At 71.5% G+C, this 114,061-nt stretch carries 104 protein-coding genes, 1 tRNA gene and 1 pseudogene (2 of these 106 only partly in view); 61 read left to right on the top strand and 45 right to left on the bottom strand.

Annotated features, from left to right (window positions below; all coding sequences use genetic code 11):
* The 4 genes from AB0F98_RS21755 to AB0F98_RS21740 form a co-directional block, all read left to right on the top strand.
* Positions 1–605, top strand: partial view of a 4-(cytidine 5'-diphospho)-2-C-methyl-D-erythritol kinase gene (locus tag AB0F98_RS21755; RefSeq protein ID WP_357737967.1) — the 3' portion only. 349 nt of this gene lie to the left of the window's left edge; 605 of the gene's 954 nt are visible here — the last part of the coding sequence; its start codon lies off the left edge, out of view; it ends in the stop codon at positions 603–605.
* Positions 606–738: 133 nt separating this feature from the next.
* Positions 739–2,544, top strand: coding sequence for an ABC-F family ATP-binding cassette domain-containing protein (locus AB0F98_RS21750; RefSeq protein ID WP_357737965.1), 1,806 nt, complete (start codon positions 739–741; stop codon positions 2,542–2,544).
* Positions 2,545–2,670: 126 nt separating this feature from the next.
* Entirely contained in the window at positions 2,671–3,126 is a 456-nt protein-coding gene (locus AB0F98_RS21745) for a DUF4383 domain-containing protein (RefSeq protein WP_357737963.1), read from the top strand.
* A 274-nt stretch (positions 3,127–3,400) separates the two neighbouring features.
* Entirely contained in the window at positions 3,401–3,877 is a 477-nt protein-coding gene (locus AB0F98_RS21740; RefSeq protein ID WP_357737961.1) for a DUF4383 domain-containing protein, read from the top strand.
* Positions 3,878–3,945: 68 nt separating this feature from the next.
* Here the strand turns inward: AB0F98_RS21740 and AB0F98_RS21735 are convergent, their stop codons facing one another.
* The gene (locus AB0F98_RS21735; RefSeq protein ID WP_357737959.1) at positions 3,946–4,635 is read right to left on the bottom strand and encodes a TetR/AcrR family transcriptional regulator; all 690 of its coding nucleotides are present in this window, start codon (positions 4,633–4,635) and stop codon (positions 3,946–3,948) included.
* A 226-nt stretch (positions 4,636–4,861) separates the two neighbouring features.
* Positions 4,862–5,818 carry an acyl-CoA desaturase gene (locus AB0F98_RS21730; RefSeq protein ID WP_357738022.1) on the bottom strand — a complete coding sequence of 319 codons (957 nt, stop codon included), beginning with the start codon at positions 5,816–5,818 and terminating at the stop codon, positions 4,862–4,864.
* 393 nt (positions 5,819–6,211) lie between these two features.
* Here AB0F98_RS21730 and AB0F98_RS21725 point away from each other — a divergent pair, with 393 nt between their 5' ends.
* The 9 genes from AB0F98_RS21725 (at position 6,212) to AB0F98_RS21685 (ending at position 14,349) form a co-directional block, all read left to right on the top strand.
* Positions 6,212–6,652, top strand: a complete 441-nt coding sequence (locus AB0F98_RS21725; RefSeq protein WP_357737957.1) for a hypothetical protein — start codon at positions 6,212–6,214, stop codon at positions 6,650–6,652.
* Between the two features lie 43 nt (positions 6,653–6,695).
* A tRNA-Gln gene (locus AB0F98_RS21720) sits at positions 6,696–6,766 on the top strand.
* A 73-nt stretch (positions 6,767–6,839) separates the two neighbouring features.
* Positions 6,840–8,375, top strand: coding sequence for a bifunctional UDP-N-acetylglucosamine diphosphorylase/glucosamine-1-phosphate N-acetyltransferase GlmU (gene glmU / locus AB0F98_RS21715; protein ID WP_357737955.1), 1,536 nt, complete (start codon positions 6,840–6,842; stop codon positions 8,373–8,375).
* A gap of 59 nt (positions 8,376–8,434) precedes the next feature.
* Complete coding sequence (locus AB0F98_RS21710) at positions 8,435–9,415, top strand: ribose-phosphate diphosphokinase (RefSeq protein ID WP_355145612.1); 981 nt, start codon at positions 8,435–8,437, stop codon at positions 9,413–9,415.
* A gap of 301 nt (positions 9,416–9,716) precedes the next feature.
* Positions 9,717–10,415, top strand: a complete 699-nt coding sequence (locus AB0F98_RS21705; protein WP_357737953.1) for a 50S ribosomal protein L25/general stress protein Ctc — start codon at positions 9,717–9,719, stop codon at positions 10,413–10,415.
* Positions 10,416–10,511: 96 nt separating this feature from the next.
* A complete protein-coding gene (pth, locus tag AB0F98_RS21700) occupies positions 10,512–11,102 on the top strand; it encodes an aminoacyl-tRNA hydrolase (protein ID WP_076474127.1) in 591 nt (196 codons plus the stop codon).
* 123 nt (positions 11,103–11,225) lie between these two features.
* A complete protein-coding gene (locus AB0F98_RS21695; RefSeq protein ID WP_357737950.1) occupies positions 11,226–12,056 on the top strand; it encodes an inositol monophosphatase family protein in 831 nt (276 codons plus the stop codon).
* A gap of 74 nt (positions 12,057–12,130) precedes the next feature.
* Entirely contained in the window at positions 12,131–13,039 is a 909-nt protein-coding gene (cysD, locus tag AB0F98_RS21690) for a sulfate adenylyltransferase subunit CysD (RefSeq protein ID WP_076474129.1), read from the top strand.
* Entirely contained in the window at positions 13,039–14,349 is a 1,311-nt protein-coding gene (locus AB0F98_RS21685; protein WP_357737948.1) for a GTP-binding protein, read from the top strand. Before cysD ends, AB0F98_RS21685 begins: the two co-directional genes overlap by 1 nt.
* A gap of 192 nt (positions 14,350–14,541) precedes the next feature.
* On the opposite strand, the gene galK is transcribed toward AB0F98_RS21685, so the two are convergent.
* The gene (gene galK / locus AB0F98_RS21680; RefSeq protein WP_357737946.1) at positions 14,542–15,699 is read right to left on the bottom strand and encodes a galactokinase; all 1,158 of its coding nucleotides are present in this window, start codon (positions 15,697–15,699) and stop codon (positions 14,542–14,544) included.
* Positions 15,696–16,625 carry a UDP-glucose 4-epimerase GalE gene (galE, locus tag AB0F98_RS21675; RefSeq protein WP_357738020.1) on the bottom strand — a complete coding sequence of 310 codons (930 nt, stop codon included), beginning with the start codon at positions 16,623–16,625 and terminating at the stop codon, positions 15,696–15,698. Before galE ends, galK begins: the two co-directional genes overlap by 4 nt.
* Positions 16,626–16,992: 367 nt before the next feature.
* Here galE and AB0F98_RS21670 point away from each other — a divergent pair, with 367 nt between their 5' ends.
* From AB0F98_RS21670 to AB0F98_RS21645, 6 genes are all read left to right on the top strand, one after another.
* Positions 16,993–17,922 (top strand): hemolysin family protein, encoded by a 930-nt coding sequence (locus tag AB0F98_RS21670; RefSeq protein ID WP_357738018.1) that lies wholly within the window; start codon positions 16,993–16,995, stop codon positions 17,920–17,922.
* A gap of 33 nt (positions 17,923–17,955) precedes the next feature.
* Positions 17,956–18,981, top strand: a complete 1,026-nt coding sequence (gene trpS, locus AB0F98_RS21665; RefSeq protein WP_357737944.1) for a tryptophan--tRNA ligase — start codon at positions 17,956–17,958, stop codon at positions 18,979–18,981.
* A gap of 20 nt (positions 18,982–19,001) precedes the next feature.
* Complete coding sequence (locus AB0F98_RS21660) at positions 19,002–19,595, top strand: 2'-5' RNA ligase family protein (RefSeq protein WP_357738016.1); 594 nt, start codon at positions 19,002–19,004, stop codon at positions 19,593–19,595.
* A gap of 68 nt (positions 19,596–19,663) precedes the next feature.
* On the top strand, positions 19,664–20,587 hold the full coding sequence (locus AB0F98_RS21655) for a YhjD/YihY/BrkB family envelope integrity protein (RefSeq protein WP_357737942.1): 924 nt from the start codon (positions 19,664–19,666) through the stop codon (positions 20,585–20,587).
* A gap of 17 nt (positions 20,588–20,604) precedes the next feature.
* Entirely contained in the window at positions 20,605–20,973 is a 369-nt protein-coding gene (locus AB0F98_RS21650) for a GntR family transcriptional regulator (protein ID WP_357738014.1), read from the top strand.
* Between the two features lie 92 nt (positions 20,974–21,065).
* A complete protein-coding gene (locus AB0F98_RS21645) occupies positions 21,066–21,509 on the top strand; it encodes a hypothetical protein (RefSeq protein ID WP_357737939.1) in 444 nt (147 codons plus the stop codon).
* Between the two features lie 49 nt (positions 21,510–21,558).
* Here AB0F98_RS21645 and AB0F98_RS21640 read toward each other — a convergent pair whose 3' ends face one another.
* Together AB0F98_RS21640 and AB0F98_RS21635 are read right to left on the bottom strand one after the other, a co-directional pair.
* Positions 21,559–21,927 (bottom strand): VOC family protein, encoded by a 369-nt coding sequence (locus tag AB0F98_RS21640; RefSeq protein WP_357737937.1) that lies wholly within the window; start codon positions 21,925–21,927, stop codon positions 21,559–21,561.
* 308 nt (positions 21,928–22,235) lie between these two features.
* Positions 22,236–22,605: pseudogene (locus AB0F98_RS21635) on the bottom strand (DUF3459 domain-containing protein); the annotation flags it as partial.
* A gap of 124 nt (positions 22,606–22,729) precedes the next feature.
* Here AB0F98_RS21635 and AB0F98_RS21630 point away from each other — a divergent pair.
* The 8 genes from AB0F98_RS21630 (at position 22,730) to AB0F98_RS21595 (ending at position 32,103) form a co-directional block, all read left to right on the top strand.
* Positions 22,730–23,071, top strand: coding sequence for a hypothetical protein (locus AB0F98_RS21630; RefSeq protein ID WP_076471259.1), 342 nt, complete (start codon positions 22,730–22,732; stop codon positions 23,069–23,071).
* Between the two features lie 274 nt (positions 23,072–23,345).
* A complete protein-coding gene (locus AB0F98_RS21625; protein ID WP_357738012.1) occupies positions 23,346–24,413 on the top strand; it encodes a BMP family ABC transporter substrate-binding protein in 1,068 nt (355 codons plus the stop codon).
* A gap of 204 nt (positions 24,414–24,617) precedes the next feature.
* The gene (locus tag AB0F98_RS21620) at positions 24,618–26,195 is read left to right on the top strand and encodes an ABC transporter ATP-binding protein (protein WP_357738010.1); all 1,578 of its coding nucleotides are present in this window, start codon (positions 24,618–24,620) and stop codon (positions 26,193–26,195) included.
* A 76-nt stretch (positions 26,196–26,271) separates the two neighbouring features.
* Complete coding sequence (locus AB0F98_RS21615) at positions 26,272–27,651, top strand: ABC transporter permease (protein ID WP_357737935.1); 1,380 nt, start codon at positions 26,272–26,274, stop codon at positions 27,649–27,651.
* A 3-nt stretch (positions 27,652–27,654) separates the two neighbouring features.
* On the top strand, positions 27,655–28,935 hold the full coding sequence (locus AB0F98_RS21610; protein WP_357737933.1) for an ABC transporter permease: 1,281 nt from the start codon (positions 27,655–27,657) through the stop codon (positions 28,933–28,935).
* Positions 28,936–29,220: 285 nt separating this feature from the next.
* The gene (locus AB0F98_RS21605; protein WP_357737931.1) at positions 29,221–29,931 is read left to right on the top strand and encodes a cytidine deaminase; all 711 of its coding nucleotides are present in this window, start codon (positions 29,221–29,223) and stop codon (positions 29,929–29,931) included.
* Between the two features lie 106 nt (positions 29,932–30,037).
* The gene (locus AB0F98_RS21600) at positions 30,038–31,318 is read left to right on the top strand and encodes a thymidine phosphorylase (protein WP_357737929.1); all 1,281 of its coding nucleotides are present in this window, start codon (positions 30,038–30,040) and stop codon (positions 31,316–31,318) included.
* A gap of 104 nt (positions 31,319–31,422) precedes the next feature.
* Positions 31,423–32,103: a DUF4272 domain-containing protein gene (locus AB0F98_RS21595; RefSeq protein ID WP_357737927.1), complete on the top strand. Its 681-nt coding sequence runs from the start codon at positions 31,423–31,425 to the stop codon at positions 32,101–32,103.
* Between the two features lie 10 nt (positions 32,104–32,113).
* On the opposite strand, the gene AB0F98_RS21590 is transcribed toward AB0F98_RS21595, so the two are convergent.
* Complete coding sequence (locus tag AB0F98_RS21590) at positions 32,114–32,977, bottom strand: putative RNA methyltransferase (RefSeq protein ID WP_357737925.1); 864 nt, start codon at positions 32,975–32,977, stop codon at positions 32,114–32,116.
* 247 nt (positions 32,978–33,224) lie between these two features.
* On the opposite strand from AB0F98_RS21590, the gene AB0F98_RS21585 reads away from it, so the two are divergent.
* A complete protein-coding gene (locus AB0F98_RS21585) occupies positions 33,225–34,310 on the top strand; it encodes an adenosine deaminase (protein WP_357737923.1) in 1,086 nt (361 codons plus the stop codon).
* On the opposite strand, the gene AB0F98_RS21580 is transcribed toward AB0F98_RS21585, so the two are convergent.
* Positions 34,286–34,765, bottom strand: a complete 480-nt coding sequence (locus AB0F98_RS21580) for an ATP-binding protein (protein WP_357737921.1) — start codon at positions 34,763–34,765, stop codon at positions 34,286–34,288. The genes AB0F98_RS21585 and AB0F98_RS21580 overlap by 25 nt on opposite strands.
* A 343-nt stretch (positions 34,766–35,108) precedes the next feature.
* Here AB0F98_RS21580 and AB0F98_RS21575 point away from each other — a divergent pair, with 343 nt between their 5' ends.
* From AB0F98_RS21575 to AB0F98_RS21560, 4 genes are all read left to right on the top strand, one after another.
* The gene (locus tag AB0F98_RS21575) at positions 35,109–38,696 is read left to right on the top strand and encodes a nitrate- and nitrite sensing domain-containing protein (protein WP_357737919.1); all 3,588 of its coding nucleotides are present in this window, start codon (positions 35,109–35,111) and stop codon (positions 38,694–38,696) included.
* A gap of 2 nt (positions 38,697–38,698) precedes the next feature.
* Positions 38,699–39,103 carry a roadblock/LC7 domain-containing protein gene (locus AB0F98_RS21570; protein WP_076471087.1) on the top strand — a complete coding sequence of 135 codons (405 nt, stop codon included), beginning with the start codon at positions 38,699–38,701 and terminating at the stop codon, positions 39,101–39,103.
* A 95-nt stretch (positions 39,104–39,198) separates the two neighbouring features.
* Positions 39,199–39,579 (top strand): DUF742 domain-containing protein, encoded by a 381-nt coding sequence (locus AB0F98_RS21565; RefSeq protein ID WP_350790886.1) that lies wholly within the window; start codon positions 39,199–39,201, stop codon positions 39,577–39,579.
* A 1-nt stretch (position 39,580) separates the two neighbouring features.
* Complete coding sequence (locus AB0F98_RS21560) at positions 39,581–40,174, top strand: ATP/GTP-binding protein (protein WP_076471088.1); 594 nt, start codon at positions 39,581–39,583, stop codon at positions 40,172–40,174.
* A gap of 296 nt (positions 40,175–40,470) precedes the next feature.
* Here the strand turns inward: AB0F98_RS21560 and AB0F98_RS21555 are convergent, their stop codons facing one another.
* The gene (locus AB0F98_RS21555; RefSeq protein WP_357738008.1) at positions 40,471–42,822 is read right to left on the bottom strand and encodes a transposase; all 2,352 of its coding nucleotides are present in this window, start codon (positions 42,820–42,822) and stop codon (positions 40,471–40,473) included.
* A gap of 38 nt (positions 42,823–42,860) precedes the next feature.
* Positions 42,861–43,799 carry a DNA primase gene (locus tag AB0F98_RS21550; RefSeq protein WP_357737916.1) on the bottom strand — a complete coding sequence of 313 codons (939 nt, stop codon included), beginning with the start codon at positions 43,797–43,799 and terminating at the stop codon, positions 42,861–42,863.
* A 137-nt stretch (positions 43,800–43,936) separates the two neighbouring features.
* Between AB0F98_RS21550 and AB0F98_RS21545 the strand changes: the two genes are divergently transcribed.
* Complete coding sequence (locus tag AB0F98_RS21545) at positions 43,937–44,278, top strand: helix-turn-helix transcriptional regulator (protein WP_355145560.1); 342 nt, start codon at positions 43,937–43,939, stop codon at positions 44,276–44,278.
* Positions 44,279–44,406: 128 nt separating this feature from the next.
* Here the strand turns inward: AB0F98_RS21545 and AB0F98_RS21540 are convergent, their stop codons facing one another.
* The 10 genes from AB0F98_RS21540 to deoC form a co-directional block, all read right to left on the bottom strand.
* On the bottom strand, positions 44,407–45,078 hold the full coding sequence (locus AB0F98_RS21540; protein WP_357737913.1) for a permease prefix domain 1-containing protein: 672 nt from the start codon (positions 45,076–45,078) through the stop codon (positions 44,407–44,409).
* A gap of 68 nt (positions 45,079–45,146) precedes the next feature.
* A complete protein-coding gene (locus AB0F98_RS21535) occupies positions 45,147–47,225 on the bottom strand; it encodes an ATP-binding cassette domain-containing protein (RefSeq protein ID WP_357737911.1) in 2,079 nt (692 codons plus the stop codon).
* Entirely contained in the window at positions 47,225–48,898 is a 1,674-nt protein-coding gene (cydD, locus tag AB0F98_RS21530; protein ID WP_357737909.1) for a thiol reductant ABC exporter subunit CydD, read from the bottom strand. Before cydD ends, AB0F98_RS21535 begins: the two co-directional genes overlap by 1 nt.
* Entirely contained in the window at positions 48,895–49,902 is a 1,008-nt protein-coding gene (gene cydB, locus AB0F98_RS21525) for a cytochrome d ubiquinol oxidase subunit II (protein ID WP_357737904.1), read from the bottom strand. The genes cydD and cydB overlap by 4 nt, the downstream gene beginning before the upstream one ends.
* Positions 49,903–49,911: 9 nt before the next feature.
* Complete coding sequence (locus AB0F98_RS21520) at positions 49,912–51,159, bottom strand: cytochrome ubiquinol oxidase subunit I (RefSeq protein WP_357737902.1); 1,248 nt, start codon at positions 51,157–51,159, stop codon at positions 49,912–49,914.
* A gap of 125 nt (positions 51,160–51,284) precedes the next feature.
* A complete protein-coding gene (locus AB0F98_RS21515; protein WP_357738006.1) occupies positions 51,285–52,190 on the bottom strand; it encodes a M56 family metallopeptidase in 906 nt (301 codons plus the stop codon).
* Between the two features lie 10 nt (positions 52,191–52,200).
* Entirely contained in the window at positions 52,201–52,692 is a 492-nt protein-coding gene (locus AB0F98_RS21510; RefSeq protein WP_357737900.1) for a BlaI/MecI/CopY family transcriptional regulator, read from the bottom strand.
* A 229-nt stretch (positions 52,693–52,921) separates the two neighbouring features.
* A complete protein-coding gene (locus tag AB0F98_RS21505; RefSeq protein ID WP_357737898.1) occupies positions 52,922–53,746 on the bottom strand; it encodes an aldehyde dehydrogenase family protein in 825 nt (274 codons plus the stop codon).
* On the bottom strand, positions 53,739–55,169 hold the full coding sequence (locus AB0F98_RS21500) for an aldehyde dehydrogenase family protein (RefSeq protein ID WP_357737896.1): 1,431 nt from the start codon (positions 55,167–55,169) through the stop codon (positions 53,739–53,741). Before AB0F98_RS21500 ends, AB0F98_RS21505 begins: the two co-directional genes overlap by 8 nt.
* Positions 55,170–55,174: 5 nt before the next feature.
* Positions 55,175–56,134, bottom strand: a complete 960-nt coding sequence (deoC, locus tag AB0F98_RS21495) for a deoxyribose-phosphate aldolase (protein WP_357737894.1) — start codon at positions 56,132–56,134, stop codon at positions 55,175–55,177.
* A 142-nt stretch (positions 56,135–56,276) separates the two neighbouring features.
* Here deoC and upp point away from each other — a divergent pair, with 142 nt between their 5' ends.
* Together upp and AB0F98_RS21485 are read left to right on the top strand one after the other, a co-directional pair.
* Positions 56,277–56,909, top strand: a complete 633-nt coding sequence (gene upp / locus AB0F98_RS21490) for a uracil phosphoribosyltransferase (RefSeq protein WP_357737892.1) — start codon at positions 56,277–56,279, stop codon at positions 56,907–56,909.
* A 146-nt stretch (positions 56,910–57,055) separates the two neighbouring features.
* A complete protein-coding gene (locus tag AB0F98_RS21485; RefSeq protein WP_357737890.1) occupies positions 57,056–57,733 on the top strand; it encodes a GPP34 family phosphoprotein in 678 nt (225 codons plus the stop codon).
* Positions 57,734–57,851: 118 nt separating this feature from the next.
* Here AB0F98_RS21485 and AB0F98_RS21480 read toward each other — a convergent pair whose 3' ends face one another.
* Both AB0F98_RS21480 and AB0F98_RS21475 read right to left on the bottom strand, forming a co-directional pair.
* The gene (locus tag AB0F98_RS21480; protein ID WP_357737888.1) at positions 57,852–59,519 is read right to left on the bottom strand and encodes a phospho-sugar mutase; all 1,668 of its coding nucleotides are present in this window, start codon (positions 59,517–59,519) and stop codon (positions 57,852–57,854) included.
* Positions 59,520–59,601: 82 nt separating this feature from the next.
* Positions 59,602–61,653 carry a protein kinase gene (locus tag AB0F98_RS21475; RefSeq protein WP_357737886.1) on the bottom strand — a complete coding sequence of 684 codons (2,052 nt, stop codon included), beginning with the start codon at positions 61,651–61,653 and terminating at the stop codon, positions 59,602–59,604.
* A gap of 204 nt (positions 61,654–61,857) precedes the next feature.
* Here AB0F98_RS21475 and AB0F98_RS21470 point away from each other — a divergent pair, with 204 nt between their 5' ends.
* Both AB0F98_RS21470 and AB0F98_RS21465 read left to right on the top strand, forming a co-directional pair.
* Complete coding sequence (locus AB0F98_RS21470) at positions 61,858–63,441, top strand: methylmalonyl-CoA mutase family protein (protein WP_357737884.1); 1,584 nt, start codon at positions 61,858–61,860, stop codon at positions 63,439–63,441.
* A 628-nt stretch (positions 63,442–64,069) separates the two neighbouring features.
* Positions 64,070–65,332 carry an amidohydrolase gene (locus AB0F98_RS21465; RefSeq protein WP_357737882.1) on the top strand — a complete coding sequence of 421 codons (1,263 nt, stop codon included), beginning with the start codon at positions 64,070–64,072 and terminating at the stop codon, positions 65,330–65,332.
* On the opposite strand, the gene AB0F98_RS21460 is transcribed toward AB0F98_RS21465, so the two are convergent.
* Positions 65,286–66,275 carry a DUF4349 domain-containing protein gene (locus tag AB0F98_RS21460; protein WP_357737880.1) on the bottom strand — a complete coding sequence of 330 codons (990 nt, stop codon included), beginning with the start codon at positions 66,273–66,275 and terminating at the stop codon, positions 65,286–65,288. The two genes, AB0F98_RS21465 and AB0F98_RS21460, sit on opposite strands and share 47 nt — an antisense overlap.
* A gap of 112 nt (positions 66,276–66,387) precedes the next feature.
* Between AB0F98_RS21460 and AB0F98_RS21455 the strand changes: the two genes are divergently transcribed.
* The 4 genes from AB0F98_RS21455 to AB0F98_RS21440 all read left to right on the top strand — a co-directional run bounded on the left by AB0F98_RS21455 (position 66,388) and on the right by AB0F98_RS21440 (position 69,927).
* Positions 66,388–67,014, top strand: a complete 627-nt coding sequence (locus tag AB0F98_RS21455; protein WP_357737878.1) for an MBL fold metallo-hydrolase — start codon at positions 66,388–66,390, stop codon at positions 67,012–67,014.
* Between the two features lie 4 nt (positions 67,015–67,018).
* Positions 67,019–67,981: a hypothetical protein gene (locus AB0F98_RS21450; RefSeq protein WP_357737876.1), complete on the top strand. Its 963-nt coding sequence runs from the start codon at positions 67,019–67,021 to the stop codon at positions 67,979–67,981.
* 58 nt (positions 67,982–68,039) lie between these two features.
* A complete protein-coding gene (locus tag AB0F98_RS21445; RefSeq protein ID WP_357737874.1) occupies positions 68,040–68,801 on the top strand; it encodes a hypothetical protein in 762 nt (253 codons plus the stop codon).
* A 142-nt stretch (positions 68,802–68,943) separates the two neighbouring features.
* Positions 68,944–69,927: a GNAT family N-acetyltransferase gene (locus tag AB0F98_RS21440; RefSeq protein WP_357737872.1), complete on the top strand. Its 984-nt coding sequence runs from the start codon at positions 68,944–68,946 to the stop codon at positions 69,925–69,927.
* Between the two features lie 124 nt (positions 69,928–70,051).
* Here AB0F98_RS21440 and AB0F98_RS21435 read toward each other — a convergent pair whose 3' ends face one another.
* The gene (locus AB0F98_RS21435; protein WP_357737870.1) at positions 70,052–70,507 is read right to left on the bottom strand and encodes a gamma-glutamylcyclotransferase; all 456 of its coding nucleotides are present in this window, start codon (positions 70,505–70,507) and stop codon (positions 70,052–70,054) included.
* Between the two features lie 106 nt (positions 70,508–70,613).
* Here AB0F98_RS21435 and AB0F98_RS21430 point away from each other — a divergent pair, with 106 nt between their 5' ends.
* The gene (locus tag AB0F98_RS21430; RefSeq protein ID WP_357737868.1) at positions 70,614–72,017 is read left to right on the top strand and encodes an NAD(P)H-quinone dehydrogenase; all 1,404 of its coding nucleotides are present in this window, start codon (positions 70,614–70,616) and stop codon (positions 72,015–72,017) included.
* Here the strand turns inward: AB0F98_RS21430 and AB0F98_RS21425 are convergent.
* Positions 71,995–72,750: a DUF998 domain-containing protein gene (locus AB0F98_RS21425; RefSeq protein ID WP_357737866.1), complete on the bottom strand. Its 756-nt coding sequence runs from the start codon at positions 72,748–72,750 to the stop codon at positions 71,995–71,997. The two genes, AB0F98_RS21430 and AB0F98_RS21425, sit on opposite strands and share 23 nt — an antisense overlap.
* A 238-nt stretch (positions 72,751–72,988) precedes the next feature.
* Positions 72,989–73,669 carry a DedA family protein gene (locus tag AB0F98_RS21420; protein WP_357737864.1) on the bottom strand — a complete coding sequence of 227 codons (681 nt, stop codon included), beginning with the start codon at positions 73,667–73,669 and terminating at the stop codon, positions 72,989–72,991.
* Positions 73,670–74,224: 555 nt separating this feature from the next.
* Between AB0F98_RS21420 and AB0F98_RS21415 the strand changes: the two genes are divergently transcribed.
* Together AB0F98_RS21415 and thrS are read left to right on the top strand one after the other, a co-directional pair.
* A complete protein-coding gene (locus tag AB0F98_RS21415; RefSeq protein WP_357737862.1) occupies positions 74,225–75,457 on the top strand; it encodes an O-antigen ligase family protein in 1,233 nt (410 codons plus the stop codon).
* Positions 75,458–75,745: 288 nt separating this feature from the next.
* On the top strand, positions 75,746–76,975 hold the full coding sequence (thrS, locus tag AB0F98_RS21410) for a threonine--tRNA ligase (protein WP_357738004.1): 1,230 nt from the start codon (positions 75,746–75,748) through the stop codon (positions 76,973–76,975).
* 156 nt (positions 76,976–77,131) lie between these two features.
* On the opposite strand, the gene AB0F98_RS21405 is transcribed toward thrS, so the two are convergent.
* The 4 genes from AB0F98_RS21405 to AB0F98_RS21390 all read right to left on the bottom strand — a co-directional run bounded on the left by AB0F98_RS21405 (position 77,132) and on the right by AB0F98_RS21390 (position 81,935).
* Positions 77,132–79,078: an ABC transporter ATP-binding protein gene (locus AB0F98_RS21405; RefSeq protein ID WP_357738002.1), complete on the bottom strand. Its 1,947-nt coding sequence runs from the start codon at positions 79,076–79,078 to the stop codon at positions 77,132–77,134.
* Between the two features lie 172 nt (positions 79,079–79,250).
* Entirely contained in the window at positions 79,251–80,984 is a 1,734-nt protein-coding gene (locus AB0F98_RS21400; protein WP_357737860.1) for an ABC transporter ATP-binding protein, read from the bottom strand.
* Positions 80,978–81,463, bottom strand: a complete 486-nt coding sequence (locus AB0F98_RS21395; protein WP_357737858.1) for a MarR family transcriptional regulator — start codon at positions 81,461–81,463, stop codon at positions 80,978–80,980. Before AB0F98_RS21395 ends, AB0F98_RS21400 begins: the two co-directional genes overlap by 7 nt.
* A 25-nt stretch (positions 81,464–81,488) precedes the next feature.
* Positions 81,489–81,935 carry a DoxX family membrane protein gene (locus tag AB0F98_RS21390; RefSeq protein ID WP_357737856.1) on the bottom strand — a complete coding sequence of 149 codons (447 nt, stop codon included), beginning with the start codon at positions 81,933–81,935 and terminating at the stop codon, positions 81,489–81,491.
* An 83-nt stretch (positions 81,936–82,018) separates the two neighbouring features.
* On the opposite strand from AB0F98_RS21390, the gene AB0F98_RS21385 reads away from it, so the two are divergent.
* Positions 82,019–82,582: a TetR/AcrR family transcriptional regulator gene (locus AB0F98_RS21385; protein WP_357737854.1), complete on the top strand. Its 564-nt coding sequence runs from the start codon at positions 82,019–82,021 to the stop codon at positions 82,580–82,582.
* A gap of 15 nt (positions 82,583–82,597) precedes the next feature.
* Here the strand turns inward: AB0F98_RS21385 and AB0F98_RS21380 are convergent, their stop codons facing one another.
* Together AB0F98_RS21380 and AB0F98_RS21375 are read right to left on the bottom strand one after the other, a co-directional pair.
* Entirely contained in the window at positions 82,598–84,037 is a 1,440-nt protein-coding gene (locus AB0F98_RS21380; protein WP_357737852.1) for a GuaB1 family IMP dehydrogenase-related protein, read from the bottom strand.
* Between the two features lie 78 nt (positions 84,038–84,115).
* A complete protein-coding gene (locus tag AB0F98_RS21375; RefSeq protein WP_357737850.1) occupies positions 84,116–84,712 on the bottom strand; it encodes a LysE/ArgO family amino acid transporter in 597 nt (198 codons plus the stop codon).
* Between the two features lie 69 nt (positions 84,713–84,781).
* On the opposite strand from AB0F98_RS21375, the gene AB0F98_RS21370 reads away from it, so the two are divergent.
* A complete protein-coding gene (locus AB0F98_RS21370; protein ID WP_357737848.1) occupies positions 84,782–85,678 on the top strand; it encodes a LysR family transcriptional regulator ArgP in 897 nt (298 codons plus the stop codon).
* Between the two features lie 52 nt (positions 85,679–85,730).
* On the opposite strand, the gene AB0F98_RS21365 is transcribed toward AB0F98_RS21370, so the two are convergent.
* On the bottom strand, positions 85,731–87,485 hold the full coding sequence (locus AB0F98_RS21365; protein ID WP_357737846.1) for a biotin carboxylase N-terminal domain-containing protein: 1,755 nt from the start codon (positions 87,483–87,485) through the stop codon (positions 85,731–85,733).
* 147 nt (positions 87,486–87,632) lie between these two features.
* Between AB0F98_RS21365 and AB0F98_RS21360 the strand changes: the two genes are divergently transcribed.
* The 3 genes from AB0F98_RS21360 (at position 87,633) to AB0F98_RS21350 (ending at position 90,135) form a co-directional block, all read left to right on the top strand.
* Complete coding sequence (locus AB0F98_RS21360; RefSeq protein WP_357738000.1) at positions 87,633–88,244, top strand: PadR family transcriptional regulator; 612 nt, start codon at positions 87,633–87,635, stop codon at positions 88,242–88,244.
* A gap of 158 nt (positions 88,245–88,402) precedes the next feature.
* On the top strand, positions 88,403–89,362 hold the full coding sequence (locus tag AB0F98_RS21355) for an ATP-binding cassette domain-containing protein (protein WP_357737844.1): 960 nt from the start codon (positions 88,403–88,405) through the stop codon (positions 89,360–89,362).
* A 17-nt stretch (positions 89,363–89,379) separates the two neighbouring features.
* Positions 89,380–90,135 (top strand): ABC transporter permease, encoded by a 756-nt coding sequence (locus AB0F98_RS21350; protein WP_357737842.1) that lies wholly within the window; start codon positions 89,380–89,382, stop codon positions 90,133–90,135.
* Positions 90,136–90,356: 221 nt separating this feature from the next.
* Here AB0F98_RS21350 and AB0F98_RS21345 read toward each other — a convergent pair whose 3' ends face one another.
* The 3 genes from AB0F98_RS21345 to mycP all read right to left on the bottom strand — a co-directional run bounded on the left by AB0F98_RS21345 (position 90,357) and on the right by mycP (position 93,427).
* The gene (locus AB0F98_RS21345) at positions 90,357–91,010 is read right to left on the bottom strand and encodes an O-methyltransferase (protein ID WP_357737840.1); all 654 of its coding nucleotides are present in this window, start codon (positions 91,008–91,010) and stop codon (positions 90,357–90,359) included.
* A gap of 9 nt (positions 91,011–91,019) precedes the next feature.
* Positions 91,020–91,676, bottom strand: a complete 657-nt coding sequence (locus AB0F98_RS21340; protein ID WP_357737838.1) for a Maf family protein — start codon at positions 91,674–91,676, stop codon at positions 91,020–91,022.
* A gap of 641 nt (positions 91,677–92,317) precedes the next feature.
* A complete protein-coding gene (mycP, locus tag AB0F98_RS21335; protein ID WP_357737837.1) occupies positions 92,318–93,427 on the bottom strand; it encodes a type VII secretion-associated serine protease mycosin in 1,110 nt (369 codons plus the stop codon).
* A 990-nt stretch (positions 93,428–94,417) separates the two neighbouring features.
* Here mycP and AB0F98_RS21330 point away from each other — a divergent pair.
* Positions 94,418–94,555: a hypothetical protein gene (locus tag AB0F98_RS21330; protein ID WP_357737834.1), complete on the top strand. Its 138-nt coding sequence runs from the start codon at positions 94,418–94,420 to the stop codon at positions 94,553–94,555.
* Positions 94,556–94,847: 292 nt separating this feature from the next.
* Here AB0F98_RS21330 and AB0F98_RS21325 read toward each other — a convergent pair whose 3' ends face one another.
* Positions 94,848–95,306: a hypothetical protein gene (locus tag AB0F98_RS21325; RefSeq protein WP_357737832.1), complete on the bottom strand. Its 459-nt coding sequence runs from the start codon at positions 95,304–95,306 to the stop codon at positions 94,848–94,850.
* A 220-nt stretch (positions 95,307–95,526) separates the two neighbouring features.
* A complete protein-coding gene (locus tag AB0F98_RS21320) occupies positions 95,527–95,739 on the bottom strand; it encodes an acyl-CoA carboxylase subunit epsilon (RefSeq protein ID WP_357737830.1) in 213 nt (70 codons plus the stop codon).
* A gap of 93 nt (positions 95,740–95,832) precedes the next feature.
* Here AB0F98_RS21320 and AB0F98_RS21315 point away from each other — a divergent pair, with 93 nt between their 5' ends.
* The gene (locus AB0F98_RS21315) at positions 95,833–98,100 is read left to right on the top strand and encodes a protein kinase (RefSeq protein ID WP_357737828.1); all 2,268 of its coding nucleotides are present in this window, start codon (positions 95,833–95,835) and stop codon (positions 98,098–98,100) included.
* Positions 98,101–98,188: 88 nt separating this feature from the next.
* Positions 98,189–98,431 (top strand): hypothetical protein, encoded by a 243-nt coding sequence (locus AB0F98_RS21310; RefSeq protein WP_357737826.1) that lies wholly within the window; start codon positions 98,189–98,191, stop codon positions 98,429–98,431.
* 76 nt (positions 98,432–98,507) lie between these two features.
* Here AB0F98_RS21310 and AB0F98_RS21305 read toward each other — a convergent pair whose 3' ends face one another.
* A complete protein-coding gene (locus AB0F98_RS21305) occupies positions 98,508–99,263 on the bottom strand; it encodes a GH25 family lysozyme (RefSeq protein ID WP_355145474.1) in 756 nt (251 codons plus the stop codon).
* Positions 99,264–99,459: 196 nt separating this feature from the next.
* On the opposite strand from AB0F98_RS21305, the gene AB0F98_RS21300 reads away from it, so the two are divergent.
* The 4 genes from AB0F98_RS21300 (at position 99,460) to AB0F98_RS21285 (ending at position 102,707) form a co-directional block, all read left to right on the top strand.
* A complete protein-coding gene (locus AB0F98_RS21300; protein ID WP_357737824.1) occupies positions 99,460–100,206 on the top strand; it encodes a M50 family metallopeptidase in 747 nt (248 codons plus the stop codon).
* A 100-nt stretch (positions 100,207–100,306) separates the two neighbouring features.
* The gene (locus tag AB0F98_RS21295; RefSeq protein ID WP_357737822.1) at positions 100,307–101,290 is read left to right on the top strand and encodes a 2-dehydropantoate 2-reductase N-terminal domain-containing protein; all 984 of its coding nucleotides are present in this window, start codon (positions 100,307–100,309) and stop codon (positions 101,288–101,290) included.
* A 63-nt stretch (positions 101,291–101,353) separates the two neighbouring features.
* A complete protein-coding gene (locus AB0F98_RS21290; protein WP_350790798.1) occupies positions 101,354–101,854 on the top strand; it encodes a SigE family RNA polymerase sigma factor in 501 nt (166 codons plus the stop codon).
* Positions 101,847–102,707 (top strand): hypothetical protein, encoded by an 861-nt coding sequence (locus tag AB0F98_RS21285; RefSeq protein WP_357737819.1) that lies wholly within the window; start codon positions 101,847–101,849, stop codon positions 102,705–102,707. Before AB0F98_RS21290 ends, AB0F98_RS21285 begins: the two co-directional genes overlap by 8 nt.
* A 75-nt stretch (positions 102,708–102,782) precedes the next feature.
* On the opposite strand, the gene AB0F98_RS21280 is transcribed toward AB0F98_RS21285, so the two are convergent.
* Complete coding sequence (locus AB0F98_RS21280) at positions 102,783–104,366, bottom strand: acyl-CoA carboxylase subunit beta (protein WP_357737817.1); 1,584 nt, start codon at positions 104,364–104,366, stop codon at positions 102,783–102,785.
* 86 nt (positions 104,367–104,452) lie between these two features.
* Here AB0F98_RS21280 and AB0F98_RS21275 point away from each other — a divergent pair, with 86 nt between their 5' ends.
* On the top strand, positions 104,453–105,328 hold the full coding sequence (locus AB0F98_RS21275) for a biotin--[acetyl-CoA-carboxylase] ligase (RefSeq protein WP_357737815.1): 876 nt from the start codon (positions 104,453–104,455) through the stop codon (positions 105,326–105,328).
* 251 nt (positions 105,329–105,579) lie between these two features.
* Positions 105,580–106,152 carry a PH domain-containing protein gene (locus AB0F98_RS21270; protein WP_076471268.1) on the top strand — a complete coding sequence of 191 codons (573 nt, stop codon included), beginning with the start codon at positions 105,580–105,582 and terminating at the stop codon, positions 106,150–106,152.
* A 134-nt stretch (positions 106,153–106,286) separates the two neighbouring features.
* On the opposite strand, the gene AB0F98_RS21265 is transcribed toward AB0F98_RS21270, so the two are convergent.
* Together AB0F98_RS21265 and AB0F98_RS21260 are read right to left on the bottom strand one after the other, a co-directional pair.
* Positions 106,287–106,982 carry a GtrA family protein gene (locus AB0F98_RS21265; RefSeq protein WP_357737812.1) on the bottom strand — a complete coding sequence of 232 codons (696 nt, stop codon included), beginning with the start codon at positions 106,980–106,982 and terminating at the stop codon, positions 106,287–106,289.
* 63 nt (positions 106,983–107,045) lie between these two features.
* Complete coding sequence (locus AB0F98_RS21260) at positions 107,046–107,582, bottom strand: GtrA family protein (RefSeq protein WP_357737997.1); 537 nt, start codon at positions 107,580–107,582, stop codon at positions 107,046–107,048.
* Between the two features lie 453 nt (positions 107,583–108,035).
* Here AB0F98_RS21260 and AB0F98_RS21255 point away from each other — a divergent pair, with 453 nt between their 5' ends.
* From AB0F98_RS21255 to AB0F98_RS21245, 3 genes are all read left to right on the top strand, one after another.
* On the top strand, positions 108,036–109,880 hold the full coding sequence (locus AB0F98_RS21255) for a phosphoenolpyruvate carboxykinase (GTP) (protein WP_357737810.1): 1,845 nt from the start codon (positions 108,036–108,038) through the stop codon (positions 109,878–109,880).
* 360 nt (positions 109,881–110,240) lie between these two features.
* Positions 110,241–111,410 (top strand): geranylgeranyl reductase family protein, encoded by a 1,170-nt coding sequence (locus tag AB0F98_RS21250; protein ID WP_357737995.1) that lies wholly within the window; start codon positions 110,241–110,243, stop codon positions 111,408–111,410.
* 31 nt (positions 111,411–111,441) lie between these two features.
* Positions 111,442–112,212, top strand: coding sequence for an isoprenyl transferase (locus AB0F98_RS21245; RefSeq protein WP_357737808.1), 771 nt, complete (start codon positions 111,442–111,444; stop codon positions 112,210–112,212).
* Between the two features lie 24 nt (positions 112,213–112,236).
* Here AB0F98_RS21245 and otsB read toward each other — a convergent pair whose 3' ends face one another.
* The 3 genes from otsB to AB0F98_RS21230 all read right to left on the bottom strand — a co-directional run.
* Positions 112,237–113,061, bottom strand: coding sequence for a trehalose-phosphatase (gene otsB / locus AB0F98_RS21240; protein ID WP_357737806.1), 825 nt, complete (start codon positions 113,059–113,061; stop codon positions 112,237–112,239).
* Positions 113,062–113,130: 69 nt separating this feature from the next.
* Positions 113,131–113,484: a hypothetical protein gene (locus AB0F98_RS21235; protein WP_357737804.1), complete on the bottom strand. Its 354-nt coding sequence runs from the start codon at positions 113,482–113,484 to the stop codon at positions 113,131–113,133.
* Positions 113,485–113,646: 162 nt separating this feature from the next.
* Positions 113,647–114,061, bottom strand: partial view of an XRE family transcriptional regulator gene (locus AB0F98_RS21230; protein ID WP_357737802.1) — the 3' portion only. Its footprint extends 26 nt past the window's final position; 415 of the gene's 441 nt are visible here — the last part of the coding sequence; its start codon lies off the right edge, out of view; its stop codon occupies positions 113,647–113,649.

Genomic DNA, 114,061 nt, shown 5'->3' with positions numbered 1-114,061 from the left:
GCCTGGCCGGCGGCAGCGCCGACGCGGCCGCCACCCTGGTCGCCTGCGACGCGCTCTGGGGCACCGGGCTCTCCCGCGACGAACTGGCGGACATCGCCGCCGACCTCGGGTCGGACGTGCCGTTCCTCATCCACGGCGGCACCGCCCTGGGCACCGGGCGCGGCGAGACCGTCAGCCCGGTGCTGGCCCGCCCGACCTCCTGGCACTGGGTCGTCGCCATCGCGGACGGCGGCCTCTCCACGCCGGCCGCCTACCGCGAGCTGGACCGGCTGCGCGAGGCCGGCACCGCCGGCCCGCCGCTCGGCAGCACCGACGCGTTGCTCGGCGCGCTACGCCAGCGGGATCCGCGGGTGCTCGCCGCCACGCTCGGCAACGACCTCCAGGACGCCGCCCTCGCGATGCGTCCCGCGCTCGCCGAGACGCTCAAGGCGGGCGAGGCGGCCGGCGCGCTGGCCGGCATCGTCTCCGGTTCCGGACCGACCTGCGTCTTCCTCGCGGAGGACAGCAGGCGCGCCGAGCGGATCGCCGCCGAACTGACCGCGGCCGCCGTGTGCCGCGAGGCCCGGGTGGCGCACGGCCCGGTGGCCGGCGCCCGGATCATCTGACGCCACTCGCCGTCCGCCCGCCGTCCCGCCGCAGCGGGCGGCGACCGCGCGATCGAGGGTGTCCGCGTACCCTTGAAGGCCAGGCGTCCCGTGCCTCGCCGGCACCGGACGCCTTGATCATGAAAGGTAGGTCGTGGCCAACATCCTCAACCTGGACCGGGTGTCCAAGGGCTACGGGGCCGCCGGGCCGCTGCTCACCGACGTCTCGCTCGGCCTCGACGACGCCGACCGGATCGGCGTGGTCGGGCTCAACGGCGCCGGCAAGTCGACGTTGCTCCGGCTGCTCACCCGCAGCGAGGAGCCGGACGACGGCCGCGTCACCCACCGCCGCGACCTGCGGGTCGCCTGGCTGCCACAGAACCTCACCCTCGCCCCCGACGCCACCGTCCGGGACGTCGTGCTCGGCACCGAGTGGCTCGACGAGAGCATGGGCGCCGAGCACGAGTGGGCCGGTGACGCCGGGGTCCGAGGCATCCTCGACGGCCTCGGCATGCCCCACCTCGGCCTCGACCAGCCGGTCGGCCCGATGTCCGGCGGTGAGCGTCGCCGGGTGGCGCTCGCCGCGCTGCTGGTCCGCGACTCCGACCTGCTGATCCTCGACGAGCCCACCAACCACCTCGACGTCGGCGGCGTCGACTGGCTGGCCCGGCACCTGCTCGGCCGCAAGGGCGCCCTCGTCGTCGTCACCCACGACCGCTGGTTCCTCGACGCCGTCTGCACCGCCACCTGGGAGGTCGCCGACCAGACCGTCCGGTCGTACGACGGCGGCTTCGCCGCCTGGACCCTCGCCCGTGCCGAACGGGAACGGGTCGCGGCGGCCACCGAGGCCCGCCGGCAGAACCTGCTCCGCAAGGAGATCGCCTGGCTGCGTCGCGGCCCGCCCGCCCGGACCTCCAAGCCGCGGTTCCGGATCGACGCGGCCAACGCCCTGATCGCCGACGTCCCACCACCGCGCGACACCATGTCGCTGCAACGACTCGCGACCGCCCGGCTCGGCAAGCAGGTGTACGACCTGGAGCAGGTCACCCTGCACGCCGGTCCCAAGGAGATCCTGCACGACCTCACCTGGCAGGTCGGCCCCGGCGATCGGGTGGCCATTCTGGGCGCCAACGGAGCCGGCAAGACCACGCTGCTGCGGATGCTCGCCGGTGTCACCCGCCCGGACGGCGGCCGGTTCGTCACGGGCTCCACGGTCCGGCCCGCCTTCCTCTCCCAGGAACTGGCCGAGCTTCCCGGGCAGCTACGCGTGCTGGAGGCCGTCGAGGAGGTGGCCCGCCGGGTGCAGCTCGGCGACCGGGAGATCTCCGCCGCCCAGCTCGCTGAGATCTTCGGCTTCGACGACCGGCGACTCTGGACACCGGTCAGCGACCTCTCCGGTGGCGAACGTCGCCGCCTGCAGATGCTCCGCCTGCTCGCCGGCGAGCCGAACGTGCTCCTGTTCGACGAGCCCACGAACGACCTGGACACCGACACCCTCGCCGGGCTGGAGGACCTGCTCGACTCGTGGCCCGGGACGCTGATCGTGGCCAGCCACGACCGTTACCTCATCGAGCGGGTCACCGACGTCGTGTACGGCATGTTCGGCGACGGCCGGCTGGTGCACCTGCCCGGCGGCGTGGACGAATACCTGGCCCGGGCGGCCGGCCGACCCGGCTCCGCCCGCACCGAGGCCGTGCCCGCCGCCACGCCGGAGGCGCCGGCCCGCACCGGCCTCTCCGCAGCCGAGGTGCGGCAGGCGCGCAAGGATCTCACCCGGCTGGAACGGCAGATCAGCAAGCTCGAGCAGCGTGAGGCGGCGCTGCTCGGCCAGCTGGCCGAGCACGCCACCGACTACGCGAAGGTCGCTGAACTGGACGGCCAGCTCAAGGACCTGCGGGCCGAACGGGAACAGACCGAGGAGTCCTGGCTGGCGCTGGCCGAGCAACTGCCCGCCGACTGACCCGGCGACGGTGGCGGCCCGGCCAGTGGTCGCCACCGCAGGTGGGCCCCCGTGTGCCGAGTCACAATCCGGCGTGCGGGAGAATCGTCGTCGACCCTCACCCGAAACGGCGTTGGAGACTCAGACATGGCCCACACCCCCGTCAACCACCCCGCGCGGCCGATCTACCGGGCGATCGGCGGGCTGATCGGTCTGTACCTGGTGGTCTTCGGTGTGCTCGGCATCATCGCGACCGCCGGCAACGACGTCCTCGCCCAGGACGACACCCGGGTCCTCGGCCAGGGCACGAACCTCGTCTTCTCGCTGATCAGCATCGTGTTCGGGATTCTCGTGCTGGCTGGTACCGCGCTCGGCCGGAACATCGACGTGCTGATCAATCAGTGGATGGCGTACATCCTGATGGTCGTCAGCCTCGGCGGGCTCGCGTTCATCCGGACCGACGCGAACATCTTCAACTTCAACATCGGCACGGTCATCGTCCTCATGGTCGCCGGGATGGTGCTGCTGATGGTCGGCATGTACGGCAAGGTCGGCACCGACGAGGAGAAGGAGGCGTGGCAGAAGGCGCGCCTCGTGCTCTGATCTTTATGGTTTCGCTTCTGGTTCCTTGCGCTTCCGGTTTCGCCGGAGCCCGACCCGCTCCGCGCGGTCAGGCTTGATCCCTCCGCGGGTCGGGCTTCGGCGAAACCCCTCCTGGTCCCGCTCCGTCCGGCGCCCTCGGCCCGGAGGGGTGGGACATCTTTTTGTGGCCCGGTCCGAGCAGATGCTCACGCTGGGCGGGCGGTTCGCCGGACAGTGAGTGGTCCGGCGGGCGACAATCCTCCAGAACCGGTCATCTCGGGCGGAGGAGAGGCTCATGGCGCATTTCCCGGTGAACCATCCGGCGCGGCCGATCTACCGAGTTCTCTCCGGGCTCATCGGGCTCTACATCCTGGTCTTCGGGGCCTGGGGAGTCGCGCTGACCGCCGGCCAGTTCCTCTTCGCCCGCGAGAGCAACTGGGTGCTCGGCCTGCGCACCAACCTCGCGTTCTCCATCGCGTCGGTGATCTTCGGCGCCTTCCTCATCATCGGCGCTTCCCGCCGCACCAACCTCGGCCACTACATGAACCTGACCGCCGGCATCGTCTTCCTGGTCACCAGCATCCTCATGATGTCGCTGCTGCAGACCGAGGCGAACTTCCTGAACTTCTCGATGTCGACGGTGATCGTGTCGATGATCTTCGGTCTGGTGCTGCTCGGCACCGGCCTGTACGACAAGGTCGGCCCAGCGGAGCTCGCCGAGGCCGAGGGGCGCAACCGGAGGCGCCAGATCTCCGAGGCGAACACGCCCTGACCACCCGGACGGCGGCGGACCCGCGAAACCGTGGTGAGGCCGCCTGCCGTCCAGTCCCCGGATCGGACTCAGCGATTCCGAGAGGAGATCAACGTGGGCTTGGCCTCCAGGTGCGACAAGCCGTTCCAGGCCAGGTTCACCAGGTGCGCGGCGACCGTCTCCTTCCGCGGCTTGCGGACCTCCAGCCACCAGCGGCCGGTCAACGCCACCATGCCGACCAGCGCCTGCGCGTAGAGCTCGGCCAGCTTCGGGTCGTACCCCCGGCTCTTGTACTCGGCGCCCAGGATGTGCTCGACCTGATGGGCCACGTCGTTGAGCACGCTGCTGAAGTTGCCCGTCGCTGACATCAACGGCGACTCACGGACCAGCACCCGGAACCCGCTCGTCTCCTCCTCGATGTAGCTGAGCAGTGCCATCGCCGCCTGCTCCAGCAACTCCCTCGGATGACCGGCGGTCAACGCCGTGGTGATCCGGTCCAGTAGCGCGCGGACCTCCCGGTCCACCACGACCGCGTAGAGCCCCTCCTTGCCACCGAAGTGCTCGTACACCACCGGCTTCGAGACCTTCGCCCGAGCCGCCACCTCTTCCACCGACGTCGCGTCGAAGCCGCGCTCCGCGAAGAGTTGCCGCCCGATCGAGATCAACTGCTCCCGGCGCTGAGCCGCCGACATGCGTACCCGCGAAGAAGGCTTGCCGCCGGGCCCGGCCACCGGCCGTTGTCGATTGACGCCGCTGTCGCTGCTTGACACATCCGCCATCTGGTCACCTCGCCGGCGCTCGGTGACGCCCTGCCGTGGGATGGTGCCTCCGCCGTATCCGCTCACTTCGCCGCCTCACTGATGTACGGCCGGAGGGCGCTCGCGCGCCGACCGACCGTACCCGCCGCGTGCCTGGCCCCCCTGTCGCCGTGCCGCGCGGCATTCCCCCCGCTTCGTTCGGTCACCGGGCAATACTGCCAGGTAACCCGCGAGCTCAACTCCCGGATCATCCCGCCGACGGCGACACGAGCTTCGCTGCCAGGCGTTCCGGCTTCGGCCAGCGGACGTCGTACGCCGCGCCGAACTTCTCGAGGAACCAGATGACCCGGGCCGAGATGTCCACCTGACCGCGCATGACGCCGTGCCGCGCGCAGGTCGGATCCGCGTGGTGCAGGTTGTGCCAGCTCTCTCCGAAGGAGAGGATCGCCAGCGGCCAGAAGTTCGCCGCCCGGTCGCCGTGCCGCATCGCGAAGGGGCGCTCGCCGTAGACGTGGCAAACCGAGTTGATCGCCCAGGTCACGTGGTGCAGCAGCGCGATGCGGACCAGCCCCGCCCAGAAGAGCGCGGTCAGCGCGCCCTGCCACGACCAGGTCAGCAGCCCGCCCATCAGTGCCGGACCCAGCACCGAGATGGTCACGATCAGCGGGAAGAGCTTGTCGACGCGCTTGATGTCCCGGTCGGCGACCAGGTCGGGCGCGAACCGCTGCCGGTTGGAAAGCTCCCGGTGGAACATCCAGCCGACGTGCGCGTGGAAGAGGCCGCGGGTCAGGCCCCAGACGCTCTCGCCGAACCGCCACGGCGAGTGCGGGTCGCCCTCCAGGTCGGAGAAGGCGTGGTGGCGACGGTGGTCGGCCACCCACTGGATGATCTCGCCCTGCACCGCGAGAGAGCCGGAGACCGCCAGCGCCACGCGCAACCCGCGCCGCGCCTTGAACGAACCGTGGGTGAAGTAGCGGTGGTAGCCGACCGTCACACCGAGCCCGGAGAGCACATACCAGAACGCGGCGATGCCCACATCGGTCCAGCTCAACCAGCCACCCCAGGCCATCGGCACGGCGGCGACCAGGGCCGCGAAGGGAATCACCACGAACAGCCAGAGAGCCACGAGGATGCCGGGCGACTGCGTGCCCTGGGTAAGTGGCTTCGGTCCGGACGCTTTCGGTTCGAGCAGGGCGGTCGACATGGCACCTCGCAGGGGAGTAGGGGACATCACAAGCTACGCCTACGTCACCGTAACTTACGGAACCGTAGATCGCACGGGGAAGTTCGCGAACCGCTTTCGTCGTACGGCCGTCCTAGCGTCGGCCTATGACCGATCCCCGTTACGGGGACGACCTGTACGCGCAGTCCGTGCACCTGCGTTCCCAGGGCTGCTCCGTGCCCACGATCGCGCAACGGCTGGGGGTGGCGAAGTCGACCGCCCACCGTTGGATCGGACACATACCCCTGCCTGACGACGAGGAATCGCGAGCCCGGCGCCGGGCGCACTCAAAGGTGATGACCGACGCGCAGTGGGCGGGTCATCGAGCAGCGGGACGCGGCTCGGGCGGACACCGTCGCGGCGACCGCAGGCTGGGTGAAGCAACTTCGCTACCGGGAACTGGTCCTCGTCGGTGCGGCGATCTACTGGGCCGAGGGCACGAAGGCGAAGCCGTGGCGTCCCAGCGACTGCCGGGTCAGGTTCGTCAACAGCGACCCCGCGCTGGTCACGCTGTTCCTCCGCTTCGTGGCGGCGATGGGGGTGCGGCGCGCGGACCTGCGGTTTCGGCTCAGCATTCACGAGACGGCCGACGCGCCGGAGGCCGTGCGCTGGTGGGCGGCTCTGGTCGGCGTCTCGCCTGAGGATTTCCAGCCCACAGTCCTCAAGCGCCACCGGCCGGCCACGAATCGGCGGAACACCGGCGACGGCTACCGAGGGTGCCTCGCTGTCGAGGTGGTCAGGTCGAGTCGGCTGTACTGGAAGGTAGAAGGGATCATGAAAGGAATGGGCGATGGCATGCCGCCGCCGGGACGCTAAGGTGTAGGGGTCGGGCAGCTGCTTGCTTTGACTTTTTTGACCGTCCCGGGTCGTCTAATGGCAGGACGTCAGGTTTTGGTCCTGATTGTAGGGGTTCGAATCCTCTCCCGGGAGCTTCTGCTCGGCGGCCGTTGATGTCTGGTTAGCATGACCGCGGAAGTGTCGCCGTCCCGACGGGAGCAAGGTCGTGTCCCAGCCCCACCCTCGCACCGTCGTCGTGCTCGCCGCCGGTGAGGGCAAGCGGATGAAATCGGCGCTGCCGAAAGTGCTGCACCCGCTGCTCGGTCGTACGCTGCTCGGCCACGTGCTGAGCGCGGCTGCGCCACTCGGCGCGGGCCAGACCGTGGTGGTGGTCGGGCACGGCGCCGACCAGGTCCGCGGACACCTCGCCGAGATCGCGCCGGACGTCGTTCCGGTGCTCCAGGCCGAGCAGCTCGGCACCGGTCACGCGGTGCGGATCGTGCTGGAGGCCGTACCGGACGCCACCGGCACCGTCGTCGTGATCAACGGAGATGTGCCGCTGCTCCGTCCGGAGACGGTGAGCGCGCTGGTGCAGGCGCACGAGGGTGAGGGGGCCGCGGCCACGGTGCTCGCCGCCGAGGTGCCGAACCCGACCGGTCTGGGCCGGATCGTGCGGTCCGCCGACGGCCGGCTGGAACAGATCGTCGAGGAGCGGGACGCGACCACGGAGCAGCGTGCCATCCGGGAGATCAACGCTGGGACGTACGCGTTCGACGCGGCTCGCCTGCGCGACGCGCTGGGCAAGCTGTCGACGGACAACGACCAGGGCGAGGAGTACCTGACCGACGTCTTCGGTCTGCTCAACTCGGCAGGTGAGCCGGTCGCCGTGCACGTCGCGCCGGATCATACGGAGACGTTGGGCTGCAACGACCGGGTCGAGCTGGCGGCGCTGCGCCGGCTGCTGCGCGACCGGATCAACGAGGGCTGGATGCGTACCGGGGTGAGCCTGCTCGACCCGGAGACCACCTGGATCGACGTGACCGTCGCGCTGGATCGGGACGCCGTGGTCGACCAGAACACCCAGTTGCGCGGTGCCACCGTGGTGGGCTCCGCCGCCGTGGTCGGCCCGGACGTGACGCTGATCGACACTGTGGTGGGCGAGGGCGCGACGGTGCTGCGCAGCCACGCGGTGGGCGCGGAGGTCGGTCCGGGCGCGAGCGTCGGCCCGTACGCGTACCTGCGTCCGGACGCGCGCCTGGCGGAGAAGTCGAAGGTCGGGACGTTCGTCGAGGTGAAGAACTCCGAGGTGGGGCCGGGCGCGAAGGTCCCGCACCTGTCGTACGTGGGTGACGCGACGATCGGGGCGAAGGCGAACATCGGCGCAGCGACGATCTTCGTGAACTACGACGGGGTGAACAAGAACCGGACGATCGTCGGTGAGGGGGCGTTCGTCGGCTGCGACACCAGCCTGATCGCTCCGGTCGAGGTGGGTGCCGGCGCGTACATCGCGGCGGGCAGTGCGATCAGCAAGGACGTGCCGCCGGGCGCGTTGGGTGTGACTCGGGCGCCGCAGCGCGAGATCGAGGGCTGGGTGGCCCGCAAGCGCCCCGGCACGGTGTCCGCGGCGGCGGCGGAGAGGGCGCTGCGTGCCGCGGAGGGTGCGTCGGCGGGAACCGCGGCGGCAAGCGAAGGTGAGGCAATCCACGGGGATGGCCGGGCCCTGGGCGGGGAATCACCCGAGGGAGATACTGCAACCGACTAGTCCCCGGCCCACCACCACCGCGCGCCGGGCACCACCGACCAACGGGAGCAGACGGGCCCATGGGCAGCATCGTCGCCGAAAACCGCAAGAGCCTGATGCTCTTCACCGGACGTGGCTTTCCGGAGCTGGCCAAGGAGATCGGGGAGGTGCTCGGCATCGCGCCGACGCCTACCGATGCGTACGATTTCGCCAACGGCGAGATCTTCGTGCGGTACAGGGATTCGGTGCGTGGTTCGGACGCCTTCGTGGTGCAGTCCGTCACGCACGGTGTGAACACCTGGGTCATGGAGACCCTGATCATGATCGACGCGCTGAAGCGCGGTTCGGCCAAGCGGATCACCGTCGTACTGCCGTTCTATCCGTACTCGCGGCAGGACAAGAAGCACCGGGGCCGGGAGCCGATCTCGGCCCGGCTCATCGCCGACCTGCTGAAGACCGCGGGGGCGAACCGGATCCTCACCGTGGATCTGCACACCGCGCAGATCCAGGGTTTCTTCGACGGGCCGGTCGACCACCTCTTCGCGATGGACGTGCTGGCCGAGTACGTCGAGCGCCAGTACGCGGGCCGGCCGCTGACGGTGGTCGCGCCGGACTCTGGCCGGGTGCGGGTGGCCGAGCGCTGGACGGACCGGCTGGGTGGGTGCCCGCTGGCGTTCATCCACAAGACCCGCGATCCGATGAAGCCGAACCAGGTGGTGGCGAACCGGGTCGTCGGTGACGTCGAGGGCCGGGTCTGCCTGATCGTGGACGACATGATCGACACGGGTGGCACCATCTGCCGCGCGGCGGACATCCTGAAGGAGTCCGGTGCCGCCGACGTGATCGTCGCGTCGACCCACGCGTTGCTCAGCGACCCGGCGACGGAGCGCTTGAAGAACAGCCCGATCAGCGAGGTCGTGGTGACCAACACGCTGCCGTTGCCGCCGGAGAAGCAGCTCGACAAGATCGCCGTGCTGTCGATCGCTCCGCTGCTCGCCCGGGCGATCCGCGAGGTCTTCGACGACGGTTCGGTGACCACCCTCTTCGGTGGCCTGAGCTGAGGTCGTTGTCGCCTGTCCGGCGGCCGTCGTAAGCGGCCGCCGGTGAGGGTGGAAGTTGGCCTGCGAGTCAACGTCGGCGGTGATATGGGGACTGGCGGAGAGCCGGGAATTCTCTCGGGTAGACTGGTGCGGTTGCCACGGCGAGGGTGCCCGGCGGGCCGCTGAGGAAGCACCGCACGGAGGCACCGTCATCGACGCGGTGCTCCGGGCAGTCGTTCATGACGCATGAGCCCCAGCGAGCCCCTCGCCCCAGCACCGCCAGACGACAAGCCGCCGCAGCGAAAGCATCAGGAGTTTCCCCGTGTCCGAGGTAAAGATCAGCGCCGAGCCCCGTACCGAGTTCGGCAAGGGTGGTGCCCGTCGTACCCGCCGGGCCGGCAAGGTGCCCGCCGTGCTGTACGGCCACGGCGAGAAGCCGAAGCACATCGCGCTGCCGTCCCGTGAGTTCGCGGCCGCGATCCGCAAGGGTGGGGCGAACCAGCTGTTCGCCATCGAGGTGAGCGATGGCACCCAGGTGCTGGCGCTGCCGAAGGCGATCCAGCGTGACCCGATCAAGGACACCTTCGAGCACGTCGACCTGCTGCTGGTCCGGCGGGGCGAGAAGGTCACCGTCGAGGTCCCGGTCGAGCTGACCGGTGAGGCCGCGAAGGACACGCTGATCGTGCACGACCACGACACCCTGTCGGTGACCGCCGACGCCACCCGGGTGCCGGACCACCTGGAGGCGTCGATCGAGGGTGCCGAGGCCGGTGCGCAGATCACCGCGGCCGACGTGACGCTGCCGGCGGGTGTCGAGCTGGCCGCCGACCCGGAGCTGCCGGTCGCCACGGTGACCGCCGCCCCGACGGCCGAGCAGCTCGAGGCGACGCTGCCCGAGGTCGAGGAGGCCACCGAGGAGGCCGAGGCCGAGGTCGGCGAGGTCACCGAGTCCTCCGAGGGCGCCGACGCGGCTCCGGCCGCCGAGGGCGAGGAGAACGCCGAGGCGCGTACCGGGGCCTGATCCGGTCGGTTCAAACGTGCGACAGGCGTCCCCGCGTTCGGGGGCGCCTGTCGGCGTATCGGGGTCCGGTCGAGTTGCACTTGGGAAGGGTGGGTCGTGACGGACGAGGCGGGGCCGTGGCTGGTGGTCGGCCTGGGCAACCCGGGTCGTGAGTACGCCGGTAACCGGCACAACGTCGGTTTCATGGTGGCGGATCTGCTCGCGCAGCGGGTGGGTGCGAAGTTCGGCCGGCACCGGCGGGCCGTGGCGGAGGTCGCGGAGGGCCGGCTGGGTTTCGGCGGTCCCCGGCTGGTGCTGGTGAAGCCGTTGACCTACATGAACCTGTCCGGCGGGCCGGTGGCCGCGTTGTCGCAGTTCTACAAGGTGGTGCCGGGGCAGGTCGTCGCGGTGCACGACGAGCTGGACATCGGTTACGGGCAGCTGCGGGTGAAGGTGGGCGGTGGCGAGGGCGGCCACAACGGGTTGCGCTCGATGACGAAGTCGCTGGGTACGAAGGACTACGTGCGGGTCCGGTTCGGCATCGGGCGGCCGCCGGGGCGGCAGGACCCGGCCGATTTCGTACTGTCGGATTTCAGCGCGGTCGAGCGTAAGGAGCTCGAGTTTCTGGTCGATCGGGCCGCTGACGTGGTGGAGTCGGTCATGACCCGTGGCGTGGAGCCGACACAGAACCTCTACCACGGCGCCTGACGCGGGCGGGGCGTACCCGTTCGGGGGCTGCGGGCCGGTAGTCTGCGCCTTTCGATGTGTGGTGACCGGCGGCGCGGGTCGCGCGGGACGAACCGGGCCGTGGCGAGGCGACGGGAGCGGACCATGGGCACTCCTCCGACGATCGACGGCGCTTTCGCCCGGTGGCTGGTGGCCCGGGCGGGCCAGGCGCTGTTGGGGTTGCGCGCGGAGCTGGGTTTCGCCGACCCGGGCGGGTTGAAGTCGGCGGGGGACAAGGTCTCGCACGATCTGATCCGCACCGAGTTGGCGAAGTGGCGTCCGGGTGACGCGGTGCTCTCCGAGGAGGACGAGGGTTCCCGGTTGGCCTGGGCTGCGGAGGTGAACCCGGAGGGGGGGTCGCGGCGGACGGCGGACCGGGTGTGGATCGTCGACCCGCTCGACGGCACCCGTGAGTTCGCCGAGGAGGGCCGCTCCGACTGGGCGGTGCACGTGGCGCTCTGGTCGCGTGCGGCGCCGAGCCCGCACGGGCTGGTCGCCGGGGCGGTCGGGTTGCCCGGGCAGCAGCGGGTGCTGGCCACGGACTATCCGCCGGCGTACCCGCCGATGGCGTTGGAGGCGGCGGCAGCCGGTAGCCGGATGATCCGGTTGGCGGCGAGCCGGAGCCGCCCGCCGGTGTTCCTCACTGACCTGGCCGACGACGTGGGGGCGCACCTCGTGCCGATGGGTTCGGCCGGCGCGAAGATCGCTGCTGTGGTGACCGGTGAGGTGGACGCGTACATCCACGCGGGCGGCCAGTACGAGTGGGATTCGGCGGCACCGGTGGCCGTGGCGACTGCTACCGGACTGCACGCTTCCCGGATCGATGGTTCGGTGCTGAAGTACAACGAGGCGGATCCACGCCTGCCCGACCTGCTGGTTTGCCGTCGGGATCTCGCCCCTCGGTTGCTTGCGGCGCTGCGGAGGCATTCCGGGTAGCCTGTGCCCAGTTCTTGACTTCCCCGACCGGAAAGGTCTGGAATTCGGATGAGCGAGCGAATCGAGCCCGGGCCATGAGCGCGCCCGCCTACCAGGTCTCGCACCTCGACGCGTTGGAAGCGGAGAGCATCTTCGTGATGCGCGAGGTGGTCGCCGAGATGGAGCGACCGGTGCTGCTCTTCTCGGGCGGCAAGGATTCGATCGTCATGCTGCGGTTGGCGCAGAAGGCGTTCGCCCCGGCGAACGTGCCCTTCCCGGTGATGCACGTGGACACCGGGCACAACTTCCCGGAGGTCCTGGAGTACCGCGACCGGCAGGTCGCGGAGATCGGCCTGCACCTGGTGGTGGCGAGCGTGCCGGACGCGCTGGCGCGCGGCCTGGTCCGCGAGTCCCCCGACGGGATGCGTAACCGGATCCAGACCCCGGTCCTGCTGGAGGCGGTGGAGGAGCACCGCTTCGACGCCCTCTTCGGCGGTGCCCGGCGGGACGAGGAGAAGGCCCGCGCGAAGGAACGGGTGTTCAGCTTCCGCGACGAGTTCGGCCAGTGGGATCCGAAGAACCAGCGTCCGGAGCTGTGGGCGCTCTACAACGGTCGGCACCACCCGGGTGAGTCGATCCGGGTCTTCCCGCTGTCCAACTGGACCGAGCTGGACGTGTGGCACTACATCGCCCGGGAGCGGATCGCGCTCCCGTCGATCTACTACGCGCACGAGCGCGAGGTGATCGAGCGCGACGGGATGCTCTACGCCGTCAACGAGTTCATCCGGCCACGGGCCGGCGAGGAGCTGTTCAAGGAGCGGGTTCGTTACCGCACGGTGGGCGACGCCTCCTGCACGGCGGCGGTGCGCTCGGACGCGGACACGGTGGAGAAGGTCATCGAGGAGGTGGCCGCGACCCGGATCACCGAGCGTGGCGCCACCCGTGGTGACGACCGGGTCAGCGAGGCTGCCATGGAGGACCGCAAGCGGGAGGGCTACTTCTGATGACCGTCGAGACCGCCGTGTCGGCCGGCGCGGACGCCGAGTCCGCCACTCGTCGCATGGACCTGCTGCGCTTCGCCACCGCGGGCAGCGTGGACGACGGCAAGTCGACGCTGATCGGCCGGCTGCTCTACGACACGAAGTCGCTCTTCACCGACCAGCTGGCCGCGGTGGAGGCGGTCAGTGCGGCGCGCGGCGACGAGTACACGAACCTGGCGCTGCTCACCGACGGTCTGCGGGCGGAGCGGGAGCAGGGCATCACCATCGACGTGGCGTACCGGTACTTCGCCACGCCGCGGCGGAAGTTCATCATCGCCGACACCCCGGGGCACATCCAGTACACCCGCAACATGGTCACCGGGGCGTCCACTGCGGACCTGGCGCTGATCCTGGTCGACGCCCGTAAGGGCCTGGTCGAACAGTCCCGCCGGCACGCCTTCCTCTGCTCTCTGCTGCGGGTGCCGCATCTGGTGCTCTGCGTCAACAAGATGGACCTGGTCGACTTCTCCCAGGACGTCTTCGAGCGGATCGCCGACGAGTTCACCGCGTTCGCCGCGAAGCTCGACGTGCCCGACCTGACGGTGGTGCCGGTCTCCGCGCTGAAGGGCGACAACATCGTCAGCCGGTCGCCGAACATGCCCTGGTACGAGGGGCCGGCGCTGCTGCATCACCTGGAGCGGGTGCACATCGCCAGCGACCGCAACCTGGTCGACGTGCGGTTCCCGGTGCAGTACGTCATCCGCCCGCAGTCGACGACCGTCACCGACTACCGGGGTTACGCCGGTCAGGTCGCCTCGGGCGTGCTCAAGGCGGGTGACGAGGTGATGGTGCTGCCGTCGGGCTTCACCAGCCGGATCGCGTCGGTGGAGACCGCCGACGGGCCGGTCGCGACGGCGTTCCCGCCGATGTCGGTCACCGTACGGCTGACCGACGAGATCGACATCTCCCGAGGCGACATGATCTGCCGTCCGAACAACGCTCCCGCCGTGGCGCAGGACATCGAGGCGATGGTCTGCTGGATGGACGAGAGCCGCCCGTTGCAGGTCGGCGGCAAGTACGCGATCAAGCACACCACCCGGTCGGCCCGGGCGATCGTGCGGGGACTGCACTACCGGCTCGACATCAACTCGTTGCACCGGGACGAGTCGGCGGGTGAACTGCGGCTCAACGAGATCGGTCGGGTCCGGCTGCGTACGACGGTGCCGCTGCTGGCCGACGAGTACCGCCGCAACCGCACCACCGGCGGTTTCGTCATCATCGACGAGACGACCAACCGTACGGTCGGGGCCGGCATGATCGTCGAGGCGGGCTGAGGGCTCGGCCGCGTCGAGGCGCGTTGCGGGAGCTGACGTCCCGGCCCAGCACGCGGTGACAGCGAGCCAGCACACCGCACAGCCCTGGACGGATGACCCCCTCAGCTCTCACGCACTTTCCCGGAAAGAGTGGCTATCCGGCGACGGTTGGCCACTCTTTCCGGGAAAGAGGCGCGCGGGAAGGGGCGGGGGTCAGTCGAGGCGGGTGGCGCCGGGGGCGGGGAGAGCGGTGATGTGCGCGGGGGGCTGGAAGCCGTTCCTGGCGTAGGCGGCGGTGACGGCGGTGGCGACCGAGTCGGCGGCGGCTGCCTCGACGAGGGCCAGGACGCAGCCGCCGAAGCCGCCGCCGGTCATCCGTGCGCCGAGCGCGCCGGCGGCGAGCGCCGCCTCGACCGCGGTGTCGATCTCCGGCACGGTGATCTCGAAGTCGTCGCGCATCGAGACGTGTGAGGCGGTGAGCAGCGGGCCGATCTCGCGGACCGGGCCGGCGCGCAGCAGCGCCACCGTGTCGAGCACCCGCTGGTCCTCGGTGACCACGTGCCGGACCCGGCGGCGGGTCTCCGGATCGTCGAGGCGGGCGAGCGCGGCGTCGAGCTGGTCGATGGTGACGTCGCGCAGCGCGGGCACACCGAGCAGCTCGGCGCCGGCCTCGCAGGACTTGCGGCGGGCCGCGTACTCGCCGTCGGCGTGCCGGTGCGGGGCGTGGCTGTCGATGACGAGCATGGCGAGCCCGGCGGCCCGCAGGTCGAACGGGATGTGCTCGACGCCCTCGGTGCGGCAGTCGAGGAAGAGCGCGTGTCCGTCGCGGCAGCGGATGGAGGCCGACTGGTCCATGATGCCGGTCGGCGCCCCGACGTAGTGGTTCTCGGCACGCTGCGCGAGCCGGGGCTGCCGGTCGGCGGGCAGGTCGAGGCCGCCCAGGTCGACCAGTGCGGTCAGCACCGCCGCCTCCAGTGCGGCCGACGAGGAGAGCCCGGCGCCGAGTGGCACGTCGGACGCGATCGCGAAACGGGCGCCGGGCACGTCGTGACCCGCGTCGCGCAGGGCCCAGACGACTCCGGCGACGTACGCGCCCCAGCCGGTGACCCGGCCGGGCTCGTCGGCCTCGTCGGCGCCGAAGCTGATCGTCTCGCCGGACAGCTCCGACCAGACCGTCCAGCGCGCGCCCTCCTGCCGGTCGGCGGCGGCCACCGTACGCAGCGGCAGCGCGAACGGGAGCACGAAGCCGTCGTTGTAGTCGGTGTGTTCGCCGATCAGGTTGACCCGCCCGGGCGCAGCCCAGTGACCGGCGGGTGGCTCGCCGAACTCCTGGCGGAAGCCGGCGGTGGCGCGGTCGGCGACGTCGGTCATGCCTGCTCCATCAGGTGCGTGCGGTAGAAGGTCCAGGCGTCGCCGACCATGTCGTGCAGGGTCGGCTTCTGCGGCACCCAGCCCAGCTCCTCGCGGGCCAGCCGGGAGGAGGCCACGAGTTCGGCGGGGTCGCCTTCGCGGCGTGGTGCCATCTCGACCGGCAGCGGGTGCCCGGTCACCTCGCGGACCACGTCGACCACCTGCCGGTTGGTGAACCCGTTGCCGTTGCCGAGGTTGTAGACCCGGTGCTGCCCGGCGGTGGCGGCGTCCAGCGCGAGCAGGTGGGCCCGGGCCAGGTCGGCCACGTGGATGTAGTCGCGGACGCAGGTGCCGTCGACGGTGGGGTAGTCGTCGCCGAAGAGCTGGAGCTTCTCCCGCCGGCCGGCGGCGACCTCCAGTGCGATCGGGATCAGGTGGGTCTCCGGGTCGTGCCGCTCGCCGAGGGTGACGTCGTCGGTGAGGTGCGCGCCCGCCACGTTGAAGTAGCGCAGCGAGACGGCGGCCAGGCCGTGCCCGATCGCCTCGGAGGTGAGGGCCATGTCGACGGCGAGCTTGGTGGCCCCGTACGTGTTGGTCGGCGCCTTCACCGCGGTCTCCGGGATCGGCAGCTCCGTCGGATTGCCGTAGACGGCGGCGGTGGAGGAGAAGACCAGGCGGGGGATCCCGGCGGCCCGGACCGCGTCGATCAGGGCGAGCGAGCCGACGGTGTTGTTGTGCCAGTAGAGCTCGGGTTTGACCATCGACTCGCCGGCGGCGATGAGGGCGGCGAAGTGCAGCACCCCGTCGAAGCCGGCTTCCCGGGTGAGGACCCGTGCCGCCTCGTGGACGGGCAGGTCGATGTGGGTGGCGTCGGGGGCGAGTGCGACCCGGTGGCCGGTGCGCAGGTCGTCGAGGACGACCACCTCGTGACCGGCGTCGAGCAGCATCCGGGTCACGACGCTGCCGATGTAGCCAGCGCCGCCGGTGACGAGCAGTTTCACGTCGTTGCCTCCTGCCTGGCCGGCTCGGAACGCGGCCGCTGTCGGTGCACACCCTACGGGCGCGTGGGGTGGCTCGGCCCGTCACGCCGAGCATCGCGACTCCATCATAAACTCTCACGATCCAACAGAGTTGAACACGTGAGGGTGGTTCGACGCGGGACCGCAGCCGCGGCGGCCGCAGGAAACCCGGTGCCGGAACGTCCCGCTGTCTACCATCTCTGACATGCGGGAAGCAGGCGGTCCCGAGCGTCGGCGACGCGCCCGGCGACGGCCGGGTCGCGACCCCGGGCCGCTCGCCCGGGCCGTGGCCCGGATGGTGGTGCGGGCGGCCGACGCCGCCACGCGCCGGGTGACCGACCTGCTCGGCGCCGGCCCGGCAGCCGGTCGGGAGCAGATCAGCGAGTCCGACCTGCGTGACCTGGTGGCCGCGAACACCCTGCTCGACGCCGACGAGCGCCGGATCATCGACGAGGTGCTGGTCGCCGGCGCAAGGCTGATCCGCGAGGTCATGATGCCCCGCACCGAGGTGGTCTTCCTGCCCGCCGGGCTGGACATCACCGAGGCGGCCCGACTGGTGCGAGCCGAGCCGCACACCCGCTACCCGGTCACCGACGGCACCCACGACGACGTGGTCGGCTTCGTCCACCTGCACGACGTGCTGCTGCGCCCGGACACCGATCCCCGTGTCACGGTCGGCGAGCTGGTCCGGGACGTGAAGCGACTGCCCGGCAGCAAACGGGTACTCGCCGCGCTGACCGAGATGCGCCGGGAGGGGCACCACCTGGCGGTGGTGGTCGACGAGTACGGCGGCACGGCTGGCATCGTCACGCTGGAAGACCTCATCGAGGAGCTGGTCGGCGAGATCCACGACGAGTACGACGCCACGCCGGACCCGGTGCACTCCGGGCTGCCCGCGGTGGTGGACGGCCGGCTCAACCTCGCCGACTTCGCGGAGCGCACCGGGATCACGCTGCCGCCCGGGCCGTACGAGACGGTGGGTGGGTTCGTGATGGCCGTGCTCGGTCGGCTGCCGGTCGCCGGTGACGAGGTTCCGGTGGCACCCGGACCGAGCGGCGCCGGTGAACCGGGCGACCTGCCCGGCGGTTGGCTGCTGCGGGTGCTGGCTCTGGAAGGACGGCGGGCGGCTCGGATCGCGATCTCCGCCGCACGACTGCCGGAGCAGCGGCGTGAGGTGACAACGCCCACCTCGACCGGCGGAGGCCGACCCGCCGGGCCGTCATGACGGGCGGCCGGGCGGGCTGACAGAATTGGCGTCATGCCCGACGTTCCCGCCCGCCCCCGCGTCTTCTCCGGCATCCAGCCGACCGCCGACTCGTTCCACCTCGGCAACTACCTGGGCGCGTTGCGGCACTGGGTAGCGCTGCAGGAGACCCACGAGGCGTTCTACTGCGTGGTCGACCTGCACGCGATCACCGCCGGGCACGACCCGAAGGTGCTCCGGCAGCGGTCGCGGGTCGCCGCCGCCCAGCTCTTCGCGCTGGGCCTCGACCCGGAGCGCAGCACCCTCTTCGTCCAGTCCCAGGTGCCCGAGCACCCGCAGCTGGCCTGGGTGCTCGGCTGCATCACCGGATTCGGCGAGGCGAGCCGGATGACCCAGTTCAAGGACAAGTCGCAGAAGCAGGGGAGCGACCGCTCCAGCGTGGGTCTCTTCACCTACCCGATCCTGCAGGCCGCCGACATCCTGCTCTACCAGGCCGACGCGGTGCCGGTCGGCGAGGACCAGCGCCAGCACCTGGAACTCTCCCGCGACCTGGCACAGCGGTTCAACTCGCTGTTCGGTAAGACCTTCACCGTGCCCGCGCCGCACATCGTGAAGGACACCGCGAAGATCACCGACCTGCAGGAACCGACCGCGAAGATGTCCAAGTCGTCGTCCTCGCCGGCCGGCATCATCGATCTCCTGGAGGAACCGGCCCGTACGGCCAAGAAGATCCGTTCGGCAGTCACCGACACCGGCCGGGAGATCGTCTTCGACGCCGAGGGCAAGCCGGGCATCGCCAACCTGCTGACCATCTACTCGGCGCTCTCCGGCCGCGACATCGACGGCCTGGTCGCCGCGTACGCCGGCAAGGGTTACGGAGACCTCAAGAAGGATCTGGCCGAGGTGGTCACCGAGTTCGTCCGGCCGATCCAGGAGCGCACGCGCGGCTACCTGGACGACCCGGCTCAGCTGGACAAGCTGCTCGCGACCGGCGCGGAGAAGGCTCGCGCGGTGGCCGGTCCGACGCTGCGCCTCGTGTACGAGCGGATCGGGTTCTTCCCGCCGGTGCGCGGCGAATAGCGCCGCGACGCGGCACAGGACTGGGTGGACACGGGCCGGTGGCCGGAGAGGTGGCGCGCAGCGTGGATCGCAGGGACGGGGCGTCCGGGCAGGGTGACCTCATCCAGATCGGGGTAGCTGTCGACATCCCGGAGCCATGGGGTGGTCAGCTGACCCGGCGGCGCGCGGAGGCCGGCGACCCTCAGGCAGCCGACATTCCCGCGCACGTCACGCTGCTCGGGCCGACCGAGATACCGGCCGCCGCCCTGCCCGCCGTGGAGCGGCACCTGGCCACGGTCTCGTCGGCCCACCTGCCGTTCACCCTGCACCTGCGCGGCACCGGTACGTTCCGCCCGGTGACCCAGGTGGTCTTCGTGGCGGTGGCCGCCGGGATCAGCGAGTGTGAACTGCTCGCCGGCGCGATCAGCGCCGCCCCGGAGCTGCATCGGGAGGCGCGGTTTCCGTACCACCCGCACGTCACCGTGGCACAGGACGTCCCGGCCGAGGCGCTGGACAAGGTGTACGAGGACCTCGCCGACTTCTCGGCCGTGTTCGAGGTGGCGGCGTTCACCCTCTTCCTGCACAGCGGGCAGGCCCGGTGGCAGCCACGGCGTGACTTCCGGCTGGGCGGCTGACCGACCCGGCGCGGGCACACGCGCGACGGTTACCCCCACTACGGGGCGACATCGGCGAGGATGACGGCGTGAACGTGATCGGCCGGGTCGAGGCGAGCATCGACCGCTGGGTGAGCGCCGGCCGCCGCCGGTCCGCCCTCTTCGACCACGTGTGGCGCGCCGGTGCCCGCTATGCCGAGGTGCTCGGCGGCCGGCTGGCCGCGGCGATCGCCTACTACGGCTTCTTCGCGGTCTTCGCGCTCGCCCTCGTCGTGTACGCCATCTTCGGCGCGACCTTGAACGACAACAGCGATTTCAGCATGGCCGCGAGCAACTTCCTCCGGGACAATCTGCCGTTCCTCGACCCGGCGCAGATCGCCGACAGCAGCGGCACCGTCGGGGTGATCGGTCTGATCATCCTGACCTTCACGGGGATCGGTTGGATCGAGGCGATCCGCTCCTCCCAGCGACTGATCTACGGGCTCAAACAGCAACCCGGCAACCTGGTGATCCGCCGGCTGGTGGACATCGGCGTGATGGTCCTCGTCTTCGTGCTGCTCGGCGCCTCGGTGGCGGCCGTCGACGCGCTCGAGTCGGCGTTGCGCTTCCTGCTGCGCAGCACCGGGTCGCTCGGCCTGACCACGCTGAGCGCGGTACTCAGCGTGGTGGTCAACGCGGTCCTCGCCACGCTGCTGCTCGTCGCGGTGCCCCGGCTGCGGATGAGCCGATCGCGGCTCCGCCCGATCGTCCTGCTCGTCGCCGTCGGCATCACCTTGCTCAACACGGTCGGCCGCTACTACGTCGTACGCACCGAGCACAGCCCCGCGTACACCGTCGTGGCCGGCGCGGTCGGGCTGCTGCTCTATCTCTACCTGCTCAACCAGTTGCTGCTCTTCGGCGCGGCGCTCGCCGCGACCAGCACGCGGGGACGGGTGGTCGACCTGGCGGCGGGCCCGCCACCGGCCGACCTCGACGAGCAGACCGATCCCGGCACCCCGGGGGGTGCCAGTTGACCAAGCGGGAGGCGGACATGCTGATCTCGGTCGACCTGGATTCGCCGGTGCCGCCCTACGAGCAGGTGCGTGGCCAGCTCGCCGAGATGGTCGGCGACGGGCGGCTTCCGGTGGGCACCCGGCTGCCCACGGTGCGGCAGCTCGCCGCGGACCTCAACCTGGCTCCGAACACGGTGGCCCGGGCGTACCGGGAGTTGGAGGGTGCCGGTCTGATCGAGACCCGGGGCCGCAACGGCACGTTCGTGGCGCCGGGGCGGGACGACGCGATGGACCGGCTGCAGCGGTCGGCCGCGGAGTACGCCCTCCAGGCCCGCCGGCTCGGTGTGCCGCCCGGTACGGCGCTGGCGTTGGTCCGGGCCGCCCTGGACGCGTCCCGCCCGGGCTGAGACGCCGGTCGCCGCAGCGCAGCACGATGCGGGGCGAGCGGGATCGGGCGAATGTTCCACGGCGGTCGTTGCTGACGGACCATGATGGGCCGGTGGGCGCACTCGTGACGTTGGACCTGCCGAGCGACTCGCCGATGCTCGGCCTGCCGTGGATCATCACGTTCGGCCCGCTCGGCGACATCGACGAGTGGGAGCCGGTGGTCTGCGGGCCGTACGAGCGGCCGCACGCGCTCGCCCTGGCCGAGGCGGTGGTGGCTGAGGAGCAGCTGATGGCGGTGGTCGAGCCGCTACTGCCGGCGCTCTCCGCCGAGGAGATCCGCAGCGAGATCGGCGCCGCGCAGATAGCCGCGGCGGACGAGGCCGCGCAGGTCGACCAGGCCGACCTCTACGGCGACTTCGAGGACACCATCGACGAGGAGTTGGACGCGGCGGCCGACGAGGTGGGTCACGGCGAGCCGAGCGAGCCGCCGACCGAGGCTGAGCTGCGGGCCGGGTTCCGGCGGATCGCCGAGATACTGACCGCCAAGGGGTCCTGACCGCGGGCCCGGCGCCGAACGGCGACGTCGTCGCCCGACACGACCGGCGTCAGGGCTGGGCCGGCGCGTGGTCCAGCACGCAGAACTCGTTGCCCTCGGGGTCGGTGAGCACCATGAACGGTTCGTCGCCGGTCTGCCCGACGTCCGCCTGCCGGGCGCCCAGCGACACGAGCCGCCGCACCTCCGCGTCCGCGTCACCGTCGCTGACCAGGTCGAGGTGAAGGCGGTTCTTGCCCCGCTTGGCAGTGCCCGAGCCCTGCAACCACATGGTCGGCCCGGTCCCGGCCGGGTCCGGGAAGAGCTTCGCGCTACCGTCGCCGCCCTGCTCGACGCGGTAGCCGAGCGCGGCGGACCAGAACGCCGCCATGAGGTCGACGTCCTCGACGTCGACGGTGTACTGCGCCACCCGGGCCACCATCCGCCACCTCCAGTGCGTCCCGTATCCGCCGCGGTGATGGGTCTTCTCGCGATCGCCCCCGTGGCCGCCGCCGTCTGTTCGGGTTACCCCACCGGGATCGCGGTGACACACCGCCCACTGTGCCCGCCGGGAAGTACGGGCCGCGCCAGTGCGGGCTCGGCGGCCGCGGAAACGGACGCCGGCGCCCCGCGGAGCGGACTCCGCGAGGCGCCGGCACCACCTCACCCCCACCACAAGGGGTCGGTGCCCCAGCCGCCCGCCGGCGCGGAGCACGGCGGACGACCAGGTCGCTTTCGGTTACCCGCGCAGCGCCGTTCGAACCAGGCAGCCGCGTCGACCGGTAGCAGATGACCGTCACCGGTGCCGGCGAGCGGTTCGCTCGCGACGACCGGTTCGCCGTATCCGGCGACGCGGGCCGGGACGCCACTGGTGTTGACCACGCAGGTCAGTTCGGTGCGCCCGCGGTGCGGGAGAAGGCCAGCACGCCGGGCTCGGCCTCCAGCCAGCTGATCCCGGTTCCCTCGGAGGCCAGCGCCGGATGGGACGCCGGATCCGGAGCGCGTCGCGGTAGAGCTCCAGCGTCGAGCCGGGCACGCCGGCCTGGGCGGCGACCGAGAGCGCGGCCCAGGTGGCCGGGGCCGGTAGCCAGCTCCGCTCGCACCCTTGCGGCCCGAAGCCGCCTGTCGACGACGCGGCGGCCATCCTGCCCGGCGGCGGCTCGACCTGCCCGGCCTGCCGGATCCCGTGATCCGGCCGAGGAGCCCCCTACTACAAGGTGTCGTTGATGGGGGAGGATGTGCCCGTGGAAGCTTTGAGGCTGATTCTTCTCTACGTCCATCTGATCGGGTTCGCGTTGCTGCTGGGCGGTTCCCTGGCCCAGTACTTCAGCGGGCGACTGCGCATCAATGCGGCCATGCTCTGGGGGTCCGTGATCCAACTGGTGACCGGTATCGGGCTTTCCGCCCCACTTCGTGACGGTGACGAGCCGGCCCCGGCCAAGCTCGCCACCAAGGGCGTGATCGCGCTGCTGATCTTCGTAATGGTCTTCTTCTCGCGGAAGCGGGAAACGGTCAACCGTGGCCATTTCCTAGCAATTGTTGGGTTGACCCTGGTCAACGCCGCAGTGGCGGTCTTCTGGCGGTAACGTCGGCCCTGGAAGGCGCTTCTAAACCGGACTTTCGCGACGCCAGGGCGCACTGTTACCAGCACGAAGAGTGATTTGCCCCACGCGACGGTTACGTAGGGGTAACAGGCACTCAACGGTCGTGCACGATTGGCGGCCGGTGGGTGGGCGCGGGCGTACGCTCCCGTCCGTAACGTGGGACGCCGGCGGCAATAGCGCAGGCCGGCTCAAGGGCAGCCACCGCACAAGGCGCGGTGTGCGATGGGAAGGAGACGTCTTGCGCTCGGTGCGTGGGATGCGGATCGCCTCGATCGTGGCGGCGGGTGGGCTCGTGCTGAGCGCCGCCGCTTGTGGTGAGGCGCCGGACGAGAACAACGGCGCCGGTGACGCCGGCAAGAAGTTCAGCGCCTGCATGGTGACCGACGTCGGCGGCATCGATGACAAGTCGTTCAACGCCTCTGCCTGGCAGGGTCTGAAGGACGCGCAGGCTGCCAACAGCAACATCGACCCCAAGTTCGTGGCGTCGAAGGCCGAGGCCGACTACGAGCCGAACCTGACGCAGTTCGTGAACCAGAAGTGCGACTTCATCCTGGCCGTCGGTGGCCTGATGGGTGACGCCACCAAGAAGATCGCGCAGGCGAACCCGAACCAGCAGTTCGGCATCGTCGACGCCGACCCGGGCGTGGACAACATCTACCCGATGCAGTTCGACACCGCCCAGGCCGCGTTCCAGGCCGGCTACCTGGCCGCGGGGATGAGCAAGACCGGCAAGGTGGGCACCTACGGTGCGCTGCCGATTCCGCCGGTGACCATCTTCATGGACGGCTTCGTCGACGGCGTGGCGTACTACAACCAGACCAAGGGCAAGAACGTCCAGGCGCTGGGTTGGGACAAGGCGAGCCAGAAGGGCTCCTTCACCAACGACTTCGCCAAGCAGGACGAGGGCAAGAAGGTCTCCGACACGCTGGTCGCCCAGGGCGCCGACATCATCATGCCGGTCGCCGGCGGCTCCGGCCTCGGCACCACCGCGGCGGCCAAGGCCTCGAACGGCAAGTACAGCGTCATCTGGGTCGACGTCGACGGCTGCGAGAGCACCCCGGACTGCTCGGCGATCATGACCACCGTGGTCAAGAACATCCCGGAGGCCGTCAAGGAGGCCGTGCTGAAGGCCGCTGGTGGCGAGAAGCTCCAGGCCAAGCCGGGCTTCGTCGGCGACCTGGCCAACAACGGTGTCTCCATCGCCCCGTTCCACGACTTCGACAGCAAGGTCCCGGCCGAGCTGAAGGCCGAGGTCGAGAAGATCAAGGCGGACATCGCCGCCGGCACCATCACCGTCACCTCCAGGGCTCAGCCGACCAAGTGACGACCAGCCGCTCCCCCCGGTGAGAACATCGGGGGGCCGGTAGGCAACACGGTAAGAACGACCCGGCCGCTCCGGCTCCCGCGGAACCTTCCGCCGGGCCGGGGCGGCCGGTCGCGCACGATGGCGACCGGCCGCCCCGGCCGTGTCGTCCGGCAGCCGGCCGGCGGCTAGGCTGCACCATCGCTCGCACTCCGGGAGGTTGCGCTGAGACTCGAACTGCGCGGCATCACCAAGCGGTTCGGTGATCTGGTCGCCAACGACCACATCGACCTGACGGTGGAGCCTGGTGAGATCCACGCCCTGCTCGGCGAGAACGGCGCGGGCAAGTCGACCCTGATGAACGTGCTCTACGGGCTCTACCAGCCCGACGAGGGCGAGATCCTGGTCGACGGGGAGCCGTTGAAGCTGCGCGGGCCCTCGGACGCCATCTCGGCCGGCATCGGCATGGTGCACCAGCACTTCATGCTGGTCCCCGTCTTCACGGTCACCGAGAACATCATGCTGGGTGCCGAGAAGATTCGCGGCGGCATCTCCGGTTTTCTGGACCGACGGCGCGCCCGCCGGGAGGTCGTCGAGGTCTCCGAGCGGTACGGGCTGCGCGTCGACCCGGACGCGGTGATCGAGGACCTGCCGGTCGGCATCCAGCAGCGGGTCGAGATCGTCAAGGCGCTGACCCGGGACGTCGACCTGCTCATCCTGGACGAGCCGACCGCGGTGCTCACCCCACAGGAGACCGAGGAACTGCTCACGGTCATGCGGTCGCTCAAGGCGGCCGGCAAGTCGATCGTGTTCATCACCCACAAGCTCGGCGAGGTCAAGGCGATCGCCGACCGGATCACCGTGATCCGGCGCGGCAAGACCGTCGGCACCGCCTCCCCGGACGCCAGCCGGGACGAACTGGCCGCACTGATGGTCGGCCGAAACGTCCGGCTCACCGTGGAGAAGGCCACGGCCAAGCCGGGTAAGCCGGTACTCGAGGTCGCCGGTCTGGTCGTCGACGACGACCGGCAGATCCGCGCCGTCGACGGGATCGACCTGACTGTCCACGCGGGCGAGGTGCTCGGGGTGGCCGGTGTGCAGGGCAACGGTCAGACCGAGCTGATCGAGGCGATCATGGGTCTGCGCCCGACGCTCGCCGGTTCGGTGACCCTCGACGGCGAGCGGGTCGACGGCTGGTCGACCAAGCGGGTGCTGCGCGCCGGCGTCGGCTACGTTCCCGAGGACCGTAGCGTCGACGGACTGGTCAAGGAGTTCAGCGTCGCGGAGAACCTGGTGCTGGACATCTACGACCGCCCGCCGTTCGCCGGTGGGCTCGCGCTGAAGCCGGAGGCCATCGCGACCTCGGCGAAGGAGCGGATCGAGCAGTTCGACGTCCGTACCTCCTCGGCCGACATGCCGGTGGGCACCCTCTCCGGCGGTAACCAGCAGAAGGTCATCGTGGCGCGGGAACTGTCCCGTCCGCTGAAGCTCCTCATCGCCGCGCAGCCGACCCGCGGCGTCGACGTGGGGTCGATCGAGTTCATCCACAGCCAGGTCATCCACGAGCGGGACATCGGCACCGCCGTGCTGGTGGTCTCCAGCGAGCTGGACGAGGTGCTCGGGCTGGCCGACCGGGTCGCGGTGATGTATCGCGGCCGCGTCATCGGCATCGTCGGCCCGGACACCCCACGCGAGGAGATCGGCCTGCTCATGGCCGGTATCACCCCCGAGGCGGCGGCCGATCAGGCCGAGGCCCGGCCGGCGACCGACGACGACGTGCCGACCAGCGAGGAAGAGGCATGAGCAAGCGTCAGCGAGCGAATCATCGACCCAGCGCCACGGTGCCCCAGGCCGGCGCCGAGCGGAGCGAGGTGACGGTGTGAGCTCTCCCAATCCGCAGTCCGGGTCGCCGGACAAGGAACCGGCGAGCAAGGCGCAGGCGGCGCAGGACTCGCTCGGCAACACCGAGCAGGCCGAGGACGCCACCACACCGCAGGCCGGGCCGGCTACCGCGGCGCCCGATGGCGCGCCGGAGCCGAGGCCCAGCCTCGGGCGTTTGTTCGTGGCGAACCTCTGGGCGGCGAACACGGTCACGGTCACCGTGCTGTCGTTGGTGCTGGCGATCGTGGTCGGCGCGATCCTCATGATCATTTCCGACCCCGAGGTGCTGTCGACGTACTCGTACATCACCGCCCGCCCGTCGGACGCGCTGAACTCCAGCTGGACGCTGGTCAGTGAGGCGTACGCGAACCTCTTCAAGGGTTCGGTCTTCGACCCCGAGGCGTTCGCCGGATGGCTGAACGGCAGCAACGGCTGGCAGGCCGTGCTCGCGCCGATCTCCGAGACGCTCACCTACACCGCGCCGCTGGTCTTCACCGGCCTCTCGGTGGCGCTCGCCTTCCGGGGCGGCCTGTTCAACATCGGCGCCCAGGGGCAGGCCACCGTCGGTGTGATCACCGCGGCGCTGGCCGGTTTCGCGCTGCCGCTCCCGCCCGGCCTGCACCTGCTCGTGGCGCTGCTCGCAGGTGCTCTCGGCGGCGCGGTCTGGGGCTTCATTCCGGGCATCCTCAAGGCGCGTACCGGTGCCCACGAGGTGATCATCACGATCATGCTCAACTACGTCGCCACGTACTTCCTGACCTGGCTCATCGTGCAGAACGGCGTGCAGGACCCGAGGCGCACCGACGCGATCAGCAAGGCCGTGGACCCGTCGGCCCAGCTACCCCGGCTGCTCGGTGACAACCTGCGGGTGCACGCCGGCATCCTGCTCGCCGTGCTGGCGACCTGGGCGGTGGCGTGGCTGCTCAACCGCTCCACGCTCGGCTTCGAGCTGCGGGCAGTCGGCGCGAACCCGGACGCCGCCCGAACCGCCGGCATCAGCGTCACCCGGACGTTCATCCTCATCATGGTCTTCGCCGGGCTGCTGGCCGGTCTGGGCGGCTCGAACATGGTGCTCGGCTCGACCGCCAGCGCGCTCACCCCGCTGGTGGTGGCGCAGATCGGCTTCGACGGAATCCTGGTGGCGCTGCTTGGTCGCCTGAAGCCGTGGGGTGTCGCGCTCGCCGCGCTGCTCTTCGGCGCGTTGCAGGCCGGCGGCAACCGGATGCAGTCGTACTCGGGGATCTCGCTGGAGCTGGTCACCGTGCTCCAGGCGCTGATCGTCATCTTCATCGCCGCGCCGGCCCTGGTGAAGGCGATCTTCCAGCTCCGGGCCGCACGGGCCGCCCGGTTGCAGACGAGCCTGGCGAAGGGCTGGTAACTCATGTCCACCATGGCTGTCCCCGACGTGGCGGTCGCCGCGGTCGACGAGGGATTCTGGACCCGCAGCCGCAAGGTCGGCCTCGTGCTGGTGGCGCTCGGCCTGCTGGGGGCGCTGCTCTTCGGCGCGCTCGCCACCGATCAGCAGGCCCGGTTCACGCTCAGCGAGGACGCCGCCGGCACCGCGTTGGAGATCAACGGTACGTTCGGCGCGATCCTCTTCGGCGTGATCGCGCTCGCCGCCGGCGCGGCGCTGCTCGCCGGGCTGCCGAAGCGCTGGTTCCTCCTGGTGCTCGGCGTCGGGTTGGTCGCCTTCGTGCTGTCGTTCCTCTGCTGGCAGGTCTCCGCGGCTCCGGCCGGCCAGAACTTCATGCCGTTGGTCAACATCATCCGGGGCACGTTCATCCTGGCCCTGCCGCTGATCTTCGGTGCGCTCGCCGGCGTGCTCTGCGAGCGTTCCGGTGTGGTCAACGTGGCCATCGAGGGGCAGCTGCTGATGGGCGCCTTCAGCGGTGCTCTCTTCGGCAGCATCTCCGGCAACGTCTGGGTCGGCCTGGTCGCCGCCGCGATCGGCGGTGCGTTCATCTCCCTGCTGCTGGCCGTCTTCTCGATCCGCTACCTGGTCGACCAGACGGTCATGGGGATCGTCCTCAACCTGCTCGCGGTGGGCGTCACCGGCTTCCTCTACGAGCGGCTCATGCAGACCAACGCGGAGCGGTACAACAGCGCCCCCCGGTTCAGCAACTGGGAGATCCCGCTGCTCAAGGACATCCCGGTGCTCGGCCCGGCGCTGTTCCGCAGCAACATCTTCCTCTACCTCGGGCTGTTGCTCGTCCTGGTGATCCACATCGGGCTCTTCCGCACCCGGTGGGGCCTGCGTACCCGCTCGGTCGGCGAGCACCCGATCGCCGCCGACACCCTCGGCGTACGCGTGCTCCGGCTGCGCTACCGCAACGTGCTGCTGGCCGGTGTGGTCGCCGGCATCGGTGGCGCTTCCTACACGCTGGCGCTCTACTCGTTCACCAAGAACATGATCGGCGGCAAGGGCTTCATCGCCCTGGCCGCGCTGATCTTCGGGCGGTGGAACCCGACCGGCGCGCTGCTCGCCGCGCTCTTCTTCGGCTTCGCCGACCAGCTCGCCACCTACCTGGGTGCGATCAACAGTGTGATCCCGAGTCAGTTCCTCGCGATGCTGCCCTACCTGGCGACGATCCTGGCCGTGGCCGGGCTGGTCGGCCGGGTGCGGGCACCGGCCGCCGACGGAAAGCCGTACGTCAAGGGCTGAGCCCGAGCGCGGGCACGCGGAGGCCCGGGACGGTCAGCTGATCGTTCCGGGCCTCCTTTCCTGTGGCCGATCCGTTGATCCTCCGGCCTCGCCGATGTGACCTGGCGCACGCCGCGCGGTGGGCCGACCCGGTCCGCCTGCCGTCGGATTCCGCGCCGCCGCAGCGGTGCGGCCCGACCGCGGTCGAGGTGTCGCCGCAGCCTCCGGCCGCGCCGCTCGGCTGAACTGGCGGGCCGGCGTGGTCCTCGCCGCCTCCGACCAGCAGCTGTTCGGCACAATGTAGGGGTGACGGAGATCGACTGGACGGGGCTGCGCGCCGCCGCCACCGAGGTGATGCGGCATGCGTACGCCCCATACTCGAAGTTCCCGGTCGGAGCGGCCGGTCTGGTCGACGACGGCCGGGTGGTGGTCGGCTGCAACGTGGAGAACGCCGCGTACGGGGTGGTGCTCTGCGCCGAGTGCGGTGTCGTCTCCTCGCTGCACGCCACCGGCGGGGGCCGGCTCGTCGCGCTCTCCTGCGTCGACGCGACCGGGGAGCCGCTGATGCCGTGCGGCCGGTGCCGGCAGCTGCTCTGGGAGAACGGTGGCCCGGAGTGCCTGATCGAGACGAAGGGGCGCCCGCTGCGGATGGCCGAGCTGCTGCCGCACGCGTTCGGCGTCGAGGACCTGGACGCGGTGGTCGGGGAGACGCCGCTGCCGGTGGTGCCGGAGCGGTTGGCCGCCTGGCGCGGCCGGGGCACGGTCTTCGTGCATCCGGATCTCTCCGCCGGTCAGCAGGTCTGGACGGCGTACTGGGAGCGGTCGGCGGGGGACGACGCGGGGGCCGAGACCGGTGTACTGGAGGAGGGGCCGAGCTGGGACGACCCGGCCGAGGCGATCACCTGGGGGATGGCCCGTACGCCCCGGGTGGTGGTGGTCGACGCGAGCGGCACCATCTTCTGGGCGGGCGAGGGCGAGCCACCGATGGAGATCCCGGTCCGTTGGTCCGGCTCCTGAGGGTGGCCGAGTTCCAGGGCCGGGGCCGGGGCCGGGGGAGCGTGAGGGGCGGGCCGACCATCACCGGCTCCGGGTATCGCCATGACAACAAGGAAAGAACTTTCTGATGAGTGCTCTTACTGCGGTTGATGTCATCCGGACCAAACGTGACGGGGGCGTGCTGTCGGACGACCAGATCGACTGGGTGATGGACGCGTACACCCGGGGGCAGGTCGCCGACGAGCAGATGTCCGCCCTGGCCATGGCGATCCTGCTGCGTGGCATGACCGGTCCGGAGATCGCCCGGTGGACCGCCGCGATGATCGCGAGCGGTGAACGGTTGGATCTCTCCGCCGTCGACCGGCCGACCGTGGACAAGCACTCCACCGGAGGTGTCGGCGACAAGATCACTTTGCCGCTGACCCCGCTGGTGGCAGCCTGCGGCGCCGCGGTGCCGCAGCTCTCCGGGCGCGGCCTCGGGCACACCGGCGGGACGTTGGACAAGCTCGAGTCGATCCCGGGTTGGCGGGCGACGCTCACCAACGACGAGTTCATCGGCCAACTGCGCGACGTGGGAGCGGCGATCTGCGCGGCCGGCGCCGGGCTCGCCCCCGCCGACCGGAAGCTGTACGCGCTGCGTGACGTGACCGGCACCGTCGAGGCGATCCCGTTGATCGCCAGTTCGATCATGAGCAAGAAGATCGCCGAGGGGACCAGCGCTCTGGTGCTCGACGTCAAGGTCGGCTCGGGTGCCTTCATGAAGTCCGTCGAGCAGGCCCGCGAGCTGGCCCGCACCATGGTCGAGCTGGGCGGGGCGCACGGAGTGCGCACGGTTGCGCTGCTCACCGACATGTCCGCCCCACTCGGTCTGGCGATCGGCAACGGTGTCGAGGTCGCCGAGTCGGTCGAGGTGCTGGCCGGTGGCGGCCCCACCGACGTCCTGGAGCTGACCCTGGCCCTCGCCCGGGAGATGCTCGACGCCGCCGGCCTCGGCGACGCCGATCCGCAGGTGGCGCTCCGCGACGGCCGTGCCATGGACGTGTGGCGGGCGATGATCCGTGCCCAGGGCGGCGACCCGGACGCTCCGCTGCCGACCGCTCCGGAGATCGAGACGGTCCGGGCGGAGGCCGACGGTCACGTCGAGGCGATCGACGCGTACGCCATGGGGGTGGCCGCGTGGCGACTCGGCGCGGGCCGCGCGCGCAAGGAGGACCCGGTGAGCGCCCCGGCCGGCGTGGTGCTGCACAAGCGACCCGGAGATCGGGTGCGTGCCGGTGAGACCCTCTACGAGTTGCGGGCCGAGCAGGCCGACCGGATCCCCGCGGCGATGGCCGAGGCCGCCGGCGCGGTGCGGATCTCCGAGACGCGCCCGGTCGGTCAGCCCCTGGTGATCGAGCGGATCGGCTGACCCGGTATCGGGCGGGCCGGCATGGTGCCGGTCACCCAAGGTCGCTATTCTGCCTGGCCAGGGGGGACAACCGGCGTTGAGCCGTTGCGAGCAAGGGAATCGCCGTGACCGTACCTGCCCCCGACCCACGTGAGGTGCGTGAGGCGAGCCTGGACGAGCTGTCCCGGCTGGGCCTGCCGCTGCCGCCGCCGCAGTTTCCGCTGGTGTGGGAACCCGGCGACCAGATCGAACTGCGGTCCACCGCGGAGATCGAGGCCCGGATCGCGGTGCTGCACCTGATCCTGGCCCGTTGCTTCGGGATGCCGCCGCAGGCCGCGATGGGCTGGTTGCTCGCCTCCCACCTGGTGGAGAAGGTCACCCCGCCGGAGTGGCAGTTCGTCACCGGCAGCAAGGGGGATCACCGTTCCTTCGTGCTGCACCACGACGCGCTCTTCTCGCTGGCGTGGGTGCTCGGCCTGACCAAGCTGCTCGACCCGACCCTCCCGGTGGACGAACGGCTGGTCGAGCGGATGCCGGACATCGCCGCCGGTGAGACCTTCGCCGAGTGGAGGTCCCGGATCCTCGCCGCGCCGCAGCACCCCGCCGACGCGGCCGCCCTGCTCGACCTGCACTACTGCCTGGACTGGGCGTACCTGGAGGTGGAGCGGAACGGCCGCCGGCCGCCCGGGCTGGTCGACGCGAACGCGATCGGTCAGCGGCGGTGGGCGCTGGAGTGGGCGGTGGTGCTGCGCGGGCCGTACCACGACGAGCCGCCCGGCTGGGAAGAGGTCGACCTCTCCACCTGAGAGACCGCCGTCAGCGCGGCACCGGACGCCACACGCCGAGCCGGACCGCGACCGTCACCCGTACCGGCTCGGCCACCGCCGCGAGGCGGGCGGCCAGCCCGGCCGGGTCGGTGTGCCAGGCGCTCGGGCCCATACCCACCAGGGTGGCCACCTCCGGCCTGGTGAGGGCCAGCTCGCGGCGGTGCACGGTCTCGGCGGCGCAGGTGAAGTGCGTACCCAGGCTGGCGGCCACCCGGTCCTGCTTGGCCGGGTCGACCCGGAGCAGCCCGAGCGGCCCGATCAGCTCGGCGAGGTGGTCCTCCGCGGGCGTCACCACCAGCAGCGCACCGGCCGGGTGCAGCACCCGGTGGAACTCGGCGCCGTGTCGTGGCGCGAAGACGTTCAGCAGCAGGGCGGCGGCACCGTCGGCGACGGGCAGCCGCTGCCAGGTGTCGGCCAGCGCCGCGGCGATCCGCGGGTCCGCCCGGGCGGCCCGCCGCAGCGCCGGCTTCGAGACGTCGAGCGCCAGGCCGACGGCGTCCGGCAGTGCTGCCAGCACCGCGGCGAGGTGCCGGCCGGTGCCGGCTCCGGCATCCACCACCAGGGGGTACGCCCCGGCGGCCGGGCCGACCGCGGTCACCGCCGCGTCCGCGAGCGCCGCCGAGATGAGGTCGTAGTGGCCGGCGGCCAGGAAATCGGCCCGGGCGGCCACCATCTCGGCGGTGTCGCCGGGGTGCGGCGCGCGGCCGGCCAGCAGGTTGACGTAACCCTGCCGGGCCACGTCGAAGCTGTGCCGGCGCGGGCAGCGCAGCGCGCGGGCGGTGCCCGCGTGGGTCTCGCTCAGCGGCTCACCGCAGACCGGGCAGCGGAGCCGCTGGAGGATGCGGGGGTGCATGTCAGGCGTCCAGATGGGTCGGCACCGCGGGTACCCGGCGGTGGTCGTCGGCACGGCGGGGCGGGGGCGCGGCGGTGGATCCTCGGCGATCGCGATCGGGCAGCTCCACGTCGACTACCGTAGGCCCACCCATCGCCGAGGCGGTCCGTACCCGGCCGTCCAGCAGGGCCGGACGCACGGAAGGCGGGCGCGCGGGACGCGGCCGGTCCGCGGAATGGTGAAGGTCGCGCCGCACTAGGGTCTGGGAATGGTCGCGAACATCCGGTACGAGGACATCGTCAAGGTCCCGAAGGCGTTGCTGCACGATCATCTGGACGGAGGCCTGCGGCCGGCGACGGTCGTCGAGTTGGCGGCGGAGGTGGGGCACCAGCTGCCCACCACCGATCCCGGGGAGCTCGGGCGCTGGTTCGTGGCGGCGGCGGACTCGGGTTCGCTGGAGCGGTACCTGGAGACCTTCGCGCACACCGTGGCCGTGATGCAGACCGCGCCGGCGCTGCGCCGGGTGGCCCGGGAGTGCGCACTCGACCTGGCCGCCGACGGCGTCGTGTACGCCGAGGTGCGTTTCGCCCCCGAGCAGCACCTGGAGCGGGACCTCACGCTGGACGAGGTGGTCGAGGCGGTGCTGGCCGGCTTCGCGGAGGGCAGCGCCGAGGCCGCCGCGGCGGGCACCCCGATCCGGGTGGGCACCCTGCTCACCGCGATGCGGCACGCCGCCCGCTCGCAGGAGATCGCCGAGCTGGCTGTACGGCACCGGGACGCCGGGGTGGTGGGTTTCGACATCGCGGGGGCCGAGGCCGGCTTCCCACCCACCCGGCACCTGGACGCCTTCGAATACCTGCAGCGGGAGAACTTCCACTTCACCATCCATGCCGGTGAGGCGTTCGGGTTGCCGTCGATCTGGCAGGCGATCCAGTGGTGCGGAGCGGACCGGCTCGGCCACGGGGTGCGGATCGTGGACGACATCAGCACCGAGGGACCGGAACCGGTGCTCGGCCGGCTGGCCGCGTACGTGCGGGACAAGCGGATCCCGCTGGAGCTCTGCCCGTCCTCGAACGTGCAGACCGGTGCCGCCCCGTCGATCATCGAGCACCCGATCGGTCTGCTGCGTGATCTCCGCTTCCGGGTGACGGTGAACACCGACAACCGGCTCATGAGCGGCACCTCGATGTCGCGAGAGATGGCGCTGCTGGTGGACGCGTTCGACTACGGCTGGGCCGAGCTGCGATGGTTCACGATCAACGCGATGAAGAGCGCCTTCATCCCGTTCGACGAGCGCCTGAAGATCATCGACGAAGTGATCAAGCCTGCCTACGAGCCGCTGTTGCGGGACTGATCGGCGTGGTACGGGTGGCCGGCGAGCAGTCCGGCCACCCGGTGCAGCACCTCGCGGCCCCGGGCCGCCTCCGCACCGAGGTTCGTCTGGCGGTGCAGTACCGCCGGTTCTGTGCGCAGCAACGCCAGCCCTCGTCGTACCAGCACCCGCGGTGCCTTGCGCTGTTCGGAGAGGTCGCGGGCCAGCCGGCGGAAGAAGGTGGCGCTGCGGGGCCGGCGTAGCGCGTACGCCCCGGCGAGCAGCCCGCGTCGGCGGCACTCTCCGACGATTTCGGCGGCGAAGATCCCTTCGGCCACAAAAAGTGGCGATCCGGCTATGTCAAATGTCCGGGTGGACACCTGGCGGTCCGCGTCGATGGAATAGACGGGGACCTCCGCCTGACCTTCTCGCGCGAGCCGGGCGATCGCCTCGAGCGCCGCCTCGGCATTCCAGGACTGTGGTGACTCCCAGTCCACCTGGCCGTTTCGTCGCGGCAACGTAGGGTCATCGCCGTCCTTGTAAAAGTCGTCCAAGCACAGCACCGGGAGCCCGGTTCGCTGCGCTATGTATGACTTTCCGGAGCCGGAAGGCCCGGCCAGTAATACAACGCGGTGCGGATGATTCATTACCTTGAGTAACTCCGGCCAGACGGTGTGCTATCAAAACGCTTCAACATCTCATCACACGGTCGGCGGCGGCCAACCTGGGCTTTCCTCTTGTCGAGCGGCGTGATGGAATCTCGGGGGTCCGACCCGCCGGGTCGGTCGCTGGGCGTTGCCCGGGGCAACGCGCGGACGATGTAATCGCGAGGACGGTGACGTGAGCAAACGGCCGAAGACGGCGGGCTCCTTCCTGTCGCGGCTGCGCCAGCCGGCCAGTCGACTCCGGGACATGCCGATCTGGTCCAAGCTCGGTCTCATCATGATCGTGCCGACCATCGCCACGGTCGTGGTGGGCACCAACGGTCTGGTCGACCACCTGGAGACGCTCAACAATGCCAACCGGGCCGGCGACCTGGCCAACCTCTCCGGCTACTCGGGTGAGCTGATCGACACTCTGCAGGACGAGCGGACCACCGCCGTGTTGCTGCTGGTGTCGCCCCCGGGCCAGGCGAGAGCGCAGTACCAGGAGGCGTACAACCGGGTCAACACCCGAGTCGACCAGTCGAAGACTCCCTACCTGCGGCAGCGCGCGTCGATCGACGGGCTCCCGAGCAGTCTCGAGGGGTTGCTCGACAAGATCGACCGGAGCCTCACCGACATGCCCGGCATCCGTAGCCAGGTCTACAACGGCAAGCTCCGACCGGTCGAGGCCACGCAGGCGTACGAGGGTGTGATCACCGACCTGCTCGCCATCCGCGACTCGACCACCCAGCTCGCCGGTGACAACAACCTGAGTGACCGGATGCGGGCCGCCGCCGCGGTGGCGCGGGAGAAGGAGTTCCTCTCCCTGCGCCGTGTGGTGGTGCACCAGGCACTGGCGCAGAAGCAGCTGACTCCGGCCCTGCGCACCGAGTACATCGCCAGTGGCACCGGGCAGGACCAGGCCGCACAGAACTTCAAGGCGGTCGCCACCCAGGACGAGGTCCGCTTCCACGACCAGACCATCGCGGGCGGCGACCGGCGCGAGGCCGAGCGCTACATCGGCTGGATCAACGGCAACACCAGCGGCAGCATGGTCGGTGCCCCCTTCGGGCCGGACCAGTGGGACGCGGCCATGGTCGCCAACGCGGAGCTGATCAGGTCGGTGGAGAAGAAGCTCGACGGCGATGTGGTCCGCCTGGCCGAGGGCATCCGCACCGACGTGCAGCGCCAGGTGTTCCTGGAGACCGGCCTCCTGCTGAGCATGCTCCTGCTGGCCATCCTCTTCGCCTACCTGGTCGCCCGATCGATGGCCCGCTCGCTGCGTGAGCTGCGTCAGGGCGCCCTGGCCGTGGCCCAGTACGGCCTCCCGCAGGCCGTCGCCCGGCTGCGTGACCCGCAGGTCACCGGCCAGCTCTCCCCGGCCCAACTCGCCAACCAGATCGCCGAGCCGCTCCCGGTGCGCAGCAAGGACGAGTTCGGTCAGGTGACCGAGGCGTTCAACGCCGTCCACCTGGAGGCCGTCCGCACGGCGGCCGAGCAGGCGGCGCTGCGTTCGTCCGTCGCGACGATGTTCGTCAACCTGGCGCGCCGGTCGCAGATCCTGGTCGACCGCCTGATCGGGCACCTCGACCGGCTGGAGCGCGGCGAGGAGGACCCGGACCGGCTGGCCGAGCTGTTCCAGCTCGACCACCTGGCCACCCGGATGCGCCGCAACGACGAGAACCTGCTGGTGCTCGCCGGCGCCGACTCCACCCGCGTGCAGCGGGAGCCGGCCGCCCTGATCGACGTGCTGCGCGCCGCGCAGTCCGAGGTCGAGCACTACACCCGTATCGAGTTCGGTGTGATCGACCGCGACATCGAGATCGGTGCGCACGCCGTCAACGACCTGGTCCACCTGGTCGCCGAGCTGTTCGACAACGCCACCGCGTTCTCGCCGCCGGACTCGCAGGTGCAGGTCGAGGCTCGCCGGGTCGGTGACCGCTCCTCGCTCTACGTCGAGGACCGCGGCATCGGCATCAGCGCGGACCAGCTCCAGGAACTCAACGAGCGGCTCGCCACGCCGCCGCAGGTGGACGTGGCCGTATCCCGGATGATGGGTCTGGTCGTGGTGGCCCGGCTGGCCGCCCGGCACGGCGTGCGGGTGGAGCTGCGTCCGGGCATCGACCGGGGCACCGTGGCGGAGGTCATGCTCCCCACCTCGGTGCTGGTGCCTCGTGCGCTCTCCGGTCGGGTGCAGCAGCCCCCGGCGCTGCCGGCCCCGGCCGGTGGCCAGGCGCCGGCCACCCCCACCCCGAGCTTCGGTGCGCTACCCGCGTTGGGCGTCCGGCAGAGCGAGTCCGGCAACCAGGTGACCCTCGGCGGCCGCCCCTTCGATCCGGCATCCCGTAACGGGTCGGGCACGCCGACGCCCACCGCTCCGGGGCGGGGCATGCCCGCCTGGTCGGACCTCACCGGTGCCGCCTCGACCAACGGCAACGGCACGTTCACCCCGCGTCCCGCCAACGGCCAGCCGATCGACCCGCTGCCGCAGCGTCGAGGCGTCGACGGTGAATCGGGCAACGGCCAGCCGCCGGCTATTCCGCGGCAGCTGCCGAGCAGCCCGGAGGTGACTCCGTACTCGCCGCCGGTCTCCGCGCCACCGCTGCCGCCGGTCTCCGGTGGGCCGGTGTCCGGATCGCCGGTCTCCGCGCAGCCGTACTCGGGTGCTCCGGTCTCGGCCTCGCCGTACGCGGGTCCGCCGACCTCGGCCGCGCCGTACGCCGGTCCACCGGTCTCGGCGCAGCCGTACTCGGCACCGCCCGTCTCCGGCCAGCCCTACTCCTCACCGCCGGCCACGGCGCAGCCGTACTCCGCGCCGCCGGCCACGGCACAGCCCTACTCGGCCCCGCCGGCCGCGACGCAGCCCTACTCGGCGCCGCCGGCCGCCGGGCAGCCGCCGGCTAACCCACTGCCGTCCCAGCCCAGCCCGAGCGCTTCGGCGCCGCCGGCCTGGCCGCCGGTGGCCGGCGCGGAGCGGGAGCCGGCCACGCCGCCGGTGCCCGAGCGCCTCGCCGCCGCCCTGGACATGACGACCGAGCTGCCGCGGGTGCCCCGGCCGGAGGCCCAGCCGGCTCCCGCGCCGGCCGCGCCGCCGGCACCCAACCGGCCCGCGCCGGCTCCGCAGGCCCAGAACCAGCAGCGGTACGCGGACGAGACGATGGAGCTGCCGATCTTCCGGGAGCTCGAATCGGCCTGGTTCCGGACCCGCCGGCCTGGGCCGGAGGAGGCGGCGGGAGCCGCCAAGCCGGCGGCGGCGGCGAACGGTGCGACGACCCAGCAGTTCGCCGTGGTCGACACCACCGGTCAGGCCGCCCAGAAGACGACACCCGGGACGACAGGTAACGCACCGATGGCAGACACACCGACGGCGCGGGAAACCGGGTTGGGCGCGAACGGGGGCAGCCGTCCGACCGCCGCCGAGAGCATGCCCCGCCGGCCCGTGCAACAGAGCAACAGCTGGGAGAGCGCTGCCGACGACGGCTGGCGGGCCGCCACGGCAGCCACCGAGGTGCCGGTGCGGTCGACCACGCCGACGGGGTTGCCGAAGCGCACCCCGATGGCGCAGCTCGTGCCGGGTGCGGTGGAGAAGCCGGCCACGTCCGTCCAACGGCGTTCGCCGGAGGCCGTCCGCGGTCTGCTCTCGGCCTATCACCGGGGTGTGCAGCGGGGGCGTAGCAATCCCTCGGAGAGCAACCCAACCAACCCGGAGGCGGCTCCGGGAGGGCAGCAATCCTCGCAGCCTGACTCAGGCCCAGTGGCCGGGAGCGGGCAGAAGGAGCAATAACGATGACTACTACGCAGGATCTCGGTTGGCTTCTCGCCAACTTCGCCGACCGGGTGCCGGGGGTCGCGCACGCGGTCGCCGTCTCCGCGGACGGCCTGCTCCTCGCTGGGTCACGGGATCTCCCGCGTGACCGCGCCGACCAGTTGGCCGCGATCGCGTCCGGCCTGGTCAGCCTGACCCAGGGCGCGGCCCGCTGCTTCGAGGGAGGCGCGGTGCTGCAAACGGTCGTGGAGATGGACAATGGCTTCCTGTTCCTGATGTCCATCTCCGACGGCTCGTCCTTCGCCGTCCTGGCTGCCCGCAGCTCGGATGTGGGGCAGGTCGGCTACGAGATGGCGTTGCTCGTCGACCGGGTGGGCGACGCGCTCACCCCGGCGCCGCGCGCTGCCGCGGGAATGCTGGGCTGACGTCCTGCTGACCAGAGTCGGCGGGGCAGCAAGGACGACAAGAGGGGCTCCACCGAGTGGAGCCGGTGCCGGGTACGAAGGAGGTGAGCGGCGACATGTCCGACCGTGACGAACCGACCGGAGCGTTGGTCCGTCCTTACGCCGTGACCCGTGGTCGTACCCGCCCCCGACTCGACATCGCGCTGGAGGCGCTCGTCGAGACGACGGTGCGCGGCCGGGCCGCTGCTGCCAACGGCAGTGGTGGCCAGGGTCGCGAGCACCAGTACATCGCCGCGCTGTGTGACGGACGCGTCCAGTCGCTCGCCGAGATCGCGGCGCGGATGCAGCTCCCGCTCGGTGTGGCCCGGGTGCTCATCGCCGACATGGCGACGGACGGCCTGGTCGCAGTCCACGAGCCGACCATCCTGGACGACTCGGACGACGCGGTGGGCACTGAACTGCTGGAGAGGGTGCTGAGTGGACTTCGCAGGCTCTGACATGTCGCACCGCCCGCCGACCCCGAGCGGGCGCGTGACGTCGGCGAAGATCGTTATCGCCGGTGGATTCGGCGTCGGCAAGACGACGCTGGTCGGTTCGGTCTCGGAGATCACGCCGCTGACCACGGAGGCGATCATGACCTCCGCCGGTGTGGGTGTCGACGACACCCGGCAGGTGCCGGGCAAGGCGACGACCACGGTGGCCATGGACTTCGGCCGCATCACCATCGACCGTGACCTGATCCTGTACCTGTTCGGTACGCCGGGTCAGACGCGGTTCTGGTTCATGTGGGACGAGCTGGTGCGTGGCGCCATCGGCGCAGTAGTGCTGGTGGACACCCGGCGGCTGGCCGACTGCTTCGCGGCGATCGACTTCTTCGAGCACCGGCGGCTGCCGTACCTGGTGGCCATCAACTGCTTCGACGGGATGCAGTACCACGACCCGCAGGACGTCCGCGACGCGCTGGCGATCTCGAGCGACGTCCCGGTGGTGGCCTGCGACGCCCGGAACCGGGAGTCGACCAAGCATGTGCTGATCTCGCTGGTCGAGTACGTGCTCACGATGCGGCGCTCCCGCGCGGTCGCGCCGGCCTGACCGGTAACCGTCGACGCGCCCGGTGCGGCTGAGGCCGCGCCGGGCGTTCGTCGCTCATGCTGCGGTTGGTGGTGGCTGACCTGGCCCCGCGTCGCCGTGCCGGGGCCAGGTGCCGGGGTTTCACGCGCTGTCGAGCCCGCATCTCGTCGGTGCCGGCGAGGACGATGCTCCTCGGCCAGGCCGGCTGCAATGAGGCTTGGGCGCCGCAACGAGCACGCCGGCGGCATACGAAGAGCCCCTGCTCCGATCCGGCCGACCGGCCGGGCCCGAGCAGGGGCTCTGATGCTGTGGAAACGTCAGGAACGGTAGCCGGCGGAGCGGTACTCGTACTCCCGATCGTCGTCGCGGTCACCGTGGTCACGGCTGAAGTCCCAGCCGCCGGCGGACTCCCGGCCCGGACGGCCACCCACCGCGAAACCGCCGATCTCCTGACCGCGGCGCCAGCCGCGGAAGTATCCGGTGGTGTTCTCCGCGAGGCTCGCGGCGTCCCGGACGATCCGGAGCGGACGCTCCTCCCGTAGCGGCGAGCCGGGCACCAGGTTGGCCTGCGGCACCCGCTTGGGCAGCCCGGCCCTGGTCTCCGAGCCGACTGCGGGGCGGGCGGCCTGTTCGGCCGCCTGCCAGCCGGTGTCGGCGAGGCTCGACCAGTCCAGGTCGGACTCGTCGTTGTGGCCGACGAACCAGGCGGACTTCGCCTGCGCGAAGATCAGCAGGTCACCGTCGCCGCTCTCGTCGGCCACCGGCGGTGGCCGGTGCTCGACCGGCGGTGGCGGCCGGTGCTCGACGGGCGGGCGCTCGGTACGGGCGGCCGGGCGGCCACCCCGGCCGGAGTCGACGGTGTCCACCAGGCGCAGCGGCGGCGTCTCCAGCTGCGGGTCGGTGTTCTCGCGCAGCGCACGGTCGGCCAGCGGTGGTGGCTCGACGAGCCGCAGCATCGGCGGCTCCTGAGGCAGGTCGTCGGCGAGCCACGGCGGGGTGACCCGCCCCTCGCCCGCTCCGGGGTCGGTCGGCGCGTCGACGCCACGCCCGCCCCCGTACGGGTAGGCGACCGGCTTGTCCGCCGAGCTGTCGGCCGGGTCCTCCGGGTTGTTCACCAGCGGCCAGTTCGCCCGCGAGCCGGGCGCGGCGGACTCCTGGTCCGGCCGCGGGGCGGGCACTGGGACGCTCAGATCGGTGGCGCTGAACCCGCCCGTGGGCGGTCCCGCGTCCCCGTTGGTCTTCGGCCGGGGCGGGATCACGGTGCGCTGCCGTTCCGCCCGGGCGTTCTGGATCGCGGCGGTGGTCAGCGTGGGCCGGAAGGGTTCGCCGGCCTCGGCAGGTGGCACCTTGCCGCGCTGCGCGGGAGCGATCGGGGTGATCCCGGGCGGTGGGGGCGGTGGCGCGGAGACGGGCCGGTTGGTGGGCGCGTCGATCTGGCTCGCGGCGGGCTCGGCACGAACGGGCGGCGCGGACACCGGCGGCCCGGCCAGCGCGGCCGGTGTCACCGGTGCGGGGGCGACCGGTGGTGGTGCGACCGGTTCCGGCGCGACCGGTGGCGGCCCGAGCGGTCGCGGGGGCAGCGGCAGGCTGCCGGCGGAGACCGGTTCGGGACGGCTGCGCCGGCCGCCGGAGTGCGTGGGGTCGGTCGTGGTCGGGCGGATGGCGCGGAGGCCGCTGGTGTTGCCCGTGAGGCCGGGCAGTTCCCCGGCGGGCTCACCGCGCCGGGCCGCGGCCCGCCGACCGGGGGCCGGGGTGGGCGTGGTGACCCGGGCGTTGAGTGCGCCCACGAGCGCGTCGCATCCCGCGTCGCAGGCCCGAACCGAGGCCACCGCCTGCCGGACGGTTTCCGCCACCGCCGAGGTGAGGGCGCGATTTACCGTGGCGCGCCGGGGCGTCTCGGAGATGGCGACCCGCAGCGCGGTCACCGCCTCGTCGATCTCCTTCTCGTCGGCGATGCCGTCCGCCGTGAGATGCGCGGCGACGGCGTCCGCGGCGACCGACACCACCCGGCCGTGGTCGACGGTGCCGCTGAGCATGCTCGGCTCGGGCAGGGCGTCGAGCACGGCCAGCGGCACCGGCTCGGCCGGATCGGGGTACGCGCGCAGTGCGGCCGGGTAGAGCTCCCGGAGCACCTCGCGCAGCGCCACGGCGGCAGAGTGTCGCCCGGTGGCCAGCGCGGCGTGCGCGGCGAGGACCTGCTTGTAGCCGGCGAGGTCCCGGGGGGCGGGGAGAGTCACGGCGGAGAGTGCGCCGGCCTGCAGCGCTCGGGCGAGGCCGACGGCCCGCCGTTCCGCCGGCGGCGACTGCATCTCCTCCAGCGAGTCGTCGTCGGCGAACCGCTCGGCGAAGTCGTCGACCGAGTCGTCGTCGGCGATCGCGAGGGGGCGACCGGCCGCGCTGAGCAGTGAGGTGACGGTGTGGTCGTCGCTGTCGGCGGCGATCGCCGCACCGCTCGGCCCGCCCGACCGCTCGACGAGCAGCGCGACCAGCTGGGCGTAGCCGGCCGGGTCGTCGCCGATCTCGCAGACAAGCAGCAGACGGCCTGCGTCATCGACCACAGCGGACGTCAGCGTCGAGCCGGCCGAGGCCGGTCGGTCGGCCGGATCCGCCGAGGCTAGACCGCAGTACACGCGCACGAGCGCCACAGCGTCGTCCTCCTCCCGGGACAGGTGTTCCTCTGCCAGTGACTGATGCTCCCCGGTAAGGGTCAGTCGCGCCAGTCCACTACCGCAGAGATCTTGCCGACAATGGTGCGCCAACCGAGACTTGCGGTTTGTGCCCCGATTTTCTTGAGTCGCCGCCGGCCGAGGAAACCACCGACCCCGCCATTGACCGAGGCCCGCAGCGCCTCGTCCAGGTCATCGAGGCTGGAGCCGGCGGAGAGCATGTCGAGTACGGCCGGTAGGCGCAGGGCGTACGACAGATCACGGGCGACCTCGCCGGCCTCGATCAGCAGCGTCGGATCCCACGTGTCGTGCCCGCCGCGAAGGTTCTCCACCACCAGGTCGAGCTCGTAGGTGTCCTCGTCCAGCGGGGCGATGTCGGCCGGCTCGACCCGTTCGGACAGTTCTTGCCAACTGTCCAGTTGGGACAGATCGTTGGGCGCACCGGATCGGATGAAACTGACCAGGGACTCGGGCGTCTTGAACAGCAGCAGCCGCCCCTTGTGGGTGAGGAAGGCCGGGACCTCCTCGTCGTTCGCCTCCTCGGGCGCGGCCTCCTCCTCGTCGGCCTCCTCGCCGTCGGCGGCCCGCTCGCGCTCGTTCTCCTCGTCGCTCGCGGCGAACTCGTCGGCCACGTCCTCGTCGAGGATGACGACGGTGTCGTCGTCCTCCTCCTCGATCACCTGGCGGCGGGCGAGGAACGGGTCGTCCTGGTCCCGCTCGGTGACGTCGGTCGGGGTCAGTTCCCGTGCCGGCCGGTACGCGCGCAGGGTGAAGCCGGTGCCGGCGGGGAGAGCGATCTCCACCGGGTCGATGCCGACCTTCTCCCACAGCGACCGGTCCACGTTCGCCGAGGGGCGATCGGTGTCGGCCTCCTCCGGCTCGACCGGCTCAGTGGTGTCGTCGAGCTCGGGCTCGTCGGCGTCGGGCCGTTGAGGCGACTGGCGGGCCACACTGACCTCCGTGTGCTTCGGGCTGCCCACTTCCGGCACTGCGGCCGGCGAGTGACTCTGGGCACATACCCTAGTGGGCCGCCCTGGAACACCGGTGGCCGCACCCCGGTGCGCCCATCGCCGTTCCCGGTGGCGGTCCGGCCGATAGACAAGTAGCGTAACTACACATGAAGGCCCAGGCGCTGCACGGACACCTCGACGCCCTGCTGCTGGCGGTGCTGGAGGGAGGAGCGCTGCACGGCTACGCCATCATCGAGGCACTGCGCGCCCGCAGCGACGGCAATCTCGACCTGCCGACCGGCACGATCTATCCGGCCCTGCGGCGCTTGGAGCGTGCCGGGCACGTCGCCAGTGCCTGGAGCACGGTCAACGGCCGGGAGCGGCGCACCTACCAGCTCACCGACGCCGGGCGCCGGGCCCTGGCGGGGGAGCGCGCCGGCTGGCACGAGTTCAGCGCGACCGTCGGGCGGTTCCTCGACCCCGGCACGGCCCCCACCGCGCCGGCGTGACGCGACCGACCGATGCGGTCGGACGTCCAGCGCGGCACCGGCCGGGACGGACAGAAGCGCGGCAGTGACGGGTGCCCAGCGTGGCATGGCGGCCGGGGCGATCGGAGCGCCGCGGTGGCGGGCGGACCTCAGCGGACCGCGAGCACCCAGCCTCGGGCGGCCCGGCCCAGCCAGAGGTAGCCGGCACTCGCCAGCACCGATCCGATGATCATCGGTGGCCAGGTGAGCGCGGCGTCCCAGAGGCCGATCGACCACGCGAAGAGAGCGGCCCCGGTCAGTACGCCGAGCCCCAGCGAACCGGTGAGCCCGGCGCCGACCAGCCGGGCGAGCACGGCGAAGCCGGGATCGGCCGACCGGGCGGCCACCCTCACCAGCAGCAGCGCGCCCACCGCGATGACGAGCGCGGCCAGCCAGAGCCAGTGCACCGACGCGGAGAGGAGCAGGTAACCGGACGGGGGCCGGGGTCCGTCGCTCCAGCTCGACCCGCGCCAGGTCAGATCCCCGGCGACGACCAGCACCGAGGCGACCGCGAGCACCCGTAGCGACAGCCCGCGCAGCGCCGCCACCGCGAGCTCGGCCTGCCAGGCCGGCAACAGCTGCGCCGGGCTGCCGAACTCGGCCACCGCACGCCGTTCGGCCTCCGCCGGCGGTACGCCTTCCGCCCGGTACGCCTCGACCGCGTCGAGCAGCCCGTGCCGAGCCTCCGTCAGCAGGTCGGCCTTCACCCGGGCCGGCCCGTGCAGCAACCCGGCCAGGTCCCGCAGGTGGTTGTCCACCAGGACGTCGTGGCAGCGCAGCATGAAGCCACCCTGCCACGTCCGGCACTTGTCCGCTGTCCGGTAATACCCTGGTCCGTCCCGGAGAACGGTCAGGGGGCCAGGGCGAGGTAACCGCGTTCAGCGGCCTCCTGAAGCAGCCACTGGTCCCGGTACCAGCCGGGGGAGGCGACCAGTTCGGCGTGCCGGCCGCGTTGCGACACCCGGCCGGCGTCGAGCACCACGATCTCGTCCAACTCGGCCAGGCCGGTGAGTCGGTGGCTGATGAGCAGCACCGAGTGCCCGGCGGGCGTGGCGGCCAGTGCCGAGGCGAGCACGGCGTCGGCGGCCGTGGGATCCAGCCCCTCGGTGGGCTCGTCCAGCAGCAGCACCGGCGGTGCGGCCAGCAGCGCCCGGGCCAGCGCCAGCCGCTGCCGTTGCCCACCGGAGAGCTGCCCACCCTCTTCGCCGACCACCGTGTCCCAGCCGGCGGGCTGGTCGCGTACCCAGTCGAGCAGGCCGGCGGCGGCGGTCGCGGCGACCAGTTCGTCCTCGTCCGCCACCGACTGGCCGAGCAGCAGGTTCTCCCGGACGGTGGCGTGGAAGACGTACGCCTCGGCGAGCAGCCCGCCGATCAGCCCCGGCAACTCGTCCTCGGAGTACGTCGTCACGTCGCGTCCGCCGACGGTCACCTGCCCCCCGCTGGGGCGTACGGCGCCGGTCAGGACGGCGGCCAGCGTGCTCTTGCCGGCGCCGCTCGGGCCGACCACCGCGATCCGCCGGCCGGCCGGCAGTTCGAGGTTCACCCGGTCGAGCGCGGGCGCGGCGCCCGGCCGGTACCGGACCGTCACCTCGTCGAGCCGGATGTCGTGCCCGTGGTCGACCAGGCCCGGACGGGCCCCGGCGGCCGGTCCGCCCGGAGGCGGCAGTTCCGAGCCGGGCAGCGGCTCGGGCCCGGGTGACGGTGGTACGTCGGGCTCGGTCGGGCCGGTCGCCGGTGCCGGCGCGGCTCCGCTCGGCGCGGTGTCGGGCGATGGCACGGCGGGGCGGCCGATCGCGGTGTCGCCGAGCAGGACGGCCACCCGGGTCAGGCCGGCGCCGAGCTGGGTACGTTGCCGGGCCGCCCCGACCAGGGCCAACGCGATCTCGACGGCGCTCAGGGTGCCCACGGCCAGCACACCGACGAGTACGCCGGGCACGCCCGCGGACAGCGCGACGAGCACCACCGCGGCGGCGGTGAGCCCGGCGACCAGGGTGCCGACGGCGTCCACCGCGAACCCGGCGGCGGCGAGGCGACGTTCCAGCCGGGCCAGCCGGGTGGCGCGTCCGGTGGCCGCCCGCAGCGCGGAACCGGTGGCGCCGAACGCGGCGAGGTCGGCGGCGCCGTGGGTCAGGTCGATCGCGTCGGCGGCCAGCGCACCGCGCAGGGGTGCCAGCTCGGCGGCGCTGCGCCGGGTCAGCGTGGTGGCCAGGACGGGCAGGGCCAGCCCGGCGACGAGCAGCCCGACCGCGAGCACCCCCGCGGCGGGCGGCGAGATGAGCGCGGCCCCGCCCACCGCGACCAGGCTGACCAGCACCGCCGCCGCGCCCGGCACGAGTACCCGCAACAGCAGGTCCTGGACCGCCTCCACGTCGGAGACGAGTCGACTCAGCGCGTCGCCGCTGCGTGCTGGAGCGGTACGGCGGGCGGCGAGCGTGGCGAACACCCGGGCCCGTACGTCGGTGATCATCCGCAGTACGGCGTCGTGCCCGGCCAGTCGTTCGGTGTAGCGGAACACGCCCCGGCTGATCGCGAGCGCGCGTACGGCGACGATGGCGACGGTGAGCCGATCCAGCGGGGGCCGCCCGGCGGCGCTCATCAGCAACCAGGTCGCGGTCGCCATCAGGGCCAGCCCGGCGAACTCGGTGGCCGCGGCGAGCAGTCCGGCGCCGACCAGGCGGCCGAGGTACGGCCGGGCCAGGCGCAGCACCGCCCGTTCGGCAGCGCCCGTCCGGACGCCGGGACCGGGGCGCTCGGCGGTCCCGGCGGTCGGGTCGATCGCGGCGGGGCCGGCGATGTCGAACTCCGACGGAACGGCCACACCGGCGGCGGCGGGGCCGAGCGCACCGGCCCTGGCGGCGTCGATCTCGGCCGGGCCGACCGGTGCGGGACCGGCGGTACCGGGTGCGGGCTCGCGCGGTGCGGTGCTCATCAGGATGCCTCCCCGGTCGGTACGGGGCTCAGTTCGGTGACCCGACCGTCCTCGATCCGCAGGATCCGGTCGGCGTCGGCGAGCAGCGCGGGGCGGTGCGCCACCAGCAGTGCCGTCCGCCCGGCCACCAGCCGGTGGGTGGCGGCCAGCACCACCGCCTCGGAGGCGCTGTCCAGCCGCGCGGTCGGCTCGTCGAGCAGCACCACCGGCGCGTCCCGGAGGAAGGCCCGGGCCAGTGCCACCCGCTGCCGCTGCCCGCTGGACAGGCCGTGCCCGCGTTCGCCGAGCACCGTGCCGAGCCCGTCGGGAAGGCCGGCGACCACCTCGTCCAGCGCAGCGTCGTGGACCGCTTCGGCGAGCGCCGCGTCCGGGGTGTCGGGGGCGCCGAGGCGGATGTTGTCGGCCAGCGAGGCGGCGAAGAGGTGGGCGCGCTGCGGGACCCAGGCGAGTTGGCGGCGCCAAGCGTCCAGGTCGACGTCGGCCAGATCCACGCCGCCGACGGTGATCCGGCCACTGGTCGGGGTCACGAAGCCGAGCAGGAGTCCCAGCAGCGTGCTCTTACCGGCGCCGCTGGGCCCGACCACGGCGATCTTCTCGCCCGGTCGTACGGTCAGCGTCACGTCGCGCAGCGCGACGGTCCGTTCGTACGCGACGGTCACCGACTCGAACCGGATCTCGCCGCGCCCGTCGGGAACGCGGCGGCTCTCCGCTTCGGGCGGGGTGGGCGCGCCCGCCTCCACCCCGAACGCGTCGTTCAACGCCGTGAGCCCCTCCTGGCTGGCGTGGAACCGGCTGCCGGCGGCTCGCAGCGGCAGGTACGCCTCCGGGGTCAGCAGCAGCACCAGGAGCGCGGTCTGCAGGGCGATTCCGCCACCGAGCAGGCGGATGCCGACCGGTACCGCCACCAGCGCCACCGAGAGGGTGGCCACCAGCTCCAGGACCAGGGCGGAGAGAAAGGCGATGCGCAGGGTACGCATGGTGGCGACCCGGTGCCCGTCGGCCATCCGGCGTACGACACCGACCTGCGCCCGGGCGCGGCCGAAGGCACGCAGCGTGGGCAGCCCGGCGACCATGTCGAGGAAGTGCCCACCGAGCAGCGAGAGGCGGCGCCACTGGCGTTCGGTGGCGGCCTGCGCCTGCCAGCCGAGCAGTGCTCCGAAGATCGGGATCAGCGGCAGCGTCAGCGCGATGATCACCGCCGAACTCCAGTCGGCGAGCCCGATCCGGGCGAGTACGGCCAGCGGAACGGTGACGCTGAGCACCAACTGCGGCAGGTACCCGGTGAAGTACGCGTCCAGCGCATCGAGCCCGCGTCCGGCCAGCGTGGCGAGCTGCCCGGCCCGCTGCCCGGCGACCCAGCCCGGGCCGTTGCGGCCGACGGCGGCGAGCAGGTCGGCGCGGAGCGCGGCCTTGACCGTCGCGGCGACCCGGGCGGCGACGGTGCCCTGCGCCCACACCAGCAGCGCGCGGCCCGCGACGGTGGCGGCGAAGCCGGCCAGCGCGGGTCGGTCCAGCCGCCCGTCGACCGCCGTGGCGAGCAGGGCGGCCAGCGTGGTCGCCTGCGCGACGACCAGCCCCGCCGCGAGCACGCCCAGCAGGGCGAGCAGGGCGAGATCGCGCCGGGCCGCGGGGACCCGACGCAGCAGACGTGGGTCGAAGGGGCGGCGGTTCACCAGTACACCGGTGCTCTGCCGTCCGTCCGTCCCCGGAACACCCACCAACACATCAGTTGGAAGCCTAGTAGGGCCGGCAGGAGCGGCATCGCGAGCCAGCCGAGCAGGCGCAAGGTCGGTGCGCTGGCGGCGGCGTCGGCCACGGTCAGCGACGCGCCCGGGTCGGTCGTGGAGACCAGCACGTAGGGCCAGAGGGTCGCCCCGACCAGCGCCACCGGCAGCGCGAGGGCCGCCGCGGTGGCGGTGAAGGCCACCCCCGGGCGCCCGCGGGCGAGCGCCGCGCGGGCCACCAGCAGGGCCGTGACCAGCAGCGCGGCCAGCAGTACGCCGGCCAGCGGCTGCTGCGCGGCCGCCCGTACCCGTTCGGAGAGGAGACCGACGATGGTGGCCACGCCGACCGCGGCGAGCGCCACCGGGAGCAGGCGGCGGGCCAGCCGACCGGCCCGGGCGGCGTCGTCGGCCGGCAGCCGGAGCGTGAGGAAGGTCGCACCGTGCGCCGCCACCAGCGCGACCATGGCCAGCCCGGCGGCGGCCGCGAACGGGGTGACGAGGTGGGTCAGCCCGACGACGTGCCCGTCGGTGTCGCGCGGTACGCCCTGGAGCAGCCCGGCGAGCAGAGCCCCCCAGCCCAGGGCGGCGAGCGCGCTGCCGACCACCACCACCCGGTCCCACCGGGCGCGGACCCGCTCGTGGGCGGGCCGGCTGCGCAGCTGTACCCCGGCGGTCACCAGGATCACCCCGGCGAGCGCGCCGAGCACGGCCGGGTAGAACCCGGAGAGTAGTTCGCCCTCGAGCACGGGGAAGGCGCCGAAGAGGATGCCGACGGCCGCCACCAGCCAGACCTCGTTGCCGAGGAAGAACGGGCCGACGGCGTTGAGCGCGGCGCGGCGCCGGCCGGGGTCGGTGTTGCGGGCGAGCGAGAGACCGACGCCGTAGTCGTAGCCGCCGAGCACCAGGTAGGTGCCGAAGAAGAGGCCGAGCAGGACGTACCAGGTGAGTTCCACGTCAGCTCCTCACGCGAAGGCGGGCTCGGTACGGGGGTGGATCGGCGGCCCCGGCGGCCGGCCGAGGGCCGGGTCGTGCGCTCCGCGAGCGGCGTGCCGGGCGATGAGCACCCAGTTGGTGACGGCGAGCGTGCCGAGCAGCAGGCTGAAGCCGATCAGCGAGGTGAGCATGACCGGAGCGCCGACGGGCGAGACCGCCTGGTCGACGGGGAGCAGCCCGTACGCGACCCAGGGCTGGCGGCCGACCTCGCGCGCGATCCAGCCGAGGATCGCCGCGACGAACGGCAGCGGGAGGGCGAGCAGCAGCAGCCAGAGCGGAAAGCGCAGCCGGATGATCCAGTCACGCCAGAGCAGCGGCACCAGCAGCCAGAGCGCGCCGAGGGTGAACCCGATCAGGATCATGAAGCCGAGCCCGGCGCTGGCCAGCACCGGAGGCGTGTAGTCGCCGGGGCCGAACCGGGCGGTCCACTCGGCGATCATGGCCTGGGCCTCGTCGCCGCCGCCGAACTTCGTGGGCTGCACGTTTCCCACCGGGTCGAACTGGGCGAACCCGAAGCTCTGCACCATGGAGATCGACAGCGCCGCGGTGACGAGCCCGATCCGCAGACCGGTGCGGTGCAGCGCGTGGTCGGAGGTGCGGCGGATCAGGTGCCCGGCGCTGACCGCGGCCATCAGCATCCCGCCGACCAGCAGCGCTGCCGAGACCACGTGCCCGAAGGCCATGGTGAGGGTGGGGTTGCTGAGCAGCGCCGGGAAGTCGGTGAGGTGCGCGACGCCATCGCGGACCTCGTAGCCGACGGGGTTCTGCAACCAGGAGTTGGCCACCAGGATCCAGAACGCCGAGGCGTACGCGGTCAGCGCCACGCCCCAGAGCAGGGCGAGGTGTACGCCGCGCCGCAGCCGGTGCCACCCGAAGATCCACATGCCGAGGAACGTGGACTCGAGGAAGAAGGCGACGAGGGTCTCGATCGCCAGGGGAGCGCCGAAGACGTTGCCGACGTAGCGCGACAGCCCGCTCCAGTTCAGGCCGAACTGGAACTCCATGACGATGCCGGTGGCGATGCCGAGCACGTAGTTGATCACGTAGAGCTGGCCCCAGAACCGGGTGAGTCGCTCGTACTTCTGCTTACCGGTGATCACCCATGCCGTCTGGAGACCGACCAGCAGGGTGACCAGGCCGAGCGTGACGATCACGAAGAGGAAGTGGATCGAGGTCGTGGTGGCGAACTGCAGTCGGGCGAGGAGCAGGGTGTCCATCCGGCACTCCAACGAGTCGGCTCGCTTTTGGTAGGGAGCCTACACGTAGATTTACTACCTATAACTACTACGCCTTGTCGTAGTCAACTATACGACAAGGCGTAGTAGTGGTTGCCGGAGTTGGATCAGCTCAGGAAGAGCGAGATGGGAAGCATGACCAACGTCGACGCGACGGCCAGCGCGGTGACCACGATCAGTCGGCGGGGCTCGTCCACGACCAGCAGCCGCTGCACCCGGACGTCAAGGTCACGATCGCCCAGGCCGAGCGCACCGGCCGGGGTGATCCGGTGACCGGCGGTCGCGAACCGGCGCAGAGCGCCGGCCAGGGGAGCCTCGGCGTGCAGCTCACGGGCCTTGTCGTCGGCCCGCATCTCCACCAGGAGGGCGACCCGCTCGTGAGCCTGGCGCACCCACCGGAGCCAGGGCAGGGCCCGGCCGAGCGCGGTGAACGGCAGCAGCACCAGATCGTGCCGCTCCTGGGCGTGCGCCCGCTCGTGCGTGAGCACCGCGTCCAGCTCTGCGGGGTCCAGCAGGCTCAGCGTTCCCGCGCTCACCACCACCCGCGGCTTCACCCCCGGCAGGCAGTACGCCGCCGCACTCGGGTGGTCGAGCACGAGTGCGCCGGGCACGGCCGGGTCGTCCCGAGCCACCAGGGCGAGCAGGTCCCGGTGCCGGCGTTGGGCGCGCAGCGCGGCGTGGGTGCTGCGTACGGTCGTGGTCAGCAGCACCGCGCCGATCCCGAACCCGATGCCCACCAGGCTCAGGTGCAGCACGTTGACCCCGGCGGGGAGCCGGTTGTGCAGCAGGTCGGCGAAGAGAGCGACGAGCCCGCTGCCAGGGGGAAGGTCGTACGCGCTCACCCCGAGCGCGATCGGCAGACCCATCGCGGAGAGGCCGAGCGCCAGACCCACCGCCTGCCAGCAGACGATCGCCACCCGGGGGCTGTGCCACGGCCAGGTCGAGCGGGCCAGCACCTGGGCGGTCACCCAGCAGGCCAGGATCGTCAGGGAGAAGTGCAGGGCGTACGCCACGGCCACCGCCCTACCTGTCCACTGCCTCGTCGGCCGAGGTCGAGCGGTCGGCCCTCGTGCTGGTCGGCGCCTCGACCCGATCGGTCAACGCACCGGGCCGCCCGGCCCCGCCCGCCGCGTGCTCGGCCGGCGCCACACCCGTGGCCTCGGCGGAGAGGGCGGCGCGGAGCACCTCGGCCTCCGTGCCGGTCACCGAGCGGGCGAAGCGCACCAGCGCCGCGTCCCGGCTGCCGCCGAGGTCGAGTGCGTCGAGCATGAGCTGGGCGATGTGCGCCTCCCGGCTGGCCGCGGCCCGGTAGCGCCAGGCCCGCCCTTCCCGCTGGCGCTGCACCATGCCCTTGCCGGCCAGCCGGTCCAGCACCGTCATCACCGTGGTGTAGGCCAACTCCCGGCCGGCCAGCGCGTCGGCGACCTCGCGCACGGTCACGCCGTCGGACGTGCTCGGGACCGAGTCCCACAGCACGTCCATCACCGCACGTTCAAGATCACCGAGCCGAGTCACACAGCAATCCTACCCCCGGTAGTAGACCGCCCCCACCGCAGTCCGCCCAGCCGACCCTCCGACCGCAGCACCACCCGAGCCCACCCCTCCCAGGGCAGTGCACCCGAGCTGACCCCTCCCGCGGACCGCGCCCAGACGAGGTTTCCGGGGAGCCCCGCCCGCGCAGGGATCAAGCCTGACCGCCCGGAGCGGGCGGGGCTCCCCGGAAACCCAGCGGCCGAACCGCGGCTCACACCCCCTTGGGGTGCCAGACCGTCTTCGTCTCCAGCAAGGTGGTCATCCGGGTCACCCCAGGGTCCGCGAACCAGTCGTGGTCGGCCGGTGCCGGCCGGAGCACCCGCTTCAGGTTCTCCGCGGCCTTGATCTCCAGCTCTGCCGCCAGCTCCGCGTCAGCGACACCGGTCAGGTCGATGGCGTTGACGTCCATGTGCGCGGCGAGCGTCGGCACGGTCTCACTGATCTTTCCGGTGAGGAGGTTGACCACCCCGCCGGGCAGATCCGAGGTGGCCAGCACCTCGGCCAGGGTGATCGCTGCCAGCGGCTCCGCGGGCGAGGCCGTCACCACCACGGTGTTGCCGGAAACGATGGCCGGGGCGATCACGCTGACCAGCCCGAGCAGCGCCGGCCGCTCCGGGGCGACCATCGCCACCACGCCCGTCGGCTCCGGCGCGGAGATGTTGAAGTAGGGGCCGGCGACGGGGTTCGCGCCGCCGTACACCTGGGCGAGCTTGTCGGACCAGCCGGCGTACCAGACCCAGCGGTCGATCGCCGCGTCCACCTCCTCGCCCGGCACGCCCAGCGCCACGAACTGTTCCCGCCGGCCCTCCAGCATCTCGGCGACGCGGTAGAGGACCTGACCCCGGTTGTACGCGGTCGCGCCGGCCCACCCCTTCACGGCGGCGCGGGCGGCGACCACGGCGTCGCGCGCGTCCTTGCGGGAGGAGAGGGCGACGTTGGCGTCCTGCACGATGTACGACCGTCCCGACTCGCTGCGTGGGAACTTCCCGCCGATGTAGAGCTTGTACGTCTTGCGTACCGCGACCCGCTCAGACATTGAGGTACGCCTCCAGCCCGTGCCGGCCGCCCTCGCGACCGTAGCCCGACTCCTTGTATCCGCCGAAGGGCGAGGTGGGGTCGAACTTGTTGAACGTGTTGGCCCAGACCACCCCGGCGCGCAACCGGTCGGCCGTCCAGAGGATCCGGGAGCCCTTGTCGGTCCAGATCCCGGCCGACAGCCCGTACGGGGTGTTGTTCGCCTTCTCCACCGCCTCGGCCGGGGTGCGGAAGGTGAGTACCGACAGCACCGGTCCGAAGATCTCCTCGCGGGCGATCCGGTGCGCCTGGGTGACCCCGGTGAAGATGGTCGGGGCGAACCAGAAGCCCCGGTCCGGCAGCTCGCACGGGGGCGACCAGCGTTCCGCGCCCTCGGCCGCGCCCGCGTCCGAGAGCTCCTTGATCCGCGCCAGCTGCGCCGCCGAGTTGATCGCACCGATGTCGGTGTTCTTGTCCAACGGATCGCCGAGGCGCAGCTGGGCCATCCGCCGCTTCAGCGACTCCAGCACCCGGTCGGCGACCGACTCCTGGACGAGCAGGCGGGAGCCGGCGCAGCAGACGTGCCCCTGGTTGAAGAAGATGCCGTTGACGATGCCCTCGACGGCCTGGTCGATCGGCGCGTCGTCGAAGACGATGTTGGCGGCCTTGCCGCCCAGTTCCAGGGTGAGCTTCTTGCGGCTGCCGGCGACCGACCGGGCGATCGCCCGGCCGACCTCGGTCGAGCCGGTGAAGGCGACCTTGTCCACGCCCGGGTGCTCGACCAGCGCCCGGCCCGTCTCGCCGGCGCCGGTGACGATGTTGACCACGCCCGGCGGCAGGTCGGCCTGCTGGCAGATCTCGGCGAAGAGCAGCGCGGTGAGCGGCGTCGTCTCCGCCGGCTTCAACACCACCGTGTTGCCCGCGGCCAGCGCCGGGGCGATCTTCCAGGCCAGCATCAGCAGTGGGAAGTTCCACGGGATGACCTGCGCGGCCACGCCGAGCGGCTGCGGGTTCGGGCCGAAGCCCGCGAAGGGCAGCTTGTCGGCCCAGCCGGCGTAGTAGAAGAAGTGCGCGGCGACCAACGGCAGGTCGACGTCGCGGGACTCCTTGATCGGCTTGCCGTTGTCCAGCGACTCCAGCACCGCGAGCTCGCGGGAGCGCTCCTGGATGATCCGGGCGATCCGGAAGAGGTACTTGGCCCGGTCCCGGCCCGGCATCGGGCCCCACACCTTCTCGTACGCCGTCCGGGCTGCCCGGACCGCGCGGTCGACGTCGCCGGAGCCGGCCTCGGCGATCTCGGCGAGCACCTCCTCCGTGGCCGGGTTGATCGACTTGAAGCTGCCGCCGTCGGAGGGGTCGACGAACTTCCCGTCGATGAAGAGCCCGTACGCGGGCTTGATGTCCACCACCGAGCGGGACTCGGGGGCGGGGGCGTATTCGAACATCGCGCTCAGTCCAGGGTGAAGTAGTCGGGACCGGCGTAGACACCGGTCGTCAGCTTGGTGCGCTGCATCAGCAGGTCGTTCAGGAGACTGGACGCGCCGAACCGGAACCAGTCCGGGTCGAGCCAGTCCGGGCCGACGGTCTCGTTCACCATCACCAGGTACTTGATCGCGTCCTTGGTGGTGCGGATGCCGCCGGCGGGCTTCACGCCCACCTGCCGCCCGGTGGCGGCGCGGAAGTCGCGCACCGCCTCCAGCATCACCAGGGTCACCGGCGGGGTGGCGGCCACCGGGACCTTGCCGGTGGAGGTCTTGATGAAGTCGCCGCCCGCCAGCATGGCCAGCCAGGAGGCGCGCCGCACGTTGTCGTACGTCGCCAGCTCGCCGGTCTCCAGGATCACCTTGAGGTGGGCGTCCCCGCAGGCCTCCTTGGTGGCGACGATCTCGTCGTACACCTCCTTGTAGCGGCCGGCCAGGAACGCGCCTCGATTGATCACCATGTCGATCTCGTCGGCGCCGGCCTCGACGGCGGCCCGGGTGTCGGCGAGCTTGACCTCCAGCGGCGCCTGCCCGGACGGGAAGGCGGTCGCCACGCTGGCCAGGTGCACCTTGCTGCCCTTCAGCACCTCGGCGACGTACGGGACCATCGCCGGGTAGACGCAGACCGCGCCCACGTGCGGGCAGGACGGGTCGGCCGGATCGGGGCGCAGCGCCTTGGCGGCCAGCGCCCGCACCTTGCCCGGGGTGTCCGCGCCCTCCAGCGTCGTGAGGTCGACCATCCGGATCGCCAGGTCGATCGCCTGGGCCTTGGCGGTGGTCTTGATGGAGCGGGTGCCGAGTTGTGCCGCCCGCTGCTCCGCGCCGACCTGGTCCACGCCGGGCAGGCCGTGCAGGAAGGTCCGCAGAGCGGTCTCGGATCGTCCCAGCTCGGAGAGGTCCGACCGGGCCGACGTCGGTGTCGCCGTCATGCCAGGAAGTCTACGCATCCATCGACACGGTGATCTTGGTCACTTCAGCCGCGTCGGTGAGCGCCCACTCCGGGTGAGCGGCGTCGCCCCGCTCGCCCGCACCCGCACGCCGGAGGCGAACCGTTCGGTAGGTTGAGCGATCGTGGATGTACACGTCATTGACCACCCGCTGGCGCAGTCCCGGCTGACCGCCATGCGGGACGAGCGCACCGATTCCGCCTCCTTCCGGGCGGCGCTGCACGAACTCACCACCATGCTGGTGTACGAGGCGGCGCGCTCCTTTCCGGTCGAGCGGTACGACATCCGGACGCCGGTGACCGGCACCGAGGGAACCCGGCTGGCGAACCCGCCGCTGCTGGTGCCGGTGTTGCGTGCCGGCCTGGGCATGGCGGACGCCGCACTGGGCCTGCTGCCCGAGTCCTCGATGGGCTTCGTCGGGCTGGCCCGGGACGAGAAGACGTTCGAGCCGCGCGCGTACATGGAGTCGCTGCCCCGGGACCTGACCGGCCTGCCGGTGCTGGTGCTGGACCCCATGCTCGCCACCGGCGGGTCGCTGGAGCACTGCTGCCGCCTGCTGGCCGACCGCGGCTGCACCGACATCACCGTGCTCTGCGTGCTCGCCGCGCCGGCCGGCATCGAGCGGCTCGAACGCTCCGGTCTGCCGATGCGGCTGGTCACCGCCTCGATCGACGAGGGCCTCAACGACCGCAAGTTCATCATTCCGGGCCTCGGCGACGCCGGCGACCGCCAGTTCGGCGGCATGCCCCGCTTCTGACCCGCCCACTCGTTCACGGAAAGAGGGCTCATTCCACGCCGAATGGGCCCTCTTTCCGTGAACGAGCGCGCATCCGTAGGGGACGTCGGCGCGCCCGGCGAGTGAGGTGGTGCGTGGGGTGCGTGGACCGGATAGCGTCTGCGGCCATGACTGGTGTTGCGCTCGCCGAAGAGTTGCTCCTCCTCGCGTACGACGACGAGACGGGCAAGGCGACCATGCCGCGGATCAGCCTCGACCTGGGGATGGCCGCGGCGGTGCTGATCGAGTTGGCTCTCGCGGGCCGGATCGCGTTCACCGACGGGAACCTGACCGCGGTCGATCCGACGCCCACCGGCGAGCCGGTCGCCGACGATGTGCTCGTCCGGATCGCAGAGGACAGCCCGCACACCCCGTCCTCCTGGGTGCAGCGGCTCCGGCACGGCCTACGCGACCGGATCCTGGGTGACCTGTGCAGCCAGGGTGTGGTCCGGGACGTGGACGAGACCGAGCTTGGCTTCATCCACGTGCACCGCTACCCGGTGGTCGACGCCTCCGTCGAAGCCGACACCCGACGCCGGCTGGCCGACGCGCTCACCGGCGGCGTGGCTCCCGACGAGCGGACCGCCGCGCTGGCCACGCTGGTCGCCGTACTGCGCATGGAGTCGGCGCTCGGGCTGAGCGACGGAGCTGCCGACGCCGCCCGCGACCGGCTCGCCGAGATCGCCAGCGGCGCCGGCTTCTCCGGCGAGGTCAGCCTGGACGACTCCGTGGTCCGCCCCTCCGTGGGGTTGGTCGTCGCCGCCCTGGCGCAGGCCGTCAACGCCGCCCTAGGCCCCCGCCGCTAACCCCTCCGGTCGCGGCCGAACGTGAGGTCGGCGGGGTGCGGGAGCGCACCTCCGCCCGCCAACCCGCCCGCCGCTTCGAACGCCGCCGCCCCTCATGATCGACGCGTAGGCGCGCGGTTCAGAGGTTGAGGGCGGCGGCGATCTCGGCGCGGAGCCGGGTGATCGCCTGCTGCGCGCGGTCGCGGGCCGTGGCGACGTCTCCGCCCGTGACCGGCTCCACCACCTCCAGGTACGCCTTCAGCTTCGGCTCGGTGCCGGACGGACGGATCACCACCCGGGCGGTGGCCGTACGCAGGATCACGACGTCCGCCTCGGGGAGCAGATCCTCGGTCGTGTCGACCGGGTGCCCGAGCAGGGTGGTCGGCGTCGCCGCCCGGATCCGGGCCATCGCGTCGGCGATCTGCCGCAGGTCGTCCACCCGCACCGAAAGCTGGTCGGTGTGGTGGACGCCGAACTCGGCGGCCAACTCGTCGAGCCGGTCGGTGAGGGTGCGCCCCTGCGCCTTCAGCCCGGCGGCCAGTTCGGCGACGGTAAGCGCGGCGCTGATCCCGTCCTTGTCGCGGACCAGGTCCGGCGCGACGCAGTAGCCGAGCGCCTCCTCGTACCCGAAGACCAGCGGTACCGACCCGCCGCCGGCGCGGACGATCCACTTGAACCCGGTCAGCGTCTCGTCGTACGGCAGCCCCCGCGCGGCGCACATCGCCCGCAGCAGTGACGACGACACGATCGTGGTGGCGTAGAGCCCGGTCACCCCGCGACGCATGAGGTGGTCGGCGAGCAGGACGCCGACCTCGTCACCGCGGAGCATCCGCCAGCCGGATCCGCCGTCCCGGACCGCCACCGCGCACCGGTCCGCGTCCGGGTCGTTGGCGATGGCGAGGTCCGCGTCGGTCGCGTTGGCCAGCGCCACCAGCAGGTCCACCGCGCCCGGCTCCTCCGGGTTGGGGAAGGAGACGGTGGGGAACTCCGGGTCCGGTTCGGCCTGCTCGGCCACGATCCCCGGCACCGGGAAGCCGGCCCGGGCGAAGGCCGCGGTCAGGACGGCTCCGCCCACCCCGTGCAGCGGGGTGTACGCCACGGAGAGCTCCCGGGACCCGTCCGGCGCGATCACCGAGGCGACCTGTTGCACGTAGGACGCGACCAGGTCGTCGCCGAGCACCTGGCCCGCCGGGCCGAGCGGCACCTCGGTCAACGGACCGACGGCCCGGATGGCGGTCTCGATTCCGGCGTCGGCCGGGGGCACGATCTGGGCGCCGGCGCCCAGCGTCTCACCCAACTGGGCGCCCAGGTACACCTTGTAGCCGTTGTCCTGGGGCGGGTTGTGGCTGGCGGTGACCATCACCCCGGCCACCGCGTCGAGCCGGCGTACCGCGTACGCGAGCACGGGCGTCGGCAGTGGGCGGGGCAGCAGCAGCGCCGGACGTCCCGCCCCGGTGGCGACCTGGGCGGTGCGCTCGGCGAATTCGCGGGAACCGTGCCGGGCGTCGTACCCGATCACCAGCGGACCGGTGCCGCCCTGGGCGGCGAGCCAGCCGACCAGCCCGGCGGCCGCCTGGGTGACCACCGCGAGGTTCATGCCGTTCGGGCCCGCGCGCAGCGGCCCACGCAGACCGGCGGTGCCGAAGGTCAGCGGACCGGCGAACCGGTCGGCGAGGTCCGGGGCGCTCGCCGGCAGCCGGTCGAGGACCGCCCGCAGCTCGGCCCGGCTGGCCGGGTCCGGGTCGTCGTCGAGCCAGCGCCGGGCTTGCTCGCGAATGTCGTCGATGTCAGTGGTGTCCGCCGGCATGCCTCTTGATAGCACGCCGGCGGAGCACCGCTGACAGTTCCCTCCGGCTCAGCGGGTCACGCCACTCCGGCCCGACCTCGGCTCAGCTGGCGTCGGTGAGCTTGAAGGTCCGCACCATCTCGTCGAAGATCGGCTTGCTCTCGGCGAACCGGGCGTCGTTGGAGGTCAGGTAGAACGAGTAGACCTTGCCGTCGCTGACCACGCCGCGCCACACACCGTGCCGCATGGTGTCGCCCTCGCCGCAGGTGTACTCGAACTCGGCGGCCGGCTTGCCCGCGAGCTCCTTCTCCGCCATCTCGAGCTGGCTGTACGGCTTGGGGCAGCTCTTCGCCTTCTTGAGCCCGTTCGCGGCGATCTCGGCCCAGCGCATCGCGCTGTCGCCGCTGAACTTCTCGGTGAGGACGCGGACCTTGCGACCGCTGTCCTCCGGGTCGATGTAGTCGATGTAGACGCCGCCGGTCGCCTTCTTCCAGCCCTTCGGCACCATCACCTGAATGCCCCGGGCGGCGTGCTCCTGCATCTCGACCCCCGGCCCGGCGGGCGCGGTGGCGGTCGGCTGGGCCTGCGGGGCGGGCGGAGTGTCGTCGCCGCCGGTGAAGGCGACGATCACCGCGATCAGCAGCACCACGGCGAGGCCACCGGCCGCGGCCAGCTGGATGTTGCGCGGCCACCCCTTGACCGTGCGCACCAGCTCGGCGCCCATCCGGCGGACCCGGTCGACCAGGCTCCCGCCCTGGCCGGGCGCGGTATCGGGCGAGGTCCACGGCTGCCCGGTGCCCGGCACCGACCACTGGCTGCCGCCGTAGGTGCCGCCCATCCGCTGGGTGGCCTCGGGTGCGGCGGCGTACGGGACCGCCTGGGTGGCGTCCGGCCGGACACCCCAGGTCACCGGCTGGGTCGCGTCACGGTGGGCGTCCACCCGCTGGGTGGCGTCCGCGCCTCCGTAGGTGCGACCGGCGGTGGGCAGGCCGGGACCCGGCATCGCCCCGGTGGGCGTGTGCAGCGGGCCGGCCAGCGCGTCGGCGCTCGTCTCGTCGAGGGCTCCGGTGCCTGCGGCGCCGGTCGGCTGCGGCTGTTCGCCGCGGCGCAACGCGGCCAGCCGGTCGGTCAGCGACTCGTCCGGAGCGAGCATGGCCCGACCACCGATCTGGCCCGACGGCTTCGGTTCGGGCTGAACCACCGGCGGGGGAGTGACCGGCCGTTGCAGGGGCACCACCGAGTACGGGTCGGTCATCGAGTGCACGGCGGCGGCGTTGTTGCTCAGTGGGCCGGCCAGCAGTTCGCGGAGCATGGCCCGGGCGCCGTGCACGTCCATCCGGCGGGCCGGGTCCTTCTCCAGCAGACCCATCAGCACGCCGGTCATCGGGCCGCTGCGCTGGGGCGGGGCGGGCGGGTCCTCGACCACGGCGTGCATGGTCTCGATCGGGTCGCCCTTGTCGAACGGCGGGCGCCCCTCGACGGCCGTGTAGAGCGTCACGCCGAGTGAGAAGAGGTCGCTGGGCGGGCCGAACTCCTGGCCCATGGCCCGCTCGGGGGAGATGAAGTGCGGCGAGCCGAGCACCATGCCGGGCGTGGTGAGCTGCACGTCGGTGGGCATCCGGGCCACACCGAAGTCGGTGAGTACGCAGCGCCCGTCGGTGCAGATCAGCACGTTGGCCGGCTTGACGTCGCGGTGCAGCACGCCGATCGCGTGCGCCACCTCCAGCGCACCGAGCAGCGCAATTCCGATCTTGGCGACGACGCGCGGCGCGACCGGCCCGTCCTCGATCACCATGTCGGCGAGGCTGCGGGCCTCGAGTAGTTCCATCACGATCCACGGGCGGCCGCTCTCGGTGACCACGTCGTAGACCTGAACAACTGCGGGGTGTTGGATCGCGGCGGCCGCGCGGGCCTCGCGGAGTGTGCGTTCGTACATGGCGTCGCGGTCACTGGGGGCCAACCCTGGGGGGAGGACGACCTCCTTCACCGCCACGTCCCGGCGCAGCAGGGTGTCTGTCGCGCGCCAGACCGTTCCCATGCCGCCGTTGCCCACCGCGGAACGCAGTTCGTAGCGACCACCGATGGTGGTGCCGGGTGCCGCGCGTCCGCTGGGGGGACTGACAGGTCCGCCGCTCCAGGTCGGGATCTGAGTCACAGAAAAGCCACCGGGGGATATCGAGGGGGCTGGGACACAACCTCCCTATCTTGCTTGTTCCGACGCCCGATGTGAAAGCCGACGCTCGGACGTTTATCGAAGTCAACGGTGTGTAGGCGGCTGCTCACCTCTGGTCCACCTTCCGGGACTCAGTGTGCGGAACCCCTCACCCCCGGCCGTCGTCGGTCGTCCTACCATCCGGGGATGAACCAACGGCGGTCAAGCGAATCCGGTTTTCCGATCAAGGGCGTCTACGGGCCCGACGACCTTCCGGAGGACCTGGACTCCCGGCTCGGTGCCCCGGGCGAGTTCCCGTACACGCGCGGGGTCTACCCGACCATGTACACGTCCCGACCGTGGACCATGCGCCAGTACGCCGGCTTCGGCACCGCCGCCGAGTCCAACGCCCGCTACCACCAGCTGTTGCGGGCTGGCACGATGGGCCTCTCCGTCGCCTTCGACCTGCCGACCCAGATGGGATACGACTCCGACGACCCGATCGCGCACGGCGAGGTCGGCAAGGTCGGGGTGGCGATCGACTCCATCGAGGACATGCGGACGCTCTTCGACGGCATCCCGCTGGACCAGGTGTCGACCTCGATGACCATCAACGCGCCCGGCTCGGTGCTGCTCCTGCTCTACCAGTTGGTCGCCGAGGAGAACGGCGTACCCGGGTCCGCGCTGAACGGGACCATCCAGAACGACATCCTCAAGGAGTACATCGCCCGGGGGACGTACATCTTCCCGCCGAAGCCCTCGCTGCGCCTGGTGGCCGACACGTTCGGCTACTGCCGCAAGGAGGTGCCGAAGTGGAACACCATCTCCATCTCCGGCTACCACATGGCCGAGGCCGGAGCGAGCCCCGCACAGGAGATCGCGTTCACCCTCGCCAACGGCGTCGAGTACGTCCGCGCCGCGGTCGCGGCCGGGCTGGCGGTCGACGATTTCGCTCCCCGGCTGTCGTTCTTCTTCGTGGCTCGTACGACGCTGCTGGAGGAGGTGGCGAAGTTCCGCGCCGCGCGGCGGATCTGGGCCCGGCTGATGCGCGACGAGTTCGGGGCCAAGAACCCGAAGTCGATGATGCTGCGCTTCCACACTCAGACCGCCGGTGTGCAACTCACCGCCCAGCAGCCCGAGGTCAACCTGGTCCGGGTCGCCGTGCAGGGGCTGGCCGCGGTGCTCGGCGGTACCCAGTCGCTGCACACCAACAGCTTCGACGAGGCCATCGCGCTGCCCACGGAGAAGGCCGCCCGACTCGCGCTGCGTACCCAGCAGGTGCTGGCGTACGAGACGGACCTGACGGCCACGGTCGACCCGTTCGCCGGCTCGTACGTCGTCGAGGCGTTGACCGCGGACGTGGAGGCGGCGGCGACCGAGCTGATGGACCGGGTCTTCGAGTACGGCTCGGCCGTGGACGCGATCGAGGCCGGGTTCCAGAAGCGGGAGATCGAGCAGTCCGCGTACCGGATCGCGCAGGAGATCGACTCGGCCGAGCGGGTGGTGGTCGGCCTCAACCGGTTCGCCATCGACGAGGAGGAGCCGTACGAGCCGCTGCGGGTCGACCCGGCGATCGAGGCGGCGCAGGCGGGGCGCCTGGCCGAGCTGCGGCGTACGCGCGACGCAGCCGGGGTTGAGCGGACCCTCGCCGAGCTGCGCGCCGCGGCCGCCGGTTCCGACAACGTGCTCTACCCGATGAAGGAGGCGCTGCGCGCCCGGGCCACCGTGGGCGAGGTCTGCGGGACGCTGCGCGAGGTGTGGGGCCAGTACCGGCCGACCGACCGCTTCTGACCGGCCCTACCGACCGCCGCCCGGCACCTGCGCCACGCCGGGCGGCTGTCGCGTTTTAGCTGGTCAGCCACTCGATCGCGGAGTTCGTGGAGCGCTACAGTCGAGGTGGGACCACCCGTCGCCCCGCCCCCGGCGCGATACGCGCGACGCCGCCGTACCGCTGCGGGTCGCCCCCCGGGGCGGCGCTGCCCCGGCCCGGCGCGGCGTGTGCTCGTGGGGTTTGCGGGTACCTCGGCCGGGTGAACGGAACGGACACCGTGTGCGCTCCGGTCGCGCGGGCGCATGTGAGCGTCTGTCCGGCTTGTCGCGGAGAGTGGTCGGCTAGTTGGCGGAGTGTATGTTCATCAAGCTGACTAATGCGACAATTCAGAACTAAGGGCCCGGGGGCCGCGCTCGATTTCGTGACCACCGAATCGGTTACGCGTTGTAGGAGGTGATGCGGCAGATGGCAGCGTCCGAACGCGATCTACCTGCGGTGCCGCTGACTTCTGAGCGCTCTCAGCAGGGCTTTCGTGACGCTGCGCGCTCCGACCACTACCGGAACGAGGTTGCGCAGCGTCACCGGCGGAGGTCTAGGCTGTCTGCTGTTCATGATGATCCATCCATCTCTACTGAACGAGAATTCGACGTGACGAGTGCGTTGACGCTGCCCACTGGCAGCCAGCTGGCGTCGTCCTGGCCGGAGACGCCATCCGGGTCCCTACCTCTGCCGTTCGAGCTGGACGATCTCCTCGCCCTTCGGGTACCCGGCCTCATCGGCACCCGCCGTCACATTCACGCCCACCCGGAGCTCTCCGGTCAGGAGTTCGACACCGCGGCGCTGATCGCCCGCGAGCTCACCCTGGCCGGCCTCAACCCGCGGCTGCTGCCCAAGGGCAACGGCGTGCTCTGCGACATCGACGGCCGTCCCGACGGGCCGGTGGTCGCCCTGCGTGCCGACATCGACGCGCTGCCGCTGACCGACGTCAAGGAAGTGCCGTACCGCTCCACCGTGGAGGGCGTCTGCCACGCGTGCGGGCACGACGTGCACACGTCGATCATGCTCGGCGTCGGGATGCTGCTGGGCCAGCTCGCCGAGCGTGGCGAGCTGAACGGCCGGGTTCGGCTGATCTTCCAGCCGGCCGAGGAGATCCTGCCCTGCGGCTCGCTGGAGGTCATCGAGGCCGGTGGCCTGGACGACGTGGTGCAGATCTTCGCGTTGCACTGCGACCCCAACCTGCCGGTCGGCCGGATCGGCCTGCGGGTCGGCCCGATCACCGCCGCCGCGGACAACGTGACCGTCCGGCTCACCGGGCCCGGCGGGCACACCGCCCGTCCGCACCTGACCGTCGACCTGGTCGACGCGCTCGGCCGGATCATCACCGAGGTGCCCGCCCTGGTCAGCCGCCGAGTGCCGGCCAACAGCGGCCTGCTGCTGGTCTTCGGCCAAGCCTCGGCCGGCACCCGCTACAACGTCATCCCTTCCGAGGCGTGCGCGGCCGGCACGCTTCGGGTCATGGACCGCGACACCTGGGAACTCGCGCCGAAGATCGTCGGTCAGGTCGTCCGGGACGTGGTCGCGCCCACCGGCGCCACGGTCGACCTGGAGTACCTGCGCGGCCGTCCGCCGGTCAGCAACGACGCCAAGGCGATCCAGGTCCTCACCGCGGCCACCACGGCCGCCCTCGGGCCCGAGGGCGTCGCGGAGACCCCGCAGAGCATGGGCGGCGAGGACTTCTCCTGGTACCTGGAGTACGTCCCCGGTGCGCTCGCCCGGCTCGGCGTCGGCCGGACGGGGCCCAACGTCGACCTGCACCGCGCCTCGTTCGACGTGGACGAGCGGGCGATCCCCGCCGGCGTACGCGTCATGGTGCAGACCGCGTTGCGGGCACTGGAGGCTGCGGCCCACTGACCTGCGGCGGGTGCGGCCCGCCGACCGGCGGAGGCGGCGGCGCCCCGACCGGTGCCGCCGGCGGGTTCCGCCGCCGCCGTCGGCGCAGCAGCACGAGCACCGCCGCCAGCGGTACGCCGAGCACCACCAGCCACGGCAACAGCGCGCCGAGCACGGTCAGCAGGAGGGTCATCGAGGACAGGAAGACCTTCCAGCCGCCGCGCAGCCCGGTCATGAAGCCGAGGTCGGTCGCCTCGTCCGCCGTGCTCGCGTCCCGCCCGACCAGCGTGAGCGTGATCGTGGACAGTGCGGTCAGGTCGGCCAGCCGGCGCTTCTTCGCCTCCAGCGAGGCCAGGTCCGCCTCGCGCTTGGCCAGCTCACCCTCCAGCGACACCAGGTCGCTGATGGTGGTCGCCCGGGCCAGCAGCTTCCGGCCGCTGTCCACCCGGGCGCGTTGAGTGGCGATCCGCGCGTCCAGGTCCACGGTCTCCTCGGTGACGTCCTCGGTACGGATCTCCCGCCGCTCCGGCCGGCCCAGCTCGGCGAGCTCGTCGACGACCCCGGTGAAACGCGCCGCCGGCACCCGCAGACTCAACTCGGCCCGCGCGTCGGCGTCGACGCTGCTCCGCTGGTCGCCACCGACGAAGCCGCCCGCTGCGGTGACCGCCGCGACGGCATCACGGGCCGCCCCGTCCACATCGTCCACCCGTACCAGCATCGTTCCGGTGTAGATGATCGAGCGCTGGTCCACCCGCAGATCCGGTGCGCCCGCGCCGGCGGGGGCGGGTGCGCCGCCCTCCCCGGGTGCGCCCGCACCGGCCGGGGGACGCGGTGCCCCCGCGTCCGCCGCACCGGCGGCCGTACTGGCGTCGTCGGTTCCGCCGGCGCTGCAACCGCCGACTGCCAGGCTCGCCACCAGCACCGCCGTCAGGACCCCCCGACGCCGTCTGCTCCGTACGTCCATCTCCACTCCCCTCCGCTCGCCCGACGGGCGATACCTCGGACGTGGCGCGCCAGCACGCCGGTTCCGGCAGACTGCGCTGAGGACGTCACGATTCGATAATCGAGGAGTCACGATGCAGCTCACCAAGTACGCCCACTCCTGCCTCCGGGTGGAGCACGACGGGGGAGTGCTCGTCATCGACCCCGGCGTGTTCAGCGACCCCGTGGCGCTGGACGGGGCGGACGCGGTGCTGATCACCCACGAACATCCGGACCATCTGAACGTCGAGGCGGTCACCCGGCAGCTCGACCGGCGCCCTGTCCCGGTCTATGGGCCGGCCTCGCTCTCCACGGCCCTCGGCGACGCGGCCGAGGCGCTGCGGGCCGTCCAGCCGGGCGAGTCGTTCACGGCCGCCGGGGTGGCGGTCCGCGCGTACGGCGGCCGGCACGCCGTGATCCACCCGGACATCCCGGTGATCGACAACGTGGGATACCTGATCAACGACGTGGTCTACCACCCGGGGGACGCGCTGGTGGTGCCGGACCTCCCGGTCGACACCCTCTTCGCGCCGATCCACGCCGCCTGGTCGAAGTTCTCCGAGGTGGTGGACTTCATCCGGGCGGTCGCACCGCGTCGGGTGTACGCACTGCACGACGCGCTGCTCAACGACAACGGGTACGGCCTGCTCGACCGCCAGTACGCGGCGCTGTCGCAGACGGACTACCGGCGGCTGGAACCCGGTACCCGGCTGGACGCCTGAGGCGATGCCCGGCCCCTCGCCCGAGCTGGTCCAACAGCTCTACAGCACGCCCCCGGACCGGTTCGTGGCGGCCCGGGACGCGGCCGTCGCGCAGGCGCGCAAGGCGGGTGATCCGGCGACCGCCCGTCAGATCGCCCGCCTGCGCCGCCCCACCGTGGCCGCCTGGCTGGTGAACCTGCTCGCGATCCGCCGCCCCGAGCTGGTCGCCGACCTGGTGCAGCTCGCCGAGGCGATGCGCTCGGCCCAGCGGGAACTGCGCGGTCCGCGGCTGCGGGAACTCTCCGCGCAGCGGCGCGCGGTGGTCGGCGCGCTCCTCGCCGAGGTTCGCAAGCTGGCCGCGGCGGAGGCCGGCGGCCCGTCGACCGGGAAGCTGCCGCTGACCGAGGTGGAGGCGACCTTGAACGCGGCGCTCTCCGACAGCGAGGTGGCTGAGCAGGTACGCGCCGGACGGCTGCTCCGGGCAGCCAGCTACGCCGGCTTCGGTGAAGTGCCCCGCCCGCAACTGCGCCTGGTCACCGGCGGCGAGGACGAGGAGGAGGCGCAGCGGCGACGGGAGGCCGGCCGAGCCCCCGCCCAGCGCGCGCCCGGCGGGCGGGCGGCCGAGCGGGCCGCGGAACGGGCCGAACGGGAGGCGCGGGCCGAGCGGGCACGGCAGCGCCGGGCGTTGGAACGCGAGCTGGCGAAGGCGCGCGCCGACCAGGACCGGGCCGAGTCGGAGCTGGCGGACGCGACCGAGGCCGAACACGACGGCGCGGCGGCGCTCGACGAGATCGAAACCGAGCTGGCCGAACTGGAGCGGCGGCGGGCGGTAGCCGAGCAGGAGCTGAGCCGGGCCAAGCTGGCCCGCCGTGGGGCGGAGCGGGCGCTGACCGCGGCCCGGCGGCGCGCCGGCGAGGTCGAGGCAGCCGTGGAGGCACTGGAGACCGAGGAGGGGGATTCCGACACGGGCCGCGGCGAGGCAGACTGACGTCGATGGACTTTCGTGTGGTGCCGGCGGGACGCTCCGGCGTCCGCGGGTGGGCCCGATGACCCCGGAGCAGATCGCCGCGGCCAGCAAGCCCCTGGTGCTCGAACTGGGCGACGCCTTCGGCCGCTGCCCGGTCACGTTGCGTCGGGCCCGGCTGCTCGGCATCTCCGGCTGGGCCTTCTACGTGGCGGGTCGCGCCGGCGCTCTCGGTGACGTACGGGCCGAGACGGTGGCCGCCACCCTCGGCTTCCTCGCCCCCGACGCGGTGGCGGACGGTTGGGACGGGGCGGCACGCACGGTCCGGCCGTCCGAGGTCGCCGCCGCGATGCTCGCCGAGTGCTGCCGGTGGGGTTCGCAGCACCTGGACGACCTACCCCGGATCGACCGGCTCGTCGGGCTGCTCGAACGGGCGGTCCACGCCGCGGACGGCAGCGGCCTGCCGCTCTTCGCCGCCTGGCGGGCGATACCGGTGCCGCACCGCGCCGCCGGAGCCCGCGCCGCGGCGGCGTTACGTCTGCTCCGGGAGTACTTCACGGGTGTGTACCTGCTCGCCGTCCGGGCCAGCGGGATGACCCCGCTCGAGGCGGTGCTCGCCGGGCCGGAGGGGGAGGCGGGCGCGATGGCGTGCGGCTGGCCGCCGCCGTACCCGGCAGTGGGTCCACTGGTCCGGCGCCGGCTCTGGGCCGAGGCGGTGACCCACCGGTTGGCCGCGCCCGCGTTCGCCGCGCTCGGACCGGTCGACGGCACCGAGCTGGTGGAGCTGCTGGCCGCCACCCGCGCGCATCTCGGCGCGGTGGCCCGCGCGCACCCCGCGGCCTGAGCGCTACCCGGAGCGGGACGGCGATCGGGCGTCCCGGCGCGCACCCGCCCGGCCAGAGTCTCGGCGTCCGGCGAGGATCAGCGCGGCGTTCGAGGTCGTAAATGGGCGGCGTCGGCGGGCCGGTCCTGCCAGGATCGGCGGCGTGACCCTTCCCGCCGGCTGGAGCGCGCGCCGACCCACCCTCGACGACGTGCCCGCGATCCTCACGGTGGTGCACGCCGCGGACACCTTCGCCGTCGGCTACCCGGACTTCGACGCCGCCGACGTCGAGGCGGCGCTGAGCGGCCCGTACGCCGACCCGTCCCGCGACTCCTGGCTGGCGCTCGACCCGGAGGGCCACGTCGTCGGCTGGACGAGCATCGACAACCCGACCGGCACCGGCCGGGAGTTCGTGGATGTCTACGTCGACCCGGAGCGGGGCAGGCAGCTACGCGGGACGCTGCTGGCCCGCCAGCTCGACCGGGTCGCGGAGCGGGCCGCCGAACGGTCGTTGCCGGCGCTCACCGTGCGGTGCGCGGCCTTCGAGCCGGAGCGGGACTGGGAGCGGGTCCTGCGCGACACCGGTTTCACGCTGGCCAAACGTTACGTCCGTATGCGCCGCCCGTTGGCCGACCTGCCCGCTGAGCCGCCCCCGCCGGCCGGTGTGACGGTCCGCCCGGTCGATCCCGACGATGAACTGGACCTGCGCGAGTTCCACCGGATCTTCGACACCGCCTTCCGGGACACGCCCGACTACGAGCCGCTCGGGTACGCCGAGTGGCGCAAAAAGGTCACCCAGCACGGCACCAGCTGGGACGAGTGGTTCGTCGCGGAGGTCGACGGGGTGGCGGTCGGCACGCTGCAATCCTCCGACCAGGCGCTCGACCAGGACGAGGGCTTCGTGCGGAGCCTCTCCGTGCTGCCCGGATTCCGGCGTCGGGGGGTGGGAGCCGCGCTGCTGCGCCGGGTCTTCACCCGGTACGCCGAGAAGGGGCGCGCCGCCGCCGGCCTGGGTGTGGACCTCACCAACCCGACCACGCCGCTGTCGCTCTACCACTCGGTGGGCCTGCGGGAGACCCGCTGGACCGACATGTTCGAGCTGGTCGTGCCGGCCGCGTCGACGAGCGGGGCTCCGCCGGTCGGTTGATGTCCCGCCGGACCACTCCCGTCCGGCGCCGGTCCCGCCCGAATGTGTGATCGGCGACCCCTCCGCGGAGCCCGGACGGTGGAGCGTACGGGCGCGGTAGCAGACTGAGCGGGTGCGATCTACGTTACGCCGAGGCGGTGCCGGTGGGGCGGGAGCGCAGCTCGGTGACGTAGTCGTCCGGGGCTCCCGCCTTCTCCGCAGCGGTCGCGATCTCCGACAGGTACCACGAGGTCGGCAGGCCGCCCTCGTAGCCGTCGAAGACGTAGATCCACGCGGTCACGTCGCCGTCGAGCGTCGAGACGCGGACGTGCAGTTTGCGGTACGTGCCGGAGGTCACGCCCTCGATCTCGTCGAGCTGGGCGGCGTCGTACGGGTGGATGTCGTAGAGCGCCACGAAGACCCGGTCGCCGGGGGACTCGACGAGGGTGCTCACCGCGCCTTCCCAGCCGATGACGTCCTCGCCGGCGAAGGTCAGCCGCCAGCCTTCCAGCCAGCCGGTGCCCACCATGGGCGAGTGCGGGCAGTAGGCGCGCATCCGACCAGGGTCGAGGTTTGAGCCGTAGGCGGCGTGAAGACGCACGGCGATGACGATAGCCCGGCGGACGGGTGGGGGAGAATACGACGGTGCGTGTCGGACGCGTTCAGGAGAAGAAAGTCACTGTGAGCATCGACGAGGGGCGAGTACGGTGAGCCGGATCGTGATCATCGGGGGCGGGCCGGCCGGCTACGAGGCGGCGCTGGTCGCCGCGCAGCTGGACGCCGACGTCACCGTGGTGGAGGCCGAGGGCGCCGGCGGGGCCTGTGTGCTGTCCGACTGCGTACCGTCGAAGACCTTCATCGCGAGCTCCGAGGTGGTGACCGGCTACCGGGACACCGAGGAGTTCGGGGTGCACTCGGACGGACTGGAAGCGGTCACCGTCGACGCGACGGCCGTGCACCAGCGGGTGAAGCGGCTCGCGCTCGCCCAGTCGGCCGACGTCCACGCCAAGCTGCTCAAGGCCGGCGTCACCTTCGTGGCCGGCACCGCCCGCCTGGGCGAGGACATGCTCGGCCACACGCACCGCGTGGTGGTCAGCCCCGCCGACGGCGCCGCCGACTACACGATCGACGCCACCACGGTCCTGATCGCGACCGGCGCCACCCCGCGCCAACTGCCGACCGCCCTTCCGGACGGCGAGCGGATCCTCACCTGGCGTCAGGTGTACGACCTGCCCGAACTGCCCGAGCACCTGATCGTGGTCGGCTCCGGTGTGACCGGCGCCGAGTTCGCCAGCGCGTACCTCGGGATGGGCGTCGAGGTCACTCTGGTGTCCAGCCGGGACCGGGTCATGCCGCAGGAGGATGCCGACGCGGCGCAGGCGATCGAGCGGGTCTTCCGCGCGCGGGGCATGAGCATCCTGAACAACTCGCGCGCCGACGCGGTCCGCCGCACCGAGACGGGCGTCGAGGTCGAGCTCTCCGACGGTCGCAAGGTGTACGGCTCGCACGCGCTGATCACGGTCGGCTCGATCCCCAACACCGCCGACCTCGGCCTCGCCGAGTACGGCGTCAAGCTGGGCCGGGGTGGCTACGTGACCGTCGACCGGGTGTCCCGGACCAACGTGCCCGGCATCTACGCCGCCGGCGACTGCACCGGCGTGCTCGCGCTGGCCAGCGTCGCGGCCATGCAGGGCCGGATCGCGATGTGGCACGCGCTCGGCGAGGCGGTCCGCCCGCTGCGACTGCGGACCGTCGCCGCGAACGCCTTCACCTCGCCCGAGCTGGCCACCGTGGGCGTCTCGCAGAACGAGGTGGATGCCGGCACGGTCCCGGCCCGACAGGTGATGCTGCCGCTGGCGGGCAACGCCCGGGCCAAGATGGACGACCTCGCGGACGGCTTCGTGAAGCTCTTCTGCCGGCCGGCCAGTGGCCAGGTGATCGGCGGTGTGGTGGTGGCGCCCAAGGCGAGCGAACTGATCCTGCCGATCACGATGGCGGTGGAGAACAACCTCACCGTCAACGAGCTGGCCCAGACGATCACCATCTACCCGAGCCTCTCCGGATCGATCACCGAGTCGGCCCGCCAGCTCATGCTCCACGAACTGGAGTGACTGCCGCTTCTGCCGGCCGTACCCCGGCCGACGTACCCGGTCGTGCGGTCGTGACCCCCTGGCGAGGCGCCACGACCGCGTGATCTCCGCCGTCCGGCAGGCCGGTCACCACCATTGCGAAGATGGTGAGCACGGCGACCTCGGCCAGGATCAGCAGGCGCTCCACCAGTCCGATGAGCACGCGGTCGCCCGGGTACGCCGACCAGACCATCGCCACGGCGAGGACCGCACTGGCGATCACGAATCGGCGCGTCCACCGGGCACCGGCCGCGGGCAGCCGGTTCGCCAGCAGCCAACCGCCCACCGGCAACGCGAGGAAGGCCATCACCGAGGCGTACCGGTGCACGTAGGCGGCGGCACCCATCGGCGTTCCGGGCTCGTTCGTCGGTACGACCGCGGCCAGCAGCAGTCCGGCGGCCCAGACCGCCAGCAGGGCCTCCGCCCACCCGATCCGCCGCCGGCGGACCGCCCGGCGGGTCCGGGCAGCCTGGACGACGTCCGTCGACGCGGCGGAGGTGCGGCTCAGCGCGGGCAGGAGCACCGCGGTGGCCGCCGCCAGCAGCACCATCGCGGTGTCGATGACGCCACCCCGGTCGGAGACGGCGAAGTCGCTGATGGTCAACGACCAGGGGGACAGGTCCTCGTTCACCTCGAGATGTCCGATCACGGCGAGCAGCGCCGCCAGGGCGATACCGCCGAGAGCCAACCGGCCCGAGTTCCGCGTTCCAGGCATGCCTCAGCCTGTCGCCGGCACCACCCGAAACGGATCGGGGCGAGCCACCGAATTCGATCCCGGGGAGCACCCCTAGGGCGTGTGTCAAAGCCTTCGGTCGAGCCGAGGCGGAGTCCAGGCGGCGGTCCGGCAAGGCGGGGATTCGTCCGGATACCGGTGTTGTATCCGGACGAAGCGCCGACGTCGCAGGTCGTCGTCTGGGCGCGCCGCAGGCCGGCCAGGGACTTTGACACACGCCCTAAGAGCGGTGCCGAGGACCTGATGCCTGTGTTACCGCCGGGGCAGCGACGTGCCTGCCCGAAGCGGGGCCCGGTGAGTCGACCGGCAGCCCGGCGTTGCGGCGGGCGTTCACGACCGTCATCAGCCAGCCGGCGGCGGCGAAGCCGGTCGCCGCCACGGCCGCGACCACCGCGAGACGCCACGTGGAGGAGGCGAGCGCCGTCCCGCCGAGGTGCCCGACCAGCGCCCCGTAGGTGGCCCAGCCCAGCGCGGCGATCGTCTCGTAGATCAGGAAGAGCCGGTAGGGGTAGCGGCTGCGGCCGGCCGAGAAGCAGGCCGCCATCCGGCCGCCGGGTACGAACCGGCAGAGCAGGATCACCAGCGGGCCCGGACGGCGTAGGCCCTGGGTGAACCGCGCGGCGGCCCGCTGGGCGCGGCTCTGCCTGGTATGTCGGCGTACCCGCCGGTCGGGTGCGCTCCGGCCCAACAGGTAACAGATGAGGTCGCCGGCCAGGACGCCGAGCGCTCCCGCAGCGATCGTGAGGGGCAGGTCCAGCCCGCCGTAGACGGTGAGCGCCCCTCCGGTGATCATGATGGCCTGGGTGGGGATGACCGGGACGAAGGCGTCCAGCAGCAGCAGAGCGATCAGCGCGAGGTACGCCCACGCCGGTGACGTGACGTCAGTGAGTAGTTCGGGCACGCCCGCCACCTCGCCATATGCGGCCGATTTGATGTACCGAGACTGACGACGTGTCCGGCGTCACCACGGACGGGCCCGACCGGTGGTGACCATGGACACGGCAGGGCCACCCCAGTACAACGACGGTCCATCACTCCCGGTCACGGTCGGCGGATCGGCGTTCGTCGGCGTACCGTTGTCGGGCGCGGCCATACGACCGTCGGGTCCCCCGTTCTCGACGATCGGGCCGTATCGGGCCGCCGGCAGGTCCCGTGCCGGCGGCCCACCCCTTTTCTTGCCCGTCCTGACCCGCGGTCTCGGCAGTCGGTCGGCACTCCGGGTACCCGGGAACTCTGCGGCAGCGGCACGGTGGCGTAGCGGTTGGTTGCCCCTGCCGGAACGGACAAAGTTCTCCTTTCTTCCGTCACCGCGGCGGTGGTCTGCGTGGTTGATCCCGTGGCAGCTGATAGCGGCCCGGATTAGAGGTGAGTAGCCGTGCCACCGATCCCTACCGCGAGAGGCCGCGGCCGGCATGCCGCGAGGCCGAGTTCGTCGGTGCGACCCTGGTGTCAGGCTGTGCTGCTGACGCTGCTGCTCGTCGGTTCCCTGCTGCCCACCGGTGGCGTGCCTGTGGTCACGCTCGCGGCTGTCGGACTCCTCCCGATCGCGCTGGCGACGCTCGTCGCGGGCATGCCCGTCCTGCACCGGTCGGCCGGTCTGGCGTTGCTGCTCGCCGCCGTCGTCGCCGTGCCGGCCTACATGACCCCACCGACCACGGCGTACGGAGCGGACAAGCTCCAGGCATTCCTCATGCTCACCGTGCCCACCGCCGCGACGGCGCTGGTGATCCGCAACCGGCGCGACCTCACCGTCTGGGCCACGGTCTGGGTCGCCTCCGGCTGTGTGCTGGCGCTGCTCACGTTGGTCGGTGACGTCGACCCGTCCGGCAGGTCCGTCGGGGCGGGCGACAGCAACCCGATCTGGCTCGCGCGTGGTATCGGGTCCCCGGCCGTCGCGTTGCTGTGGCTGATGGTCACCCGGGCGATCGCCATGCCGATCGGCCTGGCCGTCGCCGGCCTGCTCGCCGCCGGGCTGTACGCCACCGGCTCGCGCGGCCCTGTGGTCGCGTTGGCGATCGCCACGCTGATCGTGCTCACCCTGTCGTCCGCGTCGACTCGGGTCGGCCGCGCCGCCGGGCTCGCCCTGGCCGCCGCCGTCAGTCTCTACGTGGTTCTGACGTTCCACCTTGTGCCGGCCACGTCGCGGTTGGGCGCGTTCCTGTACGACCCACGCAGCGAGCTGGACGAGTCCGACCGGATCGAGCTCGCCCGCCCGACCTTGGATCTCATTGCCGGCACACCGCGAGGGGTGGGTCTCGGTAGCTGGGCCGAGCATGTCCCCGTCGCGCCCTACTGGTACCCACACAATCTTTTCTTGGAGGTGTTCGCCGAAGCCGGGTGGCTCCCCGGCGGGATTCTCGTGGGCACGCTCATCTGGGCGATGCTGCGACTGTGGCGCACCACGAGAGTGCAACCGGCCGCAGTGCTGGTGCTCGCGCTGCTCGCGTTCGAAGTGACCTGCGTGAGCGTGTCCGGTGACCTCAACGCGCGAAGTTTCTTCTTCATCCTGGCGCTCGGATACGGAGTCGGGTGGTGGCCGGCTCCCACCTCACACCGGACCGGTCGGTCAGCGCGGGCACTGCCGTCCGCCGGCTCAGTGTCGACAACGCCGCCAGATCAGCGAGCGCTTGGAGTGGCCCGCGAGCCCCACTTCCCGATACGGCACGACCCCTCTCCGCTCATGAAGTAGCGGCCGCTTTCCGGAAAGAGTGGCCTCCGCGCGCTGGATGGCCACTCTTTCCGGGAAAGTGTGCCGATCCTGGATTGCGAGCGGTCTCGGCGTGGCGCAGGGGGTGGAAATGGGCGTGCGTTCGGGCGCGGGCGGCGCGTACGGTTTCGGCATGCGCAGTGCGGAACGGACCACGACGCCGGAAGATCCCGGCGTGCCGTACTGACGTTTCCGTCCACGAGGCCCCGGGGTGATCGCTCCCGGGGCCGCGTGGCGTTCGGTGACCAGATCGCCTCCGGGTCGTACGCGATCAGGGAGAGCGACATGATCGACCACCGCAGGCTCGGCCGAGAGCTGGAGCTGTTCGTCTCCGATCCGCTGGCCGGTGCGGGCCTGCCCATCTGGCTGCCGGCCGGAGCCGCCGCCCGGCACGCGGTCGAGGAGTACGTCCGGGAGTTGGAGCGCCGGGCCGGCTACCAGCACGTCTACTCGCCACCGCTGGGAAAGCGGGAGCTCTTCGAACTCTCCGGGCACCTCGGCTACTTCGCCGACGACATGTTCCCGCCGATGCGACTCTCCGACGACGACGAGTTCGTGTTGCGGCCGGCGCTCTGCCCGCACCACGCCCTGGTGTTCGGCGCGCGCGGTCGCTCCTACCGTGAGCTGCCGCTGCGGATCGCCGAGCTGGGTGGGATGTACCGCGCCGAGCGCTCCGGGGTGCTCGGCGGCCTCTCCCGGGTACGGGCAATCTCGCTCAACGACGCGCACAACTTCTGCGCGCTGGAGCAGGTGGGGGAGGAGGTCGCCGAGATCCTCCGGCTGATCCGCGAGGCGCACGCCGCGCTCGGCGTACGCCCGGCCGGGTTCCGATTGTCGCTGCGTGGGCCCGGTCAGCGGTACGTCGGCGACGACGCGCAGTGGGCCCGCGCCGAGGAACTGCTGCGCGACGCCCTGACCGGGGTCGAGTACGCGGTCGCACCCGGGGACGCCGCCTTCTACGGTCCGAAGATCGACGTCCAGATCGTCGACGCCCGTGGCCGGGAGTCGACCCTGGCCACCGTGCAACTCGACTTCGACAAGCCGGAGCGCTTCGACCTGGCGTACACCGACCGGGACGGGGCACGGCGACGCCCGGTGATGGTGCACCGGAGCCTGGTCGGCAGCATGGAGCGGCTGTTCGCGTACCTCATCGAGGTGCATCAGGGCGCCTTCCCCGCCTGGTACGCGCCGGTTCAGCTGGCGGTGCTCCCGGTGGACGCCGACCAGGCCGGCGCCGCGGCCGACCTCGCCCGTCGGGCCGAGGAGTCCGGGCTGCGGGTCGAGGTGGACGCCGTCGGCTCGCTGGGCGCCCGGATCCGGGACGTGACCCGGCGTCGCATCCCGTACGCCGCCGTGATCGGCGCCCGGGAGGCGGCGGACGGGCGGGTGTCCCTGCGGCTGCGCGACGGGCGTGGTCTCGATCCGTTGCCCGTGGCGGCCGCGCTCGACCTGGTCGGCGGTGTGGTGGCCAGCCGGTCCGCGCAGCTGCTGCCCGGCTGACCCGGGCAACGGGCGGGGGACGCGGGCCGGTACCCGCCCAAGCGCTGCCCCCGCCGGCCGGTGCACGGCTGGTGTCCGTGCTACCGGCCGGCAGGGTTGGCGGAGTTCGTGCTCCCGCTCGGCCGTGGGCTTCGCGCACACCCGTGGCCGGCCGGGTCACCCCGACAGCGCCCCATGCGCGGCGGCCGGTGTCCGGGCAGCGCCGTCGGTGGGCTCGTCCTCTTCCGTGAGCGCCTGGCTGAACTGCGACAGGTAGAGCTGCTGGTACGCCCCGCCCGCGGCGAGCAGCTGCTCGTGCGTGCCCTGCTCGACGATCCGGCCGTTCTCCATCATCAGGATCAGGTCGGCGTCGCGGATGGTGGAGAGCCGGTGCGCGATCACGAAGCTGGTCCGGTCCGAACGCAGCGCTGCCATCGCCCGCTGCAGCAGCACCTCGGTGCGCGTGTCGACCGAGCTGGTCGCCTCGTCGAGAATCAACAGCGACGGCTCGGCGAGAGCCGCCCGCGCGATCGTGATGAGCTGCTTCTCGCCGGCGCTGACGTTGCTTCCCTCCTCGTCGATGACCGTGTCGTAGCCGTCGGGCAGGCTGCGGACGAACCGGTCCACGAAGGTGGCCCGGGCCGCGGCGAGGATCTCCTCCTCGGTCGCGTCCGGCCGGCCGTACGCGATGTTGTCGCGGATGGTGCCACCGAAGAGCCACGTGTCCTGGAGCACCATCCCGATCCGGCCACGCAGGTCGTCGCGGCGCATGGTGCTGGTGTCCACCCCGTCCAGGGTGATCCGGCCGGCGTCCAACTCGTAGAACCGCATGATCAGATTGACCAGCGTCGTCTTGCCGGCGCCGGTCGGTCCGACGATCGCCACGGTGTGACCGGGCTCGGCGACCAGCGACAGGTCGTCGATCAGCGGCTTGTCCGGCTCGTAGCGGAACGACACGTGCTCGAACTCGACCCGGCCCCGCGGCTGCGTGACCCGGGCCGGTTCGACCGGGTCGGGGCTCTGCTCGTCGGCATCGAGTACGGCGAACACCCGTTCCGCCGAGGCGACACCGGACTGGAGCAGGTTGGCCATCGAGGCCACCTGGGTCAGCGGCTGGGTGAACTGCCGGGAGTACTGGATGAACGCCTGCACGTCGCCGAGGCTCATCGACCCGTGGGCGACCCGCAGGCCGCCCACCACGGCGATCGCCACGTAGCTCAGGTTCCCGATGAACATCATCGACGGCATGATGATCCCGGAGACGAACTGGGCTCCGAAGCTCGCCTTGAACAGTTGCTCGTTCTTCTCGGCGAACGCGGCCTCGACCTCGCGCTGCCGCCCGAAGACCTTGACCAGTTCGTGGCCGGTGAAGGCCTCCTCGATCCGGCCGTTCAACTCACCGGTGTGCGCCCACTGGGCGATGAACTGCTTCTGCGACCGCTTGGCGATCCGCTGGGTGACCAGCACCGACAGCGGCACGGCGACCAGCGCCACCAGCGCCAGCAGCGGCGAGATCCAGAACATCGCGCCGAGTACGCCGACCACCGTGAGCAGCGACGTGAGCAGCTGACTCAGCGTCTGCTGGAGGCTCTGCGAGATGTTGTCGATGTCGTTGGTCACCCGGCTGAGCAACTCGCCCCGCGGCTGCCGGTCGAAGTAGGGCAGCGGCAGGCGGTTGAGCTTGTCCTCCACGTCGGAGCGCAGCTTCAGCACCGTCCGCTGCACCACGCCGTTCAGCAGCCAGCCCTGCCAGAACGACAGCAGAGCCGCGCCGAGGTAGAGCCCGAGCGCCAGCAGCAGGACCCGTCCCAGCGCACTGAAGTCGATACCCGCGCCGGGTACCGGCTGCATCCGGGCGAGCATGTCGGCGAAGGCTTCGTTGCCGGTCGCGCGGGCCGCCGCGACGGCCTGATCGACGCTGGTGCCCGCCTCGAGTTGCCGGCCGACCACCCCGGTGAAGATCAGGTCGGTGGCGTGCCCGAGGATCTTCGGCCCGGCGACGCTGAGCCCGACGCTCACCACCGCCAGCGCGATGATCCCGCCGAGCTGAAGCCGATGCGGCCGGAGCCGGCCGAGCAGCCGCCGCGCCGACGGCCCGAAGTTCATCGACCGCTCGGCGGGCATCCCGGCCCCGAAGCCGTGGCCGCGGCCACCGCCCGGCCCCCGGCGCGGTGCCGATCCGCCGGCCGGCTTCTGCGCCGGCACCGTCCGGTCGCTCATGCCGGCACCTCCCTGCGGTCGGGGCCGGCCTGAGGCTTTTCCGCGCTGTGCTCGATGATTCGCTCCCTGCGGTCGCTCATGCCGGCACCGCCGTGGTCTGCTGCGAGGCGACGATCTCGGCGTACGTCGGGCTGCTCTCCAGAAGTTCCTCGTGTCGTCCCATTCCGACGACCCCCCCGTTCTCGAGCACGATGATCTGGTCGGCGTCGACGATCGTGGAGACCCGCTGGGCCACGATCACCACGGCGGCGTCTGCGGTGACCGGCCGCAGCGCCGCCCGCAACCGCGCGTCGGTGCCCAGGTCGAGCGCGGAGAACGAGTCGTCGAAGAGGTAGATCTCCGGTTTCCGGACCAGGGCCCGGGCGATCGCCAACCTTTGCCGCTGGCCGCCGGAGACGTTGGTGCCGCCCTGTGCGATCGGTGCGTCCAGTCCGTTCGGCATCTGCGCCACGAAGTCGGCGGCCTGGGCGATCTCCAGCGCGGCCCAGAGATCCTCGTCGGTGGCGTCCGGGTTGCCGTAGCGCAGGTTGCTCGCGATCGTGCCGGTGAAGAGGTACGGCCGCTGGGGCACCAGGCCGATGCGGCGCCACAGCTCGTCGGGTGCCAGATCGCGTACGTCCGTCCCGTCCACCAGCACGGCGCCGTCGGTGACGTCGACCAGCCGTGGAATCAGCGACAGCAGGGTGGTCTTGCCCGCACCGGTGCTGCCGATGATCGCCGTGGTGGTGCCGGGCGTCACCCGGAACGAGATGTCCCGCAGCACCGGCTCGGCCGCGCCCGGGTACTGGAACCGCACGTCGCGTAGCTCCAGCTCGGCCCGTCCGGGCACCTCGGCGACCGGGGTGGCGGGCGGCGCCACGGAGGTGTCGGTGTCGAGCACCTCGACGATGCGTTCGGCGCAGACCGCCGCGCGCGGCACCATCATCAACATGAAGGTGGCCATCATGACGGACATCAGGATCTGCATGAGGTACTGGAGGAAGGCGGTGAGCGCGCCGATCTGGATGGCCCCCGAGTCGACCCGCTGCGCGCCGAACCAGAGCACTGCGACGCTGGAGACGTTGAGCACCAGCATGACCACCGGGAAGATCAGCGCCAGCAGCCGCCCGACCCGGAGCGCCGTGGCGCTCAGGTCCGCGTTGGCCACGCCGAAGCGCTCCGTCTCGTACGGCTCGCGTACGAAGGCGCGGACCACCCGGATGCCGGTGATCTGCTCGCGCAGGACGCGGTTGACCGTGTCGATGCGGGTCTGCATGAGCCGGAACCCGGGCACCATCCGCCGGATGACCAGTGACAACGCGACGGCGAGGACGGGTACCGAGACGAGCATCAGCCAGGAGAGCCCGAGGTCCTCCCGCAGCGCCATCACCACGCCGCCGACGCACATGATCGGGGCGGCCACGAGCATGGTGCAGCTGAGCAGCACGAGCATCTGCACCTGCTGCACGTCGTTGGTGTTGCGCGTGATGAGCGACGGTGCGCCGAACCGGGCGACCTCGCGGGCGGAGAACCGGTTGACGTGCCGGAAGATCGCGGCCCGCGTGTCCCGGCCGAAGCTCATCGCGGTACGCGCCCCGAAGTACACCGCGGCGATCGAGCAGACGATCTGGACCAGGCTGACCGCCAGCATCCAGGCTCCGGTCCGGATGATGTAGCCGGTGTCGCCGCGAGCCACGCCCAGGTCGATGATGTCGGCGTTGAGGCTCGGCAGGTAGAGCGAGGCCATGGTGCCGACGAACTGGAGCAGCACGACGGCGGCCAGCGGCTTCGAGTACGGGCGTAGATGGTTGCGGAGCAGTCGGATCAGCACTTCTTCCGACCTTCCGTCCCGTCTGTGGGCACGGTCATGCCTGGTTCCTCTCCACTACCGATGACCTCCAGCAGGAACTCGCGGATCACCGCCGCCTTCTCGGGGTCGGCGTCGACCGAGGTGAGCGGCCGTCCGGACCGGATCAGGACGCTCAACCCCGCCAACCGTTCGTGGCCGGCGGGGGTGATGGCGAGCCGTACGCTGCGCCGGTCGCTCTCGTCGCGCTGCCGTTCGACCAGCCCGTCGCGTTCGAGGGTGTCGACGATCCCGGTCAGCGTGGCCGGCCGTACGAAACAGCGCTGGGCCACTTCGCGGTGCGGCATGGGGCCGTTCTTGTCGAGCGTCATGAGGGCGACCATCCCGGCCTGGGTGAGGTTGAACTTCTCCGCCAGGAAGCGGTTCCACCGCTGGGTGACCACGTGACCGGCCAGCGCCAGGAGGCGGCCCATCGGCACGTCGTTGAGGGTGACGAGATCCACGACCAACAGGTTAGCTACCTGATGGTCAGGCACCAAACGAAATTACGGCCGCGGTCGCGACGAACGCGATCTGCAGCGCCGTACGCGGTCCCAGTGGCGTTACCGGTCGTCCGGCCAGGTTGAGCCGGCGTCGTGCCGCTGAGACGTTGGCCGGGAACATCGCGAGCATCAGCAGTCCCAGTCCGGCCGCTGCCCAGCGGTCCGTGGCCGGGATGAGCAGGGCCGCCGCACCGGCCAGTTCGAGTACGCCGGTCACGGTGACCAGGAGCGCCGGCCGGGGTAGGCGCGGCGGAACCATGGCGACGAGGCCGGATCTGCGGGGTTCGGTGAAGTGCGCGAGCCCGGTGAGCACGAACATGGCCGCCAGCCCGACCCGGAGTGCGTCGGCCGTGCCGTCCAGGGGGTCGAAGCCGGCCAGCCCGGCGATCCGGGCCAGCGCGAAGCCGGCGATCAGGGTGATCAGCGGAGCCATGACGTCCTCCTCGGGTCGGAACTTGTCACTGACAAGATTGCGCCACGAATACCATCTTGTCAATGGCAAGATAAGATCGCAGCATGACCCCGACGCGTGGCTACCATCACGGCGATCTGCGCCGTGCCCTGCTCGACGCCGCGGTGGAGGCGATCGGTGAATCCGGTCCCGCCGCACTCAGCCTGCGAGACCTCGCCCGGCGGGCCGGAGTCTCGCACGCCGCGCCCGCGCATCACTTCGGCGACAAGGCCGGGCTGCTCACCGCGCTCGCCGTGCAGGGGTTCGACCTGCTCGCCTGGACCCTGCGCGACGCCGGCGACGACCTGCTCGCCGCCGGAGTCGCGTACGTGGACTTCGCGGTCCGGCACCGCGCGCACTTCGAGGTGATGTTCCGGCCGGAGCTCTACCGAGCGCACGACCCGGAGGTGCGGGCCGCCAGCGACCGGGCCGGCGGCATGCTGCGCGACCGGGTGGCCGGCCTGCCGGCGCGCGACGGTGGCGCGGGCGACCCCGGGCGCGACGCCCTCGCCGCCTGGTCGATCGTGCACGGCTTCGCCACCCTCTGGCTCGCCGGCGCGCTGCCTCCCCGCGTCGGCGACGACCCGCGCGAGGCCGCCCGGCACGTGATCAGCCGGCTCGTCGAGTAGACCGCCGGCCGGCTGTCACCAGCTGGCCGGCAGCGGCATCCCCTCGGTGTAGCCGGCCGCGCTCTGCACACCCACCACGGCCCGCTCGTGGAACTCCGACAGGTTCCGGGCCCCGGCGTAGGTGAAGGAACTCCGCACGCCCGCGATGATCTCGTCGATCAGGTCCTCGACGCCTGGGCGGGTCGGGTCGAGATGCATCCGCGCCGAGGAGATGCCCTCCTCGAAGACCGCCTTCCGGGCTCGGTCGTACGGGCTGTCCTCGGCGGTGCGCGCGCTGACCGCCCGGGCCGAGGCCATGCCGAAGCTCTCCTTGTAACGCCGTCCGTCCGGGTCGGTGTAGAGGTCGCCGGGAGACTCGTACGTGCCGGCGAACCAGGAGCCGATCATGACGTTCGACGCTCCGGCGGCGAGCGCGAGCGCCACGTCCCGCGGATGCCGGACGCCGCCGTCGGCCCAGACGTGCCGCCCGAGCGCGCGGGCCGCCGCCGCGCAGTCGAGCACGGCCGAGAACTGCGGCCGCCCCACCCCGGTCATCATCCGGGTGGTGCACATCGCGCCCGGCCCCACGCCGACCTTGACGATGTCGGCCCCCGCCTCGACCAGGTCCCGTACGCCCTCGGCGGTGACCACGTTGCCGGCCGCCACCGGAACGGCCGGGTCGAGCCTGCGCACCGCCCGCAGCGCGGAGATCATCCGCTCCTGGTGGCCGTGCGCCGTGTCCACCACCAGGGTGTCCACCCCGGCCTCCAACAGCGCGGCGGCCTTACCGGTCACGTCGCCGTTGATGCCGATCGCCGCCGCGATCCGCAACCGCCCCTGCTCGTCCACCGCCGGCCGGTAGAGGGTGGCCCGCAGCGCCCCCTTGCGGGTGAGCACGCCGACCAGCCGCCCCTGCGCGTCGACCACCGGGGCGAGCCGGCGGCGACCGGCGGAGAGCAGGTCGAACCCGGTACGCGGATCCGCGTCCGCGGGAATGGTGTGCAGCTCGGTGGACATCACGTGGCGCAGCTGGGCGAACCGGTCCACGCCCACGGTGTCCGCCTCGGTGACCACGCCCAACGGCCGGCCGGTCCCGTCCACCACGATCACCGCGCCGTGCGCGCGCTTGGGCAGCAGGTGGATGGCGTCGCCGACGGTGTCCGTCGGGCCGAGGGTGATCGGCGTGTCGTAGACCAGGTGGCGCTGTTTGACCCAGGACACGACGTTTGCCACCACGTCGATCGGGATGTCCTGGGGGATGACCGCGACCGCGCCGCGACGGGCCACCGTCTCGGCCATCCGCCGGCCGGCGACCGCGGTCATGTTCGACACCACGAGAGGGATCGTGGTGCCGGTGCCGTCGGAGCTGGCGAGGTCGACGTCGAGGCGGGAGCCCAGGTCGGAGCGGGACGGCGCCATGAAGACGTCGTTGTAGGTCAGGTCGTGCGCGGGGACCGCGCCGTTAAGGAACCGCACCCGGCAATCATGGCTGGCCGGTACGGGTATCGCCGCCGCTGGTAGCGGAAAACACCTTCTCCGGGGCGCTGTCGGCGGTCAGCCGAGCAGCAGCGCCACCGCGAGCGCGGCCATCAACGCGGCGATCAACCCGTCCAGCAGCCGCCACGCGGCCGGACGGGCGAGCAGCGGCGCGAACCGGTGCGCCCCGGCGCCGAGCGCCGTGAACCAGACCACGCTGGCCAGGGCGGCGCCGACGCCGAAGAGCCAGCGGTGCGGGTGCTGCTGGGCGATCCCGCCGAGGAGGAGCACGGTGTCGAGGTAGACGTGCGGGTTCAGGTAGGTGAAGGCGAGGCAGGCCAGCAGGGTGGCGCCCAGGGTGGCCGGCGGCCGGTCGGTGGGCACCAGCGCGCCGGGCCGCAGGGCGCGGCGGGCGGCGAGCGCCGCGTAGCAGAGCAGGAACGCCGCGCCGCCCCAGCGGATCGCGGTGAGCAGGACAGGACGGCCGGTCACCAGCGTGCCGACCCCGGCGATGCCTGCCCCGATCAGCAGCGCGTCCGAGGCGGCGCAGGTGAGGACGACGGGTACGACGTGCTCCCGGCGCAGGCCCTGGCGCAGGACGAAGGCGTTCTGCGCCCCGATGGCGACGATCAGGGCGATGGCGACGGAGAAGCCGGCGGCGGCGGAGCTGAGCACGGCACCGACGGTAGGTGAGCGGAGTGCATGAGTCGAACTAAAGATTTTGAGGCTGGTTAAGCTGTGCTGATGGACGGGCTCGACTTCGTGCAGCTGCGTACCCTCGCCGCCGTGGTCTCGGAGGGCAGCTTCGAGACGGCGGCCCGGCTGTTGCACGTCACCCCGTCGGCCGTGAGCCAGCGGGTCAAGGCCCTGGAGGAGACGGTCGGGCAGGTGCTCGTCCGGCGGGCCCGCCCCTGCGTCGCCACCGAGGCGGGCGCGCCGCTGCTGCGTCTCGCCGGGCAACTCGTACTCCTGGAGCGGGAGGCGCTCGCCGACGCCCGCGGCCCGCTGACCGGCGCCGGTACGCGGACCCGGCTGGCCGTGGTGGTGAACGCGGACTCCCTCGCCACCTGGTTCCCCGCCGCGCTGGCCCGGCTGCCCGAAGGGCTGGAACTCTCCCTCGACATCCGGCAGGAGGATCAGGACCACACCGCCGAACTGCTCCGCGACGGGGTGGTGACGGCGGCGGTGACCGCGCAGGGCGAGGCGGTCCAGGGCTGCTGGGTACGTCGGCTCGGTGCCATGCGCTACCGGGCGCTGGCCGCCCCGGCGATGGCCGACGCGCACTTCGGCGACGGGATGACCCCGGCGGCGCTGGCCGCCGCGCCGGCGGTCGTCTTCGATCGGAAGGACCGGTTGCAGCACCGCTTCATCCGCACGTTGACCGGACGGACGCTGGACCCGCCCGTGCACTACGTGCCGTCGGTGCCGGCATTCAGCGAAACCATCCGGCACGGGCTCGGCTGGGGTCTGGTGCCCGAGCAGATCGCCGAGGACGACCTGGCGTCCGGGGTGTGCGTCGACATCGCCCCGGGCCGGCAGGTGGACGTGCCGCTGTACTGGCAGCACTGGCGGCTGGAGTCAGCGGCGCTGAACGCCCTCACCGCCGCCGTACGCGCGGTGGCCGCCGACACCCTCCGCTGACATGTACCCGGACGGGGCCCCTTCCAGCTGGACGGGCCCCGCCGGGAACGGGTCAGGAGATGGTGCAGATCGGGGCGCCTGCGGTGATCACCGCGCCGACGTCCGCGGTCAACCCACTGATCGTGCCGGCCTTGTGCGCGTGCAGCGGCTGCTCCATCTTCATCGCCTCCAGCACCACGATCAGGTCACCCTCGGCGACCGTGTCCCCGTCCGCCACGGCGACCTTGACGATGGTGCCCTGCATGGGGGAGGTGAGCGCGTCGCCGCTGACCGTGGCGCCGGCCTTGGCGGCACCACCGCCCCGGCGGGCCGGCTTGCGGGCGGAAGGCGCGGCCGTGCTCGTACCCGCACCGAGACCGGCCGGCAGGGTGACCTCCAGCCGCTTGCCGCCCACCTCGACCACCACGGTCTCCCGTTCGGCTGGCTCGGCGGCGGGGCCGGTGGTCGCGGTGAACGGCGGGACCGTGTTGTCGAACTCGGTCTCGATCCATCGCGTGTGTACGGTGAACGGCTCCGAGGTGAAGGCCGGGTCCCGGACCACCAGGCGATGGAACGGCAGGGCCGTCGCCATGCCCTCGACGACCATCTCGTCGAGTGCCCGGCGGGCCCGCTCCAACGCCTCGGTCCGGGTCTCCCCGACGATGATCACCTTGGCCAGGAGCGAGTCGAAGTTGCCACCGATCACGTCACCGGCCGAGATGCCGGCGTCCACGCGTACGCCGGGGCCGGTCGGCAGGCGCAGCGCGGTGATGGCCCCCGGGGCGGGCAGGAAGTTGCGGCCGGGATCCTCGCCGTTGATCCGGAACTCGATGGCGTGCCCACGAGGGGTCGGGTCCCCCGCGAAGCGCAGCTTCTCCCCGTCGGCGATGCGGAACTGCTCGCGGACGAGGTCGATGCCGGCGGTCTCCTCGGTGACCGGGTGCTCGACCTGGAGCCGGGTGTTCACCTCCAGGAAGGAGATGGTGCCGTCGCCGCCGACCAGGTACTCGACGGTGCCGGCCCCGTGGTAGCCGGCCTCGCGGCAGATCGCCTTGGCGCTCTCGTGGATCTGCGCGCGCTGGGCGTCGGTGAGGAACGGCGCGGGCGCCTCCTCGACCAGCTTCTGGTGCCGCCGCTGGAGTGAGCAGTCCCGGGTACCCACCACGATCACGTTGCCGTGCTGGTCGGCCAGGACCTGCGCCTCGACGTGGCGCGGCTTGTCGAGGTAACGCTCGACGAAGCACTCACCGCGGCCGAACGCGGCGACCGCCTCGCGGGTGGCCGACTCGAACAGCTGCGGGATCTCCTCCATGGTGCGGGCGACCTTGAGGCCGCGCCCGCCACCGCCGAAGGCGGCCTTGATGGCGACCGGCAGCCCGTGGTCGACGGCGAACGCCATCACTTCGTCGGCGCTGGCGACCGGGTCCGGAGTGCCGGGGACCAGCGGCGCGCCGGCGCGCTGGGCGATGTGCCGTGCGGTCACCTTGTCGCCGAGGTCGCGGATCGCCTGCGGGGTCGGGCCGATCCAGGTCAGCCCCGCGTCGATGACGGCCTGGGCGAAGTCGGCGTTCTCGGAGAGGAAGCCGTAGCCCGGGTGCACGGCGTCGGCCCCGGACCTGGCCGCGACGTCGATCAGCTTGTCGATGCGCAGGTAGCTGTCCGCCGCGGTGTCCCCGCCCAGGGCGTACGCCTCGTCGGCGAGCGTCGCGTGCAGCGCGTCCCGGTCGGAGTCGGCGTAGACGGCGACGCTCTCCAGACCGGCGTCGCGGCAGGCGCGAATGACGCGAACGGCGATCTCGCCGCGGTTGGCGATGAGTACCTTACGCACCGTGGGGGCTCCTCCCGGGAGGTCGTTGACCGGGAGTGTATAGGCCACCGAACTGGCCCTAACGATCGCTCAGTGCCGGTTGGGGCGCGGTCACATCGCGCCTTAGTCAATTTTGCCTAATACGCTTCTTCCGTGTCTGCCACGCGAATGATGATTCTCGGTCTGGTCCGGTGGATGCAGCCCGTGCACGGCTACGACGTGCGACGTGAGCTGCTCAGCTGGAGCGCCGACAAGTGGGCGAACGTACAGCCCGGCTCGATCTACCACGCACTGCGCAAGCTGACCGAGGAGGGGCTGCTGCGGACGGTCGCGACCGAGCAGGTCGGCGGCCGTCCCGCCCGCACGACGTACGAGATCACCGAGAAGGGGCAGGAGGAGTTCGAGTCGCTGCTGCGTGGGCTCTGGTGGCAGCTGAACGAGCCGGCGGACCCGTTCGCGGCTGCCTTCTCGTTCCTGCCGGCGCTGCCGCGCGACGAGGCGGCGGCCGCGCTGCGCAACCGGGCGAACCTGCTGCGGGCCGGGATGGCGTGGATGCGGACCTCGTTGGAGTCGGACTGGTTGCGCGATACCAAGCCGGTCCACGTGGGTTGGATGTTCGAACTCTGGACGGCCCGGGCGGAGGCCGAGGCCGCCTGGTGCGAGCGCATCGCGGAACGCATCGACTCCGGTGTGTCGTACCTGCCTGCTGGACTTGACCGGGCGGAAGGTTGGTCCGGGTGGGAGCAGCGCCTGCCCACGCACCCGTCCCAATCTGAATAATCAACGTTGACCAGAAAAGCTATATCGCGTTAGCCTCATCGCGATGTACGGGGAAGCACGCCGTCCCGCGCTGCCCACCAGCGGCCCGGGGGCGGCGGCCGACCGCGCTGCCTTCCCCGCCGACCGGCCGTACCGGCCCGGACGACCAGGAGCACGCATTGATCGAGACCAGGGGATTACGCAAGTCCTTCCGCTCCCGCGCCGGGCGGGAGACGAAGACCGTCGAAGCGGTCCGGGGCGTCGACCTGACGGTGACCGAGGGAGAGATCTTCGGATTCCTCGGCCCCAACGGCGCCGGCAAGACGACCACGCTGCGGATGCTCGCCACGCTCATCGAGCCGGACGACGGCGAGGCGATCATTGCGGGCGCCGACCTGCGCAAGGCGCCGGGCGAGGTGCGCCGCCGGATCGGCTACGTGGCCCAGGGCGGCAGCACCTGGGACGAATCCACCGCCCGCGAAGAGCTGGTGCTCCAGGCCCGGCTGTACGGGATCGGAAAAGCCGAGGCGCACCAGCGCGCGGTGCGCGCCCTCGACGCCTTCCAGCTCGCCGAGTTCGCCGACCGCAAGTGCAAGACCTACTCCGGTGGCCAGCGGCGGCGGGTGGAGATCGCCCTCGGCATCATCCACGAGCCGAAGATCGTCTTCCTGGACGAGCCGACCACCGGTCTCGACCCGCAGAGCCGCGCGCACATGTGGGACGAGATCCGCCGGCTGCGTGCCGATGGGATGACGGTCTTCATCACCACCCACTACCTGGACGAGGCCGACGCGCTCTGCGACCGGATCGCGATCATGGATCACGGCCAGGTGGTCGCCGAGGGGACCCCGGCCGACCTCAAGCGGGAGATCTCCGGCGACGTGGTTCAGGTCGGCCTCGACGTCGTCGCCACGCCGCAGGCCGCGAAGGCGCTCGACGGCGAGGCGTACGTCCGGAAGTTGGAGACCGTCGACGACGGCGGCCTGCGGCTGTACGTCGAGGAGGGCGCCACGGCGATCCCGCAGATCCTCCGCCGGCTGGACCAGGTCGGTGTCGCGCTCTCCTCGATCGAGCTGCACCGCCCCAGCCTCGACGACGTCTTCCTCACCAAGACCGGCCGCTCGCTGCGCGAGTCCTGACCAGCAGGAGATTGATCATGAAGCTCGCCCGCGACACCTGGCTCATCTTCCAACGGCAGTTCCAGCTGCTCATCCGTAACCCGGTCTGGGTCTTCGTCGGCGTCTTCCAGCCGGTGATGTACCTCCTGCTCTTCGCTCCGCTGCTCAAGCCCGCGCTCAACGCGCCGACCCAGGCCGCGGCCTACAAGATCTTCGTGCCCGGTCTGCTGGTGCTGCTGGCCATCTTCGGCGGCTTGTTCCAAGGCTTCGGTCTGATCGCCGAGCTGCGCGCCGGTGTGATCGAGCGGTCCCGGGTCACCCCGGTCAGCCGGCTCGCCCTGCTGCTCGGCCGCTCGCTGCGGGACGTCGTATCGCTGATCGTGCAGGCGATCATCATCACGCTGCTCGCCCTCGCGTTCGACCTGCGTGTCGTCCTGGGTGACCTGCTGCTCGCGTACCTGATGCTCGCGCTCATCGCGCTGATGACGTCGGCTGTCTCCTACGGCGTCGCGCTCAAGGTCAAGAGCGAGGATGCCCTGGCCCCGCTGATGAACACCGTGGCCCAACCGGTGCTGCTGCTCTCCGGCATCCTGCTGCCGCTGCAGTTCGCGCCCGGCTGGTTGCAGGGCATCGCCGACTGGAACCCGTTCTCCTGGGCCGTCGACGGCACCCGTGCGCTCTTCGCCGGCGACCTGGGCAACGACAAGGTCTGGCAGGGGTTGACCATCGTGGCCGCGCTCGCCGTGCTCGGCGTCTACTGGGCGGCCCGGCAGTTCGCCCGTACCGTCCGCTGAAACTGGTTCGAAGCGGCGCGCACCGCGCTTGATCCACAAGGCTCGCACCGCGTTTGATCCGCGTGTCTCGCGCCGCGTTTGATCGACGTGCCTCACGCCGCGTTTGATCCACACGGCGTCACTGCTGTCGGGGTGTCGGAGGGTGTCCGACACCCCGACAGCCATGAACCGGAGCCGATCAGTCAGCGGTGGCGCGCTGAATGCCCCTCACGGTGGTGCGGTCAGCGCACCCGGGCCAGCGTGAGTCCGTCCGCGATCGGCAGCATCACCGCGTCGACCCGGACGTCGGCGAGCACCTCGTCGTTGAAGGCGGCGATCGCCCGGTCGCCTTCGTCCTGCGGGGCGATCACCCTGCCGCCGCGCAGCACGTTGTCCACGGCGATGATGCCGCCGGGGCGCATCCGTGGCACCAGCTCCGCCCAGTAGATCGGGTAACCCGTCTTGTCCGCGTCGATGAACGCGAAGTCGAGGTGCCGTTCGTGTGGCAGTTCGCGCAGAGTGTCCCCGGCCGGGCCGATACGCAGATCGATCCGATCGTCCACCTCGGCCCGCGCCCAGTAGCGGCGGGCGATCCCGGTGTACTCCTCCGAGATGTCGAAGCAGGTGAGCCGTCCGCCCTCGGCCAGCCCTCGGGCGATGGCCAGCGCGGAGAGACCGGTGAACGTGCCCACCTCCACCGCCTGCCGCGCCCCCATCAGCCGGGTGAGGAAGGTCAGGAACGCCGCCTGTTCCGGCGCGACCTGCATGGTCGCCTGGTCCGGCAGCACGGCGCGGGTCTCCTCGGCGAGGTCCCGGATGATCTCGTCAGGGGGCGAGCCGTGCCCGACGAGATACGCGTGCAGCTCGTCCGTCAGCGGGATCGACTTGGTGGTCATGGTGGCACGCTAACCGAGCGGCTCGACCGATTGGCCGCCCGGCGCAACCTTCGTCCACAGGTCGGTGATCCGCAGATTGAGGTCGGCGAGAAGCTTGCGGAGCAGTGGCAGCGACAGCCCGATGACCGTGCTCGGGTCACCCTCGATTCGCTGCACGAACGGGCCGCCCAAGCCGTCGATCGTGAAGGCCCCCGCCACAGCCAGCGGCTCACCGGTGGCCACGTACGTGTCGATCTCCTCGTCGCTGATGTCCGCGAAGTGAACCACCGTCGAGGCGACCGCCTCGGCGCGGCGCGCCGCCGTAACGTCGATGAGGCAGTGGCCACTGTGCAGGACACCGCTGCGTCCGCGCATCCGCCGCCAGCGCCGCCCGGCGTCGGCGGAATCAGCAGGCTTGCCGAGGACCTCCCCGTCGAACTCGAGTACCGAGTCGCAGCCGATCACCAGAGTGCGCTCGTCGGTGGCCGGACGCAGCCGGGTGAGCACCGCCTGCGCCTTCAACCGGGCCAACTCCAGGCAGAGCTCGTCGGCCCGGTCCGTGACGACCAGGGATTCGTCGACGCCGCTGACCAGCACATCCGGCTCGATGCCGGCGGCTTGCAGGATCTTGCGGCGGGCGGGACTCGCGGAGGCGAGCACGAGGCGGAGCGGCAACTGATCACGCACCCCGCCGACGTTACCGGCTCAACGTCAGCAACGGGCCGTGCGGCGCCCCGCACGTCCCGCCCGACGAGGCTCTTGCCGGACGCGGCCCGGCTCACGCCCGACGTGCGCCTGGTTCTGGTTGTGGTGCGGTCCGGGCTGGTTGTGGTGTGTGTTCCGACCTGGTTGTAGTGGGGGTCCGGCCTGGTTGTGGTGCGGTCCGGCCTGGTTGTGGTGCGGTCCGGCCTCGTGGCGGCGCGGCCTGGTTGCGTGGCGGTCCGGTTGTGCTGCGGCCTCGCCCGGTTGCCTGGCGGTCCGATTGTGGTGCGGCCTCGCCCGGTTCGTTGCGGCCCCACCTGGTCTTGTGCACTCTCGCCCGGGGTGCTGCGGCACGGTCCGGTCTGACGCGGCGCCGCCCGGCGTGGCGTCGCATGGCGCCGTGTCGCGTGGCGCCGCGTGGCGCCGTGTCGCGTGGCGTCGCGTCGCGTGGCGTGGCGTCGCGTGGCGTCGCGTGGCGCCGCGTCGAGGCAAGATCCACTCGCCTTCCTTGAAGTCGGGGTATCGCCGCGTCTGGGACACCCCGACTTCAAGGAAGGCGAGTTGACCATCCGTCGCCGGGCGCGCAGCCGGGGTGCAATTGCCGCAAACCACGCGTCGGGGGCTCGTCAGCGGCTGATCCGCGGCGGCGGGTCATCGCCGCGCCGTCGTCGACGCACGATCACCGCCCACGTCACGCCGACGGCCATGATCACACCGAGCGTGGCCAGCCCACGAACGGTCGCCGCGCTGTCGCCGCCGAGACTGTCGCCGGGAGGCTCAGCGGCCGCCGCCGTACTCGGGCCACCGCCAGCCGGTGCGCTCGGTGTTGACGATTCGAACCCAAGCGGCGGTACGTCAGCAGTCAACGCCGCGACAATGTCGATCACTCCGTAGCCGTACTCGTCGTCCCGCCCGGGCGGGCCCTTGTCGATGGCGGTGGCGGTCAACCGATGTACTACCTCCCGTGCCGGCAGGTACGGGTACTTCGACCGAATCAACGCCACCGCCCCGGCCACGATCGCCGTAGCACCCGATGTTCCAGTTCCCTTCGAGTACTTTCCGCCGTAGCTGGTGCTGTAGATGTCTACTGCCGGCGCGACGACATCAATCCGTGACCCGGTGACTGAAACCGCGGCATGTTGCCCTAGTCGGTCGATGCCCCCTACGGCGACGACGTCCTCCTCTGTCGCCGGATACCGGACTCCTGCGTCCGGCGGCCTATTTCCCGCCGCTGCGACCACGACAACATCAGCTGCGCGAGCAGCTGATAGCGCCCGTTGGAGGCGAGGGCTCGCGCCGGCCACAGCGGAGATGCTGATGACGTCAGCGCCCTTGGCCACTGCGAACTCGATGCTCGATGCCAGGTCATCCGCGGTGCCCTCACCGTTAGGAGGGCTATCGAAAATAGGTAGGATCTTTGCCTTCGGTGCTATTCCGAGCGCGCCGACGCTATCGGATCTCCCATGAGCAGCTATAAGGCCAGCCATCGAAGTTCCATGACTGTCTCTATCCTGTCGCCCATCTCCGCTGCCGCCTCCAATAATGTCGGTACCGCGAAGAACGTTGTCGCGCAGGTCGGGATGTGGGTCGACGCCGGTGTCCGGGACCGCGACAATGATGCCCGCGCCTTGATTGAACTCATGGGCTTGGGTGATATGGAGGTAGCGCAAATGCCATTGGTCGTTCCTGATCCTGTGTGCCTCGTCAGATCCAGTGGCAAACCCGGAATCCTTCAAAGGTGAAGGTGTGAGAGTTGCAGTAATCGCGACCGCAGCGAGGCCGATCGAAAATATGGACTGCATTAACGTCTGAACCCAATGGCTGGGCCGGGGTCGATTGGTCCATCCTCATCTGGAGGCCGCAGCACCGGGGCGACTCCATGATCTAGTTCCCACGGATGGTCCGGGTCCCATCGGCGGAGTTGGTCGTGGCCGTCTTCGCGGTAGGGCCGCCTGGGCGCTCCGCGAGGTAACTTGTCGATGGTCGCAGGGTAGTAGCCAGCACGACCCCCACCTGGACGTGAGCCTGCGCTGCCCGTCGGGGCAGTGCCGGCGCCTCCTCCACCGATAACACCGCCGATAGGGCCGACTCGAGGTGGTTGGTTGTTCCTCGCGGCGGGGGGCTGGCCAACCGGCATCCCAGGGACTCCCCCGATAAGGCCTCCGTGTGGCAGTGGCCGATTTTGCGTTGGAGGCGACCCACCCGGGAGCAGTTGGCCTCCTTGCCTGGATATTCCAGGTTTTCTCGCTGGTGTCTCTGGCGGTTTCGGCACAACGCTCGGCGTAGCGGGAAAAGATGCTGACGGGCCCAGCTCGAATTGAGTAGGTGATGGTGTGGGAGGCGGAAGCCCCGAGAAAGCGGAGGACCCTGTGGGTAGCCCGGGGGCTCCGACAACGCCGCCTAAGACTGGTCCAACCGCCGACGGGGATTGTGAGCCCCAGGGGCGAACAATGGTTCCGCCTCGTTCCGCTGTCGGTTCACTAAGAGTCGAACGATCAGCTGCCATCGGTGCTGTCGCGATAGCTGGAATCACGGGTGTCGGCCCAAATCCGTAGACGTCCGGATCCTCGAGCTGTCGGCCGACTTTTGGCGCTGGTGGTGGTTGGCGCAGTGCCACTTGGGCTTGTTGGAGTTCGCTGCTGAGGCCGTACATGATGCCGCGCGCCCGTACGTTCAGCTGCTCCAGGTCGGCGTCGGTGACTGGCCGATCCGGTACGCGGCTGCCCATGGCGGCCTTCGGGTCGGCGGCGATCGCTTCGTACGCCTGCTTCTGCTGGAGTTTGGCCGCGTACTCCTGGTGGATCTTCTGCAAACTGGCCCGGGTGCCGCTGATGGCCTGGGTGGCGGCGGCGAGCGTGGTGTAGTTGGTGGCGGCGGCGTCGTGGGTGTGGCGCACCTTGTCGATCAGCTCGTCTAGTCGGGCGAGGTATGCGTGGGCGGCCGCGTTGGTGGCCGGAGGCCACACCTCGGCGAGTCCTCGCCGGTACTCCTGGAGCCGGCTCAGGTGGGTTTGCGCCAGGTCGCAGATCTTGCGCCAGCCGGCGACCTGCTTCCAGTGGTTGGTGGTGTCGTGGTCCTGCAGGCAGGCCCACATGCTGTTCACGTCCATCCGGTGCCAGTCGGTGAGGCCGGACGTGCGGCCGCCGCCCCGCTCGATCATGCGCGCACCGCCGGGCCGGTCTCCGGGCCGGTCGGGTCGCTGAGCAGCACGGATGGCGGACCGGCGGGCAGGACCGCGCGCGGATCGGCGAGCGCGTTCTCGACGTCGGCCACCCGGGCTGCGGCGAAGGCGTCGGCACCTGCGTACCGGTCGGCGACGGTGCCCGCGGCGGCCGCGAGGTGGCCCGTTGCCCCGCACGCGCCCCAGACCATGTCGACGCTGGCCTGCTGCGTCTCGTGATGGGCCTGCAGGAAGTGCACCAGCTCGATGAATGCGTCGCAGGGGTTGGGCAGCGGTGCCGTCACGTCCTGGGCGATGTAGGGCAGGTGCGGCGCGTAGTTGCGTTCGACCTCGGCCGCGAGCCGGTCGGCGAACTCTCTCAGCTGCTGGATGTCGGCGTCGATGGCCCCGTAGCCCCTCAGCCAGCCCGCGGGGCGGTCCTCCTCAGGGATCATCGACCCTCCCATGCCGTGACGGCTCCGTTTCCCTGAGTGAGGTTAACGGGTGGAGGCGACCCTGGCAGCCCCACGATTGCGCCCAGGCCCGATGCGGGGCGACGGAACGAACGCGGTTCAGGAACAGCAGTGGCGCGGAGCGCGCCGGTTCAGCGGCGAGGCCGGTTCAGCGGAGCGGGCCGGCACAGCAGGGCAGGCCGGTTCAGCGGGCGAGGCCGGTTCAGCGGGGCAGGCCCGAGGTGCGCCAGGCGCCGGGGCCGGTGGACGGTCCAGTGCCGGCCGGCCGGCCGCTGCGTGCCCAGGCGGATGCGGTGACCGGAGCGGCGACGGCCACCGGCCGCGACCGGGCGACGACCGCACCCACCAGCGCGGCCAGTTCCTCGGCGGTCGGAACCCCGCGGACGACCCGGAACAGCGGCTCTTCGGCAGACATGGACGCCAGGGTACGCGTCGAGGAACTGGAGCTTCACCGCACTGTGGCGTGCCGCCGGTGTGGCTGTCAGCATGGCCGGGTACCGTCTCTGCGATGTCGAACGCGCTTCCCCGACTCGTCGCTGACCGATACCGGCTGATTTCGCCGCTCGGTCAGGGCGGCATGGGTCGGGTGTGGAAGGCGCGCGACGAGGTGCTGCACCGCGACGTGGCCATCAAGGAACTGGTTCCGCCGCCCAGCCTCACCGACGACGAGCGCCGTGAGATGCGGGAACGTTCATTGCGGGAGGCGCGAGCCATCGCCCGGCTCAACCACATCAACGTCGTCCGCATCTTCGACGTGCTGCGTACCGACGGCGATCCGTGGATCGTCATGGAGTACGTCGCGTCGAAGTCGTTGCAGGACACCCTCGCCGAGTCCGGCCCGGTGCCTCCGGCCCGCGCGATCGAGATCGGCCTGGGTGTGCTCGGCGCGTTGAAGGCCGCCCACAAGGCCGGAGTCATGCACCGTGACGTCAAGCCGGGCAACGTGCTCCTCGGCAACGACGGACGGGTGGTACTGACCGACTTCGGCCTCGCCACCATCCCGGGTGACCCGAACGTCACCCGCACCGGAATGGTGCTCGGTTCACCCGCGTACATCGCGCCGGAGCGGGCGCACGACGGCACCGCCGGGCCGGAGGCGGACCTCTGGTCGCTGGGTGCGACCCTCTACGCCGCGATCGAGGGCAAGTCTCCGTACGCGCGGCCGTCGGCGATCGCCACCCTCGCGGCGCTGGCGACCGAGCCGCTGCCGCCGCCGAAGAACGCCGGCCCGCTCAAGCCGGTGCTGCAGGGGCTGCTGCGCAAGGACCCGAGAGAGCGGATCACCGCCGAGACGGCGGAACGCATGCTGCAGCGGGCCAATGGCCGGCGTACGCGCGGGATCTCACTGCTCGATGGCGTACGCAGGCCGGGGCCGAACGGTCCACGGCTGCCGCGGCCGACCGTGGTGCCGGCCCCGCGTCCCGCCGAACCGGCGGACCCGCCGGTCACCCCGCCGGCACCACGTACGCCGTCGGCGTCCGCCATGGCGGGACCCGCGGCGAAGGTGTCGGCCGGTGCCGACACCGCGCCCACCGCGAAGGTGGACCGTTCGGCCATGGACGCTGACCCCACGACGAAGGTGGACCGTTCGGCAGTGGACGCCGAGCCGACGACGAAGGTCGATCGGACGGCATCCACCGCGAGCGCGGGCCTGACCGCGAAGATGGACCTCCCGGCCGCGGACGCCGAGCCGACGACGAAGGTCGACCGGTCGGGCACCGATGCCGAGCCGACGACGAAGGTCGACCGGTCGAGCACCGACGCTGAGCCGACGACGAAGGTCGACCGGTCGGGTAGCGATGCCGAGCCGACGACGAAGGTCGACCGGCCTTCCCATGATGCCGACCTGACCGCCAAGGTGGACCGTCCGGCCGCCGCGGCGGGCAGTGAGCCCACCAAGAGTGCTGGCGCCTCCGGAAAAGCGGCCGACGGGACTGGGGCGAAGCCGTCCGGCGGTAGGCGAGACGAGCGGCCCACCCCCACGCCGCGCCGGTCGGCCACCCCGACGTCGGTGCTGCCGGTGGGCCCGCCGGCCGCCCCGACCGGGCGGGCGCCGATCCCGGCGACCGACGGCACGACGTCCGAACGTAAGCGGCGCAACCTGCTCGTCGGCGTGGTGGTGGCCGTGCTCCTGGTCGGCCTCGCGGTGATCGTGCCGCTGCTGACCAGTGGCGACGACCCTGAGGGCGGTGACACCCCAACGGCCGGATCGAGTGTCGGCTCGGCCTCCGCGCCGCCGACGTCCGCGCCCGCCTCGCCGCCGCCGACCAGCGCCGCGCCGAGCGTGACGCCGAGCGCGAGCGCCTCCCCGAGCGTCTCCGCGAGCAGCGGCCTCCCGGCCGGGTGGTCGTTGCGCAGGGACCCGGTCGGCTTCGCCCTGCCGATTCCGAAGGGATGGACTCGCAGCGCCGGCGGCACCTGGGTGCGGTACGCGGACCCGAACGGCGTCGGGGAGCTGACGATCGACCGGACCGATCACCCGGGGTCGGACGCGGCGAAGGCGTGGCGGGACATCGAGCCGGCCCGGCATCGGTTGGTCAACAACTACGACAACCTCGGCATCCGAGAGATCGACTGCCGGTGGCGGACCTGCGCGGACTGGGACTGGCTGGAGACCCGCGACGGCACCCGGATCCACGTCCGCAACCGGGGTTTCGTGACCGCCCACAACCGTGGGTTCGCCCTCCGCTGGGAGGTCGCGCAGAAGGACTGGAATACCAGCCTGCCCGACTTCGAGATGATCTTCCGCGAGTTCGTGCCGGATCGGCAGGACTGACCGCGGCACATCCGTCGATGCGAGTCGTCCTCGCATGACCTCCCGCCGTCCGGGGTAACTGGACCTTGACGACGGAAGGAGGTACGACATGGGCTACCGACGGAGGGACGTTCGATCCCGGGTGGCACTGTGGATGCTCGTCGCGCTCGGCGACGCCGTTCTGCTCCTGGCCGGTCTCGGAATCCCGGCGCTCGTCGCGCTCTTCAGCGTCGTGGCCGTCACCGTCGCCGGGGTGGGCGCCTGGCTGGTTGCCCGGCGCGGCGTCCAGGTCCACGAGGATGCGTTGCCCGCCCGGGTAGCGGTGCCGGTCCGCTACCGGCGACGGGGCTGATCGCACGGGTGCGTGGCGGCAGCCGGACCGGTCGTCGACCGTACGGTGACAGCCGATCCCGCTGCCGCCACCCGGGTCACGGGGTGTTGTTCGCGAGCGCGATCAGCCGCGAGCGGTCGCCGTTCCAGTAGTTGCGGTCGACGTTGCCGCTGATGCCGGCGACGCTGCCCGTGCTGGTGTACTGCCAGAAGCTCCAGACCGGGGCGCCGGCCGGCAGGGTGCCGGGTGCGCTGGCCCAGCGGGCGATCCAGAGCGGGTGGTTGCCCCACGGCCCGCTCCAGCTGCCGGTGCACTGGTTCCACCAGCTGGTGGTGGTGTAGATGACGGCGTAGCGGCCGGTGCGCGAGCGGTAGGTGTTCAGGAAGTCCTGTACCCAGTTCCGCATCCCGGTGGTGCTGAGGCCGTAGCAGTAGCCGCCGCTGTACGGGTTGGCCTCCAGGTCCAGCGCCGCGGGGAGCGTGCGGCTGTCGGCGGACCAGGCGCCTCCGTTCGAGGCCAGGTAGTTCGCCTGGACCGCGCCGGAGGAGATGTTGGGCCGGGCGAAGTGGTAGGCCCCGCGGATGACGCCCGCGTTGTAGGCGGCCACGTAGTTGGTGTTGAAGCGTGGGTCCTTGTAGCTCGTGCCCTCGGTCGCCTTGATGAAGGCGAACTGGATGCCTGCGTTGCGGACGCTGGTCCAGTTGATGGCGCCCTGGTAGTGGGAGACGTCGATGCCGGGCACGGTGGCGGCCGCGGCCGGCCCGGCGGTGGCGACGAGCACCGTGGCGGCGGTGGCGACGACGGTGAGGCCGGTTGCGAGGAGACGACGCAGCGATGATCTGGTACGGGACACGGGTACCTCCAGGGGGACGAGGAGTAATCCATTGATGGAAATCTTTGGAGGTAAGCAACCAAGATCGCAAGGGGGGCAAAAGAAACTTTCATTGGCGGTGCCATGGCGACGTGATGTCTGGACGTGACGTGCGCGACGAGTCACCGTGGGTCACGTAGGTGATCTTTGGCGGCACGGACCGGTAGGCTCGCGCCCCATGGTGTCGTTCGACGGGCTGACCGAACTGTGGGACCGGCTGTTCGGCGCGCAGCCCGACCCGCCGCCGCTGCTGGTCGTGCTGACCGGGCTCGCCGCGCTGCTGGTGGTCTCCACCCGCCTGCCGTGGCGGGTCGCGCGCAACGCGATCACCATCGCCCACGAGGGTGGCCACGCGCTGGTCGCCCTGCTCACCGGCCGCAAGCTGCGCGGCATCCGGCTGCACTCGGACACCTCGGGACTGACCCTCTCAGCCGGTCGCCCCTCCGGGCCGGGCATGATCCTCACGCTGCTCGCCGGGTACGTCGCGCCGCCGCTGGTCGGGCTGGCCGGCGCCTGGCTGCTCGGCGGCAACCGGATCACGCTGCTGCTGTGGGTGGCCGTCGTGCTGCTGCTCGCGATGCTCGTGATGATCCGCAACGCCTTCGGTGTGGTGTCGCTGCTCGTCACCGGCGGCGTGGTGCTCGCCGTCTCCTGGTACACCTCGCCGCAGGTGCAGGCCGCGTTCGCGTACACCGGGGTGTGGTTCCTGCTGCTCGGCGGAGTACGGCCGGTGGTCGAGCTGCAACGGCTCCGCTCCCGGGGGCGCATGCCCGCCTCCGACGCCGACCAGCTCGCGGGACTCACCCCGTTCCCGGCGTTCTTCTGGGTCATCTTCTTCGCCCTGGTCAACCTGGTCGTACTGGCCGTCGGCGCTACCCTGCTGGCCGATCCCCTCCTGGATGGCAACCTCCTCCCCACCCGCTGACGGCACCCGGTTCGGCGTCCCACCGTCGGGCGGTCGCCGCGCCACGCCAGGCCGCGGAGCGCGGTGGGCCGGCGGACCGGAGCGGGGCAGAATGGGCCGCATGCGGTACGTGATCATTGGGGCCGGCGCCGTCGGCGGGACCATCGGCGGGCGGCTCGCGGCGGCCGGTCACGACGTCACGCTCGTGGCGCGGGGAGCGCACCTGGCCGCACTCCGCGAACGCGGCCTGACGCTTCGCCAGCCGGAGCAGCAACGCACCGTACGGCTGCCGGCGGTCGATGGCCCGGACCGGCGGCCCCTGCCACCGGACACTGTGCTCGTGCTCACCGTCAAGTCGCAGGACACCGCCGCGGCCCTGGCCGCCTGGGTCGACGCCCCGGTGGACGGCGGCGGAACCGCCGGCGAGCGGCTACCACTGTTCACCGCGCAGAACGGCGTGGTCAACGAGCCCGCCGCCCTGCGGCTCTTCGCCCGGGTGCACGGTGTCTGCGTCTGGCTTCCCGCCACCCACCTCGAACCCGGCGTCGTGGTGGCCAACGGTCACCCGCATCCGGGGGTGCTGCACGTCGGCCGCTATCCGTCCGGTTCGGACGACACCGATCGCGCGGTCGCCGCCGACCTGACCGCCGCCGGTTTCGTCGCGCCGGTGCGGCCGGACGTGATGCGCTGGAAGTACGGCAAGCTCCTGGGGAACCTCGGCAACGGGCTCCAGGCGCTCTTCGGCCGGGACATCCCCGCGGAGCTGACCGGCCGGGTACGAGCCGAGGGCGAGGCGGTACTCACTGCGGCCGGCATCACGCACACCAGCCAGGCCGAGGAGGCGGCCGAACGCGGCGACCTCGTGCAGCACCGTCCGGTCGGCGGCGAGCAACGGTCCGGCGGGTCCACCTGGCAGAGCCTGGCCCGGGGCGCCGGCTCGGTCGAGACCGACCACCTCAACGGCGAGATCGTGCTGCTGGGCAGGCTGCACGGCGTACCGACGCCGGTCAACGCCGCGGTGCAGCAGGCGGCTCGCCGGGCGGTGCGGGAGCGCATCCCGGCCGGCGAGTTCCCGCCGGCCGAGCTGGAGAAAATGCTCGGCTGACCGGGCAACCACGCACACCGTGCGGCGCGTGTCCCCTGCGACCGCCACGGGGGAGGTAGCCAGGTGCCGGACGTCGAAGGGTTCGACGAGTTCTACCGAGGCAGCCGGCAACGGTTGCTCGGCTTCGTGTACGTGCTCACCGGTAACCTCGCCGAGGCGCAGGACGCCGTGCAGGAGGCGTACATCCGGACCTGGCAGCGCTGGTCGACGGTGAGCGGCTACGACGACCCGGAGGCGTGGACCCGGGTCGTCGCCTCCCGGATCGCGGTGAGCCGGTGGCGCAGCCTGCGGAGCCGGGCCCGGGCGTACCTGCGGCACGGTGCCGTCGAGACGACCCCAGCCCCTGGCACCGACACCGTCGACGTGGTGGCCGCGCTGCGCCGGCTCCCCGAGGAGCAGCGCACCGCCATCGCGCTCTACTACCTGCTCGGCATGCCGGTCGCGGAGGTTGCCCGGCAGACCGACGCCCCGGTGGGGACCGTCAAGGCGCGGCTCTCCCGCGGGCGCACCGCGCTCGCCGGGCTGCTCGCCGTCTCGGACCTGGAGGAGGCCGCCGATGCGTGACGAACTGACCTTCGTCGACCGGGTGCACCAGGACCTGCGCGACGTACGCTGGCCCGACCCCGGGGAGCTCCGTGCCCGCGCCCGGCGACGCACCCGGCGGAACATCGCCGCCGCGACAGCGCTGGTGGCCCTCGCGGGGACCTCCGCCGTCGCGCTCGTCGCTCCCGGCCGCCCCTCTGCACCGCCGGCCGCGTCGGCCACCCCGAGCATGTCCCCCCGCGCCGAGATCACCTCGGATGCGCTGCTTCGGCCGGCGGACATCGGGTTCGCCTCGGCGACTGAGCAGCTCACCGAGGCGGGGCTGGCCGAACCGATCCGGATCGACGACATGCTCGAGGTCTGCCGGACGAGCCAGGGGCGTTCAGAGGGGCGGGCGTCTCGCTGGTCCCGTTCGCAGACCCTGCTGCGCGAACGCCGAGCCGGCGTCGCCCTCCAACCGAGCGACGTGCTGGCGATGCAGGACGTCTACCGGCTGACGCGGGAGGGCGCGGAATCGTTCCTCGCCGACCTCGACGAGACCGTCGCCCCGTGCGCCCGGTGGCGCAGCGTCGGTCCGTACGAGACGAAGGGGCGCAGTGGCACGGCGGAGGCGGTGCACGAGTGGGCGATCGTCCAGCGGGGCTTCGCCGGGGACGACGCCGTCATGCTGAGCCACACCGTGTCCCAGGCCCGGGATGTGAAGACCGGCGAGACGTTCGGTGACGTGCCACGGCCGACCTACAAGGCGGTCGTGCGGGTAGGTGATCTCATCGCGGTGCTCGGCCTGGGGCGGGACGGCACCGAGGCCGAGTTGCTCCAGCTGGCCGTGGTGGCCGCGGCGCGGATGTGCCGGGCGGCCAATCCGGGGTGCTGAGCGTGCCGCCCGGCGTGGGTGTCGGAAGGGCCCCTGCTCCTCCGGTTCCGACAGCAGGGGCCCTTCCTCGCCTCGCTACAGCGGAATGTTGCCGTGCTTCTTCGGCGGTAGGGTCTCGCGCTTCGTGCGCAGCACGCGCAGCGCGCGGACGATCTGGCTCCGCGTCTCGTGCGGCGGGATGACCGAGTCGACGTACCCGCGCTCGGCCGCGACGTACGGGTTGGCGAGCGTGTCCTCGTACTCGGCGATCTTCTCGGCACGCACCGCGGCCGGGTCCTCGGCGCCCGCCAGCTCGGAGCGGTAGAGGATGTTCACCGCACCCTGGGCGCCCATCACCGCGATCTGCGCGGTCGGCCAGGCGAAGTTCAGGTCCGCGCCGAGGTGCTTCGAGCCCATCACGTCGTACGCGCCGCCGTACGCCTTCCGCGTGATCACGGTGACCTTCGGCACGGTGGCCTCGGCGTACGCGTAGATCAGCTTCGCGCCCCGGCGGATGATGCCGTCCCACTCCTGTCCGGTGCCTGGAAGGAAGCCGGGAACGTCCACGAAGGTCAGCACCGGGATGTTGAACGCGTCGCAGGTGCGTACGAAGCGGGCGGCCTTCTCCGACGCGGCGATGTCCAACGTGCCGGCGAAGTGCATCGGCTGGTTCGCGACGACGCCGACCGGCCGCCCCTCGACCCGGCCGTAGCCGACGACGATGTTCTGCGCGTAGAGCGGCTGGACCTCCAGGAACTCCCCGTCGTCCAGCACGTGCTCGATCACCCGGTGTATGTCGTACGGCTGGTTGGCCGAGTCGGGGATCAGCGTGTCCAGTTCCCGGTCGGCGTCGGTGACCTCGAGTTCGGCGGGAGCGTCGTAGGCGACCGGCTCGTCCAGGTTGTTCGACGGCAGGTACGACAGCAGCGCCTTGACGTACTCGATCGCGTCCTCCTCGTCCGTAGCGAGGTAGTGCGCGTTGCCGCTGCGGGTGTTGTGGGTCAGCGCCCCACCCAGCTCCTCCATGCCCACGTCCTCGCCGGTGACCGTCTTGATGACGTCCGGGCCGGTGATGAACATGTGCGAGGTCTGGTCGACCATGACGGTGAAGTCGGTGACGGCGGGGGAGTACACGGCGCCGCCCGCGCACGGCCCCATCACCAGGGAGATCTGCGGGATGACACCGGAGGCGCGTACGTTGCGGAAGAAGATCTCCCCGTACAGGCCGAGACTGACCACGCCCTCCTGGATACGGGCGCCGCCGGAGTCGTTGATGCCGATCACCGGGCAGCCGATCTTCATGGCCAGGTCCATCACCTTGACGATCTTCTGGCCGAAGACCTCGCCGAGCGACCCGCCGAAGACGGTGAAGTCCTGGGCGAAGACGCACACCTGCCGGCCGTCCACCGTGCCGTAGCCGGTCACGACACCGTCGCCGTACGGGCGGGTCTTCTCCAGGCCGAAGTTGGTGGAACGGTGCCGGGCCAGCTCGTCGAGCTCGACGAACGAGCCCTCGTCGAGCAGCAGTTCGATCCGTTCCCGAGCCGTCTTCTTGCCCCGGGCGTGCTGCTTCTCGACCGCCCGCGCCGAGCCGGCGTGCACCGCCTCGTCGACCCGGCGCTCCAGATCAGCCAACCTGCCCGCGGTGGTGTGGGTGTTGATCCCGGTGTCGGTAGTCACCCAGGGAATATAACGATGGTTCAGGGCCGAGCCCGCTGTGCAGTACACCTCAGTACGCTTGCTCACCCCCGCCGTAGGCTGGCGGAATGCCGGGCTCTCCGTACACCGATCTGGACCGACCTCCGCTCTCGGCGGCCCGGCTGCGCCGGGCGCTGGTCGCGCCGCACGGCCCGTGGACCCGGCTGGAGCTGCGAGCCGAGACCGGTTCCACCAACGCCGACGCGGCCGAGGCGGCGCGCGCGGGTGAACCCGAGGGGCTGGTGGTGGTCGCCGAGCGGCAGAACGCCGGGCGTGGCCGGCGCGGGCGGACGTGGCAGTCGCCGCCGCGAGCGGGCATCGCGACCAGCGTGCTGCTCCGGCCCGGCGAGGCGGTCGAGGAACGCGGCTGGCCGGCGGCACCGAACACCGGGTACGGCTGGCTGCCGTTGCTGGCCGGTGTCGCGCTCGTGTCGGCGGTGGCCCGCCTGGCCGAGTTGGACGCCGTGCTGAAGTGGCCGAACGACCTGCTGATCGGCGACGCGAAGTGCGCCGGGGTGCTCGCCGAGGCCGTGCCGGGCACGTCGCCGGCCCAGCCGCCGGCCGTCGTCATCGGCATCGGGCTCAACGTGACGCTCCGCGCCGACGAACTGCCCGAGAATCCCACCGGGCTGCCGGCCACCTCGCTGCAACTGGCCGGTGCCGCGGCGACCGACCGTGACCCGCTGTTGCGGTCGCTGCTGCGCTCGCTGGCCGACTGGTACGACCGTTGGCGTACCGCCGGTGGGGATGCGATCGCCAGCGGTCTCCGGGATGCGTACGTGGCCGCCTGCGCCACGATCGACCGGCCGGTACGCGTGCTGCTCCCCGACGGTGGTCAGCTGACCGGGACCGCGACCGGAGTCGACCCGGACGGCCAACTCGTGGTCGAGACGTCGGAGGGCCCGCGTCATCTGGCCGCCGGTGACGTCCTGCACCTGCGCTGACCCCCGGCGCCGGACATCTGGGGCAGCTCGACAGCGGCCCAGTTCCCGTTCCGTTCGCCGTCCCAGGTACGACCGGGGGTGGCCGTCTGACCCTTGGGCGGGCGGCTTCGACCCGACGCGACGTGACTGGCGAGCTTCGGGTGCCGATCGGCAGGATCGCGGGGGGCCAGTGACGGCCGACCGCGCGGGTGATGGTCGGATGTGCGGTGGCCGGTTACGGTCACCGCGTCCGTTTCTGCGAGGAGGTTCGTGTGGCGTTCCCTGAAGACGTGCTCACCGAGGACGAGCATGTCGTGTTGCACCTGCACCCGCACTGGAAGGCCCTGATCGGGCCGGTGGTCGCGCTGGTGCTGGCCGTCGCCGCGGTGGTGGCCGGCCTGGTCCTGCTCCCCGACGGTACCGGCGGGTCGATCGGGCTGGCCGTGATCGGTGTGCTCGCCCTGGTGGCGGTGCTCTGGTTCGCGCTCTGGCCGTTCCTGGTCTGGCGCACCACCCACTACCTCTTCACCAACGAGCGGGTGCTGCTCCAGCACGGTGTCTTCTCCCGTGACCGGCGGGACATCCCGCTCACCCGGGTCAACGACCACTCGATGAGCCAGAAGTTCATCGAGCGGCTGCTCGGCGCGGGCACGCTGACCATCGAGTCGGCTGGTGAGCGCGGGCAGTCCGTCCTCGTCGACGTGCCGCAGGTGGGGCAGGTGCAGACGAAGCTCTACGAGTTGGTCGAGGAGCAGCACGACAAGCACTCGCTGGGCGACGGCGAGATGCGTGAGATCCTCGCCGACATGCGCGAAGGCAAGCCCCTCCGCGACCCCTCCGCCTAACCCCACCCCCACACCCACCCACCGACGCGGTGATCATGAAGTTGTTGTCGTGACACGCCGACTGTGGCGGCAATAACTTCATGATCACCGCTGGGTCGGGGTGGGCCCCCGGGACCGGGTGGGGCGGGGTGGGGTTAGCGGCGGGGGCGGGGGCGGGTGATCGGCTCGAACTCGGCGGCCAACGCGGCGTCCAGGTCCGTGTCGGTCAGACGTGGGAGCCGCTTCTGAACCGGCGGAGTGCTGCCGTTGGACGACGGGTGTCGGTCGCCGGCCGCCGGAGGCTGGGCCTCCTCGAGTTCGGAGACGGACTCGGCCAGCTCGGCGACGGGGTCCATCTCGGCCATCGTGTCCCACTCGTCCCGCGGAACGCTGTGCCAGGTCTTCTTGTCCGGATCCGGTGCCGGCTGGAAGACGAACGTCCGGTAGGACCAGAAGCGGAACATGGTGGCCAGCAGCACGCCACCGGTCTTCGCGACGTTCAAGGCCAGCAGACTGGTCACGCCGAGGCCGTACTTGGCCGCGGCCAGGACACCGAGCTCAATGATCAGGCCGGTCGCGTTGAAGAGGAAGAACAGGACATATTCGCGCCGAAGCGCTGACTTCGGGCGATCCCGGTACGTCCAGTGGCGATTCATCAGATACGACGTGATCGTCGCCACCACGGTGGCGATCACGGTCGCTTTCAGCTGGCCGTCCGCGAAAACGGTCAGTGCCAGTGCATTGAACACTGCGTAATTGATGACGGTGTTGATGCCACCGACGATGCCGAATTTGAGCGCCTCGTGGACGAACTTCTGCCAGCGCTCGGGCAGCAGACGGACAAGACGCATGCGGAACACCTTAAGACAGTGGTTTGGGCCGGCAGTCTCCGGCCGGACTGGCTGGGCGGCAGGTCACGCCCTGTGGTCTCGGTCGTACGTCACTTCCGGAACGGCTGGGGTTCCCGCTTCCGGGAAGACGAACCGTCGGTAGGACCAGAAACGGAAGAGCGTCCCGAGCCCGGTGCCGACGATGAAGCTCGCGATGTTGTCGGCCAGTGGGGTGCGGAACACCTCCGGCCAGACGTTGCCCAGCCCGTACCGGCTGATGGCGAGACACGCGACAGCGATGCCCAGGCCGACCCCGTTGAAGAAGAAGAAGAGCGCGTACTCGCGCGCCGGGTTGTTGCGCTGGCGGTGCCGCCACGTCCAGAACCGGTTGCCCAGGAAGGCGACGGTCGCGGCGATCACGGTGGAGATGGTCTTCGCGGTGACCTGCTCCAGACCTTGCGCGACGGTCAGGTAGTTGAAGAGCGCGAAGTCGAGCAGGAAGGCGATCCCGCCCACCGTGGCGAACTTGCTCAGCTCGTGGACGAGGTGACCGAACCGGTCGAAGAGCGCTCGAAGTAGGCCCCTGCGGGTCGGGGGAGAGCCCTGTTGCTCTCCCGTCATCGTCGCGGCCACGCGCTGAGCCTACCGGCTGAGGGCATGCGGCACCGGCAGCAACGACGAGCGGGGACGACCGGTATCGGCGGCACCCGCGGCGACCGCGGTCGACATGAACAGAGTGTAATCGTCCGAACCCTCCCGGAGGGCGGATCGGCGGAAGCGTACGACCTGACGCATCGACGCCCGGGGGCCCGGGCCGCGCTCCATCAGATACCGCGCCGACAGAGGTTCTCTGCAGGATTTGCGTGAAACTGCGCGCAAAAACGGGTATCAGAACGCGATGCCGCAGCGTGGCCGTACCTTGTGCAGTTCTTCACAACCAGTCCCACTGACTGGGGAGGCTGCCCGGTTTACGCTGAGCCCAATCCCAGGTTTCCACGAAGGCGAAGCGGTTCCCGCCCGCCGACACTCGTGCATCCCATAGATCGGTCAGCGTCGACCACAAGGAGATGTGTCATGGTTGCTCCGGCTGTTGTTCGGGGTATTGATCAGGCCCCGACGTCCCATCCCAAACTTCTCGCCTGGGTCCGTGAGGTCGCGGAACTGACCACCCCGGACAGGGTCGTCTGGGTGGACGGGTCCGACGAGGAGTGGCGTCGCCTCACCGATGAGCTGGTGGAGGCGGGCACGCTGATCCGGTTGAACCCGGAGAAGAAGCCGAACTCCTTCTACGCCCGCACCGATCCCTCGGATGTGGCCCGGGTCGAGGAACGGACCTTCATCTGCTCGGTCGACGAGGCGGACGCCGGCCCCACCAACAACTGGATGGCGCCGGCCGAGATGAAGCGCACCATGACCGACCTCTACCGCGGTTCCATGCGCGGCCGGACGATGTACGTCATTCCGTTCTGCATGGGACCGGTCGAGGCGAAGAACCCGATGTTCGGTGTGGAGATCACGGACAGCCCGTACGTGGTCGCCTCGATGCGCATCATGACCCGGATGGGTAGGAAGATCCTCGACGCCATGGGGGACAGCGCGGACTTCGTGCACGCGCTGCACTCGATCGGTGCGCCGCTCGAGCCCGGTCAGCAGGACGTGGCCTGGCCCTGCAACGAGACAAAGTACATTTCGCACTTCCCGGAGACCCGGGAGATCTGGTCGTACGGCTCCGGCTACGGCGGAAACTCGCTGCTCGGCAAGAAGTGCTACTCGCTGCGCATCGCGAGCGTCATGGGCCGGGACGAGGGTTGGCTCGCCGAGCACATGCTGATCCTGAAGATCACCTCGCCCGAGGGGCGGGTCTACCACATCGCGGGCGCCTTCCCGTCGGCCTGCGGCAAGACGAACCTGGCCATGTTGGAGCCGACGATCCCCGGCTGGAAGGTCGAGACGATCGGTGACGACATCGCCTGGATGCGGTTCGGCCCGGACGGCCGCCTCTACGCCGTCAACCCGGAGTACGGCCTGTTCGGTGTCGCGCCCGGCACCGACTGGAAGACCAACGCCAACGCGATGCGCACGCTCGACCGGGGCAACTCCATCTTCACCAACGTGGCCCTGACCGACGACGGGGACATCTGGTGGGAGGGGATGGGCGAACCGCCCGCGCACCTGATCGACTGGAAGGGCAACGACTGGACGCCGGAGAGCGACCGCCTCTCCTCGCACGCGAACAGCCGGTTCTGCACCCCGATCACCCAGTGCCCGATCCTCGCCGAGGACTACTACGACCCGAACGGTGTACCGATCGACGCGATCCTGTTCGGTGGTCGCCGCCGGGACACGGTCCCGCTGGTGACCGAGGCACGCGACTGGGTGCACGGCGTCTACCTGGGCTCGACGCTCTCCTCGGAGACCACCGCCGCCGCGTCCGGAGCGGTCGGAGTGGTGCGGCGTGACCCGATGGCGATGTTGCCGTTCATCGGATACCACGGCGGCGACTACTTCCGGCACTGGATCGAGATGGGCAAGGGCGTCGACGGCGACGAGTCCAAGCTGCCGCGGATCTACTACGTCAACTGGTTCCGCAAGGACCCGGACGGCAACTTCCTGTGGCCCGGATTCGGCGAGAACTCCCGGGTTCTCAAGTGGATCGTCGAGCGGATCGAGGGACGCGCCGAGGCTGTGGAGACGCCGATCGGCATGGTGCCCGCGCAGGACGCGTTGGACGTCGAGGGTCTGGACATGACTCCCGAGGACGTCCGGATCGCGCTCAAGGTCGACCCGGAGGAATGGCGGCAGGAGCTGCCGCTCGTCACCGAGTGGTTCGAGAAGTTCGGCGACAAGCTGCCCGGTGTCCTCTGGGCCGAGCTGGACGCGCTGCGCGCCCGACTCGACGCGGAGCAACCGCAGCACTAGATCTGCCCGAGATACGGAAATCATCAGAACGGCCGCCGGGACCGCGAGGTCCGGCGGCCGTTCGCCGTCTGGTGGCGTGGATGCGCAGGCCCGGCAGGCGCAGCGCGAGGGCGCCGCACGGCGCTCGGCCCGTCGAGCGCGCCATCCGTGCCGGGTGCGCCCCATATCCGGGGCAGCTCGACAGCGTCGGGAACAGGGAGCGGCAGATCTCCGCCCGACCACCCTCCCTGCGGTCCGGGCGGACCGGACGCGCCCGGAGAAGTGGTGTCAGCGGTCGGGGGTGGGGACCGGGCAGGATAGGGGAGTGAGCTTGGTCACCTGAGGGCTTCTTATGGGTGCGACCCGGCGAACGCGACCCCGATCGGCAGGCCGGAGGAGGGCGACGCGGTGAGCGACGAGTTCGACGTGGTGGTGGTCGGGGCGGGCCCGGCCGGCGCGGCAGCCGCGCTGGCTGCCCGGCGGGCGGATGCCCGGGTGCTGCTGCTCGACCGGGCGGACTTCCCCCGGGACAAGGCCTGCGGTGACGGGATCGCCGCGCACGCGGTGGACGCCCTCGCCGAGTTGGGGGTGCTGGATGCGGTCGCCGGCTATCCGCCGCTGCCGGCGCTGCGGCTGGTCGGCCCGGGCGGCGGCACGGTGGCCCGCCCGCTGCCCCGCCCGGCGTACACCGTGCCCCGCGAGGTCTTCGACGCCCGGCTGGTCGCGGCGGCGGTGGCGGCCGGTGCGGAACTGCGCCGGCACACCGTACGGCGAGTGGAGCAGAGCACCGACCGGGTCGTGCTCGACGAGGACATCGTGGCGCGGGCAGTGGTCGGTGCCGACGGCGCCGGCTCGGTGGTCCGGCGGCTGCTCGGGCACCCGGTCAACCCGGACCGCCACCTCGCGCTGGCCATGCGCGGGTACGCCCCGGCCCCTCCCGGGTCACCGGAGCAGCTCATCGTCACCTCGGGCGAGCGCTGGCCGGCGTACGCCTGGTCGTTCCCGATCGGCGACGGACGGGCGAATGTCGGCTACGGGGAGGTGCTGCGGGGGGAGCCGCTGACCCGGGCGTATCTGCTCGACCGGCTCGCCGCGCTGTTGCCGGGGATCGATCCGGCCGCGGTCGAGGAGCTGCGCGCCCATCACCTGCCGCTGTCGACGCACCGCCCGGTGCCCGGCCGCCGGCGCGTGGTGCTGGCCGGCGACGCCCTCTCCTTGATCAATCCGTTCACCGGAGAGGGGATCTTCTACGCGCTGGTCTCCGGGACGTTGGCCGGCGCCGCGGCGGCCGGGACGCCGGACCGGGCCGCCCAGCGGTACGCCCACTCGCTCCGCCGCCGGCTCGGTACCCACCTGCGGCACAGCTCGTTGGCGGCGTCGCTGGCCCGGCACCGGCGGGTGGTGGACGCGGCGGTCCGTGCCGCCCGGCGCGACGACCGGGTCTACCGCAGCGTCGTGGAGCTTGGGCTGGGCGACGGACGGCTGAACGCGCGCACCCTCGCGATGATCGGGATCGGTCTTCCGGCGCGTGATGAGGCTCCGCGACGCTGATGCCCGGCGCAGGTCGCTACGCTGCTAGGTGATGTCTCTGCGGAACCTTGTCTACTCGGCGTACGAGCGGCGCCTCAAGGCGAAACTCGTGGGTAAGCCGGTGCCCCGGCACGTCGGCGTCATGTGTGACGGCAATCGCCGGTGGGCCCGGGAAATGGGTTACGTCGACCCGAACGACGGCCACCGGATGGGCGCCGAGCGGATCAAGGAGTTGCTGCGCTGGTGCGACGCCGCCGGCGTGGGCCACGTCACGCTCTGGCTGCTCTCCACCGACAATCTCTCCCGGCCTGCCGCTGAGCTGGACCCGCTGCTCCAGATCATCGAAGACCTCACCACCGAGCTGGCCGAGGAGGGCAACCCCTGGCGGCTGCGGATGGTGGGTGCGCTCGACGTGCTACCGGCGCACCACGCCGCCGCGCTCAAGGCGGCCGAGGAACGCACGCGGGGTCGCAGCGGCGGGGCGCAGGTCAACATCGCCGTCGGGTACGGCGGGCGGCGCGAGATCGTCGACGCGGTGCGCTCGTTGCTGCTGGAGCACGCGGCGGCCGGAGGCAGCATCGAGGAGCTGGCCGAGGGGCTGGACGTCGAACACATCGCCGAGCACCTCTACACCCGTGGCCAGCCGGATCCGGACCTGGTGATCCGGACCAGTGGGGAGCAGCGCCTCTCCGGGTTCATGCTGTGGCAGTCGGCGCACTCCGAGTTCTACTTCTGCGAGTTGAACTGGCCGGACTTCCGCCAGACCGACTTCCTCCGCGCGCTGCGCTCGTACGCCAACCGCCAGCGGCGCTTCGGCACCTGACCTGCGCCTCGGGGCGAGGGCGGGCTAGCCGAGGTGCTGGGCGGCGCGGGTGAGGAAGTCGCCGAGCGCGGCAGGTGAGTCGATGGTGAGGTCGGCGGCGTCGGCCACCTCCTGGCCGGTCTCCGGATTGGCGACCGCCACGCACATGCCGAAGAAGCGCGGATCGACGGCGGCGCGGGCGCGCAGCGCGGCGAACGCCTTGATGTCGGAGACGTCGTCGCCGAAATACCACGCGGCGTCCGCGTCCTGGATCGCCTCGCCGATCACCATGCCCTTGTCCCGGTCGACCGGGGGCTTCAGTTCGAGCACCATTCGGCCGCCCTGCACCCGCAGCCCGAGGCGGTCGGCCTGAGCCTGGCCCCACTCCTGCACGGCCTCGCCGAGCTGGGGCGCGGTACGCCAGTGCAGCGCCACGGAGAGCCGCTTGAACTCGACGAGCGTGCCCGCGGGAAGCTCGGCGCGGGCCAGCTCGGCCAGCTCTGCCATGGTGGGCACCCAGGGCAGGGCGGCCGGCTCGGTGACCGTGTCACCCCCGGAATGGCTCTGCTCCAGGCCGTAGAGACCGTAGAGGTCGACCCCGGCGAGGCCGCCGAGGCGATCACGGAGGAAGTCCACCGGGCGGGCCGAGACGATCGCGATCCGGCGTACCAGGGGCGCGAGCGCCTCGATCGCGGTCAACACCCGCGGGGCGGGCTGGACCGCGGTCGGATCGTCGCCGACCGGCGCGAGCGTGCCGTCGAAGTCGAAGAAGAGCACCGTTCCGGCCGCCCGGCCGGCGTTCGCGCGCCAGGCGTCGTCGGCGCTCGACAGGTCCCTTGGCTGCTGGTTGCCCAGATTCAACGGCGGCACGCGCGTCAGCGTACCCCGGCAACGCGGGCTCATTCGTCGTCGAGCGGACCCTGCGGTGAGGGCGTCGGATCAACGTTCGGCGGCTCCTCTTCCCCGTCTTCCGAACGGTACGACCGCCGCCTCCTGGCCGTGGCTGAGCAGGTAGCCCTCCACGAAGCCGGTGTTGCGGTCGCCGGCGTGCGACTCGATCTCGTCCAGCCGCGCCACGAGGAACTCGGTGAGCGCGCTGACCCGGTCGTTCAGCCGTTCGTGCAGTTCGGCGAGGACGGCCAGGACGACCGCGGTGCCGGCGGCGGTGAGCGTGAAAAGATTGACGAGCAGGGGAAGCTGCCCGCCGTCGACCACGAGTGTCACCGCGTTTCCGGTGACGCACAGCGTCATCGACACCGTGGCCACCACGACTGCCAACCATTTCAGGGTCATGGACAGACCCCTCCTTCTGTCCCGCAGGGCTGGGTTCGGCCTTGTCCCGTCCCCCCGCCGATGACGAGCCCAAGCAGTACGAATAGGGACGCTAGCGTGCCCGTTACGGCCCCGGAGCGAAACGAATGAGTCTGACCTGCTGTTCTTTCGCTATCTGAGGAACTACCCGGCCTGTTTCCCGCGCTTTCGGACATCGACCGGGAGGGTTGGGCGATAAGCGAGATAGCGAATGGTTTCGCGAATGTGGAACTTCTCCGCGTCGGAAACGTCCGGATCGACGAGTCGCCGCAGCAGTGCCTCCACGTCCGGGTCCATCGGCGGGACGGTCCGGGTGTCGCGGGGGGCGGCGGTGCGGTCCCAGCCGAGGGCTGCGAACGCGGCGGCGGGGTTGAGACCGAGGCCCTCGCAGAAGGCGACCACCCGCTCGGCCTCCGGATCGCTGGCCCAGTCGCCGCGCACCCACCGGTTGATGGTCTGCCGGGAGACGCCGGTGCGCCGGGAGACCTCTGTGCCGCTCCAGGCCCGGGTGGCTCGTGCCTCGTCGAGCGCCCGTCGGACGAAGGTGGCGAAGGCGATC

Source organism: Micromonospora sp. NPDC023737 (assembly GCF_040639715.1).
GTDB lineage: Bacteria > Actinomycetota > Actinomycetes > Mycobacteriales > Micromonosporaceae > Micromonospora.
The sequence above is the reverse complement of the archived record's forward strand: the minus strand, read 5'-3'. Positions and strand labels throughout refer to the sequence as shown.

Bases quoted from the DNA above. Each gene is read 5' to 3' on its own strand.
- AB0F98_RS21235 (WP_357737804.1), bottom strand. From the start codon at position 113,484: ATGACCCTGAAATGGTTGGCAGTCGTGGTGGCCACGGTGTCGATGACG.
- AB0F98_RS21710 (WP_355145612.1), top strand. From the start codon at position 8,435: ATGGGCAGCATCGTCGCCGAAAACCGCAAGAGCCTGATGCTCTTCACC.
- AB0F98_RS21315 (WP_357737828.1), top strand. From the start codon at position 95,833: ATGTCGAACGCGCTTCCCCGACTCGTCGCTGACCGATACCGGCTGATT.
- AB0F98_RS21535 (WP_357737911.1), bottom strand. From the start codon at position 47,225: ATGAGCACCGCACCGCGCGAGCCCGCACCCGGTACCGCCGGTCCCGCA.
- AB0F98_RS21385 (WP_357737854.1), top strand. From the start codon at position 82,019: ATGACCCCGACGCGTGGCTACCATCACGGCGATCTGCGCCGTGCCCTG.
- AB0F98_RS21560 (WP_076471088.1), top strand. From the start codon at position 39,581: ATGTCGCACCGCCCGCCGACCCCGAGCGGGCGCGTGACGTCGGCGAAG.
- AB0F98_RS21445 (WP_357737874.1), top strand. From the start codon at position 68,040: ATGACCCCGGAGCAGATCGCCGCGGCCAGCAAGCCCCTGGTGCTCGAA.
- galE (WP_357738020.1), bottom strand. From the start codon at position 16,625: ATGCTGCTCGACGCCGGTCACGAGGTGGTCGTCCTCGACGACCTGCGC.
- AB0F98_RS21485 (WP_357737890.1), top strand. From the start codon at position 57,056: ATGACTGGTGTTGCGCTCGCCGAAGAGTTGCTCCTCCTCGCGTACGAC.
- AB0F98_RS21310 (WP_357737826.1), top strand. From the start codon at position 98,189: ATGGGCTACCGACGGAGGGACGTTCGATCCCGGGTGGCACTGTGGATG.
- AB0F98_RS21425 (WP_357737866.1), bottom strand. From the start codon at position 72,750: ATGCCTGGAACGCGGAACTCGGGCCGGTTGGCTCTCGGCGGTATCGCC.
- AB0F98_RS21585 (WP_357737923.1), top strand. From the start codon at position 33,225: ATGGTCGCGAACATCCGGTACGAGGACATCGTCAAGGTCCCGAAGGCG.
- AB0F98_RS21245 (WP_357737808.1), top strand. From the start codon at position 111,442: ATGTCTCTGCGGAACCTTGTCTACTCGGCGTACGAGCGGCGCCTCAAG.
- AB0F98_RS21320 (WP_357737830.1), bottom strand. From the start codon at position 95,739: ATGTCTGCCGAAGAGCCGCTGTTCCGGGTCGTCCGCGGGGTTCCGACC.
- AB0F98_RS21650 (WP_357738014.1), top strand. From the start codon at position 20,605: ATGCTGATCTCGGTCGACCTGGATTCGCCGGTGCCGCCCTACGAGCAG.
- AB0F98_RS21570 (WP_076471087.1), top strand. From the start codon at position 38,699: ATGACTACTACGCAGGATCTCGGTTGGCTTCTCGCCAACTTCGCCGAC.
- AB0F98_RS21350 (WP_357737842.1), top strand. From the start codon at position 89,380: ATGAAGCTCGCCCGCGACACCTGGCTCATCTTCCAACGGCAGTTCCAG.
- AB0F98_RS21285 (WP_357737819.1), top strand. From the start codon at position 101,847: ATGCGTGACGAACTGACCTTCGTCGACCGGGTGCACCAGGACCTGCGC.
- AB0F98_RS21520 (WP_357737902.1), bottom strand. From the start codon at position 51,159: ATGGACACCCTGCTCCTCGCCCGACTGCAGTTCGCCACCACGACCTCG.
- AB0F98_RS21455 (WP_357737878.1), top strand. From the start codon at position 66,388: ATGCAGCTCACCAAGTACGCCCACTCCTGCCTCCGGGTGGAGCACGAC.
- AB0F98_RS21740 (WP_357737961.1), top strand. From the start codon at position 3,401: ATGGCGCATTTCCCGGTGAACCATCCGGCGCGGCCGATCTACCGAGTT.
- AB0F98_RS21735 (WP_357737959.1), bottom strand. From the start codon at position 4,635: ATGGCGGATGTGTCAAGCAGCGACAGCGGCGTCAATCGACAACGGCCG.
- AB0F98_RS21625 (WP_357738012.1), top strand. From the start codon at position 23,346: ATGCGGATCGCCTCGATCGTGGCGGCGGGTGGGCTCGTGCTGAGCGCC.
- deoC (WP_357737894.1), bottom strand. From the start codon at position 56,134: ATGACGGCGACACCGACGTCGGCCCGGTCGGACCTCTCCGAGCTGGGA.
- AB0F98_RS21345 (WP_357737840.1), bottom strand. From the start codon at position 91,010: ATGACCACCAAGTCGATCCCGCTGACGGACGAGCTGCACGCGTATCTC.
- AB0F98_RS21360 (WP_357738000.1), top strand. From the start codon at position 87,633: ATGATGATTCTCGGTCTGGTCCGGTGGATGCAGCCCGTGCACGGCTAC.
- AB0F98_RS21325 (WP_357737832.1), bottom strand. From the start codon at position 95,306: ATGATCCCTGAGGAGGACCGCCCCGCGGGCTGGCTGAGGGGCTACGGG.
- AB0F98_RS21500 (WP_357737896.1), bottom strand. From the start codon at position 55,169: ATGTTCGAATACGCCCCCGCCCCCGAGTCCCGCTCGGTGGTGGACATC.
- AB0F98_RS21565 (WP_350790886.1), top strand. From the start codon at position 39,199: ATGTCCGACCGTGACGAACCGACCGGAGCGTTGGTCCGTCCTTACGCC.
- AB0F98_RS21695 (WP_357737950.1), top strand. From the start codon at position 11,226: ATGGGCACTCCTCCGACGATCGACGGCGCTTTCGCCCGGTGGCTGGTG.
- AB0F98_RS21450 (WP_357737876.1), top strand. From the start codon at position 67,019: ATGCCCGGCCCCTCGCCCGAGCTGGTCCAACAGCTCTACAGCACGCCC.
- AB0F98_RS21505 (WP_357737898.1), bottom strand. From the start codon at position 53,746: ATGTCTGAGCGGGTCGCGGTACGCAAGACGTACAAGCTCTACATCGGC.
- AB0F98_RS21610 (WP_357737933.1), top strand. From the start codon at position 27,655: ATGTCCACCATGGCTGTCCCCGACGTGGCGGTCGCCGCGGTCGACGAG.
- AB0F98_RS21370 (WP_357737848.1), top strand. From the start codon at position 84,782: ATGGACGGGCTCGACTTCGTGCAGCTGCGTACCCTCGCCGCCGTGGTC.
- trpS (WP_357737944.1), top strand. From the start codon at position 17,956: ATGCCCGACGTTCCCGCCCGCCCCCGCGTCTTCTCCGGCATCCAGCCG.
- AB0F98_RS21460 (WP_357737880.1), bottom strand. From the start codon at position 66,275: ATGGACGTACGGAGCAGACGGCGTCGGGGGGTCCTGACGGCGGTGCTG.
- AB0F98_RS21405 (WP_357738002.1), bottom strand. From the start codon at position 79,078: ATGCCCGCCGAGCGGTCGATGAACTTCGGGCCGTCGGCGCGGCGGCTG.
- AB0F98_RS21600 (WP_357737929.1), top strand. From the start codon at position 30,038: ATGAGTGCTCTTACTGCGGTTGATGTCATCCGGACCAAACGTGACGGG.
- AB0F98_RS21265 (WP_357737812.1), bottom strand. From the start codon at position 106,982: ATGCGTCTTGTCCGTCTGCTGCCCGAGCGCTGGCAGAAGTTCGTCCAC.
- AB0F98_RS21480 (WP_357737888.1), bottom strand. From the start codon at position 59,519: ATGCCGGCGGACACCACTGACATCGACGACATTCGCGAGCAAGCCCGG.
- AB0F98_RS21640 (WP_357737937.1), bottom strand. From the start codon at position 21,927: ATGGTGGCCCGGGTGGCGCAGTACACCGTCGACGTCGAGGACGTCGAC.
- AB0F98_RS21730 (WP_357738022.1), bottom strand. From the start codon at position 5,818: ATGTCGACCGCCCTGCTCGAACCGAAAGCGTCCGGACCGAAGCCACTT.
- AB0F98_RS21260 (WP_357737997.1), bottom strand. From the start codon at position 107,582: ATGACGGGAGAGCAACAGGGCTCTCCCCCGACCCGCAGGGGCCTACTT.
- AB0F98_RS21330 (WP_357737834.1), top strand. From the start codon at position 94,418: ATGGCGGCCTTCGGGTCGGCGGCGATCGCTTCGTACGCCTGCTTCTGC.
- cysD (WP_076474129.1), top strand. From the start codon at position 12,131: ATGAGCGCGCCCGCCTACCAGGTCTCGCACCTCGACGCGTTGGAAGCG.
- AB0F98_RS21295 (WP_357737822.1), top strand. From the start codon at position 100,307: ATGCGGTACGTGATCATTGGGGCCGGCGCCGTCGGCGGGACCATCGGC.
- AB0F98_RS21390 (WP_357737856.1), bottom strand. From the start codon at position 81,935: ATGGCTCCGCTGATCACCCTGATCGCCGGCTTCGCGCTGGCCCGGATC.
- AB0F98_RS21470 (WP_357737884.1), top strand. From the start codon at position 61,858: ATGAACCAACGGCGGTCAAGCGAATCCGGTTTTCCGATCAAGGGCGTC.
- AB0F98_RS21590 (WP_357737925.1), bottom strand. From the start codon at position 32,977: ATGCACCCCCGCATCCTCCAGCGGCTCCGCTGCCCGGTCTGCGGTGAG.
- AB0F98_RS21275 (WP_357737815.1), top strand. From the start codon at position 104,453: ATGCCGGGCTCTCCGTACACCGATCTGGACCGACCTCCGCTCTCGGCG.
- AB0F98_RS21745 (WP_357737963.1), top strand. From the start codon at position 2,671: ATGGCCCACACCCCCGTCAACCACCCCGCGCGGCCGATCTACCGGGCG.
- AB0F98_RS21540 (WP_357737913.1), bottom strand. From the start codon at position 45,078: ATGCTGCGCTGCCACGACGTCCTGGTGGACAACCACCTGCGGGACCTG.
- AB0F98_RS21255 (WP_357737810.1), top strand. From the start codon at position 108,036: ATGGTTGCTCCGGCTGTTGTTCGGGGTATTGATCAGGCCCCGACGTCC.
- AB0F98_RS21670 (WP_357738018.1), top strand. From the start codon at position 16,993: ATGGTGGTGCGGGCGGCCGACGCCGCCACGCGCCGGGTGACCGACCTG.
- AB0F98_RS21545 (WP_355145560.1), top strand. From the start codon at position 43,937: ATGAAGGCCCAGGCGCTGCACGGACACCTCGACGCCCTGCTGCTGGCG.
- AB0F98_RS21300 (WP_357737824.1), top strand. From the start codon at position 99,460: ATGGTGTCGTTCGACGGGCTGACCGAACTGTGGGACCGGCTGTTCGGC.
- galK (WP_357737946.1), bottom strand. From the start codon at position 15,699: ATGACCGACGTCGCCGACCGCGCCACCGCCGGCTTCCGCCAGGAGTTC.
- AB0F98_RS21685 (WP_357737948.1), top strand. From the start codon at position 13,039: ATGACCGTCGAGACCGCCGTGTCGGCCGGCGCGGACGCCGAGTCCGCC.